At 69.8% G+C, this 94,577-nt stretch carries 82 protein-coding genes, 1 pseudogene and 1 other annotated feature; of the genes and pseudogenes, 40 read left to right on the forward strand and 43 right to left on the reverse strand.

Features of this window, described 5'->3' with window-relative positions; translation table 11 throughout:
- Nucleotides 1-45 precede the first annotated feature (45 nt).
- Entirely contained in the window at nucleotides 46-2,097 is a 2,052-nt protein-coding gene (locus tag IPJ78_06845; GenBank protein MBK7906263.1) for a GAF domain-containing protein, read from the forward strand.
- Here the strand turns inward: IPJ78_06845 and IPJ78_06850 are convergent.
- The 10 genes from IPJ78_06850 to IPJ78_06895 form a co-directional block, all read right to left on the reverse strand.
- Nucleotides 2,087-3,580 (reverse strand): hydantoinase B/oxoprolinase family protein, encoded by a 1,494-nt coding sequence (locus tag IPJ78_06850; protein ID MBK7906264.1) that lies wholly within the window; start codon nucleotides 3,578-3,580, stop codon nucleotides 2,087-2,089. The two genes, IPJ78_06845 and IPJ78_06850, sit on opposite strands and share 11 nt — an antisense overlap.
- Nucleotides 3,581-3,639: 59 nt before the next feature.
- Nucleotides 3,640-5,577 (reverse strand): hydantoinase/oxoprolinase family protein, encoded by a 1,938-nt coding sequence (locus IPJ78_06855; GenBank protein MBK7906265.1) that lies wholly within the window; start codon nucleotides 5,575-5,577, stop codon nucleotides 3,640-3,642.
- Complete coding sequence (locus IPJ78_06860) at nucleotides 5,577-6,851, reverse strand: DUF4105 domain-containing protein (protein ID MBK7906266.1); 1,275 nt, start codon at nucleotides 6,849-6,851, stop codon at nucleotides 5,577-5,579. The genes IPJ78_06855 and IPJ78_06860 overlap by 1 nt, the downstream gene beginning before the upstream one ends.
- Nucleotides 6,848-7,864 (reverse strand): Gfo/Idh/MocA family oxidoreductase, encoded by a 1,017-nt coding sequence (locus IPJ78_06865; GenBank protein ID MBK7906267.1) that lies wholly within the window; start codon nucleotides 7,862-7,864, stop codon nucleotides 6,848-6,850. Before IPJ78_06865 ends, IPJ78_06860 begins: the two co-directional genes overlap by 4 nt.
- 17 nt (nucleotides 7,865-7,881) lie before the next feature.
- Nucleotides 7,882-9,267, reverse strand: a complete 1,386-nt coding sequence (locus tag IPJ78_06870) for a SpoIID/LytB domain-containing protein (GenBank protein ID MBK7906268.1) — start codon at nucleotides 9,265-9,267, stop codon at nucleotides 7,882-7,884.
- Nucleotides 9,264-10,658, reverse strand: a complete 1,395-nt coding sequence (gene rimO / locus IPJ78_06875; GenBank protein MBK7906269.1) for a 30S ribosomal protein S12 methylthiotransferase RimO — start codon at nucleotides 10,656-10,658, stop codon at nucleotides 9,264-9,266. Before rimO ends, IPJ78_06870 begins: the two co-directional genes overlap by 4 nt.
- Nucleotides 10,655-11,158 carry a YajQ family cyclic di-GMP-binding protein gene (locus IPJ78_06880; protein MBK7906270.1) on the reverse strand — a complete coding sequence of 168 codons (504 nt, stop codon included), beginning with the start codon at nucleotides 11,156-11,158 and terminating at the stop codon, nucleotides 10,655-10,657. Before IPJ78_06880 ends, rimO begins: the two co-directional genes overlap by 4 nt.
- A 96-nt stretch (nucleotides 11,159-11,254) precedes the next feature.
- Nucleotides 11,255-12,127 carry an RNA polymerase sigma factor RpoD/SigA gene (locus IPJ78_06885; GenBank protein ID MBK7906271.1) on the reverse strand — a complete coding sequence of 291 codons (873 nt, stop codon included), beginning with the start codon at nucleotides 12,125-12,127 and terminating at the stop codon, nucleotides 11,255-11,257.
- Nucleotides 12,128-12,209: 82 nt separating this feature from the next.
- Nucleotides 12,210-12,929: a signal peptidase I gene (lepB, locus tag IPJ78_06890; protein MBK7906272.1), complete on the reverse strand. Its 720-nt coding sequence runs from the start codon at nucleotides 12,927-12,929 to the stop codon at nucleotides 12,210-12,212.
- A gap of 271 nt (nucleotides 12,930-13,200) precedes the next feature.
- On the reverse strand, nucleotides 13,201-14,682 hold the full coding sequence (locus IPJ78_06895; GenBank protein ID MBK7906273.1) for an aldehyde dehydrogenase family protein: 1,482 nt from the start codon (nucleotides 14,680-14,682) through the stop codon (nucleotides 13,201-13,203).
- Nucleotides 14,683-14,714: 32 nt separating this feature from the next.
- Between IPJ78_06895 and IPJ78_06900 the strand changes: the two genes are divergently transcribed.
- A complete protein-coding gene (locus IPJ78_06900) occupies nucleotides 14,715-15,257 on the forward strand; it encodes a GNAT family N-acetyltransferase (GenBank protein ID MBK7906274.1) in 543 nt (180 codons plus the stop codon).
- A gap of 4 nt (nucleotides 15,258-15,261) precedes the next feature.
- On the opposite strand, the gene IPJ78_06905 is transcribed toward IPJ78_06900, so the two are convergent.
- The 5 genes from IPJ78_06905 to IPJ78_06925 form a co-directional block, all read right to left on the reverse strand.
- A complete protein-coding gene (locus IPJ78_06905; protein ID MBK7906275.1) occupies nucleotides 15,262-15,708 on the reverse strand; it encodes a hypothetical protein in 447 nt (148 codons plus the stop codon).
- Nucleotides 15,705-17,075, reverse strand: a complete 1,371-nt coding sequence (locus IPJ78_06910) for a sigma-54-dependent Fis family transcriptional regulator (protein ID MBK7906276.1) — start codon at nucleotides 17,073-17,075, stop codon at nucleotides 15,705-15,707. The genes IPJ78_06905 and IPJ78_06910 overlap by 4 nt, the downstream gene beginning before the upstream one ends.
- Nucleotides 17,072-17,728, reverse strand: coding sequence for a hypothetical protein (locus IPJ78_06915; protein ID MBK7906277.1), 657 nt, complete (start codon nucleotides 17,726-17,728; stop codon nucleotides 17,072-17,074). The genes IPJ78_06910 and IPJ78_06915 overlap by 4 nt, the downstream gene beginning before the upstream one ends.
- The gene (gene larE, locus IPJ78_06920; protein MBK7906278.1) at nucleotides 17,728-18,579 is read right to left on the reverse strand and encodes an ATP-dependent sacrificial sulfur transferase LarE; all 852 of its coding nucleotides are present in this window, start codon (nucleotides 18,577-18,579) and stop codon (nucleotides 17,728-17,730) included. The genes IPJ78_06915 and larE overlap by 1 nt, the downstream gene beginning before the upstream one ends.
- 112 nt (nucleotides 18,580-18,691) lie before the next feature.
- The gene (locus IPJ78_06925; protein ID MBK7906279.1) at nucleotides 18,692-20,209 is read right to left on the reverse strand and encodes a YifB family Mg chelatase-like AAA ATPase; all 1,518 of its coding nucleotides are present in this window, start codon (nucleotides 20,207-20,209) and stop codon (nucleotides 18,692-18,694) included.
- A gap of 123 nt (nucleotides 20,210-20,332) precedes the next feature.
- Between IPJ78_06925 and IPJ78_06930 the strand changes: the two genes are divergently transcribed.
- Nucleotides 20,333-20,815, forward strand: a complete 483-nt coding sequence (locus IPJ78_06930) for a hypothetical protein (protein MBK7906280.1) — start codon at nucleotides 20,333-20,335, stop codon at nucleotides 20,813-20,815.
- A 218-nt stretch (nucleotides 20,816-21,033) separates the two neighbouring features.
- Nucleotides 21,034-21,531, forward strand: a complete 498-nt coding sequence (locus IPJ78_06935; protein ID MBK7906281.1) for a peptidylprolyl isomerase — start codon at nucleotides 21,034-21,036, stop codon at nucleotides 21,529-21,531.
- A gap of 39 nt (nucleotides 21,532-21,570) precedes the next feature.
- Here IPJ78_06935 and IPJ78_06940 read toward each other — a convergent pair whose 3' ends face one another.
- From IPJ78_06940 to IPJ78_06955, 4 genes are read right to left on the reverse strand one after another with little or no spacing between them, the layout of a single operon-like run.
- On the reverse strand, nucleotides 21,571-22,161 hold the full coding sequence (locus IPJ78_06940; GenBank protein ID MBK7906282.1) for an SET domain-containing protein-lysine N-methyltransferase: 591 nt from the start codon (nucleotides 22,159-22,161) through the stop codon (nucleotides 21,571-21,573).
- Between the two features lie 42 nt (nucleotides 22,162-22,203).
- Nucleotides 22,204-24,372, reverse strand: coding sequence for a TonB-dependent receptor (locus IPJ78_06945; GenBank protein MBK7906283.1), 2,169 nt, complete (start codon nucleotides 24,370-24,372; stop codon nucleotides 22,204-22,206).
- A 29-nt stretch (nucleotides 24,373-24,401) separates the two neighbouring features.
- Nucleotides 24,402-26,177, reverse strand: coding sequence for a protein kinase (locus IPJ78_06950; GenBank protein ID MBK7906284.1), 1,776 nt, complete (start codon nucleotides 26,175-26,177; stop codon nucleotides 24,402-24,404).
- Between the two features lie 16 nt (nucleotides 26,178-26,193).
- On the reverse strand, nucleotides 26,194-30,159 hold the full coding sequence (locus IPJ78_06955; GenBank protein MBK7906285.1) for a PAS domain-containing protein: 3,966 nt from the start codon (nucleotides 30,157-30,159) through the stop codon (nucleotides 26,194-26,196).
- A 905-nt stretch (nucleotides 30,160-31,064) separates the two neighbouring features.
- Between IPJ78_06955 and IPJ78_06960 the strand changes: the two genes are divergently transcribed.
- From IPJ78_06960 to IPJ78_07000, 9 genes are all read left to right on the forward strand, one after another.
- A complete protein-coding gene (locus IPJ78_06960; protein ID MBK7906286.1) occupies nucleotides 31,065-32,531 on the forward strand; it encodes a TolC family protein in 1,467 nt (488 codons plus the stop codon).
- 11 nt (nucleotides 32,532-32,542) lie between these two features.
- Nucleotides 32,543-33,820, forward strand: a complete 1,278-nt coding sequence (locus tag IPJ78_06965; protein ID MBK7906287.1) for an efflux RND transporter periplasmic adaptor subunit — start codon at nucleotides 32,543-32,545, stop codon at nucleotides 33,818-33,820.
- A 125-nt stretch (nucleotides 33,821-33,945) separates the two neighbouring features.
- Complete coding sequence (locus tag IPJ78_06970; protein MBK7906288.1) at nucleotides 33,946-34,620, forward strand: ABC transporter ATP-binding protein; 675 nt, start codon at nucleotides 33,946-33,948, stop codon at nucleotides 34,618-34,620.
- 77 nt (nucleotides 34,621-34,697) lie between these two features.
- Nucleotides 34,698-35,942 carry an ABC transporter permease gene (locus IPJ78_06975; protein ID MBK7906289.1) on the forward strand — a complete coding sequence of 415 codons (1,245 nt, stop codon included), beginning with the start codon at nucleotides 34,698-34,700 and terminating at the stop codon, nucleotides 35,940-35,942.
- A 5-nt stretch (nucleotides 35,943-35,947) separates the two neighbouring features.
- The gene (locus IPJ78_06980; protein MBK7906290.1) at nucleotides 35,948-37,204 is read left to right on the forward strand and encodes an ABC transporter permease; all 1,257 of its coding nucleotides are present in this window, start codon (nucleotides 35,948-35,950) and stop codon (nucleotides 37,202-37,204) included.
- Between the two features lie 75 nt (nucleotides 37,205-37,279).
- The gene (locus IPJ78_06985) at nucleotides 37,280-38,518 is read left to right on the forward strand and encodes an ABC transporter permease (protein MBK7906291.1); all 1,239 of its coding nucleotides are present in this window, start codon (nucleotides 37,280-37,282) and stop codon (nucleotides 38,516-38,518) included.
- Nucleotides 38,519-38,521: 3 nt separating this feature from the next.
- Nucleotides 38,522-39,787 carry an ABC transporter permease gene (locus tag IPJ78_06990; protein ID MBK7906292.1) on the forward strand — a complete coding sequence of 422 codons (1,266 nt, stop codon included), beginning with the start codon at nucleotides 38,522-38,524 and terminating at the stop codon, nucleotides 39,785-39,787.
- A gap of 9 nt (nucleotides 39,788-39,796) precedes the next feature.
- A complete protein-coding gene (locus IPJ78_06995) occupies nucleotides 39,797-41,038 on the forward strand; it encodes an ABC transporter permease (protein ID MBK7906293.1) in 1,242 nt (413 codons plus the stop codon).
- 4 nt (nucleotides 41,039-41,042) lie between these two features.
- Nucleotides 41,043-42,296, forward strand: coding sequence for an ABC transporter permease (locus tag IPJ78_07000; GenBank protein MBK7906294.1), 1,254 nt, complete (start codon nucleotides 41,043-41,045; stop codon nucleotides 42,294-42,296).
- Nucleotides 42,297-42,305: 9 nt separating this feature from the next.
- Here IPJ78_07000 and IPJ78_07005 read toward each other — a convergent pair whose 3' ends face one another.
- Nucleotides 42,306-42,962, reverse strand: a complete 657-nt coding sequence (locus IPJ78_07005; protein ID MBK7906295.1) for a hypothetical protein — start codon at nucleotides 42,960-42,962, stop codon at nucleotides 42,306-42,308.
- A 17-nt stretch (nucleotides 42,963-42,979) separates the two neighbouring features.
- Entirely contained in the window at nucleotides 42,980-43,648 is a 669-nt protein-coding gene (locus IPJ78_07010; protein ID MBK7906296.1) for a nitroreductase family protein, read from the reverse strand.
- A 67-nt stretch (nucleotides 43,649-43,715) separates the two neighbouring features.
- Here IPJ78_07010 and IPJ78_07015 point away from each other — a divergent pair, with 67 nt between their 5' ends.
- Nucleotides 43,716-45,212 (forward strand): DEAD/DEAH box helicase, encoded by a 1,497-nt coding sequence (locus IPJ78_07015; GenBank protein ID MBK7906297.1) that lies wholly within the window; start codon nucleotides 43,716-43,718, stop codon nucleotides 45,210-45,212.
- A gap of 90 nt (nucleotides 45,213-45,302) precedes the next feature.
- Nucleotides 45,303-45,704 carry a hypothetical protein gene (locus IPJ78_07020; GenBank protein ID MBK7906298.1) on the forward strand — a complete coding sequence of 134 codons (402 nt, stop codon included), beginning with the start codon at nucleotides 45,303-45,305 and terminating at the stop codon, nucleotides 45,702-45,704.
- 51 nt (nucleotides 45,705-45,755) lie between these two features.
- Here IPJ78_07020 and IPJ78_07025 read toward each other — a convergent pair whose 3' ends face one another.
- The gene (locus IPJ78_07025) at nucleotides 45,756-46,325 is read right to left on the reverse strand and encodes a GNAT family N-acetyltransferase (GenBank protein MBK7906299.1); all 570 of its coding nucleotides are present in this window, start codon (nucleotides 46,323-46,325) and stop codon (nucleotides 45,756-45,758) included.
- Between the two features lie 52 nt (nucleotides 46,326-46,377).
- Between IPJ78_07025 and bshB1 the strand changes: the two genes are divergently transcribed.
- The 4 genes from bshB1 (at nucleotide 46,378) to IPJ78_07045 (ending at nucleotide 50,440) form a co-directional block, all read left to right on the forward strand.
- Nucleotides 46,378-47,100: a bacillithiol biosynthesis deacetylase BshB1 gene (gene bshB1 / locus IPJ78_07030; protein MBK7906300.1), complete on the forward strand. Its 723-nt coding sequence runs from the start codon at nucleotides 46,378-46,380 to the stop codon at nucleotides 47,098-47,100.
- On the forward strand, nucleotides 47,097-47,843 hold the full coding sequence (locus tag IPJ78_07035) for a tryptophan 2,3-dioxygenase (GenBank protein MBK7906301.1): 747 nt from the start codon (nucleotides 47,097-47,099) through the stop codon (nucleotides 47,841-47,843). Before bshB1 ends, IPJ78_07035 begins: the two co-directional genes overlap by 4 nt.
- Nucleotides 47,844-47,931: 88 nt before the next feature.
- Nucleotides 47,932-49,839, forward strand: coding sequence for a M28 family peptidase (locus IPJ78_07040; protein MBK7906302.1), 1,908 nt, complete (start codon nucleotides 47,932-47,934; stop codon nucleotides 49,837-49,839).
- Nucleotides 49,840-49,867: 28 nt separating this feature from the next.
- Nucleotides 49,868-50,440, forward strand: a complete 573-nt coding sequence (locus IPJ78_07045) for a DUF1801 domain-containing protein (protein MBK7906303.1) — start codon at nucleotides 49,868-49,870, stop codon at nucleotides 50,438-50,440.
- Nucleotides 50,441-50,451: 11 nt separating this feature from the next.
- Here IPJ78_07045 and IPJ78_07050 read toward each other — a convergent pair whose 3' ends face one another.
- On the reverse strand, nucleotides 50,452-50,907 hold the full coding sequence (locus IPJ78_07050; protein MBK7906304.1) for a hypothetical protein: 456 nt from the start codon (nucleotides 50,905-50,907) through the stop codon (nucleotides 50,452-50,454).
- Between the two features lie 94 nt (nucleotides 50,908-51,001).
- Here IPJ78_07050 and IPJ78_07055 point away from each other — a divergent pair, with 94 nt between their 5' ends.
- From IPJ78_07055 to IPJ78_07065, 3 genes are all read left to right on the forward strand, one after another.
- Nucleotides 51,002-53,650, forward strand: coding sequence for a prolyl oligopeptidase family serine peptidase (locus IPJ78_07055; GenBank protein MBK7906305.1), 2,649 nt, complete (start codon nucleotides 51,002-51,004; stop codon nucleotides 53,648-53,650).
- A complete protein-coding gene (locus IPJ78_07060) occupies nucleotides 53,647-54,678 on the forward strand; it encodes a hypothetical protein (protein ID MBK7906306.1) in 1,032 nt (343 codons plus the stop codon). Before IPJ78_07055 ends, IPJ78_07060 begins: the two co-directional genes overlap by 4 nt.
- Before the next feature lie 649 nt (nucleotides 54,679-55,327).
- The gene (locus tag IPJ78_07065) at nucleotides 55,328-56,548 is read left to right on the forward strand and encodes an RtcB family protein (protein ID MBK7906307.1); all 1,221 of its coding nucleotides are present in this window, start codon (nucleotides 55,328-55,330) and stop codon (nucleotides 56,546-56,548) included.
- Between the two features lie 35 nt (nucleotides 56,549-56,583).
- On the opposite strand, the gene IPJ78_07070 is transcribed toward IPJ78_07065, so the two are convergent.
- Both IPJ78_07070 and IPJ78_07075 read right to left on the reverse strand, forming a co-directional pair.
- A complete protein-coding gene (locus IPJ78_07070) occupies nucleotides 56,584-57,408 on the reverse strand; it encodes a hypothetical protein (protein ID MBK7906308.1) in 825 nt (274 codons plus the stop codon).
- Complete coding sequence (locus IPJ78_07075) at nucleotides 57,409-58,326, reverse strand: DUF2167 domain-containing protein (GenBank protein MBK7906309.1); 918 nt, start codon at nucleotides 58,324-58,326, stop codon at nucleotides 57,409-57,411.
- 244 nt (nucleotides 58,327-58,570) lie between these two features.
- On the opposite strand from IPJ78_07075, the gene IPJ78_07080 reads away from it, so the two are divergent.
- The gene (locus IPJ78_07080; protein ID MBK7906310.1) at nucleotides 58,571-59,083 is read left to right on the forward strand and encodes a hypothetical protein; all 513 of its coding nucleotides are present in this window, start codon (nucleotides 58,571-58,573) and stop codon (nucleotides 59,081-59,083) included.
- On the opposite strand, the gene IPJ78_07085 is transcribed toward IPJ78_07080, so the two are convergent.
- Nucleotides 59,001-61,700, reverse strand: coding sequence for a hypothetical protein (locus IPJ78_07085; protein MBK7906311.1), 2,700 nt, complete (start codon nucleotides 61,698-61,700; stop codon nucleotides 59,001-59,003). The genes IPJ78_07080 and IPJ78_07085 overlap by 83 nt on opposite strands.
- Before the next feature lie 84 nt (nucleotides 61,701-61,784).
- Here IPJ78_07085 and IPJ78_07090 point away from each other — a divergent pair, with 84 nt between their 5' ends.
- The 7 genes from IPJ78_07090 (at nucleotide 61,785) to IPJ78_07120 (ending at nucleotide 68,596) form a co-directional block, all read left to right on the forward strand.
- A complete protein-coding gene (locus IPJ78_07090; GenBank protein ID MBK7906312.1) occupies nucleotides 61,785-63,872 on the forward strand; it encodes a bifunctional aldolase/short-chain dehydrogenase in 2,088 nt (695 codons plus the stop codon).
- On the forward strand, nucleotides 63,869-64,372 hold the full coding sequence (locus tag IPJ78_07095; GenBank protein MBK7906313.1) for an Lrp/AsnC family transcriptional regulator: 504 nt from the start codon (nucleotides 63,869-63,871) through the stop codon (nucleotides 64,370-64,372). Before IPJ78_07090 ends, IPJ78_07095 begins: the two co-directional genes overlap by 4 nt.
- Before the next feature lie 40 nt (nucleotides 64,373-64,412).
- Nucleotides 64,413-65,162: a hypothetical protein gene (locus IPJ78_07100; GenBank protein MBK7906314.1), complete on the forward strand. Its 750-nt coding sequence runs from the start codon at nucleotides 64,413-64,415 to the stop codon at nucleotides 65,160-65,162.
- A gap of 22 nt (nucleotides 65,163-65,184) precedes the next feature.
- Nucleotides 65,185-66,348 (forward strand): cysteine desulfurase, encoded by a 1,164-nt coding sequence (locus tag IPJ78_07105; protein ID MBK7906315.1) that lies wholly within the window; start codon nucleotides 65,185-65,187, stop codon nucleotides 66,346-66,348.
- A complete protein-coding gene (gene mnmA / locus IPJ78_07110) occupies nucleotides 66,345-67,439 on the forward strand; it encodes a tRNA 2-thiouridine(34) synthase MnmA (GenBank protein MBK7906316.1) in 1,095 nt (364 codons plus the stop codon). Before IPJ78_07105 ends, mnmA begins: the two co-directional genes overlap by 4 nt.
- A 636-nt stretch (nucleotides 67,440-68,075) precedes the next feature.
- On the forward strand, nucleotides 68,076-68,213 hold the full coding sequence (locus IPJ78_07115; GenBank protein ID MBK7906317.1) for a hypothetical protein: 138 nt from the start codon (nucleotides 68,076-68,078) through the stop codon (nucleotides 68,211-68,213).
- 71 nt (nucleotides 68,214-68,284) lie between these two features.
- Complete coding sequence (locus tag IPJ78_07120) at nucleotides 68,285-68,596, forward strand: winged helix-turn-helix transcriptional regulator (protein MBK7906318.1); 312 nt, start codon at nucleotides 68,285-68,287, stop codon at nucleotides 68,594-68,596.
- A 68-nt stretch (nucleotides 68,597-68,664) separates the two neighbouring features.
- Here the strand turns inward: IPJ78_07120 and IPJ78_07125 are convergent, their stop codons facing one another.
- The 8 genes from IPJ78_07125 to IPJ78_07160 all read right to left on the reverse strand — a co-directional run bounded on the left by IPJ78_07125 (nucleotide 68,665) and on the right by IPJ78_07160 (nucleotide 73,269).
- The gene (locus tag IPJ78_07125) at nucleotides 68,665-69,063 is read right to left on the reverse strand and encodes a type II toxin-antitoxin system death-on-curing family toxin (protein MBK7906319.1); all 399 of its coding nucleotides are present in this window, start codon (nucleotides 69,061-69,063) and stop codon (nucleotides 68,665-68,667) included.
- Between the two features lie 15 nt (nucleotides 69,064-69,078).
- The gene (locus IPJ78_07130) at nucleotides 69,079-69,273 is read right to left on the reverse strand and encodes a hypothetical protein (protein MBK7906320.1); all 195 of its coding nucleotides are present in this window, start codon (nucleotides 69,271-69,273) and stop codon (nucleotides 69,079-69,081) included.
- Between the two features lie 337 nt (nucleotides 69,274-69,610).
- Nucleotides 69,611-71,302, reverse strand: a complete 1,692-nt coding sequence (locus tag IPJ78_07135; protein ID MBK7906321.1) for a gamma-glutamyltransferase — start codon at nucleotides 71,300-71,302, stop codon at nucleotides 69,611-69,613.
- Nucleotides 71,303-71,586: 284 nt separating this feature from the next.
- Nucleotides 71,587-71,901, reverse strand: coding sequence for a HigA family addiction module antidote protein (locus tag IPJ78_07140; GenBank protein ID MBK7906322.1), 315 nt, complete (start codon nucleotides 71,899-71,901; stop codon nucleotides 71,587-71,589).
- 12 nt (nucleotides 71,902-71,913) lie between these two features.
- On the reverse strand, nucleotides 71,914-72,195 hold the full coding sequence (locus IPJ78_07145) for a type II toxin-antitoxin system RelE/ParE family toxin (protein ID MBK7906323.1): 282 nt from the start codon (nucleotides 72,193-72,195) through the stop codon (nucleotides 71,914-71,916).
- A 137-nt stretch (nucleotides 72,196-72,332) separates the two neighbouring features.
- Nucleotides 72,333-72,533 carry a hypothetical protein gene (locus IPJ78_07150; protein ID MBK7906324.1) on the reverse strand — a complete coding sequence of 67 codons (201 nt, stop codon included), beginning with the start codon at nucleotides 72,531-72,533 and terminating at the stop codon, nucleotides 72,333-72,335.
- Between the two features lie 22 nt (nucleotides 72,534-72,555).
- Nucleotides 72,556-72,834 carry a BrnT family toxin gene (locus IPJ78_07155; protein ID MBK7906325.1) on the reverse strand — a complete coding sequence of 93 codons (279 nt, stop codon included), beginning with the start codon at nucleotides 72,832-72,834 and terminating at the stop codon, nucleotides 72,556-72,558.
- Nucleotides 72,835-72,990: 156 nt separating this feature from the next.
- Nucleotides 72,991-73,269 carry a CopD family protein gene (locus IPJ78_07160; protein MBK7906326.1) on the reverse strand — a complete coding sequence of 93 codons (279 nt, stop codon included), beginning with the start codon at nucleotides 73,267-73,269 and terminating at the stop codon, nucleotides 72,991-72,993.
- Between the two features lie 53 nt (nucleotides 73,270-73,322).
- On the opposite strand from IPJ78_07160, the gene IPJ78_07165 reads away from it, so the two are divergent.
- A protein-coding gene (locus tag IPJ78_07165) for an IS3 family transposase (protein MBK7906327.1) occupies nucleotides 73,323-74,551 on the forward strand; the annotation gives its coding sequence in 2 pieces (ribosomal slippage) (nucleotides 73,323-73,614 and nucleotides 73,614-74,551; 1,230 coding nt in all).
- Nucleotides 73,601-73,717: a sequence feature (AL1L pseudoknot), on the forward strand. It overlaps the preceding gene by 117 nt.
- Here the strand turns inward: IPJ78_07165 and IPJ78_07170 are convergent.
- The 5 genes from IPJ78_07170 to IPJ78_07190 form a co-directional block, all read right to left on the reverse strand.
- Nucleotides 74,544-75,245, reverse strand: coding sequence for a hypothetical protein (locus IPJ78_07170; protein MBK7906328.1), 702 nt, complete (start codon nucleotides 75,243-75,245; stop codon nucleotides 74,544-74,546). The genes IPJ78_07165 and IPJ78_07170 overlap by 8 nt on opposite strands.
- Nucleotides 75,246-75,260: 15 nt before the next feature.
- Nucleotides 75,261-75,629: a copper resistance protein CopC gene (locus tag IPJ78_07175; GenBank protein ID MBK7906329.1), complete on the reverse strand. Its 369-nt coding sequence runs from the start codon at nucleotides 75,627-75,629 to the stop codon at nucleotides 75,261-75,263.
- A gap of 140 nt (nucleotides 75,630-75,769) precedes the next feature.
- The gene (locus IPJ78_07180) at nucleotides 75,770-76,741 is read right to left on the reverse strand and encodes a M56 family metallopeptidase (protein ID MBK7906330.1); all 972 of its coding nucleotides are present in this window, start codon (nucleotides 76,739-76,741) and stop codon (nucleotides 75,770-75,772) included.
- Between the two features lie 70 nt (nucleotides 76,742-76,811).
- Entirely contained in the window at nucleotides 76,812-77,219 is a 408-nt protein-coding gene (locus IPJ78_07185; protein MBK7906331.1) for a BlaI/MecI/CopY family transcriptional regulator, read from the reverse strand.
- Nucleotides 77,220-77,322: 103 nt separating this feature from the next.
- Nucleotides 77,323-77,838, reverse strand: a complete 516-nt coding sequence (locus IPJ78_07190) for a nuclear transport factor 2 family protein (protein ID MBK7906332.1) — start codon at nucleotides 77,836-77,838, stop codon at nucleotides 77,323-77,325.
- 204 nt (nucleotides 77,839-78,042) lie between these two features.
- Here IPJ78_07190 and IPJ78_07195 point away from each other — a divergent pair, with 204 nt between their 5' ends.
- From IPJ78_07195 to IPJ78_07230, 8 genes are all read left to right on the forward strand, one after another.
- On the forward strand, nucleotides 78,043-79,917 hold the full coding sequence (locus tag IPJ78_07195; GenBank protein MBK7906333.1) for a copper resistance system multicopper oxidase: 1,875 nt from the start codon (nucleotides 78,043-78,045) through the stop codon (nucleotides 79,915-79,917).
- A 142-nt stretch (nucleotides 79,918-80,059) separates the two neighbouring features.
- Nucleotides 80,060-80,686 carry a copper resistance protein B gene (locus IPJ78_07200; protein ID MBK7906334.1) on the forward strand — a complete coding sequence of 209 codons (627 nt, stop codon included), beginning with the start codon at nucleotides 80,060-80,062 and terminating at the stop codon, nucleotides 80,684-80,686.
- Nucleotides 80,687-80,867: 181 nt separating this feature from the next.
- Entirely contained in the window at nucleotides 80,868-82,808 is a 1,941-nt protein-coding gene (locus IPJ78_07205) for a heavy metal translocating P-type ATPase (protein ID MBK7906335.1), read from the forward strand.
- A gap of 190 nt (nucleotides 82,809-82,998) precedes the next feature.
- A complete protein-coding gene (locus IPJ78_07210; protein ID MBK7906336.1) occupies nucleotides 82,999-84,327 on the forward strand; it encodes a TolC family protein in 1,329 nt (442 codons plus the stop codon).
- A 50-nt stretch (nucleotides 84,328-84,377) separates the two neighbouring features.
- Nucleotides 84,378-85,556: an efflux RND transporter periplasmic adaptor subunit gene (locus tag IPJ78_07215; GenBank protein MBK7906337.1), complete on the forward strand. Its 1,179-nt coding sequence runs from the start codon at nucleotides 84,378-84,380 to the stop codon at nucleotides 85,554-85,556.
- 11 nt (nucleotides 85,557-85,567) lie between these two features.
- The gene (locus IPJ78_07220; protein MBK7906338.1) at nucleotides 85,568-88,843 is read left to right on the forward strand and encodes an efflux RND transporter permease subunit; all 3,276 of its coding nucleotides are present in this window, start codon (nucleotides 85,568-85,570) and stop codon (nucleotides 88,841-88,843) included.
- Between the two features lie 86 nt (nucleotides 88,844-88,929).
- Nucleotides 88,930-90,036: a hypothetical protein gene (locus IPJ78_07225; protein ID MBK7906339.1), complete on the forward strand. Its 1,107-nt coding sequence runs from the start codon at nucleotides 88,930-88,932 to the stop codon at nucleotides 90,034-90,036.
- A 15-nt stretch (nucleotides 90,037-90,051) separates the two neighbouring features.
- Nucleotides 90,052-90,306, forward strand: coding sequence for a hypothetical protein (locus tag IPJ78_07230; protein ID MBK7906340.1), 255 nt, complete (start codon nucleotides 90,052-90,054; stop codon nucleotides 90,304-90,306).
- 601 nt (nucleotides 90,307-90,907) lie between these two features.
- Here the strand turns inward: IPJ78_07230 and IPJ78_07235 are convergent.
- From IPJ78_07235 to IPJ78_07250, 4 genes and pseudogenes are all read right to left on the reverse strand, one after another.
- The gene (locus tag IPJ78_07235; GenBank protein ID MBK7906341.1) at nucleotides 90,908-91,315 is read right to left on the reverse strand and encodes a cation transporter; all 408 of its coding nucleotides are present in this window, start codon (nucleotides 91,313-91,315) and stop codon (nucleotides 90,908-90,910) included.
- 438 nt (nucleotides 91,316-91,753) lie between these two features.
- On the reverse strand, nucleotides 91,754-91,924 hold the full coding sequence (locus IPJ78_07240) for a DUF2911 domain-containing protein (GenBank protein MBK7906342.1): 171 nt from the start codon (nucleotides 91,922-91,924) through the stop codon (nucleotides 91,754-91,756).
- Between the two features lie 337 nt (nucleotides 91,925-92,261).
- A complete protein-coding gene (locus IPJ78_07245; GenBank protein MBK7906343.1) occupies nucleotides 92,262-92,477 on the reverse strand; it encodes a hypothetical protein in 216 nt (71 codons plus the stop codon).
- Nucleotides 92,478-93,705: 1,228 nt separating this feature from the next.
- Nucleotides 93,706-94,026: pseudogene (locus tag IPJ78_07250) on the reverse strand (hypothetical protein).
- Nucleotides 94,027-94,223: 197 nt separating this feature from the next.
- On the opposite strand from IPJ78_07250, the gene IPJ78_07255 reads away from it, so the two are divergent.
- Nucleotides 94,224-94,478 (forward strand): hypothetical protein, encoded by a 255-nt coding sequence (locus tag IPJ78_07255; protein ID MBK7906344.1) that lies wholly within the window; start codon nucleotides 94,224-94,226, stop codon nucleotides 94,476-94,478.
- Nucleotides 94,479-94,577 lie beyond the last annotated feature (99 nt).

Here is a 94,577-nt window from a genome sequence, read left to right on the forward strand (position 1 = left end):
CGCGCGCCCGTGCAGCCACTCGTCTTCGCTCCTGCCGGCCGGGCCATGGCCGCCTTCCCCGCTCTCGGGAGCGGGAACGCCCTCGACGTCCGGCGCGTGGAGGAACTCCCCGCGGTCGAGGCGCTCGACCCGGAGCGCCCCACCGTCGTGCTCCTCGACGCGGCACTCGCCGAACGCTCGGGAGGTCCCGGTGCGCTCGGCGCCCTCGCCGCGTACGTGGCCTTCGTGGGCCTCGGGGAGGAGGGCGAGGACGCGCCGAGCCCGCTCATGGAGGCGGTGGCGCTCACGAGCTGGCTCCCCGCCGGCGCGAGCCGCGGCCAGGGGAACGCGGCGTTGCAGGGGGCCATGCGGCACGCGCGCAGCCTCATTGAAGCGTACCGCGCCTCCCGGCTCGAACAGCAGAGCGCCTTCGACCTGCGCGAGCTCTCCCGCGTGGGCGCCGCGCTGTCCGAGGAGCGGAACCTCGACACGCTGCTCGAACTGATCCTCTCGCAATCATTGCAGCTGTCCAACGCCGACGCCGGCTCGCTCTACCTCATGGAGCGCGACGCCCAGAAGAACCCGTCGACGCTGCGCTTCAAGCTGTCGCAGAACATCACGCTCCCCGAGCTGCCGTTCACCGAGTTCACGATCCCCATCGACCACTCGAGCCTCGCCGGCTACGTGGCATCGACCGGCGATCCGCTCATGATGAACGACGTCTACCTGCTCCCCGACCAGGTGACGTACCGGTTCAACCGGTCGTTCGACGAGAAGTTCGGCTACCGGACCAAGTCGATGCTCGTGCTGCCGATGCGCACGCACCGGGACGAGATCATCGGCGTGCTGCAGCTGATCAACCGCAAGCGCGACGGCGAGCGGCAGCTCACGTCGCTCGACGTCGTGGAGGAGCAGGTCCTGCCCTTCGACCAGCGCTCGGCGGACCTCGTCGCGGCCCTCGCCGCGCAGGCGGCGGTGGCGATCGAGAACAGCCGGCTGTACGAGGACATCGAGCGGCTCTTCGAGGGATTCGTGACCGCGGCGGTCACGGCGATCGAGGCGCGAGACCCGACGACCTCCGGTCACTCGTTCCGCGTCGCGACGCTGACGACGAACCTCGCCGAGGCCGTGGATCACGTGGGGGATGGCCCATACTCGGGCGTCAAGTTCTCGCGGGAGCAGATCCGCGAGATCCGCTACGCAGGCCTCCTCCACGACTTCGGCAAGGTGGGCGTCCGCGAGCAGGTGCTCGTGAAGCAGAAGAAGCTCTACGGGCACGACCTGACGATCCTGCGGCACCGCTTCCACTCGCTGTTGCAGCAGGCCGACCTCGAGTACGAGCGGGAGCGCGCCGAGCACCTGCTCGACCACGGCCCGTCGGACTACAAGGAGGTCGTGGCGCACCTCGACCTCATCCGTCGCGAGCGCCGCGAGCAGCTCTCGCGCTGGCTCGACGCGATCGTGCGCGCCAACGAGCCGACGATCCTCCCCGAGGGGAGCTTCGAGGAGCTGCAGGAGATCGGCCAGCAGACGTTCATCGACTTCGACGGGGTCGAGCGCGCCCTCCTCGGCGAGGACGAGCTGCGGTTCCTCATGATCAACAAGGGGAACCTCGACCCTCGCGAGCGGCGCGAGATCGAGTCGCACGTGACGCACACGTACCGCTTCCTCGAGCAGATCCCCTGGACGCGCGAGCTGAGCGGGATCCCGAAGATCGCGTTCGGCCACCACGAGAAGCTCGACGGCACCGGCTACCCGCGTGGCGTGGGGGAGCACGAGATCCCGGTGCAGACGCGCATGATGACGATCGCCGACATCTACGACGCCCTCACCGCGACCGACCGGCCCTACAAGCGCGCCGTGACGCCGGAGCGCGCCCTCGACATCCTGGGATTCGAGGCGAAGGACGGGCACATCGACAAGCACCTGCTGCAGACCTTCATCCAGGCGCAGGTGTTCACGAAGGTCGCCCCCGCCGAAGGCACGCGGCGGCGCTCGACCCTGGCGCAACGGAGCTCGGCGACGGCGCGCCTGATCGCCACGACCCCGCGCGACAACCCGGTGCCGCCGACGACGCCGTCGACGCCACCGCGGAGCAGCGGGCCGATCAGGGACTGACGGGCGGCGCGCCCCAGCCGCCGCCGCCGGGCGTGCGCAGCTCGATCACGTCGCCGGGCACGAGGTCACGGCGGCACTTGGCCGGCAGCGGCTGCCCGTTGAGCAGGTTCTCGCCCGGCATCCCCGCGGCGCCGCCCATCGCCCCGCGCGGTGCCCGCGACCGGCGCTCGGTGAGCAGCGTGACCGTGCAGGGGGCGAGCACGCGATAGGCGCGGATCACGCCATCGCCCCCGCGGTGGCGCCCCGCCCCGCCAGAGCCGCGACGCACCGCGTAGCGCTCGATCACGATGGGATAGGCGCGCTCGAGCGACTCGATGGGCGTGTTGCGCGTGTTGCTCATCCCCACATGCACCGCATCGGGGCCGGGACCCTTCGCGCTCGCGCCCTGACCACCGCCGAGCGTCTCGTAGAAGGTCCAGCCCGCGCCACCGAAGGTGATGTTGTTCATCGTGCCCTGTCCCTGCGCGGGCACCTCGACGCCGGCGGCGGCGAACGCCGTGAAGAGCAGGTCGGTGATGCGCTGGCTCATCTCCACGTTGCCCGCGGCCACCGCGGCCGGCGCGCGCGCGGCGAGACAGCAATCGTCGGGCGTCGTGATGACGATCGGACGCGCGATCCCCTCGTTGGTGGGCACGTCGTCGGGGAGCAGCGCGCGCAGCACGAAGAGCGCCGCGGCGCGCGTGACCTGGAGGGGACAGTTCACGTTGCCGCGCACCATCGCCGACGTGCCGGCGAAATCGAGGTGCAGCTGCCCGCCGCGCACCGCAAGGGCGACGCGCAGCGGGACCTCGGCGTCGGAGACGCCATCACCCTCGAGCGCATCTTCGGCAACGCCCTTGGCCCCGTCGAGCACGGCGAGGCGGCTCACCGCACGGCGTTCGGCATAGTCGAGGAGGCCCGACGTCACCGCCGCGAGCCGCGCGGCACCGTGCTGGGCGAGGAGTGCGCGCCAGCCGCGCGCGCCCACATCGCACGCGGCGCGCTGCGCGGCGAGATCGCCCCGCCGTTCCTGGGGCGTGCGGACGTTCGCAAGGATGAGCGCGAGCATCTCCTCCTGCGGCACCCCGCCGCGCTCGAGCCGCACCGGCGGCAGGATGAGCCCCTCCTGCACGAGTTCGGTCGCGCCCTGCGGCATCGAGCCCGGGCTCATCCCGCCGACATCGGCGTGGTGTGCGCGCACGACCGCATACCCGGCGATGGCGCCGCGCCCGTCATCGATCGCCTCGACCATCGTGAGGTCGGGGAGGTGCGACCCGCCCTGCCAGGGCGAGTTGAGCAGGAAGACGTCGCCCGCGGCGGGGCGCGCCTCGCGCACCGCACGGACGGCCTCGGGGAGCGCACCGAGATGCACGGGGATGTGCGCGGCCTGCGCGACCATCCGGCCCTCCGCGTCGAACAGCGCGCACGACGCATCGCGTCGCTCGCGGATGTTGGGGGAGAGCGCACCGCGCACCAGGACGGAGCCCATCTCCTCGGCGACCATCGAGACGAGCGAGGACCAGACGGAGAGCTCGAGCGGATCGAGCGCGACGGGACCTTCGCTCACGCGTCCTCCCGGTCGAGGCGCCAGCCGCCGATGGCGAGCGCGCTGGCGCGCCAGCCCGTCGCGATCCAGAGCGTCGCGTCCGGCAAGGTGACGGCGCGGGGACCGGAGAGCGTCGACACCGCGGCAGGGCCGCCATGGTCGATGTCGCGCACGTCGTCGTACGCCTCGCGCGCCGCGTCGCGCGCGAAGACCGCCCGTGCACCGGGGTCGCTCGCGACGTGCCGCAGCGAGACGCTCTCGACGGGACGCGCGAGGGTGAAGCCGTAGAGCGCCTGGTGCGCGGCCTCGAACCGTGCGGCGAGGTCGTCGCCCGCGTCGCCCGGAGCACCGCGCACCTCGAGTTCGTGTCCCTGTCCGACGTAGCGCATCCGCAGCGACCAGCGTCGCTCCGCTCCCGCCACCCGCGCGGCGAGCGCGTCGCACGCCGCGCGGAAGGCCGGCGCCCCGAGCGCGCTCGCCGGCGCGAGGAGGCTCATCGCCACCTCGCGCCGCTCGGGCGCGATGGCGAGCCCCACCGCGCTCAGCACGCCGGCGAAGGGCGGCACCAGCACCGTCCGCATGCGGAGCGCGTCGGCGAGCGCGCAGGCGTGCAACGGCCCGCCACCCCCGAAGCCGACGAGCGCGCAGTCGCGCGGGTCGACGCCGCGGTCCACGCTCACGCGGCGCAGCGCCCGCGCCATCTCCGCGTCGGCCGCGCCGATGATCGCCTCGGCGGTGCGCTCGGCGCCGGCGCCCAATCGATCGGCGAGCCGGCCGATGGCGGCGCGCGCCGCGATGACGTCGAGCGCCACGCCCCCGCTCCACCCGCCGGAGCCGATGCGGCCGAGGACGATCTGCGCATCGGTCACGGTGGGCTCGGTGCCGCCGCGGCCGAACGCGACGGGGCCGGGGCGCGCGCCGGCACTGCGCGGCCCCACGCGCAACGCGCCCCCTTCGTCGATCCACGCGATGCTGCCGCCACCGGCAGAGACCGTCTCGACGAGCACGCGCGGCAATGCGATCGGCACGCCGGCCACCGCACCGCCCGCCTCGACGAGCGGTTCACCGCCGAGGATGAGCCCGGCATCGGCACTGGTGCCGCCGATGTCGATCGTGAGGCCGTTGGCGATACCGGCGGCCCGCAGCACCGCGGCCGCGCCGACGATGCCACCGGCCGGCCCCGAGAGCGCGAGCGAGGCCGCATGCTGCGCCGCATCGGCCGCGGCCCGCATCCCGCCGCCGGAGGTCATGACGGCGGGCGCGGGGAATCGCGCGGCCCGCAACCGGTCGCCGAGCCGCTCGAGGTACCGTTGCACGCCGGGCCGCGCATATCCCTCGGCGACGGCGGTCGCGGTGCGCTCGTACTCCCGGATCTCGGGCAGGACGTCGGTGGCGAGCACGACGGTGAGGGCGGGAGCCGCGGCACGGAACGCGTCGGCCAGTGCCTGCTCGTGCGCGGCGTCCTCGTACGCATGGAGCAGCGCGACGACGACCACATCCGGCGCGAGCGCGAGGGCGTCGGTCACCACGCGGCGCATCTCGTCCGGCGTGAGCGCCTTCGCCACGCGCCCCGGTTCACGCCGTTCGTCCACGGCGACCACCCGCTCGGAAGGCACGAGCGGCGCGGGATGCTGTGCCGCGAGGTCGTAGAGCGCGGCGCGATCCTGACGACGGAGTTCGAGGAGGTCGGTGGCGCCGGCGGTCGCGCAGAGGACGACCCGCGCGCCCGTCCGCTCGAGGAGCAGGTTCGTCACGACGGTGGTGCCGTGCACGAGCCGCGTCACGGCACCAGCCGGTTCGCCGAGGGCGGTGAGCGCGGCCACCACGCCGACACCCTGGTCCTCCGGCGTGGTGAGCACCTTCGAGGCGCGCACCACGCCCTCCGTGTCGATCGCGGCGCAGTCGGTGAAGGTGCCGCCGACGTCGACCCCTGCGGCAAGGCCGCGGGCGGCCATCAGGGCGCCGCGGGCGTGTGCGCGGCGCCGGGCGTCGTGTGGCGCCAGAAGGCGACCGCGAGTCCGAGATGCGCCGGCAGCAGGAGGAGGAGCGGTCCGGCGAGCCGCTGCGGGCCGAGGAGCGTCGCGACGAGCGCGAGGGCGCACTGCGCGAGCATCGCGAGCACGAAGCCCTGTGCGACCGGCGTGGCGCGGCCCCGCAGGATCGCCCGCGCCACCGGCACCATCGCGACGAGACCGAGCGGCGAGACGAGGAGCAGGTTGTAGTTGCGATACCAGAAGACGTGCGCCGACCCGAGCCACATCGCGAGGATGATCGCGCCGACGAGGCCGGTGAGGCCGTACCAGAGCGAGGCCATGACGGCCGCGGGAATGCGGGTGCGACGGCGCTGCGCAGCGGCCAGCGGCGTGAGCAGCAGCATCCAGGCCCCGAGGATGGGTCCCCAGGCGCCGAGCGTGAGGCCGCGCCGTTCGGCCGGCTCGGGCGCCCGCTTCGCCTCGAACAGGACGGCCTCCGATGCCACGAGCGGCACCGGCGCACCATCCGCGCCGGGCACCGTGACGTCGCGCAGGTAATCCCTGAGGCGCATCGGGATGAACATCGCCTGCCACGCGGTCATGGGGATGTCGGCGCGGGGCCCGAGCGCGAGCTCGATCCCCGCCTGCGCGAGTCCGTCCGGCGTGGTGAGGCGCACCGACTCGGAGCGATACGACCACTCGGTGGTCATGATCGTGAAGCGCTTCCGCAGCGCGCCGCCGAGGACGGCGTCGAGCGCGTCACGCACGCGCGTGGAGCAGTTGTCGCGGTAGTAGTCGTAGGCATAGAACTTCCGGTCGGGCCGGGCGTTCTCGACCACCAGCGCGGCGATCGCCGTGCGTTGCGCCTCGGTGAGGGCGAGGACCTGCTCGGTCACCTTCCGGTCCTGGGACGCGTACGCCTCGATGAGCCAGGACGAGGGGAACGCCTCGACCCAGTAGCGCGTGTCGCCGCTCAGGAACCGTCCGAGGAAGTTGGGATCCTCGAACGAGAACATCCCCCAGTTGTAGGCGAGATCCATCCCGGAGAGCGCGTCCTGGATGCGGAGCGCGTTGTGCCCGAACCGCTCGAAGACCTCGTTCCCGGGGCCGATGGTGAGGACCGAGACCCGGAGGGAGGCGCCCCCGAACGGGAACGGGTCGGCCGCGTTGGCGGCCTGCGCGTGGAGCATCCGACCGCGCGCCGCGAGCATGCCGAGCACGAGCAGGGCCCCGCGCGCCGCACGTGCCACCCTCACGGCCGCAGCTCTTTCGCGTCGTCGGCCGCCTTGTAGATCATGTCGAGCAGCTTGTACACGCGGATCTGGTCGCGCGGTGGCTCGTACGGCGCATCCCCGCGCGCGACGGCGACGAAGTGCGCGAGTTCGGAGCGGTAGCTCTGGATGAAGGCCGTGTCGCGCATCTGCGCGCCGGTGGGCGAGACGTCCACCGGCGTGCCGTGGATCTCCTTGATGAGCCGCAGCGGATTGAGCCGCGCCGAGCCGGAGGTGCCGATGAGCTCGAACCACCAGCGCTGGTCCTCGCCGACGTAGTTGGCGTGCACGTCGATGGTGACCGTGAAGCCGCCCTGGCACTCGATGAGCACGATCGCCGACTCCTCGACCGCGTTCGCGCCGCGTCCGCGCTCCATGGTGGCGCTCACGCGCTCGACGCGCGGGAAGTCGAGCAACCAGCCGGCGAGGTCGAGCAGCGGCAGGCCGAGCTCGAGGAAGGCACCGCCGCCGGCCTCGGCGCGGCGCAGCCGCCAGGGGGCCTGCTGCACGCGCCGTCGATAGGCGCCGGCGCGCACCGAGCGGATCTTGCCGAGTTCCCCGCCGCGCACGAAGCCGTCGAGCGCCTGCGCATCGAGCCGGAAGCGATGGTTGTTCGCGACCATCACCACCTTCTTCGCCTTCTCCGCCGCCGTGATGATCCGCTCGATGGCCCGCGCGCCGATGCCCAACGGCCGCTCGCACATCACGTGCTTCCGCGCGCGCAACGCCGAGAGGACGTGCACCTCGTGCAGGTGGTTGGGCGTGGTCACCACGACCGCATCGATGTCCTTCAGCTCGAGCAGTTCCTCGACGTCGGTGCAGATGTCGCGCACGCCGAAGCGCTGGGCGAGCGACCGGGCCTTCGCGGCATCGTTGTCACAGAGCGCGGCGAGCTGGACGCCGCGCATCTTGCTGAGCACCGGCAGATGCGCGGTCTGGGCGATGGCCCCGAGGCCGAGGACCCCGATGCGCAGCGACGAAGTGGGAGTGGGCGGCACGGCGGTGGGTTCCGGACTTACGGGGTGAGTTGCCCGGGGGGGACCGGGCCGACGATGGTGCCGGGATAGTAGGTACGAAGGATCGTGCGGACGTCCTGCCCGGTGCGCGCGCGACCGATCGCGCCCCACTGGCACATCCCCACGCCATGCCCGTACCCGTTGCCGCGGATCACCGCCCGGACCAAGCGCCCGTCGTCGCGCTCGGTCGTCACCGAAAAATACGAGCTGTTCAACAGCTCGCCACCGGTCGAGCGCAGAACCGAGCGCGAGTCGTTCCCGCGCAGGCGATAGCTGCCCCGGTCGGTGCGGATGACCAACGTCCCTACCCGGCCGCTCGGCGTGCGGTCCTCGATGGTGATGTCGGTCACTTTCCCGGGACCACTGCCGCCGACCGCGGCGTAGGCGCCGAGATAGCGCCGCACCACGGCGTCGAGCTCAGCGGCCGTCCAGGCGCGCGTCCAAGCGAACCGCGGGGCGATGTCGCAGTAGAACCGGTCGGTGCCGGGGATACGGTCACTCACGCGGTGCAGGTGCGACTCGCCCCCGGTGCGCCACACCTCCTCGGCGGCCGCCGTCTCGCCCCCGCAGGTCGAATAGAATGGCGCATTCACCACCCGTGTCCCGATGCGCAGGACGAGCCCCGCCGTGGCCGCGACGGCCTCGTCGGCGAGCGGCCGCTCCGCGCCGCGCCCACCGTAGACCTGGTCGCCGACCGACGCCACGACCTCGAAGTCCGGACTCCGTGCGATCCCGGCGCGCGCCTGCAGCAGGCGCGTCACCACGTACGACCGGGCCGCGATCGCCTGCGCCTGCACCGCGGCGCGTTCCCCCGGCGACCGCTCGCCGATCTCGAGCGGCACCACCCCGCGGAGGTAGTCCTCCAGCTGGACGTGGTTCACCGCCAGCACGCCGCTGTCGGTCGCGACCCAGGCGATCGCGCCGCGATACCCCTTGGCCGCCACGCGGAGTTCGCCGCCCTCGTCCGGGAACTGCATGAGCGGAGCGTCCTGCCACCCGGTCGCGATGCCGTCGGCGCGCGCGGCGCGGAGCTGCGCACCGCGGCGCTCGATGTGCCACCGCTCGGTCGCGCGCGCGCGCACGAGCACGCCGCCCTGCGCATCGAGGAGTCGCCAGGCCGTCGTGGCGTCCAGGCGGGCGGTGTCGCGCGCGACGCGCAGGCCCACGCGCACCAGCGGACCGGTGCCGGCCACGGGTGCGGGAGGCGCGAGATCCTGCGGGAGCGGGTCGATCGCGGGCGCGGTGTCGACCGCGGTGCGCGGCGGCTCCTGTCGCGGACCGGGGAAGAGCGAGCCGCCCTCCTCCGGATACGGCCGCGAGAAGCAGGCGGCCAGCGCGACGAGGACGGCCAGGACCAGCGTCGGCCCGTGCCGCGTCACGTTCACCGGCCGAAGCTCCCCATCGACGCGCCCGCCATCGGCAGGGCACGGCCCTGCCGTCCCTCGGGTGCGCGCGGCGGCGGTGCCGACAGCAGGCCGAGCGCCCGCGCCTCGAAGTCGTAGTCGTCGACCACCTCGGTGACCTCGACCTCGATGAGGCTCCCTGGCGCGGCGTCGGTGACGACACGCGTCACGCCATCGATGTCGTCGGCCTGCCACGGCATTCGCGCGATCGCGGGCTCGGCGCCCGTCCCCGCTTCGAGCACCAGCGCCGGCGCCACCTGCCCGATGCGCCACTCGTAGCGTTCGGCCGTGATGTGTCGCTGGAGTTCCTGCACCTGTTCGAGCCGCTCGCGCTTCACGATCTCGGGGACATCGTCGTCGAGCTCGGCGCCGCGCGTCCCGTCCTGCGGCGAGTAGGTGAAGACGCCCACGCGCTCGAACTCGATCTCGCGGAGGAAGGCGAGCAACTGCTGGAAGTCCGCCTCGGTCTCCCCGGGGAAGCCGACGATGGTGGTGGTGCGGATCGCGACGCCGGGGACGGCGTCGCGGAAGCGCGCGACCTTCTCGCGGATCGACCGCTGGCGCTCCGGCCGCCGCATCCGCTCCAGCACGGCATCGCTCGCATGCTGGATCGGCATGTCGAGGTAGCGCGTGATGCGCGGCGCCCCGGCGATGACCTCGAGCAGGCGCGGCGTGATGCCCGCCGAGTAGAGGTACATGTTGCGGAGCCACGGGATCGACGTCTCGCGGAGCAGCGCCTCGAGCAGCTCGGGGAGCCGCTCGGGACGATCGCGGAGGTCGCGCCCCCAGTGCGCGAGGTCCTGCGCGACGAGGTTCACCTCGCGCGCGCCCTGCAGCTCGAGGAGCTGCGCCTCCTTCACGATGTCGTCGAGCGCGAAGGAGCGGTGCTTCCCGCGCATGAGCGGGATCGCGCAGAAGGCGCAGCCGTGATCGCAGCCCTCGCTCACCTTGAGGTAGCGCACGAACGGCGTGTCGCCCGCGTAGAGCCGGACGCCCGGGTGCTGCGTGACCGGGTCGCCGATGAGTCCCCGCTCGTGGAGCAGCGGGATGAGACGATCCCCTTCGGAGGCGCCGAGGAAGAGGTCGACCTCGGGGAGCGCCTCGACGAGTTCCTGCTTGTGGCGCTCGACCATGCAGCCGACCGCGACGACCGCGGTGGCGCTCCCCTGCTCCTTCATGCGGCCGGCGGCGACGATGGCATCGATCGACTCGGCCTTGGCCGCGTCGATGAAGCCGCAGGTGTTGACGATGATCAGCTCGGCGTCCGCGGCGTCATCGACCTGGACCCCACCATGATCGACGAGCTGCGCCAGGTAGCGCTCGCTGTCGACGGTGTTCTTGTCGCAGCCCAGGGTGATGACGCGGAATCTCATCGGTAGTTGCCGAAGCCGAGCTGGACGTCGAAGTCCTCGCCGCGCAGGAAGGTCATGACCGCCTGCAACTCGTCGCGCGACGGACTGACGACGCGGACGGTGTCACCCTGGATGGAGGCCTGCACCTTCTTGAACTTCTGCGCCTTGATGGCGGCGACGACCTTCTTGCATGTCTCGCCGTCGAGGGCCTGCTTGAGGGTGATGTCGCGATGCCAGGTGTCGCCGCCGCCGGGCGTCGGCTCGCCCGCATCAAGGTTCTTCACCGGCACGCCGCGCTTGATGAGCTTGGACTGCAGGATGTCCCACATGGCGCGGAGCCGCATGTCGGTGTCGCTCGAGAGCTTGATGAGCCCCTCGGCGCGCTTGAGCTCGACGGTCGCGAGCTTCGCGTCCTTGAAGTCGTAGCGCTGCGCGATCTCCTTGGCCGACTGATTGACGGCATTGTCGACCTCCTGCAGGTCGACGGAGGTCGTGATGTCGAAACTGGCGTCCTTGGACATGGGACGGTCTAGGCTGAAGGCTGAAGGATGAAGGGGGAAAGATACCTCCCCGGGGTCCGGAAATCCGCTCAGCCTTCCTCCTTCACCCTTCCGCCTTCATCCCAGGTAGGATTCGAGCGCCCGCGCCCGCGAGACGTGACGCAGCCTCGACAGCGCCTTCTCCTTGATCTGGCGCACCCGCTCGCGCGTGATGTTCAGCACGGCGCCGATCTGCTCGAGGGTCATCGGGTCGGACCCGTCGAGTCCGAAGTAGAGGCGCAGGATCTTGGACTCGCGCTCCTTCAGGCCGGCGAGCGCCTCGTGGACCGATTCGGAGAGCGCCTTGTCCTCGGTCTCCTGATCGGGCGTCGCGCTCTGCGTGTCGGGCAGGTAGTCGAGGAGGCGGTTGTCCTCGCCCGGCGACATCGGCGCGTCGAGCGAGAGGTGGGTCTGCGAGATCGCCATCGTCTTGGCGACCTCCTCCTCCGTGATCTCCATCCCGTCGGCGATCTCGGCGTGCGTCGCCTCGCGGCCCAGCTCCTGGAGGAGCGCGTTGGCGCGCTTGCCGATGCGGTGCAGCGCGCCGGCGCGGTTGAGGGGCACCCGCACGATGCGACTCTGCTCGGCGAGGGCCTGGAGGATCGCCTGCCGGATCCACCAGACGGCGTAGGAGATGAACTTGATCCCCTTGGTCTCGTCGAACTTGTGGGCGGCGCGGATGAGGCCGAGGTTGCCCTCGTTGATCAGGTCGGAGAGGGAGACGCCCTGGTTCTGGTACTTCTTGGCGACCGACACGACGAAGCGGAGGTTGGAGCGCACGAGGGTGTCGAGCGCCTCCTGGTCGTCGGTGCGGATCCGCTGGGCGAGGCGCACCTCCTCCTCGCGCGAGATCAGCGGGAAGACGCTGATGTCGCGCAGGTATTGGTCGAGCGAGCCCTCGTCATGCAGGTGCCGCTTGTGCGGCGTGCCGTTCGTCCGTCTCACGCGCATGCTCCGTTGGTCCGTGGGGGTGGACCGTCGACGGGAATGTGCAGTGCCGCGCGAGGCGACGGAAGCACCCCCCGCCCGGCCCTCACTGGATCCGTTCGCCCAGCCGCTTCCAGCGGACACGCGTCAGCCAGTCGAAGGCCTCCGCGGTGTCGGGGGAGTAGCTGTAGTAGACCATGACGGGGCTGCCGCGGACGAGCGAGTCATGCACGAAGCCCCAGTACCGGCTGTCGAGCGAGTTGTCCCGATTGTCACCCAGCATGAAGTAGTGCGCGAGGGGCACGACGAGCGGGCCCCAATTGTTGCGGGACGGATGATATCGCCGCACGTCGATGCCGGGGGCGACGTAGTCGCGCTGCCAGCGGAAGTCCTCGGCGGCGGGATCGAAATCGAGGTCCCGATGCGTGGCGTAGCGTTCGCGCTGGGCGATGCCGTTGCGATAGAGGATGCCCTGCTTCATCTCGAGCGTGTCGCGTGGCATGCCGACGAGGCGCTTGACGAAGTTCTTGGTGGGATCCTCGGGCCACTGGAAGACGACGACGTCACCGACGCCGGGGGCGCGGACGGCGGGGAGGCGCTCATTCAGGACTGGGACTTCCGCGCCGTAGAGGAGCTTGTTGACGATGAGGAAGTCGCCGACGAGCAGGGTGCCTTCCATCGATCCGCTCGGGATCTTGAACATCTCGAACAGGAAGGCGCGGGCGAGGAGGAAGATCAGGATGGCGAGCTGGACGGATTTGGCCCAGTCCCAGAGGACGGCGCCGATGCGGCGAGACTTGGGGGATGCGGGGGCCTGATCGCTCATCGTCCTTCAGGATATACACCGGCGATGCGGGGACGGGCAGGGGGCGGGATGCGGAGGGCGAACGGCGATGCGGGGCGTACGGGCGGTACGGGGTACGGGGTGGGGGCCGGATGCGGGGCCCCTCCGCATCGTCCCTGGACGGGCGGGGATCTCGGATGCGGGATGCGGGGTGCGGGATGCGAAGAGGGGCACCCTCGACGCTCGGTCAAGGGTGCCCCTCTGGTGTTGCGTGCGTCTTTCTTCCTTCCTCCTTCAGCCTTCAGCTTTCTACTCAGTAGTTGTCGATCTGGGCCCGCTGCAGGCTACCGCTGTAATCGAGGTACGCCACCTTCGTCTCCGAGTAGAACTCGTAGACCTCCCATCCGCCCTCGCGGTGGCCGTTGCCGGTCTGCTTCACGCCGCCGAACGGCAGGTGCGCCTCGGCGCCGATGGTCGGGGCGTTGATGTAGGTGATGCCGTTGTCGAGCTCGTTGATGGCGCGGAAGGCGAGGTTCACGTCCTGCGTGTAGAGCGACGACGAGAGGCCGTACTTCACGCCGTTGTTCACCTTGAACGCCTCGTCCGCATCCTTCACGCGGATGACGCTCAGGACCGGGCCGAAGATCTCCTCCTGCTCGATGCGCATCCCCGCCTTCACGCCGGCGAAGATCGTCGGCTGGAAGAAGAAGCCCTTCTCCAGGCCCGCGCCGTGCGCGCGCTGGCCGCCCATCACGAGCTCGGCGCCTTCGCTCAGGCCGATCTCCACGTAGCGCTCGATCTTCGAGATCGAGTCGGCGTGGATCACCGGGCCGACGTCGGTCCCCGCCTTGCGGCCGTCACCGAGCTTCAGCTGGCTCGCGCGCTCCTTGAGCTTGGCGAGGAACTGGTCGTGGATCCCGTCCTGCAGGATCAGGCGGCTCGTCGCGGTGCAGCGCTGGCCCGTCGTGCCGAAGGCGCCCCAGAGGACGCCGTCGAGCGCGAGGTCGAGCTTCGCGTCGTCGAGCACGATCTGCGCGTTCTTGCCGCCCATCTCCAGCGAGAGGCGCTTGTGCATGCGGCCGGCGGTCTCGCCGACCTTGCTTCCCGTCTCCGTCGAGCCCGTGAACGAGAGGAGCGGGATCTCCGGATGGTCGACGATCGCCTTCCCCACCTCGCCGTCGCCGTGCACGAGCTGGATCACCTCGGGCGGCAGCCCCGCCTCGAGGAGGATCTCGACGAGGACATGGCCGGTGTGCGGCACGTCCTCGGCCGGCTTGAAGATGCAAGCGTTCCCGCAGACGAGCGCGGGGAACATCTTCCACGTCGGGATGGCGAGCGGGAAGTTGAACGGCGTGATGATGCCGGCGACACCGATCGGGCGGCGGAAGCTCATCGCCCACTTGGAGCGGAGTTCGCTGGGGACCGTGTGCCCGAAGAGGCGGCGTCCCTCGACCGCGGCGTAGAAGGCCGTGTCGATGCCCTCCTGCACGTCGCCACGCGTCTCGGCGAGCGGCTTGCCCATCTCGCGGGTCATCAGGTCGGCGAGTTCCTCCTTGCGCGCGGAGAGGATCTCGCCGACGCGGCGGAGGATGTCGCCACGGGCGGGGGCCGGCATGCGCTTCCAGCGCTCGAAGCCGCGCTTGGCCGACTCGACGGCGCGCTGCACGTCCGCCGCGCCGGACTTGGGGAAGCGGCCGATCACGTCGGCGGTGTTCGCCGGATTGGTGTTCTCGAACCAGGCGTCGGTGGAGGGGGCCACCCACTCGCCGTTGATGAAATTCTTGAAGGTCGTCATAGCCGGGAAAGATAACAGGGCGAGGACCGGCGATGGGTGCGGGGCGGATCGCTCCCCTTGTCCGGCCGCGCGCGCGGTCGCCAGACTCCGGGGTGCCCGTGCGCCTGCGCCCCGCCACCCTCGCCGACGTCCCCCTGCTCCGCCGGTGGGACGACGATCCGGACGTGGTGAGCTCGGACCCGAACGACGACTGGCACTGGGAGGAGGAGCTGGCGCAGGTGCCCGACTGGCGCGAACCGATGATCGCCGAGGAGGACGGGCGGCCGATCGGGTTCCTCGACATCATTGACCCGCACCGCGAGACGTCCCGCTACTGGGGCGATGTGCCCCCCGGCCTCCGCGCGATCGACATCTGGATCGGGGCGCCCGCGGATCGTGGTCGCGGGCTCGGGACCGAGATGATGCAGCTGGCGATCGCGAAGTGCTTCGCGACGCCCGACGAGACGGCGATCGTGATCGACCCGCTCGCGTCGAACGTGCGCGCGATCGCGTTCTACGCGCGACTGGGCTTCGTGGCGGTCGAGCGGCGCTGGTTCGGCGCGGACGATTGCCTGGTGATGCGACTCGCCCGCTGAGGCCTCACTCGGTGCACGCCCAGCCCGCCGGGTGCGCCTGGGTGGGGATGGCGTATCCGGTGCGCGGGAGCACGTCGATCGCGCCCAGCACCAGCCCCCACAACACGAGCAGCAGCGAGAGCGTGTGGGCCTTGGCCGCGCGATGCCGCCACGTCCAGATGCTCGACCACGTCCCGGCGACGACGAGCGCCACGACCGCGCCGAGATAACCCGCGAGCCCGAGCCCGCAACGCGCCGAGTAGGGCCAGAACACCATGCCGACCCCGAGCGCGACCGCGAGCGAGAGCCGCGCGAAGACGCCGAAGGTCGAGGTCGTCGCCTGCATCCCCACGGCCTGCGCCTTCGCCGCGGGGGTCGGCGCGCCCTTGGTCGGGAACATCGCCTCGTCGCTCACTCGCTCCATCTGCTTGTCGATCTTCTTGAGTTCCTCGTCCCAGTTCTTGTCGCTCACGCGTGCTCCCGCGCCAGGCCATGGCGCTCGATCTTCTTGTAGAGGTTCGAGCGCGGCATGTCGAGCGCACGCGCCGTCTCGGCGACGTTCCAGTCGTACTGCCGCAGCTTCACCTGCAGGAAGGCCCGCTCGGCGGCGAGCTTGAACTGCTCCCAGGTCGCGTACTGCTCGAGCCCCGCGAGCACGCCATCCGGTGCGCCCGCCCGCGCGCCGACGAGACGGTCGACATCGGCCGCGGTCACGCGCGGTCCCTGCGCGAGGATCAACAGGCGCTCCACCGTGTTGCGCAGTTCGCGCACGTTGCCCGGCCAGTCGTGCGCCGCGAGCTGCTCCACCGCCGCGGGCTCCAGCGGCTTGGGCGGCACCTGCCCCTCGGCGGAGAGTCGCGTCACGAAGTGCTGCACGAGCATCGGGATGTCCTCCCGCCGCTCGCGCAACGCCGGGACGGTGATGGGCACCACGTTGAGGCGATAGTAGAGGTCCTCGCGGAAGCGGCCCTCGCGGATCTCGTCCTCGAGCCGCTTGTTGGTCGCGGCGACGACGCGGACGTCGACCTTGCGCACCTTGTTCCCGCCGATGCGCGTCACCTCGCCCTCCTGCAGCACGCGCAGCACCTTCGCCTGCGCCGAGGCGGACATGTCGCCGATCTCGTCGAGGAAGAGCGTGCCCCCGTCGGCCTGCTCGAACTTGCCGGCGCGGTCGGCGATCGCCCCGGTGAACGAGCCCTTCATGTGCCCGAACAGCTCGCTCTCGATGAGTTCGCTCGGGATCGCCGCGCAGTTGACCTCGATGAACGGCCCCGTGGCGCGCGGGCTCTGCGCATGCACGGCGCGCGCGACGAGCTCCTTGCCGGTGCCGTTCTCGCCGGTGACGAGCACGCGCGCCTGGGTCCCCGCGACGCGGCCGATCTGGTCCACGAGGGAACGGATCGCCTGCGACCGTCCGACGATCTCGCCGTGCTTCTCCACCTTCGCCCGGAGCCGCTCGTTCTCCTCGCGCAGGTCGAGGTGCCCGATCGCGTTGCGCAGCGTGACGAGGATGCGGTCGGTGTCGAGCGGCTTCTCGAGGATGTCGTACGCGCCGAGGTTGGTCGCGGCCACGGCGTCCTGGATGCTCGCGTGCCCGGAGATCATCACGACGACCGCGGCGGGATCGTGCGCCCGGAGCCGCTTCAGCGTCTCGAGGCCGTCGATCCCCGCCATCTTCACGTCGAGGAAGGTGAGCTGCGGATGGAAGCTCTCGTACATCGAGAGCCCCTCCTTGCCGCTCGAGACCGCCCGCACCTCGTACCCCTCGTACTCGAGGAGCTGCGAGAGCGCGGCGCGGATCCCCGGCTCGTCATCGACGATCAGGACCTTCCGGCTCATTCGGTCTTCTTGTAGAGCGTCACCTTGCCGTTCTGCAGGCGCAGGTCGACGACGTCATTCGGGAGCGTGACCGGCAATCCGTCCGTCGCGAGGCTGTCGGGACGGGCGCCGGGGCTCCAGCGCCGGACGAGCGCGCCGACCACCGATCGCGGCACCTCGATGTTGCGCACCGCGACCTCCTTCAGGCGGAACTGCGCGAGCCCCGGCCGCACCGCGGAGAGCGTGCCGCCCACGAGGAGCGGCTCGGTGTCCTTGAACAGCCGCGCCACGGGCCCGAGCGCATCCTTCCCGCCGATGTCGGAGAGGCGGATGCGCGTGCGGATGTAGAGCTTGCCGTTCTCGACGATCGCCTGGGTCGCGGTGTCCTGCTTCGCGACCTCGCTCAGCGCCGAGCCGAGCACGTAGGCGGCGAACTCGGAGGCGGTGAGGGTGACGTAGGCCGGCCCGCCGCGGCGGCCGAGCGCGGCGATGCGCTCCTTCGCGCGCGCGCCGCCGGCGGGCGTGATCGGCTTCCACCCCGCCGTGTCGGCGGGCGCCTCGACCGCGATCGCCTGCTTCGCCTTGGGCATCCACCGGTCCCGCGTGTACCACGCGGCCGCGCCGATCGCGGCGAGGACCAGCAGACACCCCATCCTGAACATGAACTTGAACATCAGTCGCCCCCCGGGAGGATCCCGGCCAGCACGTTGAGCCCACCCGAGCGGAAGCCGCGCGGATCCACCTCCACCTCGGTGAAGCCGGCGGCGCGCACCGCCGCCTCGAGCCGCGCGCGCGCGTCCCCCACGCTCCAATACGTCCGCGGCCCGGGGTCGAGTTCCACCTTCGCGAGGTCCCCGAAGTAGCGCACGCGCAGGTTCCCCTCGATGCCGAGCGCCCGCAGCGCCGCTTCCGCCTCCTCCACGCGCCGCAGGCGCAGCGAGGTCACCGCGGTGCCGTACGGCAGCCGCGAGCTCAGGCAGGGCGACGACGGCTGGTCCCACGTGGGGATGCCGCGCGCCGCCGAGCGCGCGCGGATCTCGTCCTTGGTGAACCCGAGTTCGGCGAGCGGCGAGTGGACCCCGCGCTCACGCGCCGCCTGTGCCCCGGGCCGATGGTCCCCGAGGTCGTCGGCGTTGGTCCCGTCCACGACGACGGCCAGCCCGCGCGCCGCGGCGATCGGTGCCAGCCGGCCCCAGAGTTCGCTCTTGCAGAAGTAGCAGCGGTTCACCGGGTTCGCGGCGTAGCGCGGATCGTTCATCTCGTCGGTGTCGACCTCGAGCACCGGCACGCCGAAGCGATCCGCGACCTCGCGCGCGCGCGCCCACTGCGCGGCCGGATAGGACGCGCTGCGCCCGATCACCGCGAGCGTGCGCTCCGCCCCGAGCGTCTCGAGCGCGACGCAGGCGAGATACGCCGAGTCCACGCCGCCCGAGAAGCCGATGAGCGCGGAGCCATGGGCGCGGAACCAGTCGGCGAGGCGCGATTCCTTGGCGACCGCGTCGGCGGCGATATCGGGGGAGGGCATCGCGAGAAAGCTATTGCCCCCCTCGCGATGTGGCAGGCCGAGGCGGGCGATCGGACGCCGCGCCGCGAGCGCCGCCCGTGGGCGCGGCCCGTGGGCGCGGCCCGTGGGCATCTCACCCCGGATCGACCGCGGGCCGGAACATGAGCGCCTCCGCGATGGCGCCGGGCTCGATGCGCTCCTCGCCGACGAGATCACCCACCGTCCGCGCGACGCGCAGCGTGCGATGATAGGCGCGCGCCGAGAGCTTGAGGCGCTCCGCGGCGGTGGAGAGGAGGTCGCGCGCCCCGTCGGTGAGGCCGCCATGCGCCTGGAGCCAGCGCCCCGGCGCGTCGGCGTTGGAGAGGATGCCGGGCAGCACACGATAGCGCTCCCGCTGACGCGCGCGGGCGGCCGCCACGCGCGCCCGGATCGTCGCGGAGGTCTCCTCGCGCGCTGCCGCACCGAGGTCGGCGAGCGCCACCGCACCGACGCGCACGTGCAAGTCGATGCGATCGGCGAGCGGTCCCGAGAGGCGACCGCGATAGCGCGCGATGTCGGCCGCCGAGCATCGGCAGCGACCGGTCGCATCGCCATCGAAGCCGCAGGGACACGGGTTCGCCGCGCCGATGAGGAGGAACCGCGCCGGGAAGGCGACCGCGTGCGCCGCGCGGGCGATGACCACGCGCGCATCCTCGAGCGGCTGGCGCATGGCATCGAGCACGTACCGCGGGAGCTCGAGCATCTCGTCGAGGAAGAGCACGCCGCGGTGGGCGAGACTCACCTCGCCGGGCCGCGGTCCCGGCCCTCCGCCGATCAGGCCGGCGAGCGAGATGGTGTGATGCGGCGCCCGGAAGGGCGGCATGCGCACCGGTGCGGCCCCCGCCGGGAGGATCCCGCCGACGGAATGGATGGCCACGACCTCGAGCAGCGCGTCGTCATCGAGCGGCGGCAGGATCGACGTCAGCCGCCGCGCGAGCATCGTCTTCCCCGCCCCGGGCGGGCCGACGAGGAAGGCATTGTGCCCGCCCGCCGCGGCGAGCTCGAGCGCGCGCTTCGCGATGCGCTGCCCCACGACCTCGGCGAAGTCGGTGTCCGGTGCGGGATCGTCCGGCGCCGGGGCCACCGGGGCGTCGGGGAGGCGACCGGCGCGCAGCGCGTCGACGAGCTCCGCGAGCGTGCGGCAGGGGGCGAGTCGCACGTCGCGCAGCAGCGCCGCCTCATTCGCGTTCGCGGCGGGAAGGACGAGCGCGCGGGCGTCGGTGTCGCGCGCGGCACGCGCGAGAGGCAGCGCACCGCGGATGGGGCGCACCGTCCCATCGAGACCGAGCTCACCGGCGAAGAGCAACCCGTCGGCCGCCGCGGCGTCGAGCTGTCCGCTCGCGACGAGGACGCCGATCGCGACCGGCAGGTCGAAGGCCGTGCCCTCCTTCCGGACATCGGCGGGCGAGAGGTTCACCGTCCAGCGTCGCGGGGGAAGCGTGAATCCGGCGTTGACGAGCGCCGCGCCGACGCGCTCGCGCGCCTCCTTCACCGAGCCGGAGGGCAGGCCGACCATGGTCCAGCCCGGAAGGCCGGGTGCGGCGTCGACCTCGACGGTGACGGCGAAGGCCTCGATGCCGAGGACGGCGGCGGAGCGGATGGCGGAGAGCATGCGCGAAGATCGGGGTATCACGCGGAGGATCGTCACCGCCCCATCGCCGACCGGTTCGGATCCCCGCGGGCCGCGACGGCCGCGTCTCTTCCACCCGATGCACCCTCACCCTAGCTTCGAGCCATGCGCCGCCCTGCCCTCCTGCTGCTCGCGCTCGTCCTCGTTGTCGGCGTGCCGCGCGCGGCGCAGGCGCAGCGGGCCGGGTCGTACCTCGCGATGCGCATCGACAACGCGCCGCTCCCGCTCGCCGACCGGGTCACCGACGACGACGGCACGACCTATCTCGTGGAGTTCGAGCGGCTGGTGCTCTCGCTGCGCTCGGGGAACCGCTTCCGCGCCGCGGTGCGGTTCAAGCGCACGCTGAGCACCTCGGGCGCCCGCAGCCGGCAGGCACCCATCCAGTCGATGACGGTGACGGGGCGCTATGAGGTGACCGGCACCTCGATCCGCTTCCTCGCCGACTCGTCGAGCGAGATGCGGGGGGTGCGCATGCTCGACGGCACCGTCGAAGGGCCGCAGCGCATCTCCGTGCCGTTCGACTACCGCAACGGTGCGGTGGAGCGGAAGCGCGTGCTCAAGCTCGAGTTCCGAGGGGACATCCTGTGATCCGACCCGTCCGCATCCACCGCCGGCTGGCGCGCGCCGCCAGCGGCCTGCTCCTGCTCGGCGTCGCCGCGTGCGCGAGCGCTGGCGGCACGACGCTTCCGGCCGCCGTCGTGCCGCGCGTCGAGCCCGAGCTCGCGACGCCGCCCGACACCGCGACGATCGCCGCCGCCGACTCGGTGCTCGTCCGCTTCGTCACGAGCAAGGGCGACTTCGAGGTGATGCTGCGGAAGGAGTGGGCCCCGCTCGGCGCCGTGCGGGTGGGACAGGTCGTCGCGAGCGGCTACTACGACGGTGCGCGCTTCTTCCGCGCCTTGCGCGGGTTCGTCATCCAGTGGGGCATCCCCGCCGACACCGCGCGGCGCCGCGAGTGGAGCGCGCGCATCCAGGACGACCCGGTGCGCGAGAGCAACCGGCGCGGCACGGTCACCTTCGCCGCCGGCGGCGCGAACACGCGGACGGCGCAGCTCTTCGTGAACCTGCGCGACAATGCGCGCCTCGATGCGACGAGCTTCGCGCCGGTGGGCGAGGTCGTGCGCGGAATGGAGGTCGTCGATCAGCTCCACACCGGTTACGGGGAGGGCGCCCCCGCGGGACAGGGCCCGACGCAGCAACGCATCGGCGCCGAAGGGGAGCCGTATCTCGCCAAGGATTTCCCGCTGCTCGACCGCATCGTCCGCGCGCGCGTCGTGCGGGTCTACGGCCCCGCCGCGCGCTAGCGTCCGCGCGGGCGATCGCGCTCAGCGGGCCTCACGCGGTCACCGCGCGGACTTCGCCTTCGTCTTCCGTCCCTTGGTCGCGCTCGCCCGCCCGGAGCGGTAGCGCTCCTTGGTCTGCTCCCGCTCGCGACGCGCCTTGGCCCTCTTGCGCGCCGCGGCACGCTGGCGCTTCTCGAACTCCGACTTGGGCTCCATGATCGACCCGCGGCAGGAGCGCGTGCCGCACAGGCACCGGTACTTCCGCTCGTCATGCTCGGTCTCGTCCCCGCTCCGCTCGTACCCGTAGTCGTACGCGAGTTCCTCGCCCACCGCGATGTCGCGCAGCGCGAAGATGAACACGCGGCCGCGATCGATCTCGGTCTCGCAGTTGGGCTCGCAGGAGTGATTGATGTAGCGCGACTCGTTCCCGCCGTGCGTGGCGTCGATCACCGTGCGGCTCGACACGGTGAAGAGGAACGTGTGGTGCTCCTCCATCGCATCGTCATCGTACCGCTCGTCGGCGAGCGGATGCGGGATGCGCTCACCGACGTACTCGATGATGCGCTCGCCCTTCCGGATGGGACGGATCGCGAACGCGCCCTTGCCGGCGAGCGACGACGAACGGACTTCGAACGGGAGTGACTTGGTCATGGCGCGAATACTAATCGCACCCGTCCGGTGCATTGAAGCGGGTCAGCGCAGGATCGGCGTCCCGATCTCGAGCCCCGCGTACCAGTTGCGTCCCGGCGCCGGCTCGAAGACGCGGCCCCCGAACCCGTTGAGCGAGATCGCCCCGACGTAGCGCGTGTCGAGCGCGTTCTGCACCGCGACGAAGGGCTCCACATGCCGTCCACCCCACGTCCCGCGCCATGTGGCGCGCAGGTTCAGCTGGCCACGCCCCCAGTCGTCCACGCGCACCGTGTTGGCGTCGTTCCCCCATGCCGGTCCCTGCCACGACTGCTCCATATCGAACGAGAAGCCGCGCGCCGTCGCCAGGAGGGCCAGCCGCCACGTGCGCTCCGGCACCCCTGCCAACCGGTTGCCGTCGAGCGTGTCGAGCGCCGGCGCCGGCAGCGACGCACTCGGCACCGCGTAGTCCGTGAAACGGTAGTCCGCGATGGTGTACGCCCCGCGCGCCGTGAGCCAGTCGGTCACCGCGCCGGTCAGGCCGAGTTCCGCCCCGCGGTTCCGTGTGCGCCCCGCATTGCGGAAGAAGGCGCGACCGCCGACCTCGAGGAACTGCACGATCGCATCGCGCGCCCCCGACTCGAAGACCGCGACCTCGTAGGTCAGGCGCGCCCCCACCCGTCCGCGCGCACCGAGTTCGAGCGAACGGATCCGCTGCGGCCCGAGCGAGCCGTTGAACCCGCCCGCCCCGTCCTCACGCGCGTTGAGCTCCGTCGTCGTCGGCGTCTCGAACGCGCTCGCGACGTTCGCGTACGGCGCGAACGCGTCGGCGATCCGCCACACGACGCCCGCATGCCCGCTCGCCGCGGTCATCGTGCGCGCCCCGCTGTCGTCGTCGCCGTCGCCGAGGAACTCGTCCGCCACGCGGAAGCCGATCCGGTCCCATCGTGCCCCCACGCTCACCGTCAGGCGCTCCGCCGGGTCGAACTGGAGCTGCGCCGACGGCCCGACGCTCGTGACGGTCTCGCCCTGCCTGACGAACACCGTATCGGTCGGCAGCGCGGTGCGGCCTCCGGTCGTGCGCTGGTTGGTGCGCGTGTCGTGCGAGCGTTGCAAGTCGAGCCCCACGGAGAGCCTGGGGCGCCACGCCCCCGCGAGCGCGCGCGATCCGTCGAGCCGGAGCCCGGTCACGCGCCGGTCGATGAGCCCGCGCGTTCCGTTCGTCGCCCCCGCCGGAGCCGGCGGTGCGGTCGCGAGCGGGTTGTCCACGAAGCGCCGCTGGCCGTAGACCGAGGCACTCCAGGTCGTCGCGGCATCCCCGCCGTGCGCGCGCAACGAGAGGAACCGCTGGGAGACGGCGCGGCGCGCGCCGCGTCGCACGTTGTTCAACGCCGCGCTGTCCGGCACCGCCAGGTACTCCGCGAGCGTCAGCGCGCCGGGATTGAGCGCGAGCGGCGTCTCGGCCGTCCCCGCGCGCAGCGAGAGGGTCACGCCGTCGCCGAGGGCGTGATCGACGGCGCCGGTCAGTTGTCGCGTATCGGCCTGGCTGTTCTGCCGGAACCCGTCGAGGGTGGTGCGCGACACGGAGAGCGCACCGACGCTTGACGCCGTGCGCCCGCTCGCGCGGAGCTGGAGCTTCGACATGCCGAAGCTGCCGGCCGTCGCGCGGACCGTCGCGCCGAGTCGGTCGGGTGCGGCGAGGTCGGTGGTGAAGGAGAGCACGCCGCCCGACCCGTTGCCGTAGAGCGACGAGGCCGCGCCGCGGAGCACTTCCACGCCGCCGATCGCGGCGAGGTCGATGTTCGTGAGCTGGCTCTGTCCGTCGGGGAGCGACTGCGGCACCCCGTCGAGCAGGACCTTCACGCCCCGGAGCCCGAAGTTCGCGCGGCTGCCGGCGCCGCGGATGGAGAGGCGTTGATCGATCGCGTAGTTGTACCGGTTGGACACGACGACGCCGGGAATGCTCGCGAGGGCCTCGTCGATGCCGAGCGTCGCCTGCCCGCGCCGCAGCGCCCGCGCATCCTGCGTCGCGACGGCCCACGGCGTCCGGTCGTCGGTGGCCGGCGCACGGGTGACCTCCACGCGCATGGGGACCAGCGCCTGCGCGCGCTGGGCGGCGCGCGCCGAGTCGGCACCGAGGGAGTCGGCGCGCGAGGGCGCCGGCCGGACCTGGGCGATGAGGGGCGCGGCGAGGACGAACAGCGCCGCGAGCACGACCGCGACAGGCTGCCGCATGGGGGATCCGGTGAGGGCCAGGGGGACGATCAGTTCGCGGACGACGGCGGCTGCCGGCGCAGTGCGGCGGCCACGCGCCGCACCGCCCGGTTCAGCGCACCACCGCCGCGCCGCTCGGCGCGCTCGAGCGCCTTCACCACATGACGCCACGACGCGCGCATCACCTCCGCATCGTGGAACCGGTCCTGCGGATCGGCCGCGAGCGCGCGCTTGAGCCAGGTGCGCAGCACCTCGGGGAACTCGTCGAGGTCGATCGTGCCCGCGAGCTGCGCCGCGAGGATCGCGCGGCCGTCCCCGCCCTCGAAGGGCGCGCGCCCGGTGAGCACGAAGTGCACGATCGCGCCGACCGCGAACAGGTCCGTGCCCTGCCCCTGCTCCTCGCCGAGCAACTGTTCGGGCGCGGCGAAGGCGGGGGTGCCCGACGCGCCCGCCGCGCGGGCCCCCATCGCGTGCGCGATGCCGAAGTCGGCGATGCGCCAGCGACGATACCGATCGATCAGGATGTTCTCGGGCTTGAGGTCGCGATGGATGATCCCGTTCGCGTGCGCGACCGCGAGGCCGTCGAGCACCGCGTCGACCTGCGGGGCGATCTCGGCGAAGGTGAGCGGTCCCGACCGCTTCACGAGGTCGGCCACCGAGCCCTCCTCCTCGAGCTCCATGATGTACCAGTTCACGTCGCCCTTCGAATCCCACGCGAAGATCGGCACGATCGCCGGATGCTGGAGCTGCGCGGCGAGCTGCGCCTCGCGCCGGAAGCGTCCCACGGCGCTCGCGTTCCGCGCGACGGTGGGGTGGAGCATCTTGAGCGCGACCTCGCGCTCGAGCGAGAGGTCGCGGACGCGCCACACGGAGCCGTAGGTGCCGGCGCCGAGCGGCGCGAGCACCTCGTAGTCGTCGCCGGTCGCCCAGCGGAGCCGGTCCTCCTCGCTGAGGGCCGTGTGCTCGCCGCTCGCCTGCTCGGCGCCCGGGAACGCGAGCGAGGTCGTGCCGGAGATGCGCTCGATGCGCCGCAGCATCCCCGCGATGCTCTTGAAGCGATCGCCCGGCGCGGTCGCGAGCATCTGGTCCACGAGTTCGGCGACGGTCGCCGGGCAATCCGGACGCACGAGGCGGATCTCGGGGATGTTCCCCGCCTGCGGCACCTCGCCGGTGAGCAGGGCGAACGCGATCGCCCCGAGCTGCCACTGGTCCGACGCCGGGGTCGGGAGCCATCCCCCCTGCCAATCGGGCGGCTGCGGCGTCCAGCGCCGGTCGGGCATCACGCCGGGCGGGATCTCGTCGCGCGGGACCGCCCACTGCCAGCCGAGCATCCAGGTACGCCCCGTCGGCGTGAGGTAGGTGTTGTCCGGCGCGATCGCCCCGTGGACGCTGCCGGAGTCGTGCAGGTACGCGAGCGCCGATCCCACCGACCGGATGATGCGCAGGGCGAACGGCACCGTCTCCGCGCCGCTGCGCTTGAGGCGTTCGCCCACCGTCTCGCCGGTGATCCAGCGCCGCAGATAGCCCGGCCCGCGGCGGCTCCCGGCGTGCATCTGCCAGAAGTGGTAGGTCGTCGGGATCATCGGGTGGCTGCGATGCGCGAGCGCCCTCGCCTCGCGGAAGAGCCAGGCATGATGCGCCGGATCGGGCGCGGTCACGAGCGCAAGCGAACGCCCGAGCGCGTCCCGGATCTCCTGCGCATGACGATAGGGCGTGTACACGCCGCTGCTCCCCCACCGCCAATCCGGAGGGAGCAACCAGCCTTCCAGATGGGCGGGGATCCCGCTGGAGTGGCGGTTCGGCCCGGTCAAGTCAGGATCGTGCATGCCGGGCGGAAGTTACTCAGTGCGACGGGGGCGGAGCCAGCCGGACGCGGATCACCGTCCCTCGTCCGAGCTCGCTCTCGGCGGTGATCGCACCGCCCCATCCTTCGACGAGCCGCCGGCTCACCGCGAGGCCCAGCCCGCTCCCGCTCGTCCGCGTCGAGAAGTGCGGCTCGAAGATGCGCGGCAAGAGGTTCGGCGCGATGCCGACCCCGTCGTCGCGGACCGAGACCTCCACGCTCCCGTCGACGTGGACCGCCACCACGAGCCCGATCCGCGTCGCCCGCGCGAGCCGCGCATTCTCGAGCAGGTTGAGCAGCACCTCGCGCAGTTCGCGGTCGCGCCCCGCCGCCAGCGCCTCGCGGTCCGGGATCGTCTCCTCCCACGTGATCCCCTCCTGCCCCATCCGCTCCAACTCGAGCACGTCCCGCGCCACGCGCGCCACGTCGGTCCGCTCGGCGGGCGCATCGGCGACCGGCGCCGTGCCATATCGACTGAAGGCCCGCGCGATCTCGTCGAGACGGTCGATCTCCGCCAGCACGCGCGCCGTGTTCTCCTCGAGCACGCGGTCGAAGTCCACGCGTCCGTCTCGCCGCGCGCGACGGAGGTGCTGCATGCCGAGCCGGATGGGCGTGAGCGGGTTCTTGATCTCGTGCGCCACCTGGCGAGCCATCTCGCCCCACGCGAGCACGCGCTCGGCGCGCGCCACCTCGGTCACGTCGTCCACGGTGATGACCGCCCGCCGCGCCCCCGCCGCGAGCCGCGCGACGCGCACCTGCAGGCGACGGCCCATCCGCTCCACCTCGAAGTCGGCCTCCTCGTCCGCGGCGTCCAGGAAGGCGAGCAGCCGCGCGTCGATCTCGGCCCCCAGGCGCGGAGCGAGCGCGATGCCGGCCGGGAGCGTGGCCCCGAGGATCGACTCGGCTCGCGGATTGGCGAACGTGACACGGCCCTGATCGTCCACCGCGACCACCCCGCTCGCGACGTTCCGGAGCGTCGCCGCCAGGCGCCGTTCGGCGGTCTCGAGGGCCGCGCGGCTCTCGGCCAGGTCGGTCGTCATGGTGCGGAACGCGCTGAACACCGGCGTGAACTCCACCGGCGGGTCGGCATCGAGCGCCGGGGGCGTCGCGCCGCGCGCGAGCGCGAGCGCGTTCGCCTGCAGCGCGCGGATGGGCTGCGAGAGCTGTCGGGCGCCCGCCCCGCTCGCCCAGAGCGCGGCGATGCCGCCGAGCGCGAGCGCGAACAGCAGGAAGACCGCCAGGTCGTTGCGCCGGCGGTCGAGGAGCCGCTCATCCAGCCGCGCCGGCGCGGCGAGCACCCACTGCACCCCGTACGCGTCGGTCTCCGCACGGTAGCCGAGGCGCACCGCACCGGGCCCGAGGTCCTCTTCGCGCCCAGCGGTCGGCTGGTCCCCCTCGGCCAGGGTCCGCGCCACGCCGGGGGGCAGGAGCCGGCCCACGGGAGCCAGCGCATCGAGGAGCGGATCGCTCGTTCCGACGAGCAAGCCGTCCGCGTAGAGGAAGAGCGGCGTGTCGAAGCGGGCGGCCGCCTGCGCGAGCAGCACCGAGTCCGTGGAGGCCGCCACGCCGCGCAGCGTCTCGCGGACGAGCAGGTCCCGCGACTCGCGGTCGTCGGCCTGCACGCGCTGGAAGGACCACACGCCGAGGAGGGCGGACGGCACGACGAAGGCGCCGAAGAGGGCGACCGACAGCCGCACCCGGAAGCTGTGCAGCACGTCGCGTCGCCGCATGCGCCACCAGCGCCACGCCGCGCCGTCGGCCGAGACGATCAGCAGCCAGATCGCGCCGAGGACCGTGAGATCGATGAGGACGAGCAGCGCGCCGCGGGTGACGAGCGCGTCGAAGCGCCGGAGTTCCACCGTCCCGTGCACGCGGCGCCGCATCCCGCCGGCCGCGGGGAGCAGCCAATCGCCGTGGAGCTCGTTCCCCTCGCGCCACCACCGCCCGCCCCGCGGCGTCTCCGGCGCGCCGGGGTCCGCGAACTCGCCCAGACGCAGCGTGTAGGGGGGCTCGGGGGTGGGCGGCGGCGGGAAGCCGAGGAAGGCCCCGAACGCGTCCGGCGGGACGAGCGCGCTCCGTGGCGCGAGGACGACCGTCGTCACCGTGCCGTCGAGATGCGGCTGCGCCAGCACCACGTGCGTGCCCGGCTCACCCGGCACCTCGCGGAGGATCCGGCCGCCGCGCGTCCGCGCCTCGTCGGCGAGGACGTTCACCCCGGCAGTGCCGCTCCCGCGTCCGACGCGCAGCTCGGCCATCGGCGTGCCGTCGGGGGCCCACGTGGCGACCTCCACGGGCAACTCCGCTCCCGCGAGATCCGAGGTCGCGAACCGCGAGAGGACCTCCACGCGCGAGCGCGCCGCGGTGGCGACGTCGAGCGCGTCCGCATAGCGCTCCAGCAGCACCGCGGAGGTCGGGTCCGGTGTGGAGAGTCCGTGCACGTCCTCCGACGCCAGTTGCACCCGATCGCGCACGGTGGAGAACCAGGCGAGGGTGACGGCACCACAGGCCGCGACGACGGCCACCGACGCGACGATCGCGCGCGCGCGCCGGGTGAAGGCGAGCGCGGCGATGGCGAGGATCCAGAGGGCGGGATGCAGCGCGGGAAGACGCCCGGGCGCCTCGAGCACGATCGGCGTCGAGAGGGCCGCGACGGCCGCGATGACCGGTGCGATCCAGGCGGCGATGCCGCGACGCGTCCCCGAGAGCGCGGCACGGCCGGCGGTCACGCCGAGCAGGAGCACCGTCACCGCGGCGAGGAACAGCGTCACCTGCCAGGAGAGCCAGAGGCCGAGCGACGCACCGATCGTCGGCACGTTGATCCCGCGCGCGAGGTCCCGCAGGACGAACGGCCCCGCGGTCGCGACGAGGAGAACGCCGGCCAGTGCCTGCGTCCGCGAGCGCGGACGGAAGCCGGCGCGGAGCGCCGATAGCAGTCCGAGGAGGAGCAGCCCGCTGGTGATCGCGAGGGCACCGGCGTTCGCCGTGAAACGGCCACCCGCCCCGACGAAATAGAAGGTCGGGTCGAACAGCGGCCACCGGTTCGAGAAGCTCGAGAGCGGGACGAACGCGACCGCGCCGAAGGCGACGGCGAGGACCGCGAATCGCCCGCCCAGCCCGATGTCCCGACGCCACGCGACCGCGAGGAGCAGGAGGCCCAGCACGGCGAGCATCGCCGCGCCGCGCGTGACGGCCCGCTCCCGCGCCTCATGCGCGAGCGCGTCGGCCGGCGGCACGAGCGCGCGCGCCGCGAGCATCGGTTCGTCGCCGACGGTGAGGACCACGGCCCGCGGCACCGAGGCCGCCGCCCCCGCGCCGCCGTACGCGAAGCCCGTCACCCCGACCGCACTCGCGACTCGCAGGTCGAGCGGCAGGCTCAGTTCCGACGCCGGCCGCTGCGCGTGGAGCAGGACGGAGGCGATCGCGCTCTGCGTGCCCTTGGTCGCGACCGCGTAGATCACCACATGGAAGGGCGTCGCGACCACCCCGACCGGGCCGGGGAGCGAATCCACCGGCACGAGCAGGCGGCCGGCCCACGCGAACGGCCGTCCCGAGTCCGCGACGATCACCGAACGGTCGTCCGGCCCGGCGACGAGCGCGGCGAGCGCATCGAACGCGCCTGCCTCGCGCGACGGCACCAGCAGCGCCGCCTGGGCGATGCGCGTCAACTCGAGCCCCGCGGTCCGCACGGCCTGCTCGAGCCGGGTCGTCGCCTCCGCCTCGAGTGCGGCGCGGACCGAATCGGGCGCCCGTTCGAGCCGCGCGAGGCGCGCCTCATGCACGCCGGCGCTGATCACGAAGGCGAGGCACGTCGCCGTGAACGCCACGCGACGCCGCCAAGCCAGCGCCCGGGCGCGCCACGTGAGCACCAGCAGCACGAGCGTCACGGCGGCGAAGGAGGCCGCCACTGCGGGGGACGGTTCGCGCAGCCATCGGGCGCCGACGAGGAGGCCCAACGATGCGGCCACGAGCCACGTATCCCATGGACCGCGAAGTCGACGGGACGAGGGCTCGGAGGGACCGGGGACGGGCATCACGTCGGGATAATACCCGCCGCGGTGGTCCACAGGCGACCGCAGGACACGACCCGGGTACATTTCCTCCATGCGCATCCCGCGTCTCGTCTCCGTCCTGGCCGGCGGTCTTCCCTGCCTGCTCGCCGCCGCGGTGCTGCCGGCCCAGGTGGCGGTGGTCGACGAGGGGATCTTCACGATCTCCATCGCCGGCGAGCGGGTCGGACGCGAGGACTTCTCGATCCGGCGCAACGTGGCCGATGGCGGCTACATCGCTCAAGGGAACGTCCTTCGGACCGAGGGCCGTTCATCTGTGGTCCTGTCGACCGATTCCGCCGGATCGCCGTTCCGCTTCCAGATCGAGCGCTTCGTCGCGGGGCGGCGGGTGGAGAGCACCTCCGGCGAGTACCGCCGCGGTCTCTGGTCGGGGCGCACGGTCGGTCCGGCCGGGGAGTCGGGGCGCGAATTCCGGCTCCCGGACGTGGTATTGGCGGCGGACGACGGCGTGATCCACCACGCCTGGTTCCTCCTCCGGTTCCTGCGGGGCGGACCGCAGCTGGTCCTCCGCCCGCGGGGGTTGGTCGTGCGACCGATGGTCGTCGAATCGCAGGGGCCGGATTCGGTCCTCTTCGGGCTCGACGTGTACGACGCGGAACGGTGGCTCGTCCGCGATGGGATCGGTGGTCCGGTGCTGCGCGAGGTCTGGGTGGATGCCCAGGGTCGCCTGCTCCGGGTCCGGATCCCGGCGGCGGACCTCGAGGCCACGCGCGACGAGGCACCGCCGGAAGCACCTCGTGAAACCTCGCCGCCGGCGGGGGCGTACGAGGGGCCAGAACCCCTCTTTACAGGATTCGGACTTGATGCGTGCGCTGTGGCGGGCGACCCTGCTCCTCGTGGTGGCGATGCCGGTGGCGGCCCAGGCGGGCCGGCCGACGTTGACGCTGACCGAGGCGCTGGAGATCGCCAAGAAGAACAACCCGACCTACCTGCAGTCGATCACGGGGCGCACGCGGGCGGCCGCCTCGCTCCGGTCGGCGTACGGGCAGCTGCTCCCTAGCGCCGACGTCAGCGCCAGCGCGAGCTATCGCGAGGGCCGCCCGCAGTTCTTCGGCGGCGTCGCGTTCGGTGCGACCTCCGACATCGTCTCCTCGAGCTGGAACCTGCAGGGGAGCATGCAGCTCAGCCTCAACACGCTGGCGCAGATCAAGCGCGCCAACGCGTCCATGGATGCGGCGGATGCCGACGTCGAGGCCGCGCTCTTCCAGCTGCGGAACGGCGTGACCGCGCAGTTCCTGCTCGCGCTGCAGACCCAGGCACGCGCCGCCCTGCAGGACACGCTCGTGGTCCAGCAGCGGCTCCAGCTCGAACTCGCCCAGGCCCGCGCGGGCGTGGGATCGGCGACCTCCCTCGACGTGAAGCGGGCCGAGGTGGGGCTCGGGACGCAGCAGGTCGCGGCCCTCCGGGCCCGCAACACCGCGGCGGTCGCCCGGCTCCAGCTCTTCCAGCAGCTCGGCGCCCCGATGCCCGAGGACGTCGTGCTCACCGCTGACCTCCCGGTGTCCGCGCCGACGCAGAGCGTGGCCGACCTCCTCGCGATGGCGAAGGTCGCGAACCCGAACCTGCGGGCCTTCCAGGCGCGCGAGCGGGTCGCCGAGGCCGGCGTGAAGTCGGCCCGCAGCGCCTACACGCCGTCACTCTCGCTGTCCGGTTCCGTCGGCGGCGTCGCGCAGACCCAGACCGACGTCACGGACAACGATGCGGTCGCCCAGGCGATCGCGACCCGCGACTCGCGGGTGGCGAGCTGCCTCTCGACCGACTCGCTCCGCGTCGGCGCGGGACTCGGCAGCATCGCGCCGCAGTGCGCCGCGATCCCGCCGGTGAACGTCGCGGCCATCCGCGACGCCAACAACACCTTCCCCTTCGGGTTCACGCGCAATCCGTACAGCCTCTCGCTCGGCATCTCGCTCCCCTTGTTCGACGGGTTCGGGCGCGAGCAGCGGTTGCAGGAGGCCAACGCGAGCCGGACCGACGCGCGGTACAACACGCGCCGGCAGGAGCTCGCGATGACCGCCGACGTCACGTCGGCGCGGGTCACGCTGCAGGCGGCGTTCGATGCCGTCGAGCTGCAGACCCGGAACGCCGCGACGGCGCGCGAGGCGCTGCAGCTGGCCGAGGAGCGGTACCGCGTCGGGGCCAACACCTTCGTGGACCTCACGACGGCGCGCGGGGAGTACGAACGCGCCGAGACCGACCGCATCGATGCGATCTATGAATTCCACCGGGCGTACGCGGCGCTGGAAGCGGCCGTCGGACGCACCCTTCGCTGAGCTGAGGAGCCATGAGCAAGAAGATGAAGTGGGGGATCGCCGCGGTCGCCGTGATCGGCATCGTCGGGATGATCGCCGTGAACGCCGCCGGTGGTGACAAGGGGACCGAGGTCCGCATCGAGGAGGTGTCCAAGCAGGATCTGGTCGCCTCGGTGACGGCCAGCGGGCAGGTCATCCCGCGCACCAAGGTCGACCTCTCCGCCGACATCACCGGCCGCATCACGCGGCTCTCGGTGAAGGACGGCGACATGGTGCGCGAGGGGCAGTTCCTCCTCCAGATCGACCCGCAGCAGTACGAGGCGCAGGTGCAGCGCGCCGAGGCGGCGCTCGCGAACGCGCGGGCGAGCCTCGCGCAGTCGCGCGCCAACCTGCTGCAGGCGCAGCGCAACCTCGAGCGGCTCGAAGGCATCCGCCGCACGAATGCCACGCTCGTCTCCGGCCAGGAGCTCGAGCAGGCGCAGACGCAGCTCGAGGTGAACAAGGCGCTCGTGGAGGCCGCGGAGGAGAACGTGAAGCAGGCCGACGCGTCGCTGAAGGACGCGCGCTACCAACTCTCCCGCACCACCATCTACGCCCCGATGTCCGGCCGCGTGACGCGCCTCAACGTCGAGCTCGGCGAGACGGCGATCATGGGCACGCTCAACAAGGACGCCGCGACGCTGCTCACCATCAGCGACATGAGCGTCCTCGAGACGAAGGTGAAGGTCGACGAGACCGACGTCAGCCGCATCGCCCTCGGCGACTCGGCGGTCATCCAGATCGACGCCTTCCCCGACACCACGTTCATCGGCCGGGTGGTCGAGATCTCCAACAGCTCGGTCAAGGGCGCCACGGCGTCGACGACCGACCAGGCGATCGACTACGAGGTGACCGTCCGCATCCTGAACCCGCCGGCCGAGACGCGCCCCGACTTCTCGTCGACCGCGAAGATCGTGACCGACACCCGGGCGCAGGCGCTGGCGATCCCGATCATCGCGCTGACCGTTCGCGAGGACTCGGCCCTGAAGCAGACCGACGCCGCGCCGAACGCCGTCGCCGCGCCGGCCGTGCAGGTGGGCAAGCGGGACGTCGAGGGCGTGTTCGTCGTGGGCGCCGACAACAAAGTGACCTTCCGCCCCGTAAGGGTGGGGATCGCAGGTGAGAAGTACTTCGAGGTGCTGAGCGGGCTCGAGCCCGGCGAGCGCATCGTGGCCGGCACCTATCAGGCGATCCGCGAACTCAAGGACCAGCAGCTCGTTCGCGAGACCCCAAAGGAGGCGGCCGACCCCAAGGCCGCGAAGACCCCGTGACCCAGCACATCGAAGAAGCGCCGCTCAACACCACCGCCGAGCGTCAGGCCGTCGTCGGCAGCGCGGGCGCCGCGCCGTCGAAGGAGTGGGTGATCGTCACCCGCGGCCTCAAGCGCGAATACGACATGGGCGGCGAGATCGTCCGCGCGCTCCGCGGGGTGGACCTCGCGGTCCGCCGCAACGAGTACGTCGCGATCATGGGCCCGTCGGGCTCGGGCAAGTCCACCTTCATGAACATCATCGGCTGCCTCGACACGCCGAACGAGGGCGAGTACTGGCTCAACGGCCAGCTCGTCTCGACCATGAAGGACGACGAGCTCGCGCGCGTCCGCAACAAGGAGATCGGGTTCGTCTTCCAGACGTTCAACCTGCTCCCCCGCGCCACGGCGCTCGCCAACGTCGAGCTCCCGCTCGTCTACGCCGGCATCTCGGCGTCGGAGCGCAAGGAGCGCGCGATGGCGGCGCTCGAGGCCGTGCAGCTCGGCCAGCGCGTGCATCACCGCCCGAACGAGCTCTCCGGCGGCCAGCGCCAGCGCGTCGCGATCGCCCGCGCGCTGGTCAACCGCCCCTCGATCCTCCTCGCCGACGAGCCCACGGGCAACCTGGACTCGCAGACGTCGGAAGAGATCATGCGCGTCTTCGAGCACCTCGCCGATACGGGCCAGACGGTCATCATGGTGACCCACGAACCCGACATCGCCGCGCACGCGCGCCGCGTGGTCGTGCTGCGCGACGGCCAGATCGCGAGCGACGACCGGCGCGAGAAGTTCACCGAGAAGCTCGGCCTCGCGACCAAGTAGGCGCGTCGGGCGGGCCTGGTCCCCAGGCCCCGCCCGCGCCCCTGCGCGCGACCGGACTTCGCTGCCCCGCCCCATCGATGCCTCTCTTCGAAGCCGTCCGGCTCGCGCTCAACACCATCCGGGTCCAGAAGCTCAAGAGCTTCTTCACCCTCGCGGGCGTCTGCATCGGCGTCATGTTCCTCATCACCGTCGTCTCGATCATCGAGGGGATGGGTCGCTACATGAAGGACGACCTCGTCGGGAAGATCATCGCGATCAACTCGTTCGAGCTCCGCCGGCAGCCCAACATCAACATCGGCGACGTCGACCAGTCGGAGTGGGACGCCTGGCGCCGCCGCCCGCGGCTCTACATCAGCGACCTGCTCCCGGTGGTCGAGGCCCTCCCCGAGGGGACGCGCTGGGCCCAGGAGTCCGAGAACAGCGTCACGGCGACGTCGATCTACTCGCGTCCCCGCACGACCAACGCCATCGGCGTGGACGGCGACTGGTTCGCGATCAAGAAGCTCGCCCTCACCGACGGCCGCGAGTTCACCGCGCAGGAGCTGCGCCAGGGCGAGAACGTCGCGATCATCGGCCCCGACATGATCGACCGCGCCTTCCCCGGCGTCGACCCGATCGGCCGCGAGCTGCGCATCGGCGGCGTGCCCTATCGCGTCATCGGCATCACCGAGTCGCGCGGCTCGGCCTTCGGGATCTCATTCGACAACTTCGTCATCGCGCCGTGGCGGTCGCCGATCCGCAAGCTGCTCAATCCGCAGCCGCAGATGATCGACGCGGTCGTCGTGCAGTCCGAGAACCAGCAGGTGCTGACCGAGGCCAAGGAACGCGTCCGTGCCGTCATGCGGACGCGGCGCGGGCTCCGGCCGAGCCAGCCCGACAACTTCGCGATGGAGACATCGGAGAGCGCGCTCGAGTTCTGGAACAAGATCCAGGGCTACCTGGTCATCGCGGGCGTGGCGCTGCCGGCGATCGGCCTCGTCGTCGGCGCGATCGTCATCATGAACATCATGCTCGTCGCCGTCGCGGAGCGGACCCGCGAGATCGGCATCCGGAAGGCGCTCGGGGCCAAGCGGCGCGACATCCTCGCGCAGTTCCTCGTCGAGTCGGCGACGCTCAGCACGGTCGGCGCGATGCTCGGCATCGCCCTCGGCATCGGGTTCTCGCAGGCGATCGCGGCGGTGTCGCCGCTCCCGGCGAGCGTCGCCCCCTGGTCGATCGTCGTCGGCGTGCTCGTCGGCGCGGGCGTGGGGATCATCTCCGGCGTCTATCCGGCGAGCCGCGCGTCGCGGCTCGACCCGGTCGTCGCGCTGCGGCAGGAGTAGGCATCATGGCCAACCTCAGTTCGCGCCTCTACAACCTCGGCGAGGGCGTCCGCATCGCGGTCGACGCCATCGTCGGCAACAAGGTCCGTGCGGGCCTCACGATCCTCGGCGTCGCCGTGGGCGTCTTCGTCGTCGTGGTGATCTCCGCCGCGGTGCACGGGATCAACGTGAGCGTGGCCAAGGACTTCGAGAGCACCGGCCCGACGACCTTCTTCGTCTCGCAATACCCGATCACGTTCGAGGCGTGCGACGGCAGCGGCGAGACCTGCACCTGGCTGCGCAACCCGCCCATCACGTGGGACGAGGTGTCGCGCCTCGAGCGGCTCGAGAACGCGGCCGCGGTGGGGGTGCGCATGGACTGGACGGGCGCCTTCAAGTACCGCGACAAGGCGCTCTCCTCCGCCCCGATCGAGGGCTACTCGGCGAACTGGGCGATGTTCGGCGCGCCCGACATGCAGCCGGGGGGCCGCGTCTTCACCGACCAGGAGGTCCGCAGCGCGGCACGGGTGGTGGTGCTCAACACCGTCGCGGCCGAGCGGCTCTTCGTGGACTCCGACCCGCTGGGGAAGACGCTCACGATCAACGGCAATGCCTTCCAGGTGATCGGCGTCTACAAGGACAACGCGAGCTTCCTCTCGGGCGGCGAGCGGGCGAAGGGCGTGATGCCGGTGACGACGCTCCAGCGCGCGCTCAACGTGCGACGCACGGATCTCGGGGTCGTGGTCAAGCCCCGCACCGGGGTCCCGCGGGACGTGATGGTGGACGAGGTCACCGCCACCCTGCGCGGCGCCCGCGGGCTGCGGCCGAGCCAGGAGAGCACCTTCGCCATCATCACGCAGGACAAGCTGATGGAGACCTACGACAGGATCTTCGGGATGTTCTTCCTCGTGATGATCGCCCTCTCGGCGGTCGGGCTGATCGTCGGCGGCGTCGGCGTCATCGCGATCATGATGATCTCGGTCACCGAGCGGACCCGCGAGATCGGCGTGCGGAAGGCGCTCGGCGCGACCCGGCTGACCATCCTCTGGCAGTTCCTGATCGAGGCCGTCACGTTGACCGGCATCGGGGCCGTGATCGGACTGGTGTTGGGCTGGCTCGTGGCGCTCGCGATCCGCTCGGGCACGAGCATCGAGGCGAGCATCCCGCCGTTGGCCGCGGTCGCGGCGCTGGTCGCCAGCGCCTTCACGGGGATCCTGTTCGGGATGATCCCGGCGGCCCGTGCCTCGCGCCTGGATCCGGTCGAGGCCCTGCGGCACGAATGACGCCCCGGATGCGTTAGCCTTCGAGGGCGGCCCGGTCCTTTCCGGCCGCCCGTCTCCCCTCCCCGGCCGTCCGCCTTGCCCTTCTTCGAAGCCGTCCGCCTCGCCCTCCAGACCATCAGGGTGCAGAAGCTCAAGAGCTTCTTCACCCTGATCGGCGTGATGATCGGCGTGATGTTCCTCATCGCCGTCGTCTCGATCGTCGAAGGGATGAGCGACTACGTCGAGAACGACTTCGCCGCGAAGATCATCGGCGTGAACACCTTCGACGTCCGCCAGCGCCCGAACTTCACGCCGAACCAGACCGAGGAGGAATGGCGCGCCTCGCTCCGGAACCCGCGGATCTACGAGACGGACGTCGACCTGGTGCGCGAGACGCTGCCGGACGGGTTCCGGGTCGCCGTGGTGAACCAGACGTTCATCAACGCCGTCACGCCGGGCATCCGCCCGCGGTCGGTGCAGGCGATCGCGACCGAGGCGTCGTACTTCGACATCAAGAAGTTCGAGATCACCAACGGCCGTGCCTTCGCCGCCCAGGAGGTGGAGACCGGCGCGCGCGTCGTGGTCGTCGGCTCCGAGGTGGCGAGCTACTACTGGGACGGGCTCGACCCGGTCGGGCGCACACTCCGCATCGGCGGCCAGCCGTACACGGTCATCGGCGTGATCGCCGAGCAAGGGTCGGTGTTCGGCTTCTCGATGGACCGGATGGCGATCGCGCCCTACACGTCGCCGCTCAGCCGGGCGATCCGGCCGCGCGGCGACTTCGGCACGATCACGGTGCAGGCCCCCGACCGCGCGCAGCTCGACATCGGGATGGAGATGGTGCACGAGGCGATGCGCGGCTTCCGCCGCCTCGGGCCGGCCGAGAAGGACAACTTCGCGATCGAGACCTCCGACGCGGCGCTCAGCTTCTTCGACGAGCTCAAGGGGAAGCTGATCCTCTTCGGGACGGCGCTGCCGGCCATCGGGCTGGTGGTGGGGGCGCTCGTGATCATGAACATCATGCTCGTCGCGGTGGCCGAGCGCACGCGCGAGATCGGCGTCCGGAAGGCGCTCGGCGCGCGCCGGCAGGACATCATCGCGCAGTTCCTCGTCGAGGCAGCGACGCTCTCGGTGCTCGGCGCGGCGATCGGCGCGGGGCTGGGCGTCGGCCTGGCGATGCTCATCGCCGCCGTGACGCCGCTCCCGGCGTCGGTCGCGCCCTGGTCCCTCGTCTTCGCGCTCGTGGTGGGCGCGGGCGTCGGGATCGTCGCCGGCATCTACCCCGCGAGTCGCGCATCGCGCCTCGACCCGATCGCCGCATTGCGGCAGGAATGAGCGATGCGCCTCTGGGATAGGTTCCTCATGACGCTCGAGGGCGCGTACATCGCCCTCGACTCGCTGCGCGCCAACAAGGTCCGCGCCGCCCTGACCATCTCCGGCGTCGCGGTCGGCGTGTTCGTGGTCGTCGCGATGGGCGCGACGGTGCACGGGATCCGCCAGTCGTTCCAGCAGGACATGGACGAGTTCGGGACGTCGACCTTCCAGGTGCGCCGCTCGAACCCCGGCTTCAACAACTGCAATCCGACGAACGAGAACTGCCCCGAGCGCCGCTTCCCCGGGATCACGCTCGCGGAGTGGAAGGCGGTCCAGCGCCTGCCCGAAGTGGACCACGCGATGGCGTGGCTCTTCGGCGCGAGCACCGTGACCTATTTCGACCGCGTGGTGAAGGGCGTCGGCTACGACGCCCAGAGCACCGAGTGGATCTACACCGATCAGGCCGACATCTTCCCTGGCCGCACCTTCACCGCGGCGGAACATGACGCAGCGGCGCAGGTGACGCTGGTGAACAAGAAGCTGGCCGAGGACCTCTTCGGCGACTCCGACCCGATCGGCAAGGAGATCGACCTCGGCGGGACCCGCTTCCAGGTGATCGGCGTCTTCGACACGAAGGCGGGCTTCCTCAAGTCGCTCGATGGCCGCGGGCCGGACACCCCGCGGATGATCATCCCGATGATGACCGCCTATCGCCGGCTGGACGTCTGGCGGCGTTCGATGATGCTGATGGTGAAGCCGAAGCCCGACGTGCCGCGCGACGCGGCGATGGACGCCGTGACGGCGACGCTGCGCGGGATGCGCGGCCTCCGGCCGCGCGAGATCAACAGCTTCTTCCTCGTCGGGCAGGACAAGATGATGGAGACCTTCGACTCCCTCTTCGGCGCGATCTTCATGGTCGGCCTCGGGCTCTCGGCGGTCGGCCTCATGGTCGGCGGCGTGGGGGTGGTGGCGATCATGATGATCTCGGTCACCGAGCGGACGCGGGAGATCGGGGTGCGGAAGGCGCTCGGCGCGACCCGCGGGACGATCCTCTGGCAGTTCCTCGTGGAAGCGATGACGCTGACGAGCCTCGGCGCGGGGATCGGCCTGCTGGTCGGCGCGGGACTGGCCTGGATCATCCGGTCGACCACGCCCGTCCCGGCATCGGTGCCGTTCAGCGCCGTGGTGCTCTCCCTCCTCGGCGCCGTGCTGACCGGGGTGGTGTTCGGGATGCTGCCTGCCACGCGCGCGTCCAAGCTCGACCCCGTCGAGGCCTTGCGGCACGAGTAGGTTTCGGGGGTGCGCACCTCCGACGTCCTCGGCATCGCCTTCGCGCAGATCCGTGGCAACCCGCTGCGGAGCTTCTTCACGCTCCTCGGGATCATCGTCTCGGTCGCGTTCCTCGTCGCGGTCGTGGCGATCATCCAGGGGATGAACGCGTACGTGAAGGAGAACATCGCCGACGCGATGGTCGGCGCGAACACCTTCCAGGTCCGCCGCACCCCCATCCAGGTGGGGATGATCGACGACGAGCTCATGTCGCGCATCCGGCGGCGGCCGCGCATCTCGGAGGCGGATGCCGCGACCGTGAAGGCCGCCTTCCCCGACGCCGTCGCCGTCTCGCGCCAGTCCGGCTGGCCCACACCGATGACCGAGGTCCAGTGGCGCGGGCGCGCGGTCGGCTCGATCATGGTCTTCGGGATTACGCCGGACTACCAGGTCGTGCAGGACTATCGCGTCATGAAGGGCCGTGCGCTCTCCGACGTGGACGTCACGCAGCGGATGCCGGTGGTGGTGCTGGGGGCGGAAGTCGCGGAGAAGCTCTTCGAGTCGGTGGACCCGATCGGGCAGGAGGTGCGCGTCGCCGGCGAGCGCATGACGGTGATCGGCGTCAACGAGACCAAGGGTCGCGTGCTCGGCCAGTCGTTCGACGCCTACGCGCTGCTCCCGATCACGCGCTTCGAGATGCGCTACGGGCGCCGTCTCACGACGACGGTCTCGGTGAAGGTGGCCGACAGCTCGGACGTCGCGACGATGATGGGGCGGGCCGAGGAGGCGATGCGCGTCGCGCACGGGCTGCGGCCGACGCAGGAGAACGACTTCTCGGTCGAGACCGCCGACGCGCTCGTGAACTTCTGGAAGCAGCTCACGGCGGTCCTCTTCGCGGTGATCCCCGCGGTCGTGGCGATCGGCGTCGTGGTGGGCGGCATCGTGATCATGAACATCATGCTCATGGCGGTGAACGAACGCACGCGCGAGATCGGCATCCGGAAGGCGGTCGGCGCGCGCGCGCGCGACATCGAGCGGCAGTTCCTCGCCGAGACGATCATGCTCTCGGCGCTCGGCGGCTTGATCGGCGTGCTCTCCGGGTGGGCGTTCGCCTTCTTGATCTCGGTGGTGTCGCCGTTGCCGGCGCGGATCAGCTGGTGGTCGGTGGGGCTGGCGCTCGCGCTGGGCGCCGGGATCGGCGTGATCTTCGGCGTCTACCCGGCGCGGCGCGCGGCGCGGCTGGACCCGATCACCGCCATGCGGTCGGAGTGAGCCGGTGAAGCTCCTCGGCGTCCTCGACCAGTACAAGGAGAACCTGCGCATCGCGATGGACACGCTGCGCGTCTCGAAGCTGCGCTCCGCGCTGACCATCCTCGGCGTGGTGATCGGCGTCGCGACAGTGATGACGATGGCCTCGCTGGTGGAGGGATTGCGGTCGCAGATCATCCGGACGGTGGAGATCGCGGGACCGACCACCTTCTACGTGCTCAAGGCGTACTCGAGCACGCCGGTGAACCCGCAGAACCCGCCGGCGTGGATCCGCATCCGGCCCGACCTGGCGACGGACGAGGCCGAACTCGTGCGCCGGCTCCCGGAGACGCAGTATGCGGCGCTCTGGGGCCAGACGCTGGCGCGCATCTCCTTCGAGGGGGAACGGACGCAGCCGACGTCCATCTTCGGCGCGGATGCGGGGTTCACCGTCGTGCAGGGGGGCGAGCTCAGCGAGGGCCGCTGGTTCACGCGCAACGAGGTGAGTTCGGGCGCGAGCGTGATCGTCGTGCAGGACGCCATCGCGCGACGCCTCTTCGGCCGCGTGAGCCCGCTCGACAAGACGGTGCTCGTCGGCGGCCGCCCCTTCCAGGTGGTGGGGCTCTACCAGCCGCCCGAGAACATCTTCGCGCCGCAGGGCTCGGAGACGGGGGCGATCATCCCCTACCGCGCGCTCGACGCGCAGTTCCAGTTCGACAAGACCAACGGCCTCTGGATCCCGGTGAAGCCGCGCCCGGGCGTCACCGTCGCCGCGGCGCAGGAGGCGGTGACGATCGCGCTCCGCGAACATCGCAAGCTCCGCCCCTCGCAGCGCAACAGCTTCGACCTCGTGACGCAGGACCAGATCCTCGAGATCTTCAACCAGCTCACCGGGGTCTTCTTCGTGGTGATGATCGTGCTCGCGTCGGTGGCGCTCCTCGTGGGCGGCATCGGCGTGATGGCGATCATGATGGTGTCGGTGACCGACCGCACGCGCGAGATCGGGATCCGCAAGGCGCTCGGCGCGACGCGAGGGGACATCGCGGTGCAGTTCCTCATCGAGGCGGCCACGCTCACCGGGATCGGCGGCGTGATCGGCATCGTGATCGGCCTCGGCGCCGGCGAGCTGGTGACGACGCTGCTGGGGATCGATGCGTCGCCGCCGCTGGGACTCACGCTCATCGCGGTCGGCGTGAGCGTGGGGATCGGGATCGTGTTCGGCGTGATCCCGGCGCAGCGGGCGGCGCGGCTCGATCCGATCGAGGCGTTGCGCTACGAGTGATGGCGTGCCTTACGGCACCGCCATGTACGGCACGCCCCGCGTTCCCGCGCGGCTCACCGCGACGATCATCGCCGGCGTGACCACCACGCCCGGGAGCACATTGGCGACGAGCTCCGCATGCGTCGCGTTCGCGTTCCCCGTGGCGCCCGCGAGCTCACGCCCGAGCCGCATGAGCGAGCGGTTGCAGGCGAGGAACTGGACCCCACGCTTCGCGAGGGCCTCCACCGTGAACGGCGCGCCGGCGCGGAACGTGTTGGCCGTCGCCGCGTTCCCCTGCGCATCCTTGACGCCGTACTTCGCGCCGAGCCCGTGCTTGGCCCACATCGCGTCGTTGAGGATGAACACCAGCGCACCGGAGTGCGTCCCGACCGCGCACCCCACACGACCGTCGGGGATCTGGTAGTCCTGATTCAGGACGTCGATGAAGTTCAGCGCGCGCCGGAGCCCGAGGCCGTCCGCCACGCTCCCGGCCTCGATGATGATCTTGTGCTCGCGGTTCGCGATCATCTCGAGCCAGCGCTCATCGGGCCAGAAGGCCGGGGCGGGCTCCGCCGCCGGCTCTGGTGCCGACTCCGGCCGGACCGCCGCGGCGAGCGTGGCGGGCGCACTGCCAACGGCGAGCAGTGCGGCGAGGCGGGACAGGAACGAGCGACGCGGCGTGGACATGTGATCCTCCTGGGATCTCAGCGGAAGGTGGCGATGGCGTCGAGCGGCTTCTTGGCGATCACGGGCACCTGCGCGCCGTCGGCCGGATGGCCGACGACGAGCAGCAGGAACGGCTTCTCGGACGGCGGACGCTCGAGGATCCGCTGGAGGAATCCCATCGGGCTCGGCGTGTGCGTGAGGGTGGCGAGGCCGGCATGGTGCAGCGCGGCGATGAGGAAACCCGTCGCGATGCCGACCGACTCCGGCACGTAGTAGTTGGTGCGGCGCGCGCCATTCGGCAACTGGCGCCACTTCTCGGCGAAGATGGCGATGAGCCACGGCGCACGCTCGAGGAAGGGCTTGTCGGCGTCGGTGCCGAGCGGCGCGAGGTCCTCGATCCACTCCGGGGTGGCACGGGACGAATAGAACTCCCGTTCCTCCTCCTCGGCGGCGAGCCGGATGGCGCGCTTGAGCTCCGGGTCCTGCACGGCGACGAAGTGCCAGGGCTGGAGATTCGCGCCGTTCGGCGCGCCGCCGGCCGCGACGATGGCCTGCTCGATGATCGCGCGGTCGACGGGGCGGTCGGAGAAGTCGCGCACCGTCCTGCGCCGTCGGATCCCGGTGGTGAACTCCTGGATGCGCACGAGTCGCTCGGCGTCGGGATACTCCGGGAGCGGGGCCAGCGGTTCGGTCGGGTGCGACGTCATGGGAGCGATCCGGAGGGGGCGAACCCTGTGAGCGGAGCCTGCACGGGAGTAGCTTACACCCATCCCAATGACATTCGACACCCTCGGCCTGGACCCCGCCCTCCTGCGCGCGGTCCGAGAACTCGGCTGGCCCAAGCCGACCGACATCCAACGCGACGCGATCCCGCCGGCCCGCGAGGGGAAGGACCTCCTCGCCTGCGCGATGACCGGCAGCGGCAAGACGGCGGCCTTCCTGCTCCCCGTGCTGCACCGGCTGCACGACGCCCCGACGCGCGCCACCCGCGCGCTGGTGCTCGCGCCCACGCGTGAGCTCGCCGCGCAGGTGCACGCCGACCTCACGGAGCTGGCGAAGCACACCCGCGTCCGCGGCGCGGCCATCTTCGGCGGGGTCGGGATGGGACCGCAGGAAGCGGCCTTCCGCGCGCAGACGGACATCATCATCGCCACGCCGGGCCGCCTGCTCGACCACATGTCGCAGCCCGGCCGCTACGTGAACTTCAGCGCGCTCGAGGTGCTCATCCTCGACGAGGCCGACCGGATGCTCGACATGGGCTTCCTGCCGGACATCAAGCGCGTCCTCGCGCAGCTGCCGGCCAAGCGGCAGACGCTCTTCTTCAGCGCCACGATGCCGAAGCCGATCGTCGAGCTCTCGCGCGCGATGCTCAAGGACCCGGTGCGCATCAACGTCGAGCGCGTCTCGGTGCCGGCGAGCGGCATCGAGCAGGCGCTGTGGCCGGTGTCCGAAGCGCTCAAGGCCGACCTCTTCATCGCCCTGCTCCGCGCGAACGTCATCGGCAACGTCATCTGCTTCACGCGCACCAAGCACCGGGCCAACCGCCTCGCCGACGTCCTCACGCACGCCGGGATCCCGAACGCGAAGATCCACGGCAACCGCAGCCAGAACCAGCGGACCGAGGCGCTCGGCGACTTCAAGAGCGGCAAGGTGCGGGTGCTCGTCGCCACGGACATCGTGGCGCGCGGGATCGACGTGGAGGCGCTCGAACACGTGGTGAACTTCGACGTCCCGCACATGCCCGAGGACTACATCCACCGGGTGGGGCGCACCGCGCGCGCCGAGGCGACGGGCGAGGCGTTCACGCTCGTCTCGCCGGACGAGGAAGGCGACCTGCGGCAGATCGAGAAGGCGATCGGGCGGAAGCTGCCGCGCCGGACCTTGCCGGACTTCAACTACAAGCATGTGCCGCAGGAGCGCCTGGAGATCCCGCTGGCCGAACGCATCGCGGCGATCAGGGCGCGGAAGGCCGAGGATCGCGCTCGGGCGAAGGCGAAGCTGGAGCGGCGCGAGGCGGCGACGCGGGGAGAATCGCCGCGGTCAGGTGGTGGCGGGAGCCGCGGGCCGAGTGCCGGTGGCAGCAGCCGCGGGCCGAGTGCCGGTGGCAGCAGCCGCGGGCCGAGCGCCGGTGGTGGGAGCCGCGGCCCAAGTGCCGCAGACCCTCGGGGAGGCAACGGCCCCGGAAACGGCCCCGGCGGCGGCCCGCGGCGGCGGCGAGGTGGAGGCGGCCGAGGGCGCGGCCCGGGTGGCAGCGGCGGCGGCCCGCGCTAACGAACCTCGGGTCTGCTTCGTAGGTAGGATAGGCGCGGCGACGGGTGTCGCCCGCTGAAGGACCAACACTTCGGAGGCACGATGCGCGGGATGCGGATGCTGGCAGCGGCGATGCTGGTGATGGTCGCCACGACGGCGCAGGCGCAGGGCGGCGGTCAGGGTGGCGGTGGCATGGGCCAGGGTGGCGGCATGGGTCAGGGTGGCGGCGCGGGCCGCATGAACGAGATGCTCTTCAAGGACATCACGCTCTCGCCCGAGCAGAAGACCAAGGTCGACAGCATCCAGGCGGCGGCTCGCACGGCGACGCAGGCCATGATGCAGGCCGGCGGCATGCAGGACCCGGCCAATCGCGAGAAGATGATGGCGATGCGCACCAAGCAGAACACCGACATCCGCGCGGTCCTCACGGCCGAGCAGCAGGTGACGTTCGACAAGAACCTGGCGGCGATGCCGCAGGGTGGCGGCCGCCGGCCGCCGCCGATCAAGCAGTAGGGACCGGACGGGAACGAAGAAGGGGGCGCTCCGATCGGGGCGCCCCCTTCGTCATTTCCGCGGATCGATCCGCAGGATCGCGTAGCTCTTGAGATCGCGCGGCGACCCATCCCGCCAGACCACGGCGCGATGCACGCCCTCCGCCGCCATCCCGACATTCTCCATCACCCGACCGCTCGCCGGATTCTCCAGGAAGTGGTGTGCCTCGACCCGATGCAGGTCGAGCACGTCGAAGGCGTACGCGACGACGCGCCGCGTGGCCTCGGTCGCATACTTCTGCCCCCACTCGGGCCGCGCGATCCAGTAGCCCACCTCGGCGCGCTTGTGGACGCGCGTGAGCTGCAGCCCGATGGCACCGACGAGCGCGCCGTCCTGCGTGCGCGTGACCGCCCAGGTGACCCGTTTCCCCGCCTCCCACGCGGGCGCCTGCGCGGCGATGAACTCCTCCGCGGCGCCCTCCGGGTAGGGATGCGGCACCGTGAGCGTGTTGCGCGCCACCGCGGCGTCGGCGAGGTAGCGCCGCACGTCCGGGGCGTCCTCGAGCGTGAAAGGACGCAGGACGAGACGTTCCGTCCGCAGGACGTGCTGCGCGCCGGTGTATGGGGGGCCGGGATCGGTCATGACCGGAATCTGGCGCGATGCGAGGGGTCGGCGACAGCCGTAGATTCCCGGGATGACCGCGCCCGTGGACCTCCTCGCCATCGCCGCCCACCGCGACGATGTGGAACTGACCTGCGGCGGCGTGCTGGTGAAGCATGCCTGGAAGGGTCAGCGGACCGGCATCATCGACCTCACGCAGGGCGAGATGGGGACCCGCGGCTCCGCCGACTTGCGTGCTGCCGAAGCCGCCAAGGCGGCCGACGTGCTCGGCGTGGCGTACCGCGGCAACCTCCAGCTCCCCGATGCGGGGATCACCAACACGCCCGAGACGCGCCGGGCGCTCGCGATCATGATCCGCACGCTCCGCCCGAAGGTCGTGATCGCCCCCGCCCCGCGCGGACGGCACCCCGACCATCGCGTCGCCGCGCAACTCATCCGGGACGCGAGCTTCCTCGCCGGGCTCACCAAGCTCGACCCGTCGACGCCGCCACACCGCCCGCTCAAGGTCCTCCACGCCATCAGCTACCGCGAGGACCACGTCAAGCCGACCTTCGTCGCCGACATCAGCGCCGAGTTCGAGACGAAGCTCGAGGCCATCCGGTGCTATGCCTCGCAGTTCGACGGCGCGACCTGGGCCGGCGAGGTCTATCCGAACGGTGAGCCGCTCGAGGACATCATCCGGCATCACGCGGCCCACTACGGCTCGCTCATCCGCTGCCGCTACGGCGAACCCTTCTTCACCACCGAGACGATGCGCGCGGATGACCTCCTCGCGCTCGAGGTATCGACCTTTTGAACGCGCCACGCGAGATCTCCTACCCGACGTACCTCGAGCTCGACACGCTGCTCGGGCTCCAGCAGCCCCAGTCCAAGCCCGAGCATCCCGATGAGCTGCTGTTCATCGTGGTGCACCAGGCGAGCGAGCTCTGGTTCAAGGTGCTGCTGCACGAGTTCGACCAGCTCATCGGCCACCTGACCGACGGCGACGCCGGCGCGGCCCTCACGACCATGCAGCGCATCAACACCCTCGTCGAGCTGGTGGCGCACGAGCTCTCGGCGCTCGACACGCTCCCGCCGCAGCGCTTCATGCAGTTCCGCGGCTACCTCGGCAGCTCGAGCGGCTCGCAGAGCGCGCAGTTCCGCGCGATCGAGGCCACGAGCGGCTTGCGCCACGAGCATTTCATGGCCGCGCTCAAGGAGCATGGCGAGCTGCCGCCCGTCGTCGCGCGCGCGCTCGAACGCCCCACCCTGCAGGCGCTCTTCCTCTCGCTGCTCGAGCGACAGGGGGTCACGCTCGAGCAGGTCTACACGGAGCCGCAGCACGGATTCCTGCTCATGCTCGCCGAGTCGTTCCTCGCGTACGAGCAGGGGTTCGCGCGCTGGCGTTTCCTGCACGTGCAGCTCGTCGAGCGGATCATCGGCCCCGACACCGGCGGGACCGGGGGCACCCTCGGCGCGAAGTACCTGTCCAAGACGGTGAGCCAGCGCTTCTTCCCCGAGCTGTGGGCCGTACGGGCGAAGCTGTACGGGCGTCGCTGACGCCCGGGAAGCGTTCCGCGCGACCGGCGCGTAGGAGTACGCAGGACCATACGACCTGATCACGGCCCGGGAGGGCCGAGGGGTTCCGATGTCGCTCGTCTCGATCCGCCGTGCCGCGCAGGCCGTCCTGCTCTCGCTCTCGCTCGGTGCCGCGGCGCTGATGCCCTTCCGTCTCGACGCGCAATCGACGGCCCCGAACAGACCGGCGCGCGCCGCCGCGCCCGACCATCGCGTCTGGCCCGACGAGGGGCCGCGCAAGTGGGCGCCGCGCCCGACCGAGACGCGCATCACCGCGAACGACCTGCGGACGCGGCTCTACCAGATCGCCGACGACTCGATGCGCGGGCGACGCATGGGAGAGCCGGGGAACACCAAGACCACGGAGTACATCGCGCGCGAGTTCGCGCGGCTCGGCCTCAAGCCGGCCGGCGATGACGGCACCTGGTTCCAGGTGATGCCATATGGCCCGCTCGGCTTCGACCGCGCGTCGATGGGCCTCCGCATCGGCGGGGCCTCGGCGAGCGTGGGCACCGAGTTCGTGCCCACCGCGCCGACGCTCGCGAACGGCTACGCCGCGCGCGCCGCGGTGCGCGGAACGGCGGCGGTCTTCGCGGGCCGCTGGAACGACACGACCGTCACGCTCGACCCGGCCGTCTTCCGCGGGAAGATCGCCGTCTTCGTGAGCGACGCCGCCGCGGGCGGCACGGCGGCGAATCGCGCGCCGACGACCTTCGTCAGCTGCGCGGACCTGCCCGACCGGTTCGGCGCGGCCGCGGTGATCGCCCTCGAGACGGCCACGCGCAACGCGCCTCGTCCTGCCGGCCCCGTCCTGGCGCGCCAGGCCCCGGCACAGGACCGCCGCGCCATCGCGGCCGGCGCCGCCGGCGTGCTCGTGATCGGGCTGGACGCGATGAACGAGACGGCGCGCGCGGCCGCGCTCGCGCCGCGCCCCACCATGAAGCCGTCGGCGATCCCCGGCACCTCCTCGAACGTGGCCGGCGCGACGATCTCGCGCGCGGTGGCCGAGCGGATCTTCGGGCGCGGCGTCGAGGGCCTCGCGGTGGGCACCACGGGCGCCGCCATCGACCTCGACTACACCTACGACTGGAGTCCCTCCACCTCCCCCGCGCGGAACGTCGTGGCGGTCCTGCCGGGCTCCGACCCGCGGCTCGCCAGCGAGTACGTCCTCGTCGGCGCGCACAGCGACCACGTCGGCACGACCGGCCAGCCGGTGGACCACGACTCGCTTCGCGCGGTGAACACGGTCACGCGCCGGCAGGGGGCGAACGATCCGGCCTGCCAGCCCACGCCGGACCAGCAGCGTCGCATCGACTCGCTCATCGCGCGCGCACGGCGGATCCGCCCCGCGCGGATGGACTCGGTCTTCAACGGCGCCGATGACGATGGATCGGGCACGGTGGTGCTCCTCGAGATCGCCGAGCGGTTCGCGGCGGAGAAGCCGGCGCGCTCCATCATCTTCGTCTCGCACCAGGGCGAGGAGCAGGGCCTGCTCGGGTCGCGGTGGTTCGTCGACCATCCCACCGTCCCGCTCGACCAGATCGTCGCGGCGCACAACATGGACATGCTCGGCAAGGGCCGCGCCGACCAGGTGAAGTTCGGCGGCCCCAACTCGGTGCAGATGCTCGGCGCGCGCCGGCTCTCGCGCGAGTTCGGTGACATCATCGACTCCGTGAACGCCAACAGCCCCACGCCGATGGCGATCGACAAGAGCTGGGACGTGACGGCGAACCCGCTCAACCGCTTCTGCCGCTCCGACCAGGTGAGCTACGTGAGCAAGAACATCCCGGTGACCTACTTCTCGCTGGGGTACGCGCAGGACTACCACCAGTTGACCGACGAGCCGCAGTACATCGAGTACGAGCATTCGGCGCGGCTCGCGCAGTTCATCCACGACGTGATGAGCGCGATCGCGGCGCGACCGACACGCCCCGCGATCGCCGGACCGGACCCGTCGTACCCCAGCTGCGGTCGCTGACCCCAGTCTCCCACGCCCCGGAGTCCTCATGCAGAGCAAGGCTACGACGGTCGCGCAGTACCTGAAGGAACTGCCCGCCGACCGTCGCGCGGCGATCGAGGCGGTCCGGAAGGTGATCCTCGCGAACGTCGACGGGCAGATCGAGGAGGGGATGCAGTACGGCATGATCGGCTACTACGTGCCGCATCACATCTTCCCGAACGGCTACCACTGCGACCCGTCGCAGCCGCTGCCCTACATGGGGCTCGCGTCGCAGAAGCAGAACATGGCCGTGTACATGATGTTCGCGTACCTGGACCCGGTGAACGGTGAGCAGTGGATCCGCGCCGAGTATGCGCGGCGTGGCCGGAAGATCGACATGGGGAAGAGCTGCCTGCGATTCAAGTCGCTCGCGGACCTGGACCTGGAGGTCCTCGCGGCGGCGATCAAGCGCGCCCCGACCGCGCGCTACGTCGACATGTACTTCACGGCCGCAGGGCCTGGCGCGTGGAAGTCGAAGGGGACTGCCGCGGCGAAGAAGGTCGCGGCGAAGTCACCGCCGATGAAGAAGGCGACCGTGAAGAAGGCTACCGCGAAGAAGGTCGCCGCAAAGAAGAAGTAGCCGCGCGCGCCTCAGCGGACCCCGATCGGGTTGTACACGGCGGGGACGTCACGATAGATCGCGGCGCGCGCGATCATCCATTGCCGTCCCGGGCTCGACAGCCGACCCGCGAGGTGCGGCTGGGCGAGGCAGTCCGCGAGGACCTGGTCGCGGCACACGACCGACACCTCGAGCGAGTCCCCGATCGCGCGCCACGTGAGCGCCGACCGGCCTCCACGCAGGGCTCGGGTGTTCCCCTCCATGTACCGCACGTCTCGGACGCCGGTCCCGTCCTCGCGCAGACGGATGGTGTCACCGAGGATGGTGACGCCGGCACCCTCGAACGGCACGGCGGGCAGCGTCGCGGCCGAGAGCGTGACCAGCGCGTACTCGGCGACGACCGGACTCGCGGCGGTCGCCCCATCGCAGGCGGAGCCGGTCGCGCAGACGCCGAGGAGCGCGAGCGTCGGGAGGAGGCGAGGGGACATGAATGACCGGAAGGGTGCCGACACTGGTCGGTGCGTCAGCGTTCCCCCACCTTACCCCGTACACCGCGTGGCCGTCACCTCCACGGGATCCTCCATGAAGCCGTCGTTCCGCCTCACGCTCGCAACGCTTGCCTGCGCCGCGTTCCCCATCGCCTCACGTGCCCAACAGGCCGCCGCACCCGCGCCCGCCGCCTGGGACCCGCAGGCGATCCTCAAGACCGAGTCGTACGTCCGCCCGCCCGCGGCCATCGAACGGATCGTGCTCGCGCCGCGCACGGACATCTCGTTCGACGCGCCGAGTCCTGACCGGCGATGGTTCCTGCGGACGACCGGCCAGGATCGCGGGACCGTCGCGAAATACGGCGCGCCGCACATCTATCTCGGCGGACTCGCGCTCGACACGCGCGCCAACCGCTCGCGGTCGCTCACGGTGAGCACCCGCACCGGACTCGTGCTCGTCGATCCGCGCTCCGGCGAGAACCGCACCATCCAGGTGCCCGCCGGTGCCACCGTCTCGGCGGAGACCTGGTCGCCGACCGGGACGCAGGTGGCGTTCATCGCGAACTTCGAGACGGCGTCCCACGCGTTCGTCGCCGATGTCGCCACCGGGCGCGCGACGCAGGTCACGCGCACGCCGCTGCTCGCGACGCTCGTGACCGACCTCCGCTTCACTGCAGATGGCAAGCAGTTGCTCGTCGTGCTCATCCCCGAGGCGCGCGCCCCGGAGCCGACGCACGGCCCCGGTGGGGTCGAGGACGGTCCCGCCGTGCGCCTGTCGCAGTCGCGCGCCGTTCCGCAGCCGGTCCACTGGAGCCTGCTCCAGGACGTGCATGACCAGGCGCTCGTGAAGTGGCACACCACCGGCCAGCTCGCGATGATCGACATCGCCAAGCGCACGGTGCGCAAGATCGGCGCGCCGGCGATGATCCGCGACGTGGACGCCTCGAGCGATGCGACGCACTTCCGCGTGACGCGCATGACGGAGCCGTTCTCGTATCTCGTCCCCGTGAGCGCGTTCGGCGGCGTGCAGGAGCTGTGGGACGCATCGGGCAACGTGGTCGCGACGCTGCAGCGCACGCCGTTGCGCGAGGAAGGCCGAGGCGGACCGGGTGGCGCGGGCGGACCGGCCGCGGCCGACACGGGCAAGCGCAACATCCAGTGGAATCCCGTGGGCCCCGGACTCGTGTATCTGCAGTCGGTGTTCGCCACGGCCTCGGCGACCCCGTCGGCCGGCGAAGGGCGCCCCGCCCGGGGCGCCGGACGCGCGCTGGCGACGAGCGTGCGCTACATGCAGTGGCTGCCGCCTTACGGACCGAACGACACGAAGGTGATCCATGAGGGCGGCCCCCAGTTCACCAATCTCGTGTACAGCGCCGACGCGACGTGGATGTTCGTCACCGACAGCGGGATGGTCTCGGCGATCCGCGTGGCCGACCGGTCGCGCAAGCACCCGCTCGGGCGCGGGGTCACGTTGCCCGGCGCGGGTGGCGGGTTCGGCGGCTTCGGCGGTGGTGGCTTCGGCGGCGGAGCGGGTGGCGGCGCGGCAGCGGATACGGTGGGGACCGGCGGCGCACTCGCGACCAAGCGCGGACCGAACGGGCAGACCTTCGTGATCGTGTCGGGCGATGGCCAGCAGGTGTTCGTGAGCGGCCAGCGCACCTACGGCGCGCAGTGGGCGACGCGCGCACCGCGGCCGTGGGTGGACCGGATCGAGATCGCCACGGCCACGCGCACCCGCGTGATCGACGCCCCGGCCGATCTCTTCGAGCGCGTCGTCACGCCGCTCGATGATGATCACCGCGAGGTGATCGTCACGCGGCAGTCGGCCACGACCATCGAGGACGCGTGGCTGCGCGACACGCGCAGCGGCGCCGTGCGTCAGCTCACCCATGCGGTGGACGTCGCGCCGGAGGTGACGCAGGGGATGCGCAAGCGGATCCAGGTCACGCGCCCCCGCGACGGATACAAGCTCTGGGTGGACCTCGTCTTCCCCCGCGGCTGGACGAAGGAGAGCGGCACGCCCGGCGTCATCTGGTTCTATCCGCGCGAGTACGCGACGGAGCAGGCGTACCAGCGCTCGCGCTGGACGACGAACGTCAACCTCTACCCCGCCGTCCCCGCGGCGCGCCCCGCGACGGCGACGGAGCTCTGGGTGGCCGGCGGCTATGTCTTCATCGAGCCCGACATCCCGATCTTCGGCGACTCGGGCCGCATGAACGACAACTACACGCGCGACCTGAAGGAGAACCTCGACGCCGTGCTCGACGCGATCGTCGACTCGGGCTTCGTGCGCCGCGACCGGATGGGCATCGGCGGCCACAGCTACGGCGCGTTCAGCACGGTGAACGCGATGACGCTCGTGCCCTACTTCAAGGCCGGCATCGCGGGCGACGGCATGTACAACCGCTCGCTCACGCCGTTCGGGTTCCAGAGCGAGCGCCGCAACTTCTACGAGGCACAGGATACCTATCTCGACATGTCGCCGTTCTTCCGCGCGGACAAGATCAGCGGGGCCTTGCTCCTCTATCACAACCTCGAGGACCAGAACACCGGCACGGCGCCCATCAGCTCGATCCGCATGTTCAACGCGTTGCAGGGCCTCGGCAAGGAGGCCGCGCTGTACCTCTATCCCTACGAGGACCACAGCGTGATGACCTACGAGAGCGACCTCGACCAGTGGGCGCGCTGGATCGCCTGGTTCGATGTGCACGTGAAGGGCGCCAAGGCGACGTTCACGCCATGAACACCGACCTCCGCTCCTTCATCCGGCGCGGGTGGGTCGGCTTCGCCTGCGTCGGCGTCGTGATGTCCGCGCCCGCCGCTCAGGCGCAGGCCACCGGCTTCACCGGCACCGTGATCGTCACCAACAAGGCACCGAGCACCGCGACGATCGTCGATGCGGCGAGCGGCACCGTGCTCGCCACGCTTCCCACCGGGAACGGCCCGCACGAGATCGTCGCCTCGCGCGACGGCCGCACCGCCGTCGTGACCGACTACGGCACCGGCCCCGCACCGGGCAGCACGCTCACGGTGATCGACATCGCCGCCCTCCGCGTCCGCCGCACGATCCCGCTCGGCGAGTATCAGCGGCCGCACGGGCTCGTGATGCTCCCCGGCGACACCATCGTGGCCGTCACCTCCGAGACCAACCGCGCGGTGATCCTCGTCGACCTCCGCAGCGGCGCGATCGTGCGCGCCGTGCCCACCGGGCAGTCGGGCTCGCACATGGTCGGCGTCGCCGCCGACGGCGTGCGTGCCTGGACCGGTGACATCGGCAGCAACACCGTCACCGAGCTCGACCTCGCGACGGGTCGCATGCTGCGCCACATCGCGGTGCCTGCGCAGCCCGAGGCGATCAACGTCGCTCCCGACGGCAGCGAGGCCTGGGTCGGCAGCAACGCGACCGGCGTCGTCAGCGTCGTCGACGCGCGCACCGGCACGGTCAGCACCGCCGCCGACGGGTTCGGCTGGCCGTACCGTGTGCTCTTCACGCCGGACGCGAAGCTCGTCCTGCTCCCCGACTATCGCGGCGAGGCGCTGCGCTTCGTGGAGCGCGCGTCGCGCCGTGAACTCGGTCGCCTCGCCTTCCCCGGCGCCGGACCGCAGGGCATCACGCTCACGCCCGACGCGCGCTTCGCGCTGCTCTCGCTCAGTGCGACCGGCCGAGTGGCCATCATCGACGTCGCGTCGCGCAGGGTCATCGGCGAGCTCGGTGTCGGCGAGACGCCGGATGGGGTCGCATACTCGCCGCTGGTCGTCACGCGTCGGTGAGCACGAGGGCGCGCTGACGCCCACTTGACAGTTCGGAAGCGCCCGCCTATCGTTCGCGCCGTATCGGGAGTCGCGTCCCATCGTTCGAATCCTCCGGCCAGGTCGCCGGACGGTCGACGTGGACGCGACTCCTTTTTCGTTCCAGGCCTCGCCCGACCACAGCTCCCTCTCGTTCCCAGCATCGGTTCCGTCATGTCACGCTCCGCCATTCGTCCCCAGATCCGCTTCGCACGCCTCGGCGACGCCGCCGGGCTTCGCGCGCGCACGTACGCGTGCGGCAGGAGCCGCACGTCCGTGGCGAAGCCGTTGACGAATGCGATGATCACCGATGACCAGCAGCACCGCGCAGGCGAGGGACGAAGGATGCGACGCGAGTAGCGTCCCTCCTCTCCCGACGGGGGAACCACGACCCCGCCTGCGCTCCCCGAGCCAGGCGGGGTCTTCGTCATCCTGGCACCGCGGGGTCCCATGAGACGGTATCACGAACGGAAGGCACGCGACTCCCGACGTTCGGCGATACCCCCGCGAAGCAGGACTGCCCCCGGGGCGCACCGCGGTGCGCACTCGCCCCGCCCCGGGGGCGCGCAACACCGAATCGCCCCGCTCCAGCCCGCCGTACCTCACGCATCCCGAGCACACGGAAGTTCCCATGCAGATCTTCGGACAGCACGACGAGAAGACCCTCGTCCAGTTCGAGCACGTCCGCGCCAACGCGGTCGACGCTGCCCTCATGGCCGACGGCCACGTCGGCTACGTCATGCCGATCGGCGGCGTCGCCGCGTACCGCGACCAGGTCTCGGTCGTCGGCGTCGGCTTCGACATCGCGTGCGGCAACGCCGCGATCCGCACGGACCTCACGCTCGCCGCGTTCGGCGACGACGCCGCGACGCAGCACGCGACGCTCGCGACCCTCGCGGACGAGATCGCGGCGACGGTCAGCTTCGGCGTGGGACGGAAGAACCGCGCAGATGATGCCCCGACCGACCACGCCCTCTTCGCCGAGGAGACGTGGCTCGCCGTCCCCGACCGCTTCCGCACGGCGCTGCGCGAGAAGGCGCGCGCGCAGCTCGGCACGGTCGGCTCGGGCAACCACTACGTCGACGTCTTCGTCGACGAGGTGGGGGCGATCTGGGTGGGCGTGCATTTCGGTTCGCGCGGTCTCGGCCACACCATCGCCTCGGCGTTCCTCGCGCTGTCGCAGGGTGAGGCGTGGGACGCGCGCGTGAAGGAGCGTGAGGTGCTCCTCGACATCGGCGGCCCCCTCGGCGCGGACTACTGGCAGCTGATGTCGCTCGCCGGCCGGTACGCGTATGCCGGTCGTGAGTGGGTCGCGCGGAAGGTCGTGCGTCTGCTCGGTGGGATCGAGCAGGAGATGGTGCACAATCATCACAACTTCGCGTGGAAGGAATCGCACCACGGCGAGGAGCTCGTGGTCGTGCGGAAGGGCGCCACGCCGGCCTTCCCGGGGCAACTCGGCTTCATCGGCGGTTCGATGGGAGACGACGCCGTGATCGTGCGTGGCGCCGTCGTGCCGGAGGCGGAGGACCCGCGGTCGGCGCTCCAGCGAGACGCGCTCTACTCCACGGTCCACGGTGCCGGTCGGGTGATGTCGCGGACCGCCGCCGCCGGCTCGCGGCGCAAGGGGAAGGGTGGATTCCGCGGCGCCATCTCGCAGGGCATGATGCAGGCCTGGGTACGCGAGCGGGGCGTGATCCTCCGGGGCGGTGGTGTGGACGAGAGTCCGCACGTCTACCGCCGCCTGCCTGACGTGCTGGTCGCGCAGGGAGGCACCATCGAGGTGTTGCACCGACTGCGTCCACTGGTCGTCGTGATGGCCGGCGCGAACGAGTTCGATCCGTACAAGGACTGACGACCGGCCGCGGGCCGGCCGTCAGTCGTCGCGCATCAGCGCGACACCTCGTCGTACGCACTGACCGCGACCCCGCACGCCGGACACTCGGCCGCGACCGTCGCGAACTCGGCCGCGCACCGCGGGCAGTAGCCGAGCGCGGTGGCGTCGATGCGCTCCGGCGCGGACGCGATCCATCGGGCGAGCTCGTCCTCGCCGACGCACGCGGCGAGGACGGGATCCGCCGACACCCGCACATGATCCCACGCGAAGGGGCGCACCCAGCGCGCGAACGTCGCCGCGGGGAGCAGCACGCGCGCGGCGGCCACCGCCGGGACGTGCGCCGCCGCCGCCCGCAGCACGTCATTCGATGCGGCCGCGGCGGAGAACGGCGAGAGTGCGCGCAGCAGGCGAGCCCCCCACCCGTCACCGACCGAGGGACCAAGGCTCCGCATGGCGCCGCGCGCGGCGGCGGCGATCGCCATCGAGATCACGAGGTTCGCGACGAGCGCCGCGATCAATCCGGCGCCACTCCAGTACGCGACGGCGGCCGGAAGCCCCACCACGAAGCCGATGAGTTGCGTCGCCCCGAGCAGCGCGAGCATCCGTCGCGCGCCGTCCGTTCGCGACAGTCGATCCGTGAACTCCGCCGCGGACACGATCGTCGCCGGCGCCCACGGCGCGACGATCCCGCTCGTGAACGGGGCGAGCGGCGCCGTGAGCCGCAGTCCCGCGCGCGTCGCCGGCTGGGCAGCACGCCACGCACCGAACGATGTGCGGCCGAACACCACGCCGCGCGCCGGGACGCGCGCCAGACCGTCCGCCGCGACGAGTGCCCCGAACGTGAGGACGAGCCCGCCGTCGACGAGTCCGAGCGCCACTTAACCCGCCGCCCCCTCCTGCTTGCCACCGAAGAGCTTGCGCACGCCCGCGGTGATCGCGACGCCGGCCGCGACGATCAGCTTCCAGAACTTGCCGAGCAGCCCAGACTTGAGCGCGAGCGCTCCCGCGCCGCCCGCCACCAGCGCCGTCAGGCCGTACGCGGCCACCCGGTCGCCGTCACGCCACTCCGCGTACTTGAGTCCCGAGTTGAACTCGTGCGACGCGACCAACACCCCGAAGTCCGCCATCGAGCCGCTGTAGGACTCCGGCGCGACCACGAGGTCGACCTTCATGACGCCGCCACGGCCGAGCAGGCGCACGGAGTGATTGATCGACTCGCCGCCGTCGGACGCGCGCACCCGCGTCGCCCAAGTGAGGTTGTTCGTCGCCGGATCGTAGTACGGCGTCCGCTCCCACCCGACGAGCTCGAGCTCCGCCCATCCCTTCTCGCGCCGGTACTCGTTGCCCGCCTCGTTCCCCTCGCGGAGCGACTTGAGGATCGCATCCGCATCGAGCGAGCCCTTTTCGTCATCCTTCACATAGCCCACGTCGTCGTACTCGAAGACCGCGAACCACTGCGAGGTGTCGCCGGCCGCGCCGACCACCTCGCAGATGACCATGCCCTGCTCGCTGCCGCTGGTGGGATTCTGCGTGCGCGTGAGGAAGAGGCGGGTGCCGTCATCGTCCGCGAAGCCGCAGCCATCCTTCACCTGCACGTGGGCGAGGACGCCGAGATTCCCCTGTATCGGGCCGGTGAGCCACGGCACCTGCGGGCCCTCCGGCTCGGTGGGCGCCGGGCGTTCCACCTGCGGTCCCTGGCCCGGCTTCGCGCCGGCCTCCTGCGCGGCGCTCGCACCCCACGGGACGAGGACGAGTCCGACGGCGAGCGTCGCGAGCGTCGAGCGGAAGCGGGGCATGGTCCCTCCGGGGACGGGGAACGGCAGGGTGCATCGAGGGTCCGGACGCGCTGAATCTGCGCCCGCGCTCCGGGGCACGCAAACCGATCGGGCGCGCGCCTGCTCGGGTCCGCACCGTCGGATGCGCGGCCATGCGCCGCGGCGGACCCCCGCCGCAACTCCGTACACGATTGTCGGGCTTTCCTCCGATGACTTCACCCGGTCCCGCACCTAGGATGCAGGTGTCCCCGAGCCCGAGCGCGCCATGTCAAACACCACCCGATGGATCCGCGAGGGCCTGATCATCGGCAGCCTCGCCTTCGCCGCGGTCGCGGCCTTCTACCTCGCCTTCGATCTCGTCGCGGCGCGCGGGGCGCTGTACACGGTCAACCAGCTCGGGATCATCCTCCTGCGCGGCCCCGGTGAACTCACCGCCGCGGGCGGGTCGTGGCCGATCGATCCCGCGGGGATCGCCGCCTACAGCGCACTCCACCTCGCGGGTTCGCTGCTGATCGGCGTGGTCGTCTGCCGGCTGGTGCACGAGGCCGAGTTGCGCCCCATGCAGGCGCAGATCGCCCTGCTCTTCATCGTCGCGGGTTTCGCCGGCACCATCGCCCTCATCGGCGCGCTCTCGGAAGGGATCCGCGAGGTGCTGCCCTGGTGGTCGCTCATCGCGGCGAACGCCCTCGCGGTGCTCATCGCGGGGTACGTGATGCTGCAGCGGCACCCGGGGTTCCTCGAGCGGATGACCGAGAATCCGCGGTTCCCCGCCGGCTGACCCGGAACAGTTCGTCCGACGCCTGCAGCATCTTCCCGCGCACCCGCGCGTTCATCGCGGGGTGCGTGCGCAGATGCTCGCGCACGATCGCCCACGCCTCCGGCGACGCATGCCCGCCGAGCGTGGCCGACATCCACCCCAGCGGGAAGAAGATGTCGCCCGTGCGCTGGATCTCCTCGGTGAGGCCGAGGGCCGCGTCGAGGTTCGGCAGGAACTCGTGCGCGCGCAGCGGGTGGTTCATCGCGCCCATCGCGTCGAGAACCCAACTCTCGCGCCGCCGGCGCTCGACCTGTGCGAAGGACCGGAAGAGCGAGTCGCGCCGCGCGACGCTGGCCGAGAGCGCGGGCCGCATGAAGCGCGCGCGCGCCAGCCGGTCCGGGTTCGTGATGCGCCGCTCCTGCTCGTCGAGGATGGCCTCCGCGTTCGCCACCCCGCGCAGCGCGAGCCCCTCGGCGATCGCGATGTACTGCGACTCCGAGACCGGGAAGCCGCGCGGTGCCTGGCGCGTGCGCCAGATGCGCTCGAGTCGCGCGACGCCCTCCTCCGACAGCGTCACGCCGACGATGGCACTGAACAACGCGCCCTTCCGACCCGGCGTCGGAGCCGCGTCCAAAGCGGCCCAGAGCGCGCGTTCCACCGTGGGCGCCTGCGCACGACGCGTCCTGTCGGGGAGGTAGCGCCAGTAGAGGGACCGGATCAGTCCCGTGAGCTGCGAGGCGACGAGTTCATCGCGCTCCGCGGGCAGCGCCGCGAGCACCGCCGCGAGCAGCGGCTCAGGGGCCAGTGCGCCATCGAGCAGCTCCTCATGGAGCGATTGCCAGGCGACCGCGCGGTGCAACGGTGCCGGCAGGAGGACGTCGAGCGCCGCGACGCGCGCGAGGAGGACCCGCTTCGTGTCGTCCGACAACGGGAAGCGCGCGTAGCTCTCGCCGTCCACCGCGGCGAGGATGACCTCCGGCGCGCCGGAAGGCGCGTCGGGCACGTCGATCACCGCGGAGTCCGCGACGAGCTCTCCCCGCACGAGGCGCACCGAGTCGCCCCACGCGACGAGCGTCGTGATCCGCTGCGGCCACCGCAACGCCCGCGCAGGGGCCGGCGCACCGGTCTGATCGATCCGCTGTGCCAGCGTCGACCACTCGTCCCGCTGGCGGAGTCGCAGCGCACCGCCGACCCACTCGGCGTGCACCGTCGGTCGCCCCGGCTCCTCCACCCAGACGCGGCTCCACGCGCGCACATCCACGGGCGTGAGCGAGTCGAGCGCCCCGACGAGATCCGGCCAGGTCGCATTGGCGAAGCGATGCTGCGCGAGATACGTGCGCAGCCCGTCCCGGAAGACCGTGTCGCCCACGAGCGCCTCGAGTTGCCGCATCACCACCGGGGCCTTCTGGTAGATGATCGCCCCGTAGAGCGAACCAGCGTCCGATAGGTTGGCGAGATCCTGCCGGATCGGGTTCGCCCCGGGCGTCCGGTCCACACCGTAGGCCGTCGCGTGATGCGCCTGGAAGAACCGCAGCGCGTGATCCACGTCCGGGAACGCCGGCGCGACGATCTTCGCCGCCATGAAGTTCGCGAAGACCTCCTTCATCCACACGTCGTCGAACCAGCGCATGGTGACCAGGTCCCCGAACCACATGTGCGCGGTCTCGTGCGCGATGAGGCTCGCGCGCCCGAGCTCCTGCGTGCGCGCCGGAGCCTCGTCGAGGAACAGGGCGTCGGCGCGATACCAGACCGCGCCCGGGTGCTCCATCCCGCCGAACTGGAACGCCGGCACCGCGAAGAAGTCGTACTTCGCGAAGGGGTACGGGATCCCGGTGTACGCCTCCAGCCAGGCGAGCGCCGAGGCGTGGAGGTCGAAGATCGCGTCGCGGTTCCGCGTGACGCGCGCCGCGTCGGTCTCTCGATGGTACATCGTGAACGTGCGCCCGCCGCGCACCGCCTGCTCCTGCTGGAGCCGCCCCGCGGCGAACGTGACGAGATAGGTGCTGATCGGCGCCGTCTCGGCGAACGCGACCCGATGACGGCCCGCGCCGGCTGCCGTGCTGTCGCGCGTCACGAGCGGACCGTTGCTCACCGCGCTCCAGGCGGCGGGCAGCTCGAGCGTGATCGTCCACTTCGCCTTCAGGTCCGGCTGCTCGAAGACCGGGATCGCCGTGGACGCACGGTCAGGAACGAAGAGCGCATAGAGGAACTCCTCCTGACGGTTGAGCGCCGCATCGGTGCTGGTGAACGCGACGGAAACGGTGTGCGCGCCGGCCGGCACGCGCGCCGCCGGGATCACCACGTGATCGGGCACGAGCGCCGGCGTGACGGTGTCCCCGTCGACGCGCACGACGCCCACCTGCGATGCCGGGGCCCGGAAGTCGAGCACCACGTCGCCGACGCCGCTCCAGGTGAACGACGCCTCCACCACCCCGCGCACGGCGGAGTCGCGGGCCTCGGGGATCGTGAGGGTCACCGCATAGCGCAGGTCGCGGATGGACTGCGCGCGTGACTCCGCGAGCGAGTGGGCGACCCCGGGCACCGGCGCTCCGTCGTCGGCGCCATCGCGGCAGGCGAGCGCGAGGGAGAGGAGGGCGAACGCGAACGCGCGACGAGCCGGCGAGGAGAAGGAGGACATGCGCGAGAAGCTACGGACCCCGCTCCCGCACGACCAGACGACTCCCGACTGGTGGGTGCGCGTGAGGCGCCATACCTTCGCCGGATGCGATCACGGTACCACCCTGACGATGCCGAGAGCATCGTCACCCTGCTCGGCGCCCGCTGGGGCGAGGATCTCGCGCTCCGCACCTACACCTCGCGCCTCCTCGGCGCCGACCCCTCGCTCGTCCTGCACGGGGGTGGCAACACCTCGGTGAAGACGACCGCACGCGAGATCGACGGCTCCCCCGTCGAGGTGCTCTGCGTGAAGGGCTCCGGCTGGGATCTCGCGACGATCGAACCCCAGGGCTTCGCGGCCTGCCGCCTCGAACCGTTGCGTCGTCTCTGCGCCCTCGAGGCACTCGACGACGACGCGATGGTCGCCGGGTTGCGTTCGCAGATGCTCGACCCGTCGAGCCCGACTCCCTCGGTCGAGGCGCTCCTCCATGCCTTCCTCCCGGGGAAGTTCGTCGACCACACGCACGCCGATGCCGTCTGCGCGCTCCAGGACCAGCCCGATGCGCGCGCGATCGCGCGCGAGGTCTGGGGCGACGCCTTCCTCTTCATCCCCTACGTGATGCCCGGCTTCGCGCTCGCCAAGCGCGTCGTCGAGCTCGGCCGGGACCTGCGCGGCAAGCACGGGCTCATCCTCGAACAGCACGGGATCTTCACGTGGGGCGCGACCGCGCTCGAGAGCTACGAGCGGATGATCGACGGCGTGCGCGCCGCGGCCGAGTGGCGCACCGCGCATCGTCCCGCGGTGGCGGTCGCCCCGGCCCCGCTCCGGCCCGACCGCGACGCGTGGCGTCGGCGGATCGCGCCGCGGCTCCGCGGTGCGCTCGAACGCGCCGGCTCCGGCCGCTTCGTCATGGAGTGGCGCGCCGAGCCCGCGATCCGCGCGTTGCTCGCGCATCCCGCCGGTCGCGAGCTCACCGCGCGCGGCACCGTGACGCCCGACCACGTGATCCGCACCAAGCCGCGCCCGCTCTGGCTCGACCTGCCGACGGACGGCGCGGGCACGATGGACACCGGGAGCCAACCGGATGCGCTCACGTCCTGCATCATCGAGGCGGTGGCCGCGCACGCCGCCGACTACGCCGAGTTCGTGCGGCGCGGCACATCGGCGCGCGCACGCGAGGTGCGACCGCTCGATGCCGCGCCGCGCCTCGTGCTCGTCCCGGGGTGCGGCGCCCTCACGCTCGGGCGCACCTTGGCCGACGCGCGCATCGCGGGTGACATCCTCGCGCGTGCGGCGCAGGTCATGCTCGACGCGGAGGCGGTCGGACGCTACACCCCGGTGGGGGAACTCGACCTCTTCGACGTCGAGTACTGGTCGCTCGAGCAGGCGAAGCTCGCGAAGGGCGGGACGCCGGGGCCGCTCGCCGGTCGCATCGCGCTGGTCACCGGTGCAGCGGCCGGGATCGGTCGCGCGACCGCCGAGCACCTCCTGTCGCTGGGTGCGCATGTCTGCTGCACCGACATCGATGGCGCTGCGGTGGCCGCCACCGCCTCGGGACTCGCGGCGCGCGCGGGCCTGCGCGTGACGAGTGCGAGGCTCGACGTCATGGATGCCGCGTCCGTGCGCAGCGCGATCGACGCCTGCATCGATTCCTTCGGCGGCATCGACCTCCTCGTCTCGAACGCGGGCACCGCGCCGCAGGGGCAGCTGCACACCGCCGAGGGCGAGGCGCGGCTCGCGGCGTCGCTCGACATCAACCTGATGGGCCACGAGCGCGTCTCGCGCGCGGTGACCGACGTGCTGCTCGCGCAGGACATCGGCGGCTGCCTCCTCTACAATGCCTCCAAGAGCGCGGTGAACCCCGGCCCCGACTTCGGCCCGTACGCCGTGGCCAAGGCGGGACTCCTCGCCCTCATGCGGCAGTACGCCGTGGACCTGGGCGTCCACGGCATCCGGAGCAACGCGGTGAACGCCGATCGCATCCGCACCGACCTCTTCGGCGGGGGGGTGCTCGAAGCCCGCGCGAAGGCCCGGGGGCTGTCGCCCGAGGCATATTTCCGCCAGAATCTCCTCGGTCGCGAGACGACGGCCGCCGATGTGGCGGCGGCGTTCGGCTGGCTGGCGCAGGCCGAGGCGACGACGGGTTGTGTCATGACGGTCGATGGCGGCAACGCCGCGGCCTTCCTGCGATGAACGGTCCCTCCCTGCCCACACCGCTCGCGGAGTCCCGAGTGCACCTGATCGACGATACGGACAAGACGATCCTCGAAGAGCTGATGCGCGACGGGCGCGCCACCTGGGCGGCGCTCGGCGAACTCACCGGCCTGTCGCCGGCCGCGCTCGCCCAGCGGGTCCGCAAGCTCGAGCGCGACGGTGTCATCAGTGGGTACGCCGCCATCCTCGATCCCGACGCCGTCGGCGCCGGCCTGCTCGCGTTCGTCTCGGTGCGGTTCTACGACCAGGCCAAGCGCGACCGTTTCCTCGTGCTCATCAAGACCATGCCGTGGGTGCAGGAGTGCCACCACGTCACCGGCGAAATGGAGTACCTGCTCAAGGTGCGCTGCAGCGGCACGCGCGCGCTCGAGCGGCTCATCACCGACGAGCTGATGGGCAAGTGCAAGGTCGCCGAGACGCGGACCAGCATCGTGCTCGCGACCGCGAAGGAGACGACGGCGCTCGCCGTGACGAAGTGAGGGCGCGGCGCTGCGACGGGCGCCGAGGGAGCGCAGCACGATGAGGCGTCACCGCATGGCGGTCGCGTTGGTCTGCGGGGCGCTGATCGCCACGGGTGCCGGTGCGCAGGGTGCCGCGTGCGGTGGGGTGGAGCGATGGAACGTGAAGGTCCTGCGTGATGCCGATGCGGGCGCGGTCGCGACCGACGTCGAACCGACCACCATCAGCGCGCTCGTCGCGCTCCCGCCGCCTCGCGAGTCGAAGCCCGCGAACGGTCGCCTCGCCCTCGAGCGACGCCGCTTCCGCGTGCGCGCGATCCTCCTCGAACAGCGCCCGCAGGACGCGGATTCCGACCTGCATCTCGTGCTCGCCGACCCCGCGGACCGCACGCGCGTGCTGATCGCCGAGCTCCCCGACTCGGCCTGCGCGGTCGGCAGCCGCCACGCGTCCGACTTCGCCGAGGCACGCCGCACGGTGCAGGACCTCGCCGACGGCCTCGAGATCGAGGTCGAGGGCATCGCCTTCTGGGACGACGAGCACGGACAGGTCGGGAACGCGCCGAACGGGATCGAACTGCACCCGGTGGTGCGCGTGACACCGGTCCTCACCAAGAATGACATCCTGCAGGGCGACGTCGGTGCCGTGCCCGCCGACCCGCAGGACGTGCGCGTCTGGCTCAACCGGTCGAGCAAGGTCTACCACTGCCCCGGGACCGCCTACTACGGCAACACCCGGAACGGGGAGTACATGCCCGAGTCGGCCGCGCGGAGACTCGGCGCCCGCCCCGCCGGCGGCCGCGCCTGCCGCTGAGGGTTTCCCTTATATTGCGGGCATGGCGCCCGCTCCCATCTACCTCGATCACGCTGCCACCACCCCGGTCCGTCCGGAGGTGCTGGAAGCCATGACCCCGTACTTCTCGGGCCGGTTCGGCAATGCGTCCTCCACGCATCGCTGGGGCCGCGAGGCGCGCGCTGCGCTCGACGAGGCGCGGGAGCGGGTGGCACGCTGCCTGAACGCGGCGCCGGACGAGGTCTGCTTCACCTCGGGCGGCACCGAAGGCGACAACCTCGCCGTCCTCGGCGGGTGGCGCGTGCTCAAGACGCAGGGCAAGCGCGCCGTGGTCTCCACGCCCATCGAGCACAAGGCCGTGCTGCAGGCGGTGCATCAGGCGCAGAAGGAAGGCGCCGAGGAACGACTGCTCCGCATCGCCGGCGACGGCGCCGTGGACCTCGACGATGCGCGCGCGCAGATCAGCGGACCGCTCGCGCTCACGTCGGTGATGTGGATCAACAACGAGACCGGCGTCATCCAGCCGATCGAGGAACTGGCGCAGCTCACCAAGGCGGCCGGCGGGATCTTCCACTCGGACGCCGTGCAGGCGTTCGGCAAGGTCGCCATCGACGCGAAGGCGATCCCGTTCGACTTCATCTCGGTGAGCGGCCACAAGTTCGGGGCGCCCAAGGGGATCGGCGCGTTCTACATCCGCCGCGGCACCCCGCTCGAGCCGCTCTTCTTCGGTGGCACGCAGGATCGCGGCCGCCGCCCCGGGACGGAGAACGTCGCGTACGCGGTCGGCCTCGCGCGCGCGATGGAACTCGCCAGCGACGAGCGCGAGGCGCACTGGCGGACCCTCGAGCCGCTGCGCGACCGGCTCGAGGCCGCGCTGCTCGCGCGCGTCCCCGATGCGTTGATCCACGGCACGGGGGCCAAGCGCGCCCCGCACATCTGCAACGTCTCCGTCCCCGGCACCGACTCCGAGTCGCTCCTGATGGCGCTCGACCTCCAGGGCGTCGCCGCCTCGGCCGGCTCGGCCTGCCAGAGCGGGAGCATCACGCCGTCGCACGTGCTCTCCGCCATGGGCGTGCGCGCCGACCTCGCGAGCGCCGCCATCCGTCTCTCGCTCGGCGCGCTCACGACGCCCGAGCAGATCGACCGCGTCGCCGAGCTCTTCCCCGCCCTGATCCTCAAGGCGCGCGGCCTCAGCGGAGTCGCGTGACGCGCGAGCGGGTGCTGGTCGCGATGTCGGGCGGCGTCGACTCCTCGGTCGCCGCCGCCCTCCTCGTTCGCGAGGGCTACGACGTCGTCGGCATCACGATGAAGCTGTTCCACGATGGCGGCGAGGTCCCCGACAAGCCCTGTTGCTCGCTCGACAGCGTGAACGACGCGCGGCGCGTGGCCGAGCACCTCGGGATCCCGCACTACGTGCTCAACCTCCAGGACCGCTTCGGCCGCGACGTGGTCGCCGACTTCGTCGCCGAGTACGCGGCGGGCCGGACGCCGATCCCCTGCGTGCGCTGCAACACCTTCACGAAGTTCCGCGACCTCCTCGAGAAGGCCGACGCGATCGACGCGCGGTGGATCGCGACGGGTCACTACGCCCGCATCCATGACGGGCGCCTGCAGCGCGGCCTCGACGACGCGAAGGACCAGACCTACTTCCTCTGGGGCATCGAGCGCGCGGTGCTGGCGCGGATGAAGCTCCCGGTGGGCCACATGACCAAGGACGAGACGCGGCAGGCCGCGCGCGACCTCGGGCTCCTCACCGCCGAGAAGCCGGAGAGCCAGGAGATCTGCTTCGTCCCCGACGGCGACTACGTGAAGGTGCTCGAGCGCGAACTCCCCGCCGACGCCCCCGCGCTCGCGGCCGGCCCGATCGTCACGCTCGACGGCACCGTGGTGGGCACGCATGACGGGTTCGCGCGCTACACCGTGGGGCAGCGCCGCGGACTGCCCGGCGGATCCGCCGAGCCGATGTTCGTGGTCGCGCTGCGACCGGAGGATCGCGCCGTGGTGATCGGTCCGCGCGAGGCGTTGCTCGGTCGCGGCCTCGTCGCGCGCGAGGTGAACTGGCTGGTGTCCACGCCCCCCGCGCCCGGCGACGCGATCGCGGTGCGGATCCGTCACCGCGCGCCGACCGTCCCCGGCCATGTGGTGCACCGTGACGGCGAGGCGATCGAAGTCGCGCTCGATGCGCCGGTGCATGCGATCTCCCCCGGGCAGTCGGTCGTGTTCTACTCGGGCGATGTCGTGCTCGGCGGCGGGGTGATCGCCGCGAGTCGGCGCGTGCTGCCGGTGCGCGCGGCGTAGCAGACGCCCGCTCGAGGCGCTCCGGAGCATCGGATGGGCGCCATGCATAGGAGTGACCCGATGTTTTGGCGGACTCCTGGCGCCGTCGAGTGACGGGAACCGCGGCGCAGGTCGCGGGGCGCAACTCGAAACGGAACTTTCCGAAGCGTTTCGGACGCTGAGGTCGCTCACATAGGAGTTCTCCGAACTGTCATCTCTGTTTTTGGGGCTCGTCATCGGCTGCAATCGGCCGTGATGTCGATTTCGACACATTACATCGGAACACTCCGAAGCGTACGGCAGCCGACAGAGCGTGCATGAGCCGTTCTTCTCCGCGAACGGCGGAGTCAATCGGATTACATAGGGCTAATCCGAAGTGAATGAGGTCTGATCCGAAGTGAATGAGGTCTCATTCGAGGTGAATGAGGAATACGATCTGCTTGGCGCACGTCGAATCGACGTTCATCGACGCTGAACCCTGGAGGAACCGAGATCGAAGCGATTCGCATCGGTGTCATCCTATGTATTCGCCTCGGAGTTCCCCGTCGCGCTCCGCCGATCGGTGGGGCAGCGATGCGGGGATCGCAATGCGTCGGATACATCCGAAGTTTTTTTCGATTCGGAAACAGGTTGCGTCGGCTTGCTCCTATGTGTCCGGTGCTGAAGATCACCGTCCCGGCGGGCGAATGCGGCGTCACGGGTGTGAATGGCGCGTTCCTTCGGAGCAAACCGATCTATTCGATCGTGCGGACGCCGACGCCGCCGCGGGGATTGGGCGACGCACCCTGGGATTGACGAATGCTTCGGACAAGTCCAATGTCTCCGCGCGCGCGTTGGAGCTCACCCGACCATTTCCGGAGCCGATCGTGCAACTCATCCCAGGATTGAAGGCGTTGGCGAGCCCTACCCGACTCAAGGTGCTCGAGCTGCTCAGGGACCCCGCCGCCTTCGACGGACCGCGCGATGCGGCAGGCCAACCGCTCGGTGTCACCGCCAAGGCGCTCCTCAAGCATTTCCGGATCGCCCAGCCGTCGTTCAACGAGCAGATGGACGTGCTCATCGGCATCGGGCTCGTCGAGGCGACGAAGGTCGGGCGCTGGACGGTGTACAAGCGCGACGAGGAGCGGATCCGCCAACTGAAGCAGACGATCATCGATCAGCTGTTGCCGCCGGGCTGAGCTCGAGGCATCGCGCGGAGCCCAGCGGTGCACTTCACGCTTGGCCTCAGATGGCGCCCGTCGTTCCGCTACGGTGCCGGGAATGCGACGAGAGATTCTCGGATCCACGTCGTGAACTCGTCCAGACTCATTGTCCCCGCCGCAACGCCGAGGATGACTCGTTCGGCGTCATCAATCCCGGCCGACAACTCGAAGCCGTTCAGCACCAGAGAGACTTCAACCGCCGCGTGGCCGATGCGCTTGTTGCCATCGACGAACGGGTGATTGAGGATGAGTGAGAAGCCAAGGGCGGACGCCTTCTCGGCGAGCGAGGGATAGAGATCCTCGTCGGCGAACGTCGCACGTGGCTGCGCGAGCGCGGACTCCAGCGCGCCGAGATCGCGAATGGCCGACGCACCCCCGCCGGCGACCAACACGCGGCTGTAGAGGTCGAGGACTTCAGCGAGCGAAAGGAACCGGGTCGCCACGCGGACGGGCGCCCGCTACTCGAGCTTGCGGTAGAGTTCGGCGTTCTTCTCGACAACATGGCGGGCCGCAGTCTCATAGGCGGCCTCGCGACGGTCGAGCAGGTCACGCAACGCGGCAGCCGCCAGCGCGTCCACGGGCACGTTCAGCCGCTGGGCGATGGCGCTGAGCTGGCCCTGCTGGGCCTCGGTGAGCTCGAAGGAGAGACGCATATCAGGACTCTAGGGGGCGAGCGGTGGTAGAGCCATCCCGGGCTCGCGTCCACATAACGGCAACTTCTGCTGCGAGCGGTCACATCATCGCGGGCGCAGCGAGCGTCCGCAAGCCGCTCGTCAGCAGCAAGCACCGTTAGGCCGCGACATGCGCTGGAATGGCACCGCACGCGACATTCGGGTGACGGCGTCCGCGCATCGCGGACATGTGCTCGGTGCTCCTGTACCTCGACTATCTCGGATCGGGCGCACGGTTGAGGCCAGCACGTCAGGGAGCCCGCCACACCACTGATTCCTCGGGTGACTCCCGTCACCGGTGTCGCGACCGGCTTGTCCTTCAGGGAATGCGAGGCGATGCAGGCGGAGGCGCACCGCGCCCTCCGGCTCGCGGCCGTTCCGGACTGCTCGCCATCCCCTCTCCATCCGGATCGGCGGCGCCTTCCCACTCACCAGTCGCCTTGTGGAAGCGAATCGCGTGCACGCGACCGAACTGTCCGGGCTGCGGCTGAGGACGCGTGCGGATTCCCATGCTGTCGATCGCCGCGGCCTGTGCCCGCGTCCAACCGGGGCCGGGTTCGGTCTCAATGGACAACCCGGCAAAGACTGAGGTCGAATCGAGTTCCGGGTGTACGCGGGGCGCGGCCAAGGCCAGTGGAAGGGGAAGGTTGTCGTCCACCACCCTGCTGACCGCCTGCACCACGGCGGAGATGATCCTGATGCCGCCGGCGGCCCCGAGGACCAGGACTGGCGCGCCATCCTTCGTGACGATCAGCGGCGCGATTCCCGACCGGGCCCGCACGCCTGGCCCCTGTCCGCCCCCGAGGTAGCCTCCCATGGTGGCCGCGTAGAGGAACCCGAGTCCCGGCGTGGCGACCGCCGAGCCGAACGTTGGTCCCAGCGTCTGCGTGAGGGACACGACCATGCCACTGGAATCGGCGACCGACAGGTGTGTGGTATGCCCCTCCGTGTCGGGGATGCCACCATTCGCGCCGACCGCCACCAGCCGCACCTTCGCGGCCTGCGTTATGGCCCACGCCTTGGATGTCGCGCGGCTCGCGGTACTGTCCGCGCCGAGCCGGACCAGGTCCGGGATCGCCAGTCCGATGGCCTGCCCGACAATGGCGGCCCACTGGGTCTCCGAATACCGGGCCCGATCGAACCGTTCCATGATCTGCAGCGCCTGGATCACGATGGAGCCTGACGCGGGGACGTCGAGCCCGACGAGGTCGAAGCCGCGATAGGTGCCCCGGACGACGCGCGAGTCCTCGGCGCGATAGTCGGCGAGAGACTGCAGCGTCACATAGCCGGCGTTGGCGGCCATGTCGGCGGCGATGGTCCGGGCAATGTCACCGCGGTAGAAGGCGTCATGGCCGCCGGAGGCGATCGTGCGCAGGGTCCTGGCCAGGTCGGGCTGGCGGAGCAAGTCCCCGGCCCTCGGAGGAGTGCCGTCCGGTTTCAGGTAGGCGGCGCGCGCACCGGCGGACACGGCGAATGCGGCAACCGATCCGGCGTGCATGCGTGACTGGATGGGGAGCAGCCGGAATCCGTTCTCCGCGTAGTCGATCGCCGACGCCATGACCTCTTCGAGTGTGAGCGAGCCGTGCTCCTTGTGGAGTCTGATCAGTCCCGCCACGGCTCCCGGAACCCCGACCGTCGCGTATCCCGATGACGCGCGCGGTGCCGTCAGCGTGTCGTAGCCCTGTGGCACCTGAGTGGTCCCATCGATACCGAAGACCTTGCCATCGGCATGCCGCACGAGGATCTGGTTGCGACCACCGATGCCGTTCATCGCCGGTTCGACCACGGCAATCGCAAAGGCCGCGGCGACGGCAGCGTCCGCCGCGTTGCCGCCACGCTCGAGGATCCTCTGCCCCGCCAAGGTGGCCAGCGGGTGGGCGGAGACGATCATGCCGCTACTGGATCGAGCGACCTGCTCCCTCCCCTGTCCCAGCGCCGTGACGGGCGTGCCGTTGGCACACGCGATGCCAAGGACGATGAGGGCACCGACACGGCTCGAGCGGAACGTCATTGGGTGCCTCGGCTCCAGAATGGACGGCAGACATCGGGTGGCAGTCAATGGTACGCGTCGACCGCCACGCCGTGCAAGGAACTCCAGTTGCTGTTCCCCCAAGCGTTCGCGATCTCGGCCGAGTCTCGAACCCCATCGCGATGCGTGGGGCGCCGCATGACGTGTGCTTCTGCTACGAGCGCTCCCATAAAATGCGGTTGGGAGACCGCGGCAGTCCTTCACCTAAAGTGAAGCCGTGGCCCCCCAACCGCTACCGCACCTGCGCTCGTCGGCAGCAAGCTGCGTTATGCGACTTGCAGGGGATGAATGTGCGCGATCTCGCGCTTGAGCCCGCGGGCCGCGTCCCAGAGGTCGACGTTACGCTGGAGATTGAGCCAGAACTCCGGTGACGTGCCGAAGAGCTTGCCAAGCCGCAGCGCCATCTCGGGGCTGACCGCGCGCCGCTCGCGGAGCAGCTCGTTGACGGACTGCCGCGAAACGCCGAGGGCCTCGGCGAGCGCCGTGACCGAAAGCTCGTACTCCGGGAGGAAGTCCTCGCGGAGGATCTCGCCGGGATGAATCGGGCGCCGCTCGAGCGGCTTGGTGTTGGGAATGCTCATGAGAAGCTCCAGCTAGTGGTAATCGCACAACTCAACGTCGAACGCGTCGCCGTCATTGAAGCGGAAGCAGATGCGCCATTGGTCGTTCACGGAAATGGCGTGCTGTCCAGCTCGGTCGCCTTTGAGCGCGTGCAAGCGATTGCCGGGCGGCACCTTGAGATCGGCGACCTGGGTGGCGGCGTCCACGGCTTCGACCTTGCGCAAGGCGCGGCGGGCGACGTCGGCGGGGACGCGCTTCGCCTTCCCCGTGCGGAACAGCTCCTCGGTCTGCCGGTCAGCGAAGGTCTTGATCACGCTGGAATGTAACGCGTAACGTGACACGCGTCAATGCCGGCGGTGTTCGCATAACGTCAAGTCGTGCTGCGGGCACTCCATAAAAGGCGGCGGCGGAGCCGCCGCTTCCCTAGTGTGACCGTCAGCACCAACTGCCGTTATGCGCTGCGGGGGCGGGACCTGCGGCGCGGCAGGCTCGGCGACTCGCGAAGCAACTTGCGCAGCGCCGTGTTCACCGCACGCGCTGTTGGAAAGGCTTCGGCCACGTCGGGTTCGAGCACGACGATGTTCGAGCCCTGCGCATACCGTTTCGCGTACTTCCCACGCACACCGCCGCTGAAGTCGTATTCCGCGCGCATAGTGCTGACCTCCCGTACTCGGCTAGGTGTCTTCTTCATAGGTGCGCCGCTCGCGGCGGCTGGCTAGGCGAGCGCTGATGAGCCGGATGTCCGACTCACTACGCTCGGCATGAATCACGACAACAAGGCGTTGCTGGGTGGAACACCCAATCAGCAGAAACCTGGTCTCGTCGGTGGAGTGCTCCGGGTCAGGTATGGTGATCGAGAGGGGATCCGCGAACGCGGTGCTGGCCTCCACGAACGATACGCCGTGCTTCTTGACGTTCGCGGAGGCCTTCCGCGGATCCCAACTGAATCGCATTCCCATCCCAGAAACTTACCGCACCACGACCTCAGTTGCACGCGCATAACGTGTGCTTCTGCTGCAGACACTCCATAAAATGCGCCCGCGAAGCGGGCGCTACAATAGCGTGGCTGTCAGCCAGCAAGCTTCGTTATGCCGGCCCTGTCCTACGCGCTATTCGCCAGGCATTGGAGTGGCGACAAGCACCGCAGTCACCACCAGCACGAGCACTCCCGCCGCGAGTTCCACGAGTGAAGACCGTCGCAGCGCCGCGCTACCATTTGACTGGCCGAGCGACGGAAGCACACGCCGCCAGTTGTACGCGCCAGTCCCAGCGACGATCGCAAGTAGGGCAAGCTTCAGCGCAAGCGTGCGCCCGTACACGCTCTGCCAGAGCGAAGCCACACCACCAAGGTTGCCCCAGGCAGTCGCGAGACCCGTAAGCGCGAGCAGTGTTGAATCGCCCCGGGATTGCCGGAGGCTCCATACCCTGAGAGGTTGGAGCTATGCCCAGACCGTCATCATTTTCGCCTGAAGTCCGCGAACGCGCCATCCGGATGGTGCAGGAGCAGACGCCCGCCCACGGGTCGCAGTGGGCCGCGGTGCGCTCCGTCGCAGAGAAGCTCGGCTGCCATCCGGAGACGCTCCGGAACTGGATGCGCCGCCACGAGCGCGACACCGGCCAGCGCCCTGGTGTGACGACCGCCGAAGAGTCGCGCCTGAAGGAACTCGAGCGCGAGAACAAGGAGCTGCGGCGCGCGAACGAGATCCTCAAGAAGGCGGCCGCGTTTTTCGCAGTGGCGGAGCTCGACCGCCGACCGAACTGATGGTGCGCTTCATCGACGCGCATCGCGAGGACTACGGAGTCGAGCCGATCTGCGCGGTGCTGCCGATCGCTCCGTCGACCTACTACGAGACGAAGGCGCGCGAACGCGATGTGACGCGCCGCTCGGCACGGACGCAGCGCGACGCGACGCTGATGCCGGCCATTCAGCGCGTGTGGGAGGCGACCCGGCGACGCTATGGCGCCAAGAAGGTGTGGAAGGAGCTCCTGCGCGAGGGCATGCGCGTGGCGCGCTGCACGATCGCGCGGCTCTTCAAGGTGATGGGGCTGCGCGGCGTGCTGCGCGGTCGGCGCCGGCGCTGGGCGGTCCTCGCAGAAGCCCAGGCGCATCGTCCGCAGGATCTCGTGCAACGCAACTTCACGGCGACGCGGCCGAACCAACTCTGGGTCTCGGACTTCACGTACGTCGCGACGTGGCGCGGCTTCGTGTACGTCGCCTTCGTGATCGACGCCTTCTCGCGGCGTATCGTCGGCTGGCGGGCGACGACCACGCTGCGCACGGATCTCGCGCTCGACGCGCTGGAGCAGGCGCTCTACGATCGCGAGCTCGACGGCCCGCTGGTGCATCACAGCGATCGCGGCGTGCAGTACCTGGCGATCCGCTACACCGATCGACTCGTGGAGGCCGGCATCGACTCGAGCGTCGGCAGCCGCGGCGATGCCTACGACAACGCGCTCGCCGAAACGATCAACGGGCTCTACAAGACCGAGGTGATCCACCATCTCGGGCCATGGAAGGGACTGGAGGACGTCGAGTACGCGACGCTCGAATGGGTCGCGTGGTACAACTCCCAGCGCCTGATGGAACCGATCGGTTACCTCCCGCCGGCGGAGTACGAGGAGCAGTATCACCGGGTCCAGGCCGACCACTCGGCCCTGGCACTCAACTAACTGAGCCTCCGGAGAACCCGGGGCGATTCAGTGTCGCAAAAACGAGAGCCGTAGGACTGAACGCGCGCAGGAGCCCGGCGATTCGCGCATCCGCCCCCGCTGCGCCAACACCGTTCACGCGACCGGCCGCGGGGACCGCAACGAACGTTAGAAGCGCGAGGCTTCCGAGCCAGCCGCCGGCGCCCACCACGTGCACGAACTGCATTGCAATGGAGAGCATCGGTTGTGCCGCCGCCGCTGGATGACCAGACCACGGTTGCGTCACGGTGAACGCGAGTACTGCGCCAACGAGTGTCGCCCACCCTGCCGTGGTATTCCTTCGTAGCCGCGGTGCGACCCAAGTCACCGTCACCGCGCTGGCGAGCGCCACCAACCACGTTCGTCCCCACCCGGCGCGGAACACGAGTGCCGAGAGCGATTCACCGGAGGGAGCAACATCGATACCGAACACAGCGGCGTGCTGCGCGCCGAGTCTCGCAAACGTGGCGAGCACCGCCAGCAATCCAAGTACGTCGATCCATCGCGGAAGCGTGGAGTTGACCGCATCTCGCAACTCGCCAGCATCTGGCCCTTTGTAGCGGCGCATCACCACGCACCGCAACGCGAGCGCGCCCAGTAGCAGCACCGTGCAGCCGGACAGAACCGCCCGGATCGCTACGAAGGCCGCAGACTCGACTCCGAAAACGCTCTCCATGATTGAGCGGTCAGCTCAGCGATGCGAGGGTGGCGACGCAGCGGTGCTTGCGGCGAGGACCTCGAACGTGAACGTGCCACGCACCGGATGGCCGTCATCGCCCGTGACTTGCCACCGAACGGTGTAGCGACCCGGCGCGAGGGAACCGACAATGCTCGCGGTCACGGTTTTGTCGTCGCCCTGGTCGAACTGAAGCGCTCCCAAGCGGATGGCCATCTCGCCGTGGTGTAACGTTACGCGAGTGAGTGCGAGATCGAGAGATTCATTAAACGTGAGCGCAACTTCGCGCGGCGCTTCTGCGGAGCGACTGTCGGCGGCTGGCGTCGACTTGAGCAGGCGAGGATGGGCGCTCGCGGCGCTCAGCGGGACGGCGAGGGCGAGCACAGCGATGAGGGCAAGCGAGCGAAGGGAATGGTGCATCGGGAAGCAGGATTGGGTGAAGACGCTTTACTCTGTGTAAAATCTTACTACTGGCCGGCCGCGCCGCAAGGGGCACAACCCTTCGTCGCGGTCCGGTGCAGGCATCACGGCGTTGAGCGACGCGCGGCCTCGTGTGGGCATCCATCGCCCCCAAGCGACCAGCCTCGGCAGAAGAGATGCGTCAGTGGGTTCGCCCCCGGATGATCACAATGCGCTGGTCCGTGGGCCGTGTGCAGGCCCGGGTCACTCAGAGGATGCAACACCATCACACCGGAACTCCATGCAAGGAGCAATGCCACCGATGCCGCAATGAGGGAACGCGTGGACGTGTGTGATACCGCCAGTGCATCCTCGCCTGCAAGACGCCGAATGCGGCGCGGCAACAAATCGGCACGCTGAAATCCCACCGTCGTGGCAACAGGAGTCGATGTGCCCCCACCGAGCTTGAGTACGGCTGAGGCGAGGGGTAGTGCGAGACGCAGCGCCACTTCATCATCAGCGGTGATCTCCACCTCGTCCTCCAAATCGGCGGCGACTCTGCGCAGGACGGGAAGCCAAAACAACAGCGAGGCAAGCGAGCGAAGTGCGAAAAGCCGCAGCGGATCGCGTCGCCGAAGGTGCACGGCTTCGTGAGCGAGTACGGCGGTGAGTTCGTCAGGTGTGAGTCGCTCGCTAAGGTCGGTCGCAACGATGACCCGTGGCCGAATCCACCCAGTCGTAAAGGCAGGCATCGGGAGTCCACGCACGGCCCACACCTGCCCGACGCGAAGTCCTGCCCCGAGCGCGGCACGTCCCAACACCGAGTCTGGACTCACGCGCGCTTGAGGAAGGTCGCGCATGACGCGTCCGTGGCGCCACAGCACCCGCCCTCGCTCCAATACAACGAAAGCGATGCCCGCATACAACAGCCAATGCGCAAGGTCGTGTACGGGCTCGAGCAATTGGTGCAATGCGACCAAGCACAGCATCGCAAGGTGATGCTGCTCAGCGGAAAGCCACGGTACCACGCCGAGTACGTGATGTCCGACGACTGGCGTGACGCCGAGAAGCAGCAACGAAACAATGGCGAAGAGCAAGAAGCGTCTGCGTCGCTCCTCCCGGCGTATGACGGGGGGGCGGATGCCGACGCTGGCCGACGGCATCGCGCTAGCCGTCCTGCTCGCGCAACTTGCGACGAATCAGGCGTGCGAGTTCAGCGAGCTGCTCAGGATCGCGTTCGGCGAGCACGTCGACGATCGACGCCGTCACCGCTTCGGCACCGAGCGAGAGAATCCCCTCCACCGCTCGGCGCGACGCTTGTGAGACGAACTCCGACTCGTCTACGCGCGCCGTGAAATGCAGCAACCCATCCACGCGACCGCGCGAAAGAAATCCCTTGCGCACGAGGCGATTGAGCACCGTGGTACTCGTCAGGGGAGAAACAGGATGCTCAGCTCGGAGACGGTCGTGAATGTCTCGCGCACTCAGTGGCCGCGCGGCGTCCCAGCACAGTCGCATCAGTCGGGCTTCAAGCTCACCTAAGACGGTGCCGACCCCGCTCCCGGAGAGATTCATCGTCTCGGGGAGCCGGGGTGACTTTGGTGAAAGGATGCGACGCTTGCGAGGTGACATACTCTGAGTTTAGGTCCGTGAAGGTCGGCGCGCCAACTGCGGTGACTCAGGGCATCGGCGGATCACTGGGTCGGCGGGCACGGCTCGCCGTGTGCGTCAGGCGCACGACCCATCGCGCGCCACGGCGCTCAAGAATCGCGGTGCCGCGTCCCACGACGTCAGCCTTTCCGGTGGGTAGGTCGGCGCTGAGCGCGTAGCGGAACGTGGCCCACGCAAGAGTGCCAGACACGCGCGCTTCGATCTCAAAAGGCCGATACCGGAAGTTGCTGAATTCCTTTAGTTCCGGCGCGAGGTGATTGTCGCGATAGTCCGTCCACCCGCGGTTGATGCCGGATCCCTCAATGACGAGAAGACTGTCTCCTGCGTAGATCGAGTCGAGTGCCGCCAGGTCGCCGCGCTCCGCGGCAGCGAAGAGCGCCTGGATGGCCTGAATCACGGACGCGACCTCTGCATTCGGCGACGCTTGGTGGCCTGCGTGAGCGTGGTCCTGGGCGGTGGCGCGGCCTGCGAGTGCGACGGTCAGTACGACGGCAACGGCGAGGCGGCGAACGATGCCAGACATTGGGCGAGAGAATGTGGAGGGAAGCGGCAGGAACGACGAGGCTGTCCCTAGAGTTTACTCCGTGTAAACTACAATCGGCAAGTGCCGAGCGATGCAGGCAGGCGCGCAAGGGCTTTACAGAACGTAAAACGCGCACCTAGCTTTCCGTTAGGCGCCCTGCCATGCGTCGATGGCCCATTCTTCCGTGTCAAGCGAACTTTGCCCGTGACTCAACCGCGTCAAAACTTCCACGTCTCGCGCCGGAGCTTCCTCGAGGCTGGTGCACTCCTCGGCGCTGCGGCTGCGCTACCCGAACCGCTCCGCGCGGGCGTTGCCACAGCACGTTCTCTGGACCCCGGTCTACCCGCGCTTGCTCCTGCGCCAGGCGGCGTGCGCGAGTACGACCTCACTATCGCCGAGACCATTGTACGACTCGATGGGCGGAACGCCCGCGCGACGACGATCAATGGGACCGTGCCCGGGCCCGTGCTGCGATTCCGTGAGGGCGAACAAGCTGTCATCAGGGTGCGGAACACGCTGTCGGAAGACACATCAGTTCACTGGCACGGCATCATCTTGCCGCCCGACATGGATGGCGTGCCGGGCTTGAGCTTTCCGGGCATTCGACCCGGCGAGACCTTCGAGTACCGATTCGCGGTGAAGCAGGCTGGCACCTATTGGTATCACAGCCACTCTGGGTTGCAAGAGCAGCTTGGCCACTATGGCGCATTGATCATTGAGCCGACCGAGCGCAGCGGCCCGGCTTATGACCGCGAGCACGTACTGGTGCTGTCCGACTGGACCTTCGAGAACCCGTATCGCGTCCTCTCGCGACTCAAGAAGCAGCCGGACGCGTACAACTATCAGCGCCGGACGGTGGCCGACTTCTTCCGCGACGTCGCGCGCGACGGATTCTCGGCCACCATCAGCGATCGTTGGATGTGGGCCGGAATGCGAATGAATCCGACGGACATCGCGGACGTCACAGGCGCGACGTACAGCTACCTGCTGAACGGGCGCACCGCCGAGGAGCCTTGGACGGCGCAGTTCGCGCCGGGAGAACGCGTTCTGCTTCGCGTGATCAACGCGGCGGCGGGTTCGTACTTCGATGTACGCGTACCGGGCCTACCGATGACCGTCGTGCAAGTGAGCGGGCAGCCAGTGGAGCCCGTGGAGACTGAGGAGTTCCGCATCGCGATTGCAGAGACGTACGATGTGATTGTGCAGCTCCCCGACGACCGGGCCTACGCCGTGTACTCCGAGGCGATGGATCGCAGCGGCTTCACCGCGGCGACGTTGGCGTCTCGCGCCGGAGGGCTCGCCAGCCTTCCGCCGCGTCGGCGCCGGCCGCTGCTCACGATGGCCGATATGGGGATGGATCACTCCGCGATGGGCGGGATGGACGGAATGGACCACGCCCAATTGGAACACGAGATGCCGCCCCGCGCTCCGTCGACAACTGCAGCCGATGACGAGCACGCGGGGCACGATATGTCGGAGATGGGCGATTCCGCAGCGTTGCGAGCACCTGGGACGCTACCACCGGAGACGCCGCACGGCACCGACACGCACGGCAACGGCAACGCGATGGTCCCGATGAGCACGAAGAGTCGACTCGGCGAGCCGGGTGCGGGCCTGGGCGAGGATGGCCGTCGCGTGTTGCTGTACTCGCAGCTGCGATCCGCGGCTCCCTACGCGGAGTTTCGCGCGCCGACGCGGGAGATCGAGATTCATCTCACGGGCAATATGGAGCGTTTCACGTGGGCCATCGACGGTGTGCCCTATGATGAAGCGGAGCCCATCGAGTTCGCCTACGGCGAGCGGATTCGCTTGATGATGGTGAACGACACGATGATGAACCACCCGATGCACTTGCACGGGATGTGGATGGAGTTGGAAAACGGACAGGGCGACCGTAGCCCGCGGATCCATACCATCAACGTGAAGCCGGCGGAGCGCGTGTCGCTGTTGGTCACGGCGGACGCCCCAGGGCGATGGGCGTTTCATTGCCACGTGCTCTACCATATGGAGGTCGGAATGTTTCGTGAAGTGCGCGTGAGTGCGCCGACCGGCCACGAGGGGCATCACGATGCGGAATGAGTGGCAGAGACGATGGGTAGCGTTCCTGTTGTCGGCACTCAGTGTGGCGCTCGCGGCCCCACTCGAGCATCTGCACGCTCAGGCGCGTGATAGCGTACCGCACGCTGCGCCGCACGGAATGGGATGGGCGCGCGAGACATTCGTGCTGACGGAAGTGCTCGAGTACGACGCGGCTGGTGCTGGTCGTCCGGTACTCTTCGATGTGCTCGCGTGGACGGGGGGAGCGAGCCGCCGCCTGTGGTTCAAGGCCGACGGTAGCGCCGCGACGACGGCGCGCGCCACGCACGGTGAGTACCAACTGCTCTATGGCCGGATGCTCTCGCCGTGGTGGGACCTGCAGTTGGGCGCCCGCGCCGACTTGCGCACGGCAGAGGGTGCGAACGCGTCGCGCGCTGGTGCGGTGTTGGGATTGCAGGGCTTAGCTCCAGGCTGGTTCGAGCTCGAGCCGTCGCTGTTCGTCACGACGGATGGCAATCTCTCGTTCGACCTCACCGCCTCGTACGACCTCTTCCTGACGCAACGTTTGGTTCTGCAGCCGCGCATTGAGTCCACCGTGGCACTCAAAGACGACGACGCGTTCGGTGTGGGGCGCGGATTGAGCAATACGTCCTTCGGGTTGCGTACACGGTTTGAGATCCGGCGTGAGTTTGCGCCGTATGTGGGCGTGGTGTGGGAGCGCGGCTATGGTCGCGCCGCGGAGTTGGCACGGCTCGCGGGAGAACCCGCGGGAGAAACACTCATCGTCGCGGGGCTGCGGGTGTGGAGATAAGGCGGCTCCGCGCCTAGCGCGGGGAGAGTCTGTGGAGCACGATCACGGCGGACATGGCGGGCACGGCGAACTCCCGTCGCGGGAGCCACGCGAGTCGCAGAAGAGGACCGCGGCGCTTGCGCTGCCAACTCAGAAAGGCAATCACGAGGCCCACGACAAGCACGCAGGACACTCCCCGGAGATGTTCCGCGACCGCTTCTGGTGGGCCGCGCTACTATCGATCCCCGTCGTTATCTGGTCGCCGCACGTGCAGATGCTGTTGGGGTACAATGCGCCCTCGGTACCCCTCGCTCGTTTCATCGGGCCAGTGCTTGGTTCGCTGATCTTCGGATTTGGCGGGTGGGTATTCTTGCGAGCTGCTTCAGCCGAGCTCACCGCGCGGCTTCCGGGCATGATGACGCTCATCTCTCTCGCGATTACAGTCGCATTTGTGTTCTCGTGGAGCGTCGAGATTGGGCTCGTCCGCGCTGACCCGCTGTGGTGGGAACTCGCGACCTTGGTTTCCATCATGCTGTTCGGGCACTGGATCGAGATGCGGTCCATCAACCAAGCTAAGGGTGCGCTACGTGAGTTAGCGAAGCTGCTCCCAGATACCGCCACCCGACTCACTGCCAGCGGGCAGGAGATGGTGCAAGTCGCGGAGCTGCGCGATGGCGATCGTGTGCTGATTCGGCCGGGAGAACGCGTCCCCGCCGACGGTACGCTGCAGCGCGGCCAATCTGCCGTGGATGAGTCAGTACTGACAGGAGAGTCGCGGCCCGTGAAGAAGGGCCCCGGTGATCAGCTGATCGCTGCGAGCATCAATGGCGAAGCCGCGCTCGAGATGCTGGTCACGGGCACCGGTGATGGTACCAAGCTGTCGGCGATGATGCGTCTCGTGGCCCAGGCGCAGGAGTCGAAGTCACAGGTCCAGCATCTGGCTGACCGCGCGGCGCGATTGTTGACATACGTCGCCATCGTGTCGGCAGCAATCACGCTCACCGTGTGGTGGTTGATCGGTGCAGGGGCGGAGGTGGCCATCGTCCGCGCCGTCACGGTGCTGGTCATCGCTTGCCCGCACGCACTTGGCCTGGCGGTACCGCTCGTCGTTTCCATCTCCACGGCGCGAGGAGCGCGCAACGGCTTGCTCGTGCGCGACCGGCGCGGCCTCGAGGAGGCGCGTCGAGTGGATCGGGTGGTGTTTGACAAGACAGGTACGCTCACGCTTGGCGAGTTCCGTGTGGTACAGCTCGAAGCCGTGGAGGGCGTCACGCACGACGAGGCCCTACGCATCGCGGCGGCCGTCGAGTCACAGTCGGAGCATCCAATCGCACGCGGCATCGTGCGGTCTGCTACCGATGCGAAGCTCACACTTCCGGACGTTGTCGATGCACGTGCGCATCCCGGCCGCGGCATCTCGGCCCATGTTGCCGGTACTGAGTACTGGCTCGGCGGGCCGGCGCTTCTCAGTGAACGCGGGGCGACGGTGCCGCAGGCGCTCGCAGCACTCGCGCAGCGTGCAGCAGCGGCGGGCCAAGCCAGTATCCATCTGCTGCGCGAGCACGAGGTCATCGCCGTGTTGGCGGTAGCCGACGCTATTCGGCCAGAAAGCCGAGAGGCCATCGCATCGCTGCGCGCGCTCGGCGTGCAGATGACGATGTTGACGGGCGACGCGCGCGAAGTCGCAGCGGCGGTAGGCAAGGAGCTTGGAATCGAAGACGTGCGCGCTCAGGTGTTGCCCGAAGACAAGGCGAGACACGTCTCGGAGCTACAGCGCGGCGGACAGCGGGTGGCGATGGTCGGGGACGGCGTCAACGATGCCCCTGCGCTAGCAACGGCGGACGTGGGTATCGCCATTGGCGCGGGAACGGATGTGGCCGTCGAAGCCGGGCACATTGTGCTCGTGCGCTCTGACCCGCGCGACATTCCGCGCATCATCACGCTGTCACGCGCCACCTACCGAAAGATGATTCAGAATCTCTGGTGGGCCGCCGGCTACAACATTGTCGCGATCCCGCTCGCCGCGGGGGTGTTGGCCCCATGGGGGATCGTGCTCTCGCCAGCCCTCGGGGCGGTGTTGATGTCGGCAAGCACGGTGGTGGTGGCGCTGAATGCACAACTGCTCAAGCGCGTCAGGCTGTAGCGCGGATCGGCGAGCGGCACGATCGTCAGGATTTTACCTGACGTCAAATAGGGACATCCACGACCGCGCCAGTCCATATGGTTGGGCGAATTTCATCGCAGCGACCGTTGTGCCTGTCGTACGCTTGCAGTCCACACAATCTCGAGGGCACCCTGTGGAACGATTGCACGGAGTAGTTCAACCGCACAGGATGCGCCGCGCGGCCATCGCGACACTCACTGTCGCGTGGCTCGCGGCGTCGCCGCTGGACGCCCAGCGGGGACCAGACCAGGGAGAACCAGTCGCCGCGACCGGTGCAGAACTCAGCCTTGGTCGCCTCTACACCGCCGCCGACTCCGCCAACCCCAGAATCCGCGCCGCCGAAGCGCGCGCGCGGGCCATCGAGGCGCAGGCCCTGACGTCCACTCGTCCGCCGGATCCCCGAGTGCAGATCGGCTGGATGAATCGTGAACTGCCCGGCTTCGCGCCGATGGATCCCCTGGGGATGACCCAGTTGCAGTTGATGCAGATGCTGCCCACGGCGGGCAAGCTTCGACTGGCCTCACGCGCGGCGCGCACGCGGGCTTTGGGCGCGGATTTCCGCGCGCGCGACGTCGCGTGGGACGTTCGGGCCGAGGTCGCCGCGGCGTTCTACGAGCTGTATCGCGTCGAGCGCGCCGTGGCAATTGCCCGTGAGACGCGCCAGTTGATGGAAAACGTCGCTGCGGTGGCCGACGCGATGTATCGGGTGGGCGAAGCGCCACAGGCCGACGTGCTCCGGGCGCGTGTTGAAGTGGCCCGAATGACGGAGGAGATCGTGGTGATGGAGGCGATGCGCCAGGTGGCCCTCGCTCGCCTCGGCGGACTGCTCGATCAGTCCTTCGACGATGCGACCCCGCCAGCAGCCCTGCCCTTGTTCCCGGCTGAGCTCCCCCCGCACACTGACCTAGAGACGGCGGCGCTCGTGAGTCGCCCGATGTTGCTCGCCGGTGATGCGGAGCTCGCAGCGGCAGACGCCAGCCGCACGCTCGCGTACCGCGAGCTGTTCCCCGATGTCGAAATCGGGCTGCAATACGGACAACGAGCCGGGGCGATGGGGCCGGAACGGATGGGGAGTCTGATGTTGGGCACCTCAGTACCCATCTTCGCGCGCCAGCGCCAGCTCCCAATGCGCGCCGAGGCGGATGCAATGCGAGAGATGGCCGCCGCCGACCTGCGTGCGATGCGCGCCGAGACCCGCGCCCTGCTTGGGGCGGCATACGCCGAGTGGCAGCGTGCGCGCAACCTCCAACGGCTGTACCGCAGCACCGTGCTCCCCCAAGCCCGCGCGTCGGTAGAGGCCGCGCTGGCGTCGTATCGAGTCGGTGGCGTGAACCTGATGACGCTGCTCGACAACCAAGCGACTGTGAATCGCTACGAGCAGGAACTGGCGGCCCTAGAAGCGATGGAAGGAATGGCACTTGCGGAGCTTGAGATGCTGATGGGGCGTGAACTCTTCGACGCAAATCGTCGTGCCGACTCACCGAGGGAGCAAGAATGACGGAGTCAACCACAGGTATGTCGTGGCGGGGCCTAATTGCGGCCGCCGCCGTGCTCGCTGCCACCGCCGGAGTGGCGTGGTTTGCCACGCGCGGTTCAACGGACACGGCGGAGTCCGGCGGTCACGCGCACGGCGCAGGCGCACCAGTCGGGGTGGGCGGCCCGGTGATGCTCGACTCCGCGCAGGCCGCGCGGATAGGCGTGACGTTCGCGGTCGCGCAGCGCAGTCCGATCGTGCGGGAGTTGCGGAGTGTAGGGCAGGTGGCGTTCGACGAGACGCGCGTCCGAACCGTGAGTCTCAAATTCGATGGCTGGGTGGAGCGGCTCTATGTGGACTTCACCGGCCGCGCGGTGCGTGCCGGCGAACCGCTGCTCGTCACCTACGCGCCGATGCTGGCCAGCGCGGAGGAGGAACTGGTGTTGGCGCACCAGTTGCTGCGCGATGTGCAGGGCGCCGACAGTGCCACGCGACGCGGCGCCGAGCGGATGCTGATCGGCGCGCGGGAAAGACTGCGCAATTGGGACGTACCCGCCGAGGAAATCGCACGCGCGGAGGAGTCGGGCGAGAGCCGCCGCACGTTGGAGATTCGGGCGCCCTACGACGGCGTGGTCATCGAGAAACTCGTGAACGAAGGCCAGCGCGTGATGGCGGGCGATCCACTGCTGCGCATTGCAGACCTGCGTCGGGTGTGGGTGGAGGCAGAAGTGTTTGAGCAGGATGTCGCACTCGTACGCCTCGGGCAGCGCGTGACGGTGGAGCTCGACGCGTTCGCGGGCCGCCCGCGCTCCGGACCGATCGTCTTCCTGCAACCCACGGTGGATCCGGAGACGCGAACGCTGCGCGTGCGCGTGGAACTCGATAACGCCGACGGCCAGCTACGCCCTGGGATGTACGCGACCATCCGCGTGCAGGCGACGGGTTCCGGGGCTGTGGTGCACGTGCCCCGTTCCGCCGTGCTTTCCACTGGACGCCGTGACATCGTATTCGTGCGGATGGACGACGGAATGCTCGAACCGCGGCAGGTGGTGCTCGGCATTGCATCCGACGATCGCGTGGAGATTCGGTCGGGCCTTGCAGTGGGCGAGACCGTCGTCGCGTCCGCGACGTTCCTTGTGGACGCGGAGTCGAATCTGGGCGCGGCGCTCGGCGCGATGGCGGGCATGCCGGGAATGGAAGCGCCGACACCGAGCAAGTCGGTGCCGCCGCCTCCGTCCGCTCACGATCACTGAGGCGCCGCGCGATGCTCAAACGAATCATCGAGTGGTCGGTCCGGAACATCTTCCTCGTGACGCTTGCGACGTTGGCTGCCATCGGGGGCGGTGTCATCGCGCTGCAGCGCACGCCGCTCGAGGCCCTGCCCGACTTGAGCGACGTACAGGTCATCATCCAGACCGAATACAGCGAGCAGGCGCCGCAGATTGTCGAGGACCAGATCACCTACCCGATTGCGGCCGAGATGCTGAAGGTGCCGGGGGCGGAGGTGGTGCGCGGGTACTCGTTCTTCGGCGTCTCGTTCGTGTACATCATCTTTGACGACGACACCGACCTCTACTGGGCCCGTAGTCGTGTGCTCGAGTACCTGAATGGTCTCAAGGGTCGTCTCCCGGCGTCCGTGTCGCCGACGCTAGGTCCAGACGCCACCGGACTCGGCTGGGTGTATCAGTACGCGCTCGAGGACACCACCGGCCGCCTCGACCTATCTGAGTTGCGAGCACTGCAGGATTGGTATCTCCGCTATGAGCTCACCGCCGTGCCCGGCGTCTCGGAGGTCGCTACCGTCGGGGGCTACGAAAAGCAGTACCAGGTGGATCTCGACCCCGCGAAGCTTCTCGCGTATGGCATTCCCGTCACTCGAGTGATGCAGGCCATCCAGACATCGAACGCCGACATCGGCGCGATGGTCGTCGAGCTTTCCGAGCGCGAGTACATGGTGCGCGGGCTTGGCTACCTCAAGTCGCTGGGCGACATCGAAGAGGTGGTGGTAGGAACAACGGAACGTGGGACGCCCATTCGCGTGGCGGAAGTGGCTCGCGTGTCCGTGGGGCCGGCCGTGCGTCGCGGTGTGGCAGAGCTGGACGGCCGCGGAGATGCGGTCGGGGCAATCGTCGTGATGCGGTTTGGGGAGAACGCGCTGACGACAATTGCGCGCGTGAAGGAGCGCCTCGCTCGAGTGGCGCCATCGCTTCCGCCGGGGGTCGTGATCCGTCCTGTGTACGACCGCAGTGATCTCATCGAGCGCGCCATTGCGAACTTGCGATTCAAGCTGCTGGAAGAGAGTCTCGTGGTCGCGCTGGTCTGCATCGTCTTCTTACTGCACGCGCGCTCGGCGCTCGTGGCAATCATCACGCTGCCAGTGGGCATTCTCATCGCGTTCATCGCGATGCGCTACGTCGGCGTTGGTGCCGACATTATGTCGCTCGGCGGCATCGCGATTGCCATTGGCGCGATGATTGACGCCGCGATCGTGATGATCGAGAATCTGCACAAGCATCTGGAGCGTGCCATCGTTGCGCGCGAGCAACCGGGCGCGGTGGAATCGCGCTGGCTCGACACGGGCACGCTCACGCACGCCGAGCGTTGGCAGGCGGTGGTCGAGTCGGCGCAGGAAGTGGGGCCCGCGCTCTTCTTCTCGTTGCTCATCATTACCGTCTCGTTCCTGCCCGTCTTTGCGCTGGAGGGGCAAGAAGGCCGGCTGTTCTCGCCGCTCGCATACACTAAGACGTTCGCAATGGCGGCGGCCAGTGTACTGTCTGTGACGCTGGTACCCGTGGCGATGGGCCTGTTTGTACGTGGACGCATCTACCGGGAATCGGCCAATCCCGTCAATCGATGGCTGATGCGTGCGTATCACCCGCTCATCACGTTCGTGCTGCGGCATCGCTGGCCGGTGGTGATCGCTTCGGTGGCGGCAGTGATTCTGACGTGGATACCGTGGTCGCGGATTGGCAGCGAGTTCATGCCGAGATTGGAAGAGGGTACGGTGCTCTACATGCCGACGACCTTGCCCGGCGTGAGCGTGGCGCGTGCGCGTGAGCTGCTCCGCATCCAAGCCGATATCATTCGGACGTTTCCCGAAGTGGCACACGTGTGGGGGAAGGCGGGTCGGGCGAACACGGCCACTGATCCCGCCGGGCTCGATATGATCGAGACAACCATTACGCTGCGCCCTCAAGAGGAATGGCGCGCGGGGATGACCTACGACCGGCTCGTTGCTCAGATGGATTCTGCGCTGCGCGTCCCAGGCGTGACGAATGCGTGGACGATGCCCATCCAAGGCCGCAACGACATGCTGGCCACCGGCATCCGCACACCAGTGGGCATTAAGGTGTTTGGTCCTGATCTCGCGGAACTGGAGCGGCTCGGTCGCGAGATTGAGCAGGCGGTGCGGATGGTGCCCGGCACCCGCAGTGCGTTCGCTGAGCGCGCAGTGAGCGGCTACTACCTCGACATAGACATTGATCGGCAGGCGGCTGCGCGGCACGGACTCAATGTCGGCGACGTGCAAGCGGTCATCGCGACCGCGATTGGCGGCATGACAATCACGCAGACGGTCGAGGGAAGGCGCCGATTCGGCGTGCGGGTGCGGTATCCGCAGGAACTGCGAGACTCGCCGGAGCGCTTGGCGTCGGTGCTCGTGCCGGTAGCGCACGGAGCTGGCGGATCCAGCGCCGCTGCGAGTGGAGGAATGGGCGGGATGGGAGCAGAGAATGGCGGGGGCGGCAAGAGGCCTGCGCAGGTGCCGCTGGGCCAGTTGGCGCGAATTACGCCCGTCGCGGGTCCAATGGTGGTCCGCACGGAGGGCGCCCAGCCCACGGCGTGGGTGTACGTGGACGTCGTGGACCGCGACATCGGCAGCTACGTCGCGGAGGCGCAGCGTGCAGTGTCCGAACAGGTCACTCTCCCCACCGGCTACTCCGTCGTATGGAGCGGACAGTACGAGTATATGCAGCGCGCGAAGGAGCGGATGAAGCTCGTGATTCCCGCAACGCTCGCGCTGATCTTCTTGTTGCTGTACCTGAACTTCGGGAATGTCAGCGAGTCGCTCATCGTGATGCTCTCGCTGCCGTTCGCGCTTGTGGGTGGACTCTGGTTCATCTGGGCGCTCGGCTACAACTGGTCCGTAGCGGTGGCCATCGGGTTCATTGCCTTGGCCGGCGTGGCCGCAGAGACGGGCGTGGTGATGCTCATCTATCTCGATCACGCGTGGCAGGCGTGCACGGCGAATGGGAGACGCGCTACGCTCGAGGAGCTCTACGGCGCCGTCATCGAGGGAGCGGTGGAGCGCGTGCGTCCGAAGATGATGACTGTCACAGCCATTATGGGCGGCCTACTCCCACTCCTGTGGGGGACGGGCGCCGGCGGGACAGTCATGCGGCGCATCGCGGCGCCGATGATCGGCGGGATGGTGTCAAGCACGGTGCTGACACTGCTCGTGATCCCGGCGGTGTACTCGTTGTGGAAGGAGCGAGAGGTGCTCGCGGATCCCGGAGCGACCCGAGCAACGGAGGCGCGATGATGCCATCGGCGTCAACCTGAGAACGTCTGGTAGCGGTACAACCATCGCGGGCTGGAGAATCTGGCACTTACACAAGAGAGGAGACAATGCGACACAAAGTGTGGTCACTCATCGGCGCCTGCGCCGTCACTCTCGTCGGCGCAACACTCGACGCACAAACGATTGACTCGGCTCAAGTGCGTTTTCAACAGGCGAGTGCGATTCAATACCTGCGTCCGCAGGATAAGCGCGGCCTCAATCTGTTCGAGACTCCCAAAGTTGCGGGTGCCGAGTATCGAGGCTTTGCGCTGCAGTGGGGCGCCGCGTTCACGCAGCAGTTCCAAGCACTGTCACACGAGAACACGGCTGACTCCGTCGCGGTAGCGGCCGTCGCTCCGACCCCAGGCAATGCTGGCAGCGCCGCCATCGCAAACCGCAATCGATTGATGAAAATTGGCAACGGATTCAACAACGCCACGGCTAACATGTATCTCCACGCGCAACTCGCACCAGGAGTTCGCGTGCAGTTGACTAGCTATCTCTCAGCGCGTCGGCACAACGAGACGTGGGTGAAAGACGGCTTCTTGCAGATCGACGAGTCGCCGATTGATGTGCCGCTTCTCAACGCGATTATGGAATACACCACGCTGAAAATCGGACACTTTGAGATCAATTATGGTGATTTTCACTTCCGGCGCACGGACAACGGGCAGGCGCTTTACAACCCATTCGTCGGAAACCTGATTCTCGATGCCTTCACGACGGAAGTTGGTACCGAGGCAATCGTCCAAAAGAATGGAGTGTTTGGTGTTGTGGCGCTCACCAACGGCGAGATTCGAGGGAACATTCAGCGGCCCGACAGTCGCGAACCCGCACTGATGCTCAAGGCGGGATTCGACCGTCAGCTCAGCGACGATCTCCGCGTGCGACTCTCGGGATCGTACCGGACCCAAAAGGGAGCAATCAGCAATACATTCTACAGCGGAGACCGTGCGGGATCACGCTACTACTTCGTGCTTGAGAACTACGTCGCAACCGAATCGGCGAATCCGACGTCTGGTATGTTGAATCCGGGATTCAGCGACGCAGTGTCCGCGGTGATGCTTAATCCGTTCGTGAAGTATCGTGGGCTTGAGTTCTTTGGCGTCTACGAGCAGGCGACGGGGCGCGGACAAGAAGTGGGAGGTGTTGCACCGCCGGAGCGAGATATATAGCAGCTAATGGGGGAGGTGCTCTACCGCTTCCTGCCAGGCGAGAAGCTGTTTGTCGGCGGGCGATGGAATACGGTCACAGGCGACCTAGGCGGTGCCAGCACCGACATCACGGTGACACGCACAAACTTCGGTGGTGGCTGGTGGATCACGCCGAGCCTGCTGCTCAAGGCTGAATATGTGAATCAAACGTACGACGGCTTTGCGACGACAGACATTCGCAATGGAGGAAGGTTTCGCGGATTGATGCTTGAAGCGGTGACGGCATTCTAGCGTCGTCGGGACGGCGGCCGAGCGCGGAAGGAGCGTGCTCGGCCGCACTCGTTGCTGGTCGTGCCGTCCGAGGTCCGTAGTGGTAGCGTGCGCAGTTGGCGCCTACCGCTGCTAAGTCTGGAAGAGCACTGAGTACTTCAGGCTTTGAGACGAGATCCTGTTAGCGGAGCGCGCGGATCGGCATAACGTCAAGTTGTGCTGCGGCCGCTTTCATAAGATGCGGTTGGGCGGCCGTGCGGTACCTTCAGGTACGATAAAGCACGGCCGCCCAACCGCTACCCCAGCGCGGCCGTCTGCACCAACTGCCGTTATGCCGCCGGGCACGCGTCCCCCGCTCAACTCCGCCTTCAACACGACCGCGGGTCGACATCCGATACGGTGCGTGCCTGTAAGCACTCCTTCTAGACAAATCGCCGCTGAATCGCTGGAAGCTTGATCTCTCCCTTCTTGATGTGTGATGTCCTCGATGAGGTTCTTCAAGGAGGTTGTGTCGGTGTCGAGACGACTCGGCGGAAGTAGCTCGGCAGGCTCAGTGGCGGGGCAACGGCCAGCGGGGGCCGCTGGCCGTTGTCGTCCAGAGGCCACCTCCGAGGTCGAGCTACTACAGCCGCGCCCTCTCGCGGTACGCCTCCCGCAGGATTCGCGTCACGCTCCTCAGGATCAGCACGCAGATGCCAGCCGCGATCACCAGGTCGGGGATCCCCGACGCGGTCACCGTGACGAGCACCGCCGCGAGCATCACCGCGAGGTTCACCTGCACATCGGTCGCCGAAAAGATCCACGCGGCCCGCAGGTGCACCTCGCCCTGCCGATAGCGCTTGAGGATCGCCAGTGACCAGACGTTCACGCCGAGCGCGAGGAGCGAGATGCCAATCATCGGCAACGCCTCGGGCGCACTGCCATGCACGAGCGCGACGCCGCGCTTGACGATGGCGGCCGCGGCGAGGGTGAGTTGTGCGTAGCCAGCGCCGATCGCCGCACGAACTTTCGCGCGTGCCGGCCGACCCACCGCGTAGAGGAGAGACCGTACACCGCAGCATCGGCGAGCATGTCGAGTCCGTCGGCCACGAGCCCCATCGAATCGGCGGCGAACCCGGCGCTCACTTCGATGACGAACATCGCGCCGTTGAGCGCGAGCAGCGTGCGCAGTGCTCGCCGCTCCGTTTCCTGAGCCGTCGCTTTGCTCCATCGCTTCCGCTACGGTCGAGGGTCGCTCTCGAGCGTCACCGGAATACGGACCACCGTCCGATCCACTGCACGACGAGATCGGCGGCGTACGCCGGAACGACGCGTGAGCAGCATCCGCAGCAGGTCCTCCGAGGTCATGACGGCTTCTGTGGGAACCGATCTCTCCCACATCCAGCTTGCGGACCGTGCTGTCGATCGTGTGTGCCCCAACGCCGCACGCCGCGATTCACTACGATCCGCCACGCGGTCGGACCGGGGATCACGCACAGGGGTACCAGCCGGCATCCACGGCCACAGCGATGGTCCCTCGCGACGGCATGTGGATCGCGGTCGCCTCATCCACGCCCATGCGCCATGGTGCGTCGAACAGCTGAAGTCGGCCGCTGATCGGGCGTCCGAGCTTACGCGGTCTGCTGTAATACACCTTCACGGTGCGCGCCGAGCGACTGCCGTCGAATCGAAGATGGACTGGCGCGGGTCTCCAGTCTCGCGCGGACCCTGCACCCAGCATTCCAACGGGGGCGCGGTGCCTTGCGCCTGAAGTAGGTGTTTTAGCGAAGCGCCAAGAGTGCCGCAACAGCCAGCGCAAGACCTACGCATCAGACGCATCTCTCCAAGGGGGTGATCCAGATCACAACGCGAAACCGCACGTGCGAACGACATCGCTGACGCCAACGCGGGACCGATCATCGCGTAGCGGCACGGACGCGATGATCGCCATTCCCGACGGGACACAACAACTCAGATGACATCGGTAGGACGCGGTGTCACCCGTCAACGAGCCAGACCACGCGGGCGCGACGGTCATAAAGACTCCGCCGTACCATAAAGACGCGCCCCCGGGCCGTCGTGGAGATTGAGCAGCCACACACGAAGATCGCCAGCGCGCCGGCGGCAGGGCAGAAGGAGCCACGGACTGCCGCTGTCGAAAGCCAGACATACGGCAGGTAGCGGCCGATGATCTCCGCGAGCGCGGTCGCGATGAAGAGGGCGGTCGTGCGGGCGAAGTGTCATTCTACGCAGGGGTTGAGGAATAAGGATAACGGGAGCAGCGCGTTCGCGATAACGACCAGCGTGCTCCCCTCGCATGCTGACGACCGCGGCACCGATCCCGGTGAAGCCCGTCGTGGTCGCGACGATAAGGACGGCGACAGCGAAACGGAACAGGTTCTGCCGGATCACTCGGCGCGACGCGCACGCTCAACCCGATCACGAACGGCAGCAGTCCCCAGATCGTCGCACATAAGCGCGACATCGGCGGGCTCGAGTGCGGCGGCGGTGCCGGCGCCGCCCATCGCAATGCCAACAGTAGCAAGGCGAGCGCGGGCGCGTCGTTCACGCCATCGCCGACCATCGCCACTGGACGCTTCACCGGCGAGCAGGCGGATCGCCGTGACCTTTCCCTCCGGGAGGAGCCCCGCGCACCTCGTCCGCGCCCACTTCGGCCGACGGCGTCCCGACGCGGCGATGGTCGCCGGTGAGCATCACCACTCGACGGACCCCAGTGTGCGGAGCCGGCTGGGGTTCGCGCCTCCGGGGCGCGGCCGATCGGCGATCCCGATGACGCCGAGCCATTCGCCCGGCGCTCGTCGGACGATCATGGACTGCTCCGGCCCTCGCTCTCGAGGGCCTCCACGCTCGCGCGGAGCCGCCGGGAGGGCGCGACTCGCCGCCTCGAAGTGCAGCGCGGCCGACCTCCACCGTCTCGCCGTCCACGGTGGCGCGAATGCCCTGGCCCGTCGCCGTCGCATCCGACGGCACGGGAAGCGCGATGCCGCTCACTCGGCCGCACGCACCACGGCGCGCGCGAGCGGATGTTGGGAGCGTGCATCCACTGACGCGCCGCCACGCGGAGAAGCGCGCTCGTCCGTCGCCGGGCCTCCGCGGGACGGAACGAGTCCGGTGACGCACGGCTCGCCGGTTGATCGTGCCCGTCTTGTCCAGGGCGACCGTGAGACGGTGCCGCGAGTCGCTCAGACGATGCACCCCGCCCTTGATGAGCACGCCCCGTCATGCGCGGCGCGGGCGACGCCGGAAGGACCGCCGCGGGCGTGCCGAGCGCCGTGCGCACGTGAGGCGGCGACAGGCAAGAACCATCCGCGATAGAACGCCTCGCCGGGTCAGACTCGAGGAAGGAGCGGAGGCGACGATCAACAACGCGTCCGCGACGAGCACGGCGGGAACGAAGACTCGCGCGAAGCGGTCGGTGAACTACTGTGTCGGCGCCTTCAATCCGCCTCCGGATAAGCGATGACGCGGTCGAGTCCGGTCACCGATCGCGGCGGTGACCTCTGACGTGCAATGCCCCCTTCGCCGTTCACCGTCCCGGCGAACACCGTCGCCGGCGCCTTGTCCACCGGCGCCCTCGCCGGTGATCGGCGTATGGTTCACCGCCAAAGTTCCCTCGCGCACCGCACCGTCCACCGGGATGCGCTCGGCCGGTTTGATCAGAACGCGGTCACCCGGCACCACCTCGGCGATGGGCACGGCCGATTCCTGCCCGTTGCGGATCACCGTCGCTGTCTGCGAGGTGCAAGCTCGGCGAGGCTGCGATGGCGTTGCGTGCGCGTCCGAGCGCGTACTTCTCGACCGCGTGACCGAGACTGAAGAGGAAGAGCAACAGCGTTATCAAACCATGCGCCGAGCACTGCCGCTCCTCCCGCGGCGACGACCATCAGGAAGTCGATGTTGAAGCAGACTTCCCGCGATGGAGGTCGTGCGATGATGAAGTGTCCCACGAGGTCGCGCGCACCGAGAAAGAAGTACGCCGCGGCGAACACCCCGACCACGAGCGCGGGCGGCGCGTCGATGAATCGCGCCTCGACACCCAGCCCAACGTGAGCGGCACGCCCGCCCTGATGCTCAGACGATCTCGCGATTGCGACCGTACCAACTCTTCGGTGCCGGGTGTTTCGCGCTTCCACGTCGGTCTCGGCGAGCGGCTCTGCACCGACGTCGCGCAATCGCTTCGATCGCCGCCCTGATCCATTAACGCCTTCGATCGAACTCCACACGCGTGACCCTGCCCCGCAAAGTTGACCGCAGCCGCGTGGCGCCGCGGAGCTCGCGTAGCGCGTCTTCGA

The organism is Gemmatimonadota bacterium (assembly GCA_016714015.1).
Lineage (GTDB): Bacteria > Gemmatimonadota > Gemmatimonadetes > Gemmatimonadales > Gemmatimonadaceae > Pseudogemmatithrix.

Coding starts and splice junctions, on each gene's coding strand:
- IPJ78_06845 (MBK7906263.1), top strand. CDS start 46: ATGGCCGCCTTCCCCGCTCTCGGGAGCGGGAACGCCCTCGACGTCCGG.
- IPJ78_06850 (MBK7906264.1), bottom strand. CDS start 3,580: ATGGTCGCCGAGGAGATGGGCTCCGTCCTGGTGCGCGGTGCGCTCTCC.
- IPJ78_06855 (MBK7906265.1), bottom strand. CDS start 5,577: ATGGCCGCCCGCGGCCTTGCCGCAGGGGTCGACGTCGGCGGCACCTTC.
- rimO (MBK7906269.1), bottom strand. CDS start 10,658: ATGAGATTCCGCGTCATCACCCTGGGCTGCGACAAGAACACCGTCGAC.
- IPJ78_06880 (MBK7906270.1), bottom strand. CDS start 11,158: ATGTCCAAGGACGCCAGTTTCGACATCACGACCTCCGTCGACCTGCAG.
- IPJ78_06885 (MBK7906271.1), bottom strand. CDS start 12,127: ATGCGCGTGAGACGGACGAACGGCACGCCGCACAAGCGGCACCTGCAT.
- lepB (MBK7906272.1), bottom strand. CDS start 12,929: ATGAGCGATCAGGCCCCCGCATCCCCCAAGTCTCGCCGCATCGGCGCC.
- IPJ78_06895 (MBK7906273.1), bottom strand. CDS start 14,682: ATGACGACCTTCAAGAATTTCATCAACGGCGAGTGGGTGGCCCCCTCC.
- IPJ78_06900 (MBK7906274.1), top strand. CDS start 14,715: ATGGGTGCGGGGCGGATCGCTCCCCTTGTCCGGCCGCGCGCGCGGTCG.
- IPJ78_06910 (MBK7906276.1), bottom strand. CDS start 17,075: ATGAGCCGGAAGGTCCTGATCGTCGATGACGAGCCGGGGATCCGCGCC.
- IPJ78_06915 (MBK7906277.1), bottom strand. CDS start 17,728: ATGTTCAAGTTCATGTTCAGGATGGGGTGTCTGCTGGTCCTCGCCGCG.
- larE (MBK7906278.1), bottom strand. CDS start 18,579: ATGCCCTCCCCCGATATCGCCGCCGACGCGGTCGCCAAGGAATCGCGC.
- IPJ78_06925 (MBK7906279.1), bottom strand. CDS start 20,209: ATGCTCTCCGCCATCCGCTCCGCCGCCGTCCTCGGCATCGAGGCCTTC.
- IPJ78_06930 (MBK7906280.1), top strand. CDS start 20,333: ATGCGCCGCCCTGCCCTCCTGCTGCTCGCGCTCGTCCTCGTTGTCGGC.
- IPJ78_06935 (MBK7906281.1), top strand. CDS start 21,034: ATGCTGCGGAAGGAGTGGGCCCCGCTCGGCGCCGTGCGGGTGGGACAG.
- IPJ78_06940 (MBK7906282.1), bottom strand. CDS start 22,161: ATGACCAAGTCACTCCCGTTCGAAGTCCGTTCGTCGTCGCTCGCCGGC.
- IPJ78_06945 (MBK7906283.1), bottom strand. CDS start 24,372: ATGCGGCAGCCTGTCGCGGTCGTGCTCGCGGCGCTGTTCGTCCTCGCC.
- IPJ78_06950 (MBK7906284.1), bottom strand. CDS start 26,177: ATGCACGATCCTGACTTGACCGGGCCGAACCGCCACTCCAGCGGGATC.
- IPJ78_06960 (MBK7906286.1), top strand. CDS start 31,065: ATGCGTGCGCTGTGGCGGGCGACCCTGCTCCTCGTGGTGGCGATGCCG.
- IPJ78_06965 (MBK7906287.1), top strand. CDS start 32,543: ATGAGCAAGAAGATGAAGTGGGGGATCGCCGCGGTCGCCGTGATCGGC.
- IPJ78_06970 (MBK7906288.1), top strand. CDS start 33,946: ATGGGCGGCGAGATCGTCCGCGCGCTCCGCGGGGTGGACCTCGCGGTC.
- IPJ78_06975 (MBK7906289.1), top strand. CDS start 34,698: ATGCCTCTCTTCGAAGCCGTCCGGCTCGCGCTCAACACCATCCGGGTC.
- IPJ78_06980 (MBK7906290.1), top strand. CDS start 35,948: ATGGCCAACCTCAGTTCGCGCCTCTACAACCTCGGCGAGGGCGTCCGC.
- IPJ78_06990 (MBK7906292.1), top strand. CDS start 38,522: ATGCGCCTCTGGGATAGGTTCCTCATGACGCTCGAGGGCGCGTACATC.
- IPJ78_07005 (MBK7906295.1), bottom strand. CDS start 42,962: ATGTCCACGCCGCGTCGCTCGTTCCTGTCCCGCCTCGCCGCACTGCTC.
- IPJ78_07010 (MBK7906296.1), bottom strand. CDS start 43,648: ATGACGTCGCACCCGACCGAACCGCTGGCCCCGCTCCCGGAGTATCCC.
- IPJ78_07015 (MBK7906297.1), top strand. CDS start 43,716: ATGACATTCGACACCCTCGGCCTGGACCCCGCCCTCCTGCGCGCGGTC.
- IPJ78_07020 (MBK7906298.1), top strand. CDS start 45,303: ATGCGGATGCTGGCAGCGGCGATGCTGGTGATGGTCGCCACGACGGCG.
- IPJ78_07025 (MBK7906299.1), bottom strand. CDS start 46,325: ATGACCGATCCCGGCCCCCCATACACCGGCGCGCAGCACGTCCTGCGG.
- bshB1 (MBK7906300.1), top strand. CDS start 46,378: ATGACCGCGCCCGTGGACCTCCTCGCCATCGCCGCCCACCGCGACGAT.
- IPJ78_07040 (MBK7906302.1), top strand. CDS start 47,932: ATGTCGCTCGTCTCGATCCGCCGTGCCGCGCAGGCCGTCCTGCTCTCG.
- IPJ78_07045 (MBK7906303.1), top strand. CDS start 49,868: ATGCAGAGCAAGGCTACGACGGTCGCGCAGTACCTGAAGGAACTGCCC.
- IPJ78_07050 (MBK7906304.1), bottom strand. CDS start 50,907: ATGTCCCCTCGCCTCCTCCCGACGCTCGCGCTCCTCGGCGTCTGCGCG.
- IPJ78_07055 (MBK7906305.1), top strand. CDS start 51,002: ATGAAGCCGTCGTTCCGCCTCACGCTCGCAACGCTTGCCTGCGCCGCG.
- IPJ78_07060 (MBK7906306.1), top strand. CDS start 53,647: ATGAACACCGACCTCCGCTCCTTCATCCGGCGCGGGTGGGTCGGCTTC.
- IPJ78_07065 (MBK7906307.1), top strand. CDS start 55,328: ATGCAGATCTTCGGACAGCACGACGAGAAGACCCTCGTCCAGTTCGAG.
- IPJ78_07075 (MBK7906309.1), bottom strand. CDS start 58,326: ATGCCCCGCTTCCGCTCGACGCTCGCGACGCTCGCCGTCGGACTCGTC.
- IPJ78_07080 (MBK7906310.1), top strand. CDS start 58,571: ATGTCAAACACCACCCGATGGATCCGCGAGGGCCTGATCATCGGCAGC.
- IPJ78_07085 (MBK7906311.1), bottom strand. CDS start 61,700: ATGTCCTCCTTCTCCTCGCCGGCTCGTCGCGCGTTCGCGTTCGCCCTC.
- IPJ78_07090 (MBK7906312.1), top strand. CDS start 61,785: ATGCGATCACGGTACCACCCTGACGATGCCGAGAGCATCGTCACCCTG.
- IPJ78_07095 (MBK7906313.1), top strand. CDS start 63,869: ATGAACGGTCCCTCCCTGCCCACACCGCTCGCGGAGTCCCGAGTGCAC.
- IPJ78_07100 (MBK7906314.1), top strand. CDS start 64,413: ATGAGGCGTCACCGCATGGCGGTCGCGTTGGTCTGCGGGGCGCTGATC.
- IPJ78_07105 (MBK7906315.1), top strand. CDS start 65,185: ATGGCGCCCGCTCCCATCTACCTCGATCACGCTGCCACCACCCCGGTC.
- IPJ78_07130 (MBK7906320.1), bottom strand. CDS start 69,273: ATGCGTCTCTCCTTCGAGCTCACCGAGGCCCAGCAGGGCCAGCTCAGC.
- IPJ78_07135 (MBK7906321.1), bottom strand. CDS start 71,302: ATGACGTTCCGCTCGAGCCGTGTCGGTGCCCTCATCGTCCTTGGCATC.
- IPJ78_07140 (MBK7906322.1), bottom strand. CDS start 71,901: ATGAGCATTCCCAACACCAAGCCGCTCGAGCGGCGCCCGATTCATCCC.
- IPJ78_07150 (MBK7906324.1), bottom strand. CDS start 72,533: ATGCGCGCGGAATACGACTTCAGCGGCGGTGTGCGTGGGAAGTACGCG.
- IPJ78_07155 (MBK7906325.1), bottom strand. CDS start 72,834: ATGCGATTCAGTTGGGATCCGCGGAAGGCCTCCGCGAACGTCAAGAAG.
- IPJ78_07170 (MBK7906328.1), bottom strand. CDS start 75,245: ATGGAGAGCGTTTTCGGAGTCGAGTCTGCGGCCTTCGTAGCGATCCGG.
- IPJ78_07185 (MBK7906331.1), bottom strand. CDS start 77,219: ATGAATCTCTCCGGGAGCGGGGTCGGCACCGTCTTAGGTGAGCTTGAA.
- IPJ78_07190 (MBK7906332.1), bottom strand. CDS start 77,838: ATGTCTGGCATCGTTCGCCGCCTCGCCGTTGCCGTCGTACTGACCGTC.
- IPJ78_07205 (MBK7906335.1), top strand. CDS start 80,868: ATGTTCCGCGACCGCTTCTGGTGGGCCGCGCTACTATCGATCCCCGTC.
- IPJ78_07210 (MBK7906336.1), top strand. CDS start 82,999: ATGCGCCGCGCGGCCATCGCGACACTCACTGTCGCGTGGCTCGCGGCG.
- IPJ78_07220 (MBK7906338.1), top strand. CDS start 85,568: ATGCTCAAACGAATCATCGAGTGGTCGGTCCGGAACATCTTCCTCGTG.
- IPJ78_07225 (MBK7906339.1), top strand. CDS start 88,930: ATGCGACACAAAGTGTGGTCACTCATCGGCGCCTGCGCCGTCACTCTC.